We start from the raw sequence: 112,314 nt of genomic DNA on the forward strand, positions 1-112,314 counted from the left end.
CGCCCTGTGCGCCAAGATGAAAGTCGAGTGCTCGGTCGTTACCTCCGACTGGGACGGCATCATCCCGGCCCTGAACGCCAAGAAGTTCGACTTCCTGGTGTCGTCGCTGTCGATCACCGACGAACGCAAGCAGGCTGTGGACTTCACCGATCCGTACTACTCCAACAAGCTGCAGTTCATCGCGCCGAAAAACGTCGACTTCAAGACCGACAAAGCGTCGCTTAAGGGCAAGGTCATCGGCACCCAGCGCGCCACCCTGGCCGGCACCTACCTTGAAGACAACTACCCGGATGTCGATGTCAAACTCTACGACACCCAGGAAAACGCCTACCTTGACCTGGTTTCCGGTCGTATCGACGGCATCCTCGCCGACAAGTACGTGCAGTACGAGTGGCTGAAAAGCAAAGACGGCTCGAACTTCGAGTTCAAGGGCGAGCCGGTGATGGACAGCGACAAGATCGGCATTGCCGTGCGCAAAGGTGACACCAAGCTGCGCGACGACCTGAACAAAGCCCTGGCAGAAATCAAAGCCGACGGTACGTACAAGAAAATCAACGACAAGTACTTCCCGTTCAGCATCGAATGATCCGCCCTGACCGGCGCGCCCTTGCGGCGCGCCAGTCCCTAAAATGACCTGCCCATGAATATCGACCTGCACGGATTCGGTCCGGCCATGATGGCCGGCACCCTGATGACCGTAAAACTGGCGCTTTGCGCCTTGCTGCTGGGGCTGGTCCTGGGCCTGCTCGGCGCCCTGGCCAAGACCTCTCCGCTCAAGCCGCTGCAATGGCTTGGCGGCTTCTACTCGACCCTGGTGCGCGGCGTGCCCGAACTGCTCTGGGTGCTGCTTATCTATTTCGGTACCGTCGGGCTCATGAGCAGCCTCGGCGAAGCCCTGAACATGCCGGGCCTGGAGCTCAGCGCCTTCGCTGCGGGCGTCATCGCCCTCGGCCTGTGCTTTGGCGCCTACGCCACCGAAGTGTTCCGTGGCGCCATCCTGGCGATCCCCAAAGGCCACCGTGAAGCTGGCCTGGCGCTAGGCCTGTCCAAGGCCCGAATCCTCTCGCGGATCATCCTGCCGCAGATGTGGCGCATCGCCCTGCCCGGCCTTGGCAACCTGTTCATGATCCTGATGAAGGACACCGCCCTGGTGTCGGTAATCGGCCTGGAAGAAATCATGCGCCACGCACAAATCGGCGTGACCGTGACCAAAGAGCCGTTCACCTTCTACATGGTTGCGGCCTGCATCTACCTGGGCCTGACCGTCATTGCCATGACCGGTATGCATTTCATGGAAAAACGTGCCGCTCGCGGCTTTGCGAGGGCTGAACAATGAATTGGGAAGTCATCTTCAAATGGCTGCCACGCCTGGCCGAGGGTGCAGTCCTGACCCTGGAACTGGTGGCCATTGCCGTGGTTGCCGGGTTGATCCTGGCCATCCCGTTGGGCATCGCTCGTTCCTCGCGCCATTGGTACGTGCGCGCCGTGCCGTTCAGCTACATCTTCTTCTTCCGCGGCACGCCGCTGCTGGTGCAGTTGTTCCTGGTCTACTACGGCCTGGCGCAGTTCGATGCGGTGCGCTCCAGCTCGCTGTGGCCCTACCTGCGCGACCCGTTCTGGTGCACGGTGCTGACCATGACCCTGCACACCGCCGCCTACATTGCCGAGATCCTGCGCGGCGCACTGCAGTCGATCCCCAAAGGTGAGATCGAGGCGGCGCGGGCGCTGGGCATGTCGCGGGGCAAGGCGCTGTTCTACATCATGCTGCCACGCGCCGCACGCATCGGCCTGCCGGCGTACAGCAACGAAGTGATCCTGATGCTCAAGGCCAGTGCCCTGGCCAGTACCGTGACCCTGCTGGAGCTGACCGGCATGGCCCGTACCATCATCGCCCGCACCTACCTGCCGGTGGAAATCTTCTTCGCTGCAGGCGTGTTCTACCTGGTGATCTCGTTCATGCTGGTGCAAGGCTTCAAGCTGCTGGAGCGCTGGTTGCGCGTGGATGCCTGCCAAGGCCGCTGACATCTCCTAGCCATCTTCGCGGGCACGCCCGCTCCTACAACAGGCCTATGCTGAACCTTCGTAGGAGCGGGTTTCCCCGCGAACAGGCCCTCAACCCCAACACACATCCCCATGCCCAGCCCCCTCCACAGCCACCACCTCAGCACCCGCTTCCAGGCCCTCGACCAGTTCCTGATCGAGCACCAACAGCTGTGGAAACCCCGCCCCTTCACCACCCTGCAACTGCCTTGGGAAACCACCCACCCAGCGCTTGCCGCCCACCTGCGCCAATGTTCCCTGGCAGACGCCGAAGCCGACAGCGCCATTGACCGCTTGCCTGCCCCATTCCCGCAACTGGCCGAACAAGCCCGACAGCTCGCCACGCTCGGCAGCCTTGCGCAAACCAATCTACCGCCTGCCGCCCACCGCCTGGACGTCGCCGTCCCCGGCCGCAAATGGCAGCAGATCGAAGCCTTCGCCAGCCACCTGTCCTTCCGCGAGCAGCCCCGGCACTGGCTGGACTGGTGTTCAGGCAAAGGCCACCTCGGCCGTCGCCTGCTGCAACCCGGTCAACACCTGACCTGCCTGGAGTACGACGCCGACCTGGTCGCTGCTGGTCAGGCCCTGAGTGCACACCACCACTTGCAAGCACAGCACGTACATCAGGACGTGATGGCCAGCGACAGCGCTCGCCACCTGGCTGACGATAAAAGCGTGGTTGCCCTGCATGCCTGTGGCGATCTGCATGTACGCCTGATGCAACTGGCCAGCCAGCAAAGTTGCCGGCAACTGGCCATAGCCCCCTGCTGCTACAACCGCATCGCGGCGCAGCAGTACCAGGCGTTATCCACAGCCGCGCAGGCGTCGAGCCTGCAGCTGTCGCTGGACGACCTGGGCCTGCCCTTGAGCGAAACCGTCACTGCCGGCGCCCGCGTGCGGCGCCAGCGCGACACCTCGATGGCCCGGCGCCTGGGCTTCGACCTGCTGCAACGCCAGCAGCGCCAGACCGATGAATACCTGCCGACGCCTTCCCTGCCGGTGGCCTGGCTGGAGAAGCCCTTCGAGCAATACTGCCGTGACTTGGCTGAACTGAAGCAATTGCCAGTGAGCGGCAACCCGGACTGGGCAATGTTGGAAGCTGCGGGCTGGCAACGCCTGGCCGAGGTTCGGAACCTGGAGCGCGTACGCAACCTGTTCCGTCGGCCACTGGAGCTGTGGCTGGTACTCGATCGCGCCCTGTTCCTCGAAGAACAAGGCTATGACGTGCGCCTGGGCCTGTTTTGCGATTACCCACTGACCCCGCGCAACCTGCTCATTCTTGCGGAACGCGACGGTTAGCCGCAGCACAACCTGTGGATAAGTCTGTGAACAAGCTTGTGATTACCTGTTGGATCCAAGCGCTATTTCAAGCGCTTGGCTTATTCCTGCTTGCAGCTGCAGCCCAGTAAAAACAGGCGTTTGCGCAAAGACAAGCGGCGTAGCGATCCGGCATGCCTTTCGCTCAGGTCGCCGATGCCACTTGTGCATAAACATTTCTTGTGGTTAGCGCAAGCGCTGTTTGCGCGGTCATTTGTGGGAGCAGCCTTGCGTCGCGAAAGGGCTGCAAAGCAGCCCCCGCACTCTCACATTTTCAATGCGCCTTGCCCTTGGCGATCTCGATATCGTTCATCAGCGCCTTGGCCATGTCGCACAGGTAATCGGCTGCACCCAGGAATTTATGGTCGTCCTCCATATCCCCCTCGCGCACCAGGTGCTTGATGTAGCCCATCAGGATCGAGACATGCTCGTAGGCCGCGTCGACGGGGACGCCGGGCTCTACGCGTAGGAGATTGAGGGATGGGTTACCGGCTGCGAGGAAGGTTTCCACGCCTGCGGTTGTGATTGGTTTGGGGCTGTTGGGATCAGAATCGATCGTTTTCACTTTTCAAACTCCCTAGTTCAAAAGGAGTTGCCGTGTTCATTCTTTCTCACGGAACAAAGGCGGCAACCGTGCACGAGGTGAGAAACCGAGTGAACGTAGGAAGCTCGGCCAGACCAAGGTCTGCCCGCGCACAGTCGCCATTACGCAGCCGATACGTTCAAAGTCGGGTTCTCACACCCGGTCGCCAGAGCGACCCGAAAACGGTATCCGTGAGCCACTTCCCCGACAACAGCGTTACTTCGGCGGCGCGCGTAGGATACTTCCGAAGCATCCAAACCCTGAAGCTTTTGACCCCATGGTTCAGAATTCCCTTACACAGATAACCCGGCTTACCCGCCCCCGTGTAGGAGCGGGTTCACCCGCGAAGAGGCCATACCAGACAACACAAGGCTAATGCTCCACCGCCGCAACGGTGTATCATCCGCCCCCCAAATCATTAAAAAGTGACGTCGCGCGCTGCCCGCCAGCCCCGCGACCTTCTGGCGTTGCGCCAGAACCGACAATGGACCACCGGACCTGAGCATCGTGACCCGAGCCAACCCCCTCGCCCTGCTGACCTTCGCCCTGGCCCTGACCGGCTGCGCCGGCGGCACCTCGCCCCACCCCAACAGCAACCTGGGCTGGAACCACCCCGGCATGCAACTGGGCGGCGACAACGGCCTGCCCCTGCGCGCAGAAGCCCCGTGCCGCAAGCGCGGCTGCGACAACGACAAGCTGTTCTTCAACCCGGGTAAAAGCGAGCCTAGCGTCACCACCATGCACCGCGGCTGGTAGGAAAATTCTTCTTTTGGGCCGGTGACTTAGGTCTTTTGCGAACATTCGCAAGGAAGTGGTTTACAGGCGCCAAACGATCGCTATAATGACGCCCCACTGCCGGTATAGCTCAGATGGTAGAGCAACTGACTTGTAATCAGTAGGTCCCGGGTTCGATTCCTGGTGCCGGCACCATTCAAGGTTCCATAGAAAGCTTTCAAAATCTCTGGAACCCCCGAAAAACCCGCCTTCTGGCGGTTTTTTTCGTTTTGGCGTTCCGTCGGATTCCGAGGGTAGCCAGCGCTAATAAGGGTAGTTTTAAGGATAGAGGTCCGTTTCGATATCGGAGACTACCCTTATGGCCCGCACCACTGCCCCGCTTACAGACACCGCCTGTCGCACGGCAAAGCCCAGAGAGCGCGAGTACAAGCTCTTCGACGGCGACGGTCTTTACCTGCTTGTGCAACCCAACGGCCGCAAAGGCTGGCGACTCAGGTACGTGAAACCCGATGGCCGCGAAGGCCTGACTGCTCTTGGCAGCTATCCGGTGGTCGGGCTTGGCGACGCACGCCGCAAGCGCTTCGAGATCAAGCAGCAGCTCGCCAACGGCATAGACCCCATCCAGTACAAGCAACAGACCAAGACTCAGGCCGTGATCAACGGCCGGACCTTCGAAAGCGTTGCGCTCGACTGGTATGCGAGCATGGTGCCGAAGTGGGCGCCCGGCCACGCCAAGACTGTGCTCAGCCGATTGAAGACCCACGTGTTCCCTTTAATCGGTGCCAGAGCAATCGTTGAGCTGGACACCCACGACCTCATGCAGCCACTAGAAGCCGTGACGAAGCGCGGCACCATCGACGTGGCGCTCAGGATCAAGAATTACCTGCAAAGCATCATGCGCGAAGCCAAACGGCTGCGACTGATCACGGCGAACCCTGCTCACGACCTCGATGGCTCGATCAAGACACCACGGGTAACTCACCGGCCCGCACTACCCTTATCGCGGCTGCCAGAGCTACTGGCATGCATTGAGGACTACAGAGGTCGCCCGCTCACGCGCCTCACGGTGATGCTGTCGTTGCATGTATTCGTACGCTCCAGTGAACTGCGCTTCGCTCGCTGGAACGAGTTCGACCTCAATCGCGGCATATGGGAGATCCCCGACACTCGCCCGGCGCTCGACGGCGTACCGTTTTCCACAAGGGGTACGAAAATGGCCGGAGACATTCACGTTGTACCCTTATCGCCGCAAGCAGTGGCCTTGCTTGAGCAGATCCACGCGATCACCGGCAAGTTCGACCTGGTGTTCGCGGGAGATGCCAAGCCATGGAAACCGATGTCCGAGAACACGGTGAATGCCGCACTCAGGACGATGGGCTACGACACCAAGGTGGATATCTGCGGCCACGGATTCCGAGCCATGGCGTGTAGTGCGCTGGTCGAGTCCGGGCTTTGGTCGGAGACGGCTATCGAGCGGCAGATGAGCCACAAGGAACGCAACAACGTGCGGGCCGCTTATACCCATAAGGCCGAGTTCCTCGAAGAGCGCCGGATGATCATGACCTGGTGGAGCCGGTTTCTGGAGGCGAACCGCGAGGACCATGTGACGCCGCATGAGTTTGCCAAGCAAACGGGCGAGAACGTCACGCGGCTTCGCAGTGCCAAGAGGACCGAGTAACCCGCCGCACCACCACCTCAACTCCCTGTGAAGTTACCCACAGCACCGCATGAAGCTCCTCCTCGCGGGTCCTTTCAAACGGGGCTGCAAAGCCGCCCCGTTTGAAAGGACCATACCTAAGAAAAAAACTGCTGGCACAGCTGACGTCTGTGGAAAACCACTGATGTCCACCGGGGGATAGTTTTATCCACAGGCGCTAAATCCCTGATATCGCGCTGCTTGACGAATATTGTCCACAAGCGTAGACCGGGAGTCGCAAGAGCTGTCGATGACAGCACCCCAGGTGACCCGAACCTTGGAGGTCACGCCGCTCCCGCGGTGGTTCACCCGCAAGTACGATTCGCGTCCGGCAGCTCGTACGGTCACTACCCATGTGATGGATGCCAACTCAATATCGTTGCCCCTGCGGCAACCACCCTACCCATCTGCTCAGCAGCAACCTATCCGCTTGGCCATTTCGCGTGCGCCAACCTGCGCCCGTCTCTTTCACTGGAAAGAGACGGGCGCGTCTAACACTGCTGCAGCCCTCATCGCATTTGGCTTTGCGGCAACTTCACTCGTGACAATCGGCGTGACAAACGCCGATGTCACCAGCAACAGCGATGTAGATGATGGTGCCGCAGACCAAGGAATGGACTGCACCTGACTGACAGTCAGGCATGCCCCGGTCATCGTATCGCTGCGTTCACCCGGCTCAGGATCTCGCGGCACTGGTCTCGTCAGCCAATGCAGCCTCTACCCGCCCACCGGTAACGGTGCTCAGGAGGCCAGATCATGAGATGCCCTTGCTCCCGGACGTAAGGAGCCGCCAGTCCCGCGTAAGAGGACATCCCCACAGGTCGCAGGGGCCTTGATCCCTGATAACACTCAACATTCTTGGCGGGATGACGTGGGGCGAGGATCGAAGAGCGGACGATGAGGTGACCGACATGGCATTGGTGGGTAAACGCGATGGCCGTAATTTCGGCTACGGCAGGCAACTGAGCTACGCAGGTCCGCAAGCGCTGAAAGACATGTTCGGCGGCGGCCACTACGGCACGGTCAAGGCACACTGTGATCGGTGGCAGGCATTCGTGAAATGGTGCCGCTCCGAACAGGGGCCCGGTATCAATGATGCGCGGCAGATTAATCGAAAGGTGTTGGCCGACTACGCGGCGTATCTGCGCGACACGGTTAGGCGCGGTGATCTCGCCGTCAGCACCGCACAAAACCGCCTATCCAGCGTTAACAGAACTATGGCAGCGCTTCGCGGTGATCAGTACGTGAAATTGCCTAGTCCGAGCATGGCATTGGGTATGCAGCGTAGCGGGGTTCGTCAATTGGCCCCACAAGGCCAGGACCGCGAACAGGTTGAGAAAATCGTTGATGCGCTTTGCCGCCATGATCAGCAGCGGGCCGCCGCGATCGTTCTGTTGGCGCAAGCCACCGGCATGCGCTTGCGTGAGACCATCTTGGCTGACCTGCCACGACTGAGCCGTGAGGCTAACGAATTTGGCAGGATCAACATTCAGGATGGCACCAAAGGCGGTCGCTCCGGAGCCTCGGCGCCGCGATGGATTACAGTGGACGATCATGTTCGCGAGGCGCTTGAGTTTGCACGGCAGGTATCGCCTATGGGTAGCCGCAATCTGATTGCGCGACACGAAAGCTACCTGACATTTCTGCAAGAAATCATCCACCCTGCGCGGGTCATCCTTCATGCACACAACCTCAAGGGCTTCCATGAGCTACGAGCGGCGTACGCATGTGAGCGCTATGAGCAGATCACCCAATACCCCGCGCCAATCAACGGCGGCCAATGTTGCCAGGTAGATAGGAACCTTGATCTTGATGCCCGGTGGCAAATCAGCTGCGAACTGGGGCACGGGCGGATCGACGTGGTCGCCGCCTACATTGGTGGTCGGGGATGAGTAAACCATTCGATATGGAGCTGTTTTTAGCTGGCGTTCTGACCGGCTCACACGCAACGCGGCAACGCCACCTTCGCCAGGCCAAAATCATTCAAGCTGAAATTGCAGAACGCTGGCAGAGAGAAACACCGTGGGGTTGGCAGAAAAAGCACGTGGACTGGTTTCTCGAACATTGCATTAGCCGGCGGAGTGAGGCGACACGGTACTATTACGTGTTAACAATCCGACTGATCACGCGGCGCTTAGAAACGTCATGGGCATTCAAGCGCTGAATGGGATATGGTCCTAGTGGTCTGGACGAACAGTGATCGACTAAAAACGGCCATTGGATCAATAAAGAATTACAAAACGTTCGTAGAAATAGAAAAAACATCTTTACGCAAAATCTGTCACTGGAGCGTAGCCTTGCTCGAAAATCGGGTAAAATCGCTTATTAGCCATACTTAGCACACACCATAGAAAAATATGGAAGGTTAACCTTAACTATGGATCAGTCCTTCTCGATAAAAAATCTTAATAAGCTACTAAAGGCTGATAGAGAAAAGGGTGGGGATTTAGAAGAGCGGTATATCCCAAGCGCTTTCGCTATAAGAGTAAAACTCTACAAGCTGAACAAGCTAAGATCATTTGCACGCTACCGCTTACGCACGGGGAAAACTACTCTCGCATTCTACGAAAAACGCATGTCACGATTGACTACTGTTATAGAAAAACGCAAGTCTCAGCATGTAGCTTTGATTGAGTCTGAGTTGGAGAGGGTTAGCAAAGCAGTTAGCAGCAAAGACTTCAGAATAAACATCACGCTTCTACCGGCTCCGGTTGGAGGTAAAAATGTTTACGGCGCAGGGAATTGCTTAGATCAAATACTCGCGATGAGGTTTGTTCAACAAGCGCTAAAGACTTTATATGAGCTTCGTATGCCTCCGCGTGACATTCTAGTCAGCCAAATAAAATCACTGGCTTTAGATGGCGTACCCAAGTACATCATTAGATCAGATGTAGAATCATTTTATGAGTCTGTAAGGCATAAGGAGCTGCTCGATGGAATTCACCAAGCTCCTGAGCTATCGGTGCTAATTAAAAGAATTCTAACACGACTCATGAAAGATTATGTCGTTGTATCTGGGGACGTGAACGGACTACCGCGCGGCATAGGTATAAGTGCGTATCTATCCGAGATATATCTCTCAAGCATTGATGCCGAAATCAAACGACAAGAAGATATATTTTATTATGCAAGATACGTTGACGATATGGTTCTCATGTATGCCCCCCAGCGAAAAGAACTCGCAGATCAGTACCTACCTACTCTCAGTAAGATACTTGATGCAAAGGGACTGAAATTTAACGCCAAAACAAAAGTTATTGATTTACTGGTTGAGCAAAAAGGTAAATTTGACTACCTCGGATATACATTTGATGTTTCTAAGAGCAGTCCAGGCGTAAGACTGAGCCAAAGAAAATTTGACAAATATAAATCACGTATCGACAAAGCATTTTCCGACTATGCTTCAAAATTTTTATTTATCCCCAAGAAATCTGAGCAAGAACTAATGCTCAGATGTCTGTTCTTAACCGGAAACATGCGCTTATTCAATAGAAAAAGCAACGCATTCATTGGAGTCTACTTTAGTAACAAGTTCATAACTGAGACCACTCAGCTTTCTGGGCTTGATAACTATTACATCAATAAAATCAAGAGCATTACCAGCCCATCACTATCGAGAAAGCTCTCGAAACTATCTTTCGCGCAAGGTTTCAAAGACAAATTGTTTAGAAATTTTGACCCAAAACAGCTTTCAGAGCTTTCGCGAGGTTGGAAGCATGTCTAGAAAAAAAGCACTATCCATAAATTTCCCAATAGAGCGAGTTGTATTATCAGATGTACTTCCATACGAAGTGCCTATAGTTTTCTCAAATAGATACTTCTACAGATTCTTATGCGAACACAACATAAAAATCAATGGAAATACAATCTCATGGACTACAAAAGATGAAGTGCTAGACAATCTTGTAAGAATGATTCTTGGCATTCAACCAAGTAAAGTTATCAAGCATGTCGCCGAGGACAGCGAATCTAAATCTCTAATTATTCTGGAAAAAACGGATTTCGTCCACACTGTCCCTTTCATTTTTTCGACGACACATAAGCAGGACCAGTTAAGACAATTGTCGCTAATGCACCCCAAAGGTCAAGTGCTCGTAGTAGATTTCTATGATCAATATAAAGACCTGATGATTTATTACACTGGCAAAAGTGAGTTCAGCCTGCGATCACCCAAGAGAGTTGCTGGATGTACGTATATAGATTATCGCTCGCAAATAGAGAGGCAAGATAAATCTGATGCTTTGGTAGAAGTAGACGGCGAAAACTATGAGAATTTAAAATCGTTTTTTGTATATGAACGATTTAGCAATGTTTTTAAGTTTTACGAATCGAGGGAACACCTGCGTAGCGAGCGCGACTTCAAGAACCTTACAAAGTTTGACGTGTCAGGTTGTTTTGATAGCATTTACACGCACTCCCTAGCGTGGGCAATATATGGAAAGGACTTCGCAAAGCAAAACCTTAAAACCATACTAGGCTCATTTGCGGGGAAATTTGACTCGCTGATGCAAAAGTTGAATCATAACGAAACAAACGGAATTTTGATCGGCCCTGAAGTTTCAAGGATTTTCGCGGAAATAATACTCCAAGCTGTTGATACTGAAATCTCTGGAAAACTACTTGAAAAAGGGTATGTACACAATTCAGACTTCAAGATTTATCGATATGTAGATGACTATTTTGTCTTTTACAATAACGAAGAAGTCTGCCATCAGATAAAAATGATATTGCAAGAAAGCCTGAAGCTATACAAGCTATCATTAAACAAGGGCAAAGAAGAAACACTACAGCGCCCTATAATTACGCCTATATCCATCGCAAAGAAGCGTATCTCTGATCTTTTTGATCGTACGTTAGCTTATGAGATTTCTTCAGAAATCAAGGATGGGGAGAAACTTCCAAGGGGAGAAATTTACATTGGAAGATCTTCATTAATCACGGACTTTAAGTCAATTCTGACGACCTCAGGTGTTAATTACGGGGAAATATTAAATTATTCTCTTTCCGTGGTAGAGCGCAAAGTAGGCTCCTTAATTGAAGGTTATAAGAAGATAGAAAATCTTAGCGGAACCGACAAGAGCTTTTCAAAGTCAATAGAAGCCCTCCTAGGCTTTGTCTTTTTTATCTATGCCGTGTCGCCAAAAGTAAACACAACCATTAAACTTTGCCGTATCTGTCAACGTATTTTGTCGTTTTATAAGTCTGACCCAATCGGCTTAAGTTATGAGGCATCAATCTCACAGGTAATTTATGAGAGATGCCGAAGCATAATGGATCACAACTCCGATGGAAAAAGCGCAAAAATCGAGACAATGTATTTGCTGGTGTTAATGCGTCAACTTGGAAAAAATTATCGCATAGATGAAAAAGTTCTTGGACACAGCTTTGGTTTTGACTTTTCAAATGGGCAGTTTCAAACAAAATCCAGCCTTGACTATTTCTCTATAGTCACTCTCTTTTTCTACATAGAAAGAAAGACCCGTTACTTGCTGTTAAGGACTGCTTTGGAAAAGCATATACTAGAGAGATTCAGATTGAAGCAAGATTCGTTGATCGGGGATTCTGAAATGGTTCATATGGCGCTGGACCTTATAGCGTGTCCTTTCGTGAGTAATGAAACTAAAATCAAAGTCTTGGAACACTATTGCTTGCCAAAAAATTATCTGCTAAGAATCCAAAAATATAGCGAGTACTGGTTCACAAAATGGGGCGATTTTGATTTCTCTAAGGAGCTAGACGCTAAGGTCAGTCAGGAAGTATACTGATTCCGATGCTTCACGCACATAGAAGACCGTTTGCGGTCGCACACACCAGCATCACGGCAAGGTTGTTCTATGCACGAAAGCTTTGCCTCGTTGAATCCTCGTGAGTTCTCCGGTCTTGACTCCTTCACTTTCCTCTTAGCTTAAGGCCTACCAGGAAAGTGAAGGATGCTCGATTATCTCGTTTTTTGATGACCTACTCCCAGCCGATAGGAGCCTGTGGACAGTCCAAGGCTTGATTGACTAGCTATCGCCTAGAGTAAAGCTCCAGCAGTACCCCTCTCTACCCGTTCGATACGTGCTTCCGCATACAAAGGAGTGAAGGCGCGAATTCTAAAGGGTATTTTTAGAGATACAAAATCTTGAGTCGAACTATAAAACTCATGAAAATCATATAGTTAAATACTTATTTGACTCCTGGTGCCGCACCATACGCAGTATCAAGAAAGGCTCACCGAAAGGTGGGCCTTTTTTGTTTTCCCCCGCAGCCCCCAATCCCCTGCCTTACAGATGCCCTGAAGCCACCGCGATCGGTGTAGGAGCTGGCTTGCCTGCGATGGGCTGCGCAGCAGCCCCCCCCCAGCAGATGCAATTCTCTGATCACAGCCCAGCTCAAAAACAGACACACCCTCCAATACAAACGCTTTGACTCGCCAACCAATCCGCACTACGATTTATCGCAAATTTTAGATATTTCTGCCGAGGCAAGCCGATGGCGCTTCAATTCCACGAAAGCCCTTTCCACGCCACCCACGACGCAGATACCGCCAGCAAAATGGCCTTGAAAATGGACTTGTCCATTTTCATCACTGACTGCATCAAAAAAATGGGCCTCAAACAGCATGATGCCGCAGCCAAGCTGAACGTAACCCAATCCCGCATATCCGAGCTTGCAAATGGCAAGATCGAGAAATTCACCTTGGACGCCATGATGGACATGCTGGACAAGCTCGGCTTCCGCACAACTCTGATCCTGCCCTCGAACGATGCCGGTTCACCGCCCCAGATCGTGATCACCCAAACGCCTGGCAGCTAAACCCTGTATCCCATTTTTCTCAGTTCTTGCTTCAACTCTTTCATCCGCTGTTCGGCGACCTGCATCGCGTGCCGGTCGGACCTGTTGGTCGTTTTTACGAACGAATGCAACACGACGACCATGTCTGCAAATTTGGCCACATACACGCATCGGAATGCAGGGCTGCCGTTGATGATGAGCTCAATCGCACCCGCCCCTACCGACTCGGTCAACGACTTGATCGGCCGCTCTGGGTCCTGGCCGTACTGGATGCGTCGCAGCCACGGCGAGATGCAGTATTGGGGACGGCATGGATGCCAAGAGGAGCGAATCTAGCGCAGTGGCTTGCAGTTGGCGGAATTAGAAATGTTTCGCGGTATACCCTGAAATATCGTGTTTCTCTCGCCCGCTGAAATCAGTTCGACCTCATTTGGGGCCGGCTACATTCACGTTGTACCCCGCCGCATGCAGTGGCCTTGCTTGGGCAGATCTACGCGATCACTGGCAAATTCGACTTGGTGTTCGCGGGGGTTGCCGCACTCAGGACGATGGCTACGACACCAAGGCGGACATCTGCGGCCACGGGTTCCGAGCCATGGCATGCAGTGCGCTGGTCGAGCCTGGGTTGTGGTCGGAGACGGCTATCGAGCCTGTCAAACCACCCCATGCATGAAGAACTCAACCGGTACGCTGAAAAACTCAGCAAAGCCCTTTATCTGGGCAACCGTCATCTTCCGCTTGTTGTTCAGAATCTCGGATACCGCGCTCTGGGTCGCTATCGCCGACAGGTCCTTCTGCTTCACGCCCCTGTCCGACAGCAGAAAGGCCAACGCTTCGGCCTGGCTCGCGAACGGCACCAATACAGACTCACTCTCATACTCGTAGACGCGGTCCGCTACCATCTCGGCAAAGCGTGCCGCAGCGTGCCCTTCGCTGTCCGCATGGGAGTAGAGCTCGTCGATCAAGGCCATGCGTGCCTCAAGCTCGGCATCGTCCTTGATGGGGTCATGGCAGGCGGCTAGAAGCTGGGCCATGGTTGCCATCTGAGTGTTCAGGCCATCGAGCATGGGTGAAATATTAGCGATGAAGGCATCTCGTCCATTGGCTTCGATTTTATCCCGCTTCATGTTGTCACCTGTCGAATTGAAATATCGCGCTGCCCAGGTTGCTACCTGATATCGCTTCTGCACCATTTGTCGCACTCGGCTTGCGACAGAATGGCCTTGATGTAGAGAGTGCCCGTTCGCGCTTTGAGCCACGCGATCAGGCGGCATTCGTTTTCCTTGATATCGAACACGTAGATATCAAGCGGCCCTTTGCGGCTGGCGGGCCTGAGTTTTGAGTGGGGGATGCGATCAACATTCCAGCCAGACACAGTGACCCACGTCTGCCTCAACTGTTCAAAAGATTCAAACCGCAGCGTCGCCCTGTCGAAGGTCGTCAGCCACAGGCTTAGGGGCGCTTTCCACTGGCCGTGGGCTTCAATCGCCTTGGTTACCGCCGCTTTCGTTATGACCCGCATTGTGTTGTCCCGGCGCACCAACATAGGGTGGAAAATATCTCTGATCCAGATATCTGCCAACCAGATATCTGGATGCGCGATGTACGGTGACCTGGCGATCGCCAATGGATTGATGCCCGTCAAACGAAGGGCTGGTCGAGGGGTTTACGTTCAGATCAGGCAGCCCTGAGGGAGGTTGAACATGGCCAAGAGATTCCCCACAAACCCTCGCCACCCCGAGCGTATCTGCTGGGGTTGCGACCTGTACTGCCCTGCCAAGGCGCTAGCCTGTGGCAATGGCGCAGACCGGACCATGCATCCGGTGGAGCTGTTTGGTGAGGATTGGAATAGCTTCGAGGGCCAGCTGGAGAAGCCGGTTGATCCAGGGCAAGCGGTAGAGCCTAGGTAAGAAGGGCCGCTTGGCGGCCCAGCGCAGGCCTTGAGCCCAGCGCTGGTTCCGTGTGCGGGCGTGCCCGCGACGCTGGCGATGCGGTTGCAGGCACCGGCTGCGCCGGTGTTCGCGGGTGAACCCGCTCCTACAGGTACAGCGCCAGGCCTTGTGGAAGAGCTGATCAGAACGCGGTGCTTACCGTCAACGACAGGTTACGCGGGTCGCCATAAATCGCCCCGGCATAGAACCCGTACTGGGTGTAGTAGTGCTTGTCGAACAGGTTGTTGGCGTTGAGGCTGACGCTGGTCTCATCGGTCAACTGGTACTTGGCCATGGCATTCCAGATGGCGTAACCGGACCAGTTCACGTCAGTGGCACCATTGCTCACACCGTTCGTGGGCTGGCCAGCCGGGCTGGAGATGGCGCGGATGTTGGTCTGCGCAGTCACGCCGGCGCCCAGGGTCAGGCGGTCGAGCGGGCCGCTCAGGCGGTAGGTGGTGGAGGCCTTGAACAGGTGCGACGGGTCGCTGCGGCCGTCGCTGTCGACGCGGCGGAAGTGCAAGTAGGTGTAGCCGGCGTAGACGTTCCAGTAGGGGGTCAGGGCGCCTGCGACTTCCAGGTCGATACCGTCGGTTTCCTGCCCGGAACCGGCCTTGTAGGCGCTGCCGCCGGTCGGGGTGGTCAGGTCGCCGTCCAGCACGGCCTTGTTTTCCTGCTTGGTGCGGAAGTACGCCGCCGAGGCGTTCAGGCGACCATCGAACCACTCACCCTTGATACCTGTCTCGTAGCTTTGCCCACGAATCGGCTCGACCTTGCTGCCGCTGCTGGTTTCAGAGGTTTGCGGGGTAAAGATGTCGGTGTAGCTGGCGTATACCGAGTAGTTGTCGTTGAGGTCGTACACCGCGCCCAGGTAGGGGGTGACGATGCCATTCTCTTCCTGGCTGCTGCGCTCGCCGGCCACGCTGCGGGTGACCGAGGAATAGTTGCTGGTGCGCACGCCAACGATCACCGACAACGGGTCGGTGATGCTCAGGCGGGTGGCGGCGTACATGCCTTGCAGGCGGGTGGTGGTCTTGCTGTGAAGGCCGGTGCGCGAGGCGATGAGGTCGTAGTCGCCATCCACGCCATTGTGCCAGTCGGTCACCGGGAAGCCGTTGTTGGCGCGGAACTGGCAGCCCAATGCAGGCGCGCTGGCCATGCCGTCGCCGACCATGGTGCAGGTGTACTGGGGCGACCAGCCGACGGTGCGGCTGTCGTTGTAGCCGACCATGGCCTGGTGGGTGCGGCCGAACAGCTGGAATGGGCCGGACAGGTCGATTTGCGCGGACTGCTGGGTGGTGTCGCTGGAGCTGTGCAAACCGTTCAGTACGGCGCCGCTGCCGTCCTGGTCCCAATAGCCGCCGTAGCTGCCGCGCCCTGCCGAGTTCACCTTGGCAAGGCCCCGGTGGTTCAGGGCTTCGGTGGTGGCCTGGGCGGCTTTCAGGTCCAGGGTCCAGTCGTTGTCGAAGCGGTGCTCAAGCGAACCGAATGCAGTGCGGGTGGTGTATTCGCCAAAGCTCCAGCTGGGCACCAGGTTGGTGCTGCGCGGCAAGTCGGTCTTGCTGCCGTCGCGGTACCAGATCGGGATGTTCGCGCCCCAGCCGCCGCCCACGACCTTGTTGTATTCATACTGGTAACCGGCGCCCAAGGTAGTGGCGTCGTCCAGGTCGAATTCGAAATTGGCCAAGGCGGCGCGGGAGCGCTCGGACTGGTTATCGCGGAACGAGTTGGCATCCTGCTGGGTCATCACGAAACGCGAACGCAGGCGGCCATCTTCGGACAGAGGCAGGTTCAAGTCAGCCCCCAGACGGCGCTTGTCCCAACTGCCGTAAGTGGCATAGGCACTGCCGCCGAAGGTTTTGGTCGGTGCCTTGCGGATCAGGTTGACGGTGGCCGAGGGGTCGCCGGTGCCGCCCAGCAGGCCGTTGGCGCCGCGCACGATGTCGATGCGTTCGTACAGGTCCATGTTCAGCGCATTGCCGCTGCCACTGAAATCGGAACCGCCCTGGGTCTGCAGGCCATCGACCTTCCAGTTGCTGATCGAGTAACCACGGGCGCGGTAGTCGGTACGCCCACCCACCTCGGACTTGTTGGCTGTTACGCCTGGGGTGGTTCCCAGTGCCTGCTCGATGGTGTGGATGTCGCGGTCATCCATCTGCTGGCGGGTGATGGTGGTAACCGATTGCGGCGTCTGCCGTGGTGTCAGTGCCAGGCCTGTGGAGCTACGGGTGCTCTCGACCGTGTAGCCCAACTGGCCAGCGTCGTCGGCAGGCAGTAATGCGCTGTCTTCGATCTGCGTGGCGTCCAGTACAAGGGGTTTGCCATCGGCAGCCATTGCCCCACCGCTGATGGCGACGGCAATGCAGAAGGCCAGCGGCTTGAGGCGACTGCCACTTTGACTGAAGGGAGTGAACGCTGTCGGGATGCTCTTGGGATTCATTTGGGAAGGCTTCGTATTTGCAGATGATTTTTTGTTAGGATTCTAGGGATCAGCCCTCCGGGCTCCAGACCCGACATGTACGGGGATGTAATTGAACGTAACGAGCGCCACCGGCCCTCACCTAACAGGTGTTTTTCTGCATGAGCACGACCCTGCTGGTTGTCGATGATGACGACGAGATCCGCGAACTCCTTTGTGATTACCTGACCGATGCCGGCTACAACGTGCTGGCCGCAGCCGGCGGTGAACAGATGCGCGACCAGCTGGCCCGGCACAAAGTGGAACTGGTGGTGCTCGACCTGATGCTGCCCGGTGAGGACGGCCTTAGCCTGTGCAGGCAGCTGCAGGCCACCCCCGGGTTGGCGGTGATCATGCTGTCAGCCAAGGGCAGCACGCTGGACCGCATCATCGGCCTGGAAGTGGGCGCCGACGACTATCTGGCCAAGCCCTTCGAACCACGCGAACTGATTGCCCGGATCAAAGCCGTACTACGTCGTCCGCAACGCCTGGGCACCTGTGCCGAAGAGCCCGTGGTGGACGCCCAGCTGTTCGCTGGCTTTCGCCTGGAACACGTCAAGCGTCTGCTCACCCGCCCGGATGGCGAGACCCTGACCCTGCCGCGCTCCGACTACCGCGTGCTGCGCGAACTGCTGGAAGCCAACAACCGTGTGGTCTCGCGTGATCAACTGACCCGCAGCGCGTTCGGCCGCGACCACCTGCCCGACGACCGCTCGGTGGACATGTGCGTCAGCCGCCTGCGCCAGCAACTGCGCCGGGCGCCGGCGGGGGCCGCGCAAATCCTGACCATCCGCAACGAGGGCTACCTGCTGAGTATCGCCACCCTCACGGCCGGGGCCTGACATGCGCTGGTTTCACCGGCTGTGGCCACGCACCTTGTTTGGTCAACTGCTGCTGATCATGGTCAGTGGCACGCTGGTGATCCAGTTGATGTCGAGCAGCATCTGGTTCGATGTGCGTTTCGCCCAGGCGCTAGAGGTGCCCGTTCGACTGGTTGCTGCACGCAGCGCCCCCCTGATTGCCCAGATCGACTGCCACGGCGGTACATTGCAGGCGCCAGCCCACTACCAGCTTCGCTGCGTCGAAAGCCTGCCTGCGCAAGAGCATGACGAGCGCCCTGGGCGCAGGCGGGTCGAGCTGTTGCTGCAGCAGGCCCTGAAGTACGAACTGGGGCATGCCCAGGACGTGCGCCTGATGAACGTGCAACTCACCGACGAACTGGGCCAACCGATCGTCTGGCGCAGCCTGTTCGGCCTGCGCACGGCCCAGGCGCATATCCAGTTCGCGGTGCCGTTGGCCAATGGCCACTGGCTGACCATTGCGGGCCAGGAACTGCAGGGCTGGAGCGGCGAGTCGGCGTGGGTGCTGATCAGCGATTACCTGCTGCGGGTGTATGCGCTGCGTATTGTCGCCGTGTTGCTGGTGTGCCTGATTGCCGTGCGCCTGTGCCTGCGCCCGTTGCGGCGCCTGGCCGATGCCGCACGCGGCCTGGGCAGTAACCTCGAACAGCCTCCCCTGGCGCTGGATGGCCCGGAGGAAGTGCGCCAGGCGGCGCAGGCGTTCAATGCGATGCAGCAGCGGCTGATTGCCATGGTCAACGACAAGGCCTACTTCCTGGCCGCCGTGTCTCACGACCTGCGCACCCCACTGACTCGCATGCGCCTGCGCCTGGAGCGCTTACCCGATGACGAACACCGCCAGCGCCTGCGGCAGAACATCACGCAGATGGACGATATGATCGGTCAGGTTCTGGATTACCTGCGTGCCGGAGAGCAGCAGAATTTGCAGCAGGTGGACCTGGACCGGCTGGTGACGCGCCAGTGTGCGGACCTGGCGACGGACCAGGAACCACTGCCGGTGCACGGCCGGGTGAACAGCCTGCGGGGAGATGCCCTGCTGCTGCAGCGCTGCCTGCAGAACTTGTTGGTCAATGCGTTGCGTTATGCCAAGGATGTTTCTGTCACGCTGGAGCGAACCACCACAGGGGTATTCATCCACATCGACGACCGCGGGCCAGGGATTTCGCCTGCGCTGCTGCCGACCATCACCGACCCGTTCGTGCGCGGTGAGGGGTCGCGTAACCAGGCATCCGGGGGATATGGGCTGGGGCTGAGCATTGCCCAGCGGATCGCCACCAGCCATGGGGGTGAGCTGATGCTGTCGAACCGTGAGAGCGGTGGATTGCGGGTCAGCATACTGCTGCCTGGCTAACGCGATCTTCTGTGGGAGCAGCCCATCGCGACACAAGGCCGCTCCCACAACATAGGGCTGCGCAGGCCTGGGAATTAGCAATCAGGTAACAGTCTTTTACCGGTTACCCAGGTTTTCCGTCCCCTGCGTTTGCCTATCCTATGCCCGGTCATCCTGCCTGCGATGGACCCATGAAACACTCTCTTCCCAGCCGCTACGCCTGCCTCGTACTCTGCCTTGTCTTCACTTTCGCCAGCCTGCCCCTGCTGGCCCAACATGCCTGGCTGTGGCCGGTAACGCTGATCACCGCGCTGCTCAGCCTGGTCGGTCTGAATGACCTGCGCCAAAGCCACCATGCGGTGCGACGCAATTACCCGATCCTGGGCAATATCCGTTACCTGATCGAAACCATCCGCCCGGAAATCCGCCAGTACCTGATCGAAGGTGACGACGACAAGCTGCCGTTCTCCCGCTCGCAACGCTCGCTGGTCTACGCCCGCGCCAAGAACGAAAGCGCCGAGAAAGCATTCGGCACGCTCAACGACGCCTACCAACCTGGTTTCGAGTTCATCAGCCATTCCATGCTGCCGGTGGCCACGCCAGACCCTGCCTCGTTCCGCATTGCCATCGGCGGGCCGCAATGCCGAATGCCCTACTCGGCCTCGATCTTCAACATCTCGGCGATGAGTTTCGGCGCCCTCAGCGCCAACGCCATCGCCGCGCTCAACCGCGGCGCGCGCATGGGCCGGTTTGCCCATGACACTGGCGAAGGCAGCATCAGCCCGTACCACCGTGAGCACGGCGGCGACCTGATCTGGGAAATCGGCAGCGGCTATTTCGGCTGCCGCACCGAGGACGGTCGTTTCGATCCACAGCGTTTCGCCGAACAGGCCCGCTCGGCACAGGTGAAGATGATCGAGATCAAGCTCAGCCAGGGCGCCAAGCCTGGCCACGGCGGCATTTTACCGGGGCACAAGGTCAGCCCCGAAATTGCCGAGACCCGTGGCGTACGTGCAGGCGAGGATTGCATCTCGCCGGCGGCGCACAGCGCCTTCCGCACACCAGTGGAGTTGCTGCAGTTCGTAGCCAGCCTGCGCGAGCTTTCGGGCGGCAAGCCCGTGGGCTTCAAGTTCTGCCTGGGCCACCCATGGGAGTTCATGGGCATTGCCAAGGCCATGCTCGCCACCGGCATCACCCCTGACTTCATCGTTGTCGACGGCAAAGAAGGCGGCACCGGCGCGGCACCTCGCGAGTTCAGCGACAACATGGGCGTGCCGATGCGCGAAGGCCTGATGTTCGTGCACAACACGTTGGTCGGCCTGAACCTGCGCTCCAGCATCCGCATTGGTGCGGCGGGCAAGATCGTCAGCGCCTTCGACATTGCCAGCGTATTGGCCATCGGCGCTGACTGGGTCAACTCGGCACGCGGTTTCATGTTTGCCATTGGCTGCATTCAGTCGCAGAGCTGCCACACCAACAAGTGCCCGACTGGCGTGGCCACCCAAGACCCTCTGCGCCAACGCGCCCTGGTGGTACCAGACAAGGCCGAACGGGTGGCCAGCTTCCACCGCAACACACTGCACGCACTGGCCGAGATGCTGGCTGCCGCAGGCCTGGAGCACCCTTCGGAGCTCAAGCCCAAGCACCTGGCGCGGCGCATCAGCCCCAGCGAAATCGGGTTGTTTTCGAACTTGCACACATTCCTAAAGCCGGGCGAATTACTCAGTGGCTCGATCGAAAGCGAGTTTTATGCGCGGATGTGGCGGATGGCGCGTAGCGACAGTTTTGCGCCGGAGACGGGAGACACTGCAACACGAACTGTGGCATCAAGACTGCGCCACAAAGAGACTGAACCTGCATGACAAACATGACTGGGGCTGCCCTGCAGCCCTTCGCGGGCGTGCCCGCTCCCACAATTTGCTGCGCCATCGAAGGCGGCGCTTTACCTGTGGGAGCGGGCAAGCCCGCGAAGGGCCGCAGCGCGGCCCCAGCTTTCATGCAAAGAACTGCGGATCAGAAGATGCTGATCGGGTACTCGACGAATACGCGGACTTCGTTGCCGTCGTCGTTGTAACCGTTCTGCTGCACGGCGTTGTTGGTACGCAAGAACGAGCTACGCAGTTTGATCGACAGGTCCTTGGCCGGGCCGTCCTGCACCACGTAACGGATCTGGTTGAAGATCTCGCGCTCTTTACCTTCGCCGAAGCCTTGCGGGTTGGCGACGTTGCGGGTGTTGATGTTGTCACCCACCACGTAGGCCAGCTTGTAGGTCAGGCCCGGAATGCCGTAGGCACCGAAGTCCAGGCCGTAGCCCAGCTGCCAGGAGCGCTCGTCTTCGGCGTTGAAGTCGGACCAGTACGAGTTGGCCAGGTAGATGGTGGAACCACCGTCACCCACGCCACCGGCGTTCTGGTAGAAGCCGTAGTTGTAGCCAGTGCTGCCGGTGCTGCGCTGGTGAGCGAGGGTGAACGAGTGCGCACCGTACGCATAGGTGGCTGCAAGGCTCCAGATGGTGTTGGAGTCGCCGTTCAAGCCTGCGGCTTTTACGTACTTGTTGTTGATATCCGACTTGTAGCCGTTGAAATCCAGGGTCAGGGACTGGTCGCTGGCGATCGGGAAGACGTAGTTCAAGCCCAGGTAGTGCTTCTTCATCACGTCTTCGTTGTCGGCGGTGTACAGCGAAGCGGTGAAGTTGTCGGTGAACTTGTAGCTGGCACCGAAGACGTTGATCGACTTCAGACCGCCACCATCACGGCGCTCGGCGCTCTTGCGCGCTTCCTGGGTGAAGCGGCCAGCGTTCAGTTCCAGGCCCTGGATCTCTTTGGAGGTGATCAGGGTGCCGGTGAAGCTTTCTGGCAACAGACGTGCATCGTCGTACTGCAGCACTGGCAGTGCTGGCATCTGGTCACCGTACTTCAGCACGGTGTTGGAAATGCGGAATTTCACTGCAGCACCACCACGGGCCAGGTTGTGCGGCGAGCTGGCGTTGCCTTCGGCATTGGTGGTTTCGTGCGGTTTGAAGAAGTCGACGCCGCCACCACCGTTGTGGCCTTTGCCACCATCCAGGCGCACGGCGTACAGGCCGAATGCGTCGACACCGACGCCAACGGTGCCCTGGGTGAAGCCGGAGGAGAAGTTGGCGATGAACGCCTGGCCCCATTCGATCTGGTCGTCGGTGCCATGCTTCTTGTCACGGTTGATGTAGGCGTTGCGCAGAAGGACGTTGGCGTGGCTGTCCTCGATGAAACCCTTGCTGTCAGCCTGGTCATTGGCCTGAGCCTGGGTCGCGGCGATCATCGCCAGGGCGACCAGGCTGATCCTGGTTTTCAACATGTTGTTTTCCTTATTTCTTAATCAAAAACGCGCTGCAATATGACGCCGGGAACCAACGCCCCTTCGTAGGTTCGACGCTATGCGGATCCAGCCGGGCGGGCCAACCGGTAAGTTCACGGCGGCCCTTGGCAGCAGCCTGGCCAATACCATGGCCAGCAGGCGTTGGCCGAATCCTAGCCGCGCGAGATTACAAATGTCAAAAAGTCGTGAAATGCAGGTTGATATAACCAAGAAATTCGGCGTATCCGGTGCATTTTCATGCAGGTTTGCGCTATCAGCGGGCAATTTATCTTGTGTAGGAAATTGCCTTTTGATCAAACGGACAATTTCCTGTGAGCAGGCAAAGCGTGGCCGCAGAGGCCGTTACAAACAGATACATATGTAAAGACAACCCTTTACAAATACCCAAGCAAGAGCAAATAGCAAGCATTACCATTCGCACCTTATTTTCAACTGCCCGGTCTGAATGTGCCCATGCTTGTACCCTGCCGCCTTTCACCCCTGACGCTCGGCCTGTCGCTGCTTTTCAGCGCCAGCCTGGCCAGTGCCGCCACCACCACGCTGCCGGAGTCGTCGGTTACCGCCGACAGCGAGCGCGAGAAGGACAACCCGCGGGTCAAGGAGGTGAGCACCGCAACCCGCACTTCGACGCCTGTGCGTTATGTGCCGCAGGCCATCGATACGGTGAAAACCGCCAATGTGCTGGACTACGGCAGCAACACACTGGGCAAGGCACTGGAGGGCATCCCAAACGTCAGCAGCAGCGCCGACACCCGTTTTGACAGCGTACGCATCCGCGGCTTCGAGGCCAGCAACGACTTCTACCTGGACGGTATCCGCGACGACAGCCAGTACATCCGCGACTTGCACAACATCGAGCGGGTCGAGGTGTTGAAGGGGCCGGCAGCGGTGCTGTATGGCCGTGGTAGCCAGGGCGGCATCGTCAACAGGGTCAGCAAGGCAGCGGAGCCGGGTCGCCGCTCGACCATCGAAGCACAGGCCGGCAGCGAAGACCTGCGCAGCCTGTATGCCGACCTCAGCGCCGACCCCAGCGACACGGTCAGCCTGCGCCTGAACATGGGCAACCAGGACAACAACAGCTTCCGCGATGGTATCGACGGCAGCCGCCAACTGTTCGCCCCGTCGATCAGCTGGCAGATCACCCCCGACCTGAACTGGCTGGTGCAGTATGAATACAGCCGCTACAACCGCACGCCCGACCGTGGCATTCCTGGGGTCAATGGTCGCCCCGCCGACGTCAGCCGCGGCACCACCTACGGCGACCAGCGCGACTACATCGATGATCGCGCCCAGTCGCTGCGTTCGCGGCTGAACTACCAGTTGAACGAAACCTGGCAACTGCGCCACACCCTGGGCCTGTTCAAACTCGACAGCGAGTTCGACAACACCTATGTCACGGGCTACGACGCCGGCACCAATACCTTGACCCGCCAACGCTGGCAGCAGGACCTGAACACCCGCAACCTGTTCAACAACCTGGAGGCCGAGGGCGACTTCGACACCTTGGGCCTTGAACACAAGCTGCTGCTGGGCCTGGAGTTCGGCAACCAGCGGCGCGACCCGTTGCTGTACAGCGCTGGCAGACAGGACCTGCCAGGCCTGGGCAAACCCAGCCAGCCGCACAATGGTGCGTTGGCGGTATCGAGCAACAACCACACCGTGGTCGACAGCCGCGGGGTTTATCTGCAGGACCAGATTCGCCTGAACGATCAGTGGCAGGTTCTCGCCGGCGTGCGCTTTGACCAGTTCGAAGTGGAAACCACCAACAAGGATGGCTTGCGCGAACCGCAGGACAGCAACAGCACCAGCCCACGCCTGGGCGTGGTCTACACGCCATGGCGCGACCATTCGTTCTACGCCTCGTGGAGCAAAACTTTCTCACCGGTGGGTGGCGGCTTGATCGGCATCACCCCAGGGGCACAGGGCAACACCAATAAAACCGACCCGGAAGAGACCCGGCAGAAAGAAATAGGCGTAAAGAGCGACTGGTTGGACCAGCGCCTGACCACCACCCTGGCTATCTACGAGCTGGAACTTTACAACCGCCGCACCCGCGACCCGAACGACCCGAACATCATCTTGCTCAGCGGCATGCAGCGTTCACGCGGCATCGAGCTGACTGCCACCGGCAACATCGTCGGCAACTGGTATGTACGCGGCGGCATTGGCCTGCAGGATGCGACCATCGTCAAGGACAAGAACGGCCAGGAAGGCAACCGCATCAATGACGTGGCCAAGCGCAATGGCAGCCTGTTCGTGACCTGGAAGCCAGAACTGGGCTGGTACGCCGAAACCGGGCTGACACTGGTGGGCGAGCGTTATGCGGACAACCAGAACACCACGTTGTTGCCGGGGTACGGCCGCTGGGATGCGCTGGCGGGCTACCGTACGCATGACTGGGATGTGCGGGCGGCGTTGAGCAACATTGCCGACAAGACCTATTACAGCTCGGCGACCAGTGCGGCGCAGATCCAGGTGGGCGATCCGCGTAGCCTTGTAGTGACGGGTAGCTACAGCTTCTGATCTTTGTTGACTGTACCTGCCTCTTAGCGGGCAAGCCCGCGGAGAGGCAGGTACAGGTGCAATCGATCAGTGCCACACCGCCATCAGCGCCTGCATCTCTGCTTCACTGATCAACCCTTGGGGGTATCGCCCGGCAAGCAGACGTCGTGGGTCGGTCGTCCTGACCCTGATGCTTCCATGGTGTTTCAACCACTTCGCCACAAGCCTGAGCGATTGGCGATCAACTGCCGATGGGCGCAAAGCCGACTCACTTGCTGCGTTCATGTCCACACGTACTCCCTGGCCCGTGAGCGGCTAATTTACGTTGGTATTGTTACAGATCAGAGGCGCGGCCTGGCCATGCCATCTCGCTATCTGTTTGAAAAACAATACAAAACGTATGCCAGCTCGGCCTCCGGGCGTCGCTCGCGCAAAAAAGAGGCCCGTCATGTGACGGGCCTCTTTATCCATTATGCGCTCAGCGCTTGACCGGCGCTGGCTGCTGTTGGGTCAGGCAGTGAATGTTGCCGCCACCCAAGAGCAGCTCGCGGCCCGGGATCATCACCACCTCATGGTCGGGGAAGATCCTTGCCAGGATCGCTCTGGCTTCAGCATCTGCCGGGTCGTCGAAGCTTGGGGCAATGATGCCACCGTTGACGATCAGGAAGTTCACATACGAACCCGCCAGGCGCACCGACGGGTCACGCTCCTGGCTGCCGGCGACCTGGTCGACACCGGCGCACTCTTCGGCAGTGGCGAACAGCGGGCCCGGGATCGGCATCTTGTGCACGATGAACTCGCGGCCCTTGGCGTCGCGGGTGTTCTTCAACACGTCCATGGCTGCGTGGCAGCGCGCGTAATTGGGGTCGTTGGAATCATCGGTCCAGGCCAGTAACACTTCGCCCGGGCGCACGTAACAGCAGAAGTTGTCGACGTGGCCGTCGGTTTCGTCGTTGTACAAGCCGTCGGGCAGCCACACCACGGTGTCGACTGCCAAGTGGTCGCGCAGCACCGCTTCGATCTGCTCGCGGCTCAGGTGAGGGTTGCGGTTGCGGTTGAGCAGGCATTCCTCAGTGGTGATCACGGTGCCTTCGCCGTCTACGTGGATCGAACCACCTTCCAGCACAAAACCTTCGGTCTGGTAGCGCTGGCAGCGCTCCATTTCCAGCACCTTGGCGGCCAGTTCCTCGTCGCGGTTCCAGGGTGCGTACAGGCCGCCATCGAAGCCGCCCCAGGCGTTGAAGCCCCAATCTACACCGCGCACTTCGCCATGGTCGTTGATGACGAAGGTAGGGCCGGTGTCACGCACCCAGGCATCGTCATTGCTGATTTCAACCACGCGAATGTTCGGCTGGTCGAGTTGGCGCCGAGCGTTCTCGTACTGGCCAGCGGAGGCCGCGACGGTCACAGGTTCGAAACGGGCAATGGCCTTGGCCAGGGTTACGTGGGCAGCCTGCGCCGGCTTGCCGCCCAGGCGCCAGTTGTCCGGGCGCTCCGGCCAGACCATCCATACCTGAGTTTGTGGAGCCCACTCGGCGGGCATGTGGAAACCATCGGCACGGGGCGTGGAGTTGAGGGTTTTCATGGGTGACCTCTGTGATGGCCCTGAGCCGGGTGAGCTGGGGCGTTTTTCAATTTATAACCGATATATATCGATATTTGAAGCCTGAAAATCGAAGAATTCCGCGCCATTCAGCGAATTTAAATCGATAACAATCGACACACGTCAGCGCTGGTCTGGTGAAAGGAGCGGCCTGCTGTCTACCATAGCCACACCTTATGCATCCTGTTACAGCTACGCGCGGAAATTTCCGGCAAGGCCGACTAGGGTCAATACTTGAGCGACGGGCCAGCGAGCCGCTATGAACATCACCCCTACAGCAATCCCTGAAGTACTGATCATCGAGCCAAAGGTGTTCGCTGACAGCCGTGGTTTTTTCTTCGAGGCATTCAACGCCCGTGAGTTCTCACAGCAAACCGGCGTGAACGTGGAGTTCGTCCAGGACAACCACTCGCGTTCCATCAAGGGCGTGCTCCGCGGGCTGCACTACCAGGTGGCAAACACCCAGGGCAAACTGGTGCGCGTGGTACACGGGGAAATCCGCGATATCGCCGTGGACGTGCGCAAAAGCTCGCCAACATTCGGCAAATGGGTCGCGGTGCACCTGTCGGCCGACAACCATCGCCAGCTGTGGATTCCACCTGGCTTCGCCCACGGTTTTGCAGTGATGAGTGAATCGGCCGAGTTCCTCTACAAGACCACCGACTACTACAACCCTGACGCCGACCGCTGCATCCGCTGGGACGACCCGCAACTGGACATCGACTGGGGGCTGCAGCAGCCACCGCTGTTATCGGACAAGGACAAGGTAGGCCTGCCATTGGCAGAGGCAGAACTGCTGCCTTAACTAGCGCATAATTGCGTCAGACTTTTCTGGCGCATTTACGTGATGATTGCAAAACCCACGCCCCCACGCCGTCCCCGCTGGCGCAGCCTGGCCCTGCTGGCGCTGAGCCTGGCCCCATTGTTGTGGCCCCTGCATCACTTGGCCGAGCGCTATTACCAGGAAAAGCTGGCCTCGCAGAACCGCCAGACCCTCGACCTGTATGTCGCCAACTTGCTCGGTACCCTGCACCGCTACGAGACCTTGCCGCAAATTCTCGGCGACCTGCCGGCGCTGCGTGATGTACTGGCCGATCCTTTCCGCCTGGAAGCGGTGACCAACGCCAACCGCCTGCTCAAGGACATCGTGCAACAAACCGGTGCCGAGGTGATGTACCTGATGGACATCAGCGGCAACACCTTGGCCGCCTCGAACTGGGATAAGCACGACACCTTCGTCGGCAGAAACTTCGCCTTCCGCCCCTACTTCAACGAAGCCATGGCCGGCCACCTGGGCCGCTTCTTCGGCCAGGGCACCACCTCGGCCAAACGTGGCTACTTCTTTGCCGCGGCCGTGCGGGATCGCGAGCGGATCGTCGGCGTGCTGGTGGTCAAAGTCGATCTCGACCACACCGAAACCCTGTGGGGCCGTACGCCCGAGCAGCTGTTGCTGACCGATCACAATGGCGTGGTCATCCTGACTTCGCGGCCCGACTGGCGCTTCCGTGCTACCCGCACGCTGACCGACGCCGAGCGCCAGGCCATCATCGCCATCCAGCCCTATCCGACCCAGGCCCCACAGCCGATGGTTCTCAACCCGCAGGCCTGGATCACCCAGACCCGCGACATCAAGGAAACCGGCTGGCAAGTCAGCATCCTCGCCCCGCGCACGCTGGTTGATCGCTCGGTGCAGACGGTCATGGCCATCGGTGCCGGTACGCTGCTTGTACTGATGTTGTTGGCCGGCCTGGTGATGCAACGGCGACGCCATTACATCGACCGCATCGACTTCGAAGCCCGTGGCCGCCAGGAACTGGAAAAGCGCGTGGCCGAACGTACCGCCGACCTTGAAGGCCTGAACACCCGCCTGAAAAATGCCGTGCTGGAGCGCGAAAACGCTCAGCAGGAGGCCGTGCGCGCGCAGGACGAACTGGTGCAGGCCGGCAAGCTGTCGGTTCTCGGCACCATGTCGGCCAGTATCAGCCATGAGTTGAACCAGCCCCTGGCCGCCATCCGCAGCTACGCGGAAAACGCCGAAATCCTGCTCGACCACCAACGTACCGAAGACGCCCGCGGCAACCTCAAGCTGATCGGCGAGCTGACCGGGCGCATGGCCTCGATCATTGCCCACCTGCGCGCCTTCGCCCGTCGTGACCGCCATGCCCCGGAGAGCGTGGCCCTGCAGCCGGCCCTGGACGATGCCCTGGCGCTGCTGGCCAAGCGCCGCCGGGCGATGGCCGTAGAGCTGATCCGCGACCTGCCGGAAGCCACCTTGTGGGTACAGGCCGGCGAGACCCGCCTGCGCCAGGTGCTAGGCAACCTGCTGGCCAATGCCCTCGACGCCCTGACCGAAAAAGCCAACCCGCGTCGCCTGTGGCTAAGTGCCGAGCAGCGTGATGACTGCGTCTACCTGTACATCCGTGACAACGGCCCCGGTTTCAGCCGCCAGGCCCTGGAGCACGCCAAGGAGCCGTTCTTCACAACCAAGACCCGTACCCAGGGCCTGGGCCTGGGCCTGGCCATCTGTGAAAGCCTGATGCGCGCCCTGGGCGGTGAACTGCTACTGGCCAACCACCCGGAAGGTGGCGCAATGCTGACCCTCCAGCTGCGTGTGGCCGCGTCTGGCGCTACTTTGCCCAATTCGGAGGACCCCTCGGCATGACCACCGAGACACTGATCGACAGCCGAGCCCAGGTCATCCTGGTGGACGATGACCCCCACCTGCGCCAAGCCTTGAGCCAGACCCTGGACCTGGCTGGGCTCAAGGTAGTCGCCCTGGCCGAAGCTCAAGGCCTGGCCGAGCGTATCGAGGCCGACTGGCCCGGCGTGGTGGTCAGCGACATCCGCATGCCGGGCATCGATGGCCTGCAGTTGCTGGAACAACTGCACGGCCGTGACAGCGAGCTGCCGGTGCTGCTGATTACCGGCCATGGCGATGTGCCGCTGGCGGTGCAGGCGATGCGCGCCGGGGCTTATGACTTCCTGGAGAAACCCTTTGCCACAGACGCCCTGCTCGACAGCGTACGCCGTGCCCTGGCCTTGCGCCGGCTGGTGCTGGACAACCGTAGCCTGCGTCTGGCACTGAGCGACCGCCAGCAACTGGCAACCCGTCTGGTCGGCCATTCACCGGCCATGCTGCGCCTTCGCGAGCAGATCGGCGCCTTGGCCGGCACCCGCGCCGATGTGTTGATTCTGGGCGAGACCGGCGCTGGCAAAGAGGTGGTGGCTCGCGCCCTGCACGACCTGTCCAGCCGCAGCGAAGGGCCATTCGTGGCGATCAACGCCGGCGCGCTGGCCGAATCGGTGGTCGAAAGCGAACTGTTCGGCCACGAGCCCGGGGCGTTCACCGGCGCGCAGAAGCGCCGTATCGGCAAGTTCGAATTTGCCAACGGCGGCACGCTGTTCCTCGACGAAATCGAGAGCATGAGCCTGGATGTGCAGGTGAAGCTGCTGCGCATGCTGCAGGAGCGGGTGGTCGAACGACTGGGTGGCAACCAGTTGATCCCGCTCGATATCCGCATCATTGCCGCCACCAAGGAAGACCTGCGTCAGTCTGCCGACCAAGGGCGATTCCGCGCGGACCTGTATTACCGCCTGAACGTCGCGCCGCTGCGTATTCCGCCACTGCGCGAACGCGGGGACGACATACTGGTGCTGTTCCAGCATTTCGCCGATGCTGCCAGCCAGCGCCATGGTCTGTCGCCGCATGCGCTGCAGCCAGCGCAACGCGCCCTGCTGCTGCGTCATGACTGGCCAGGTAATGTCCGCGAGCTACAGAACGCCGCCGAGCGTTTCGCCCTTGGCCTGGAACTGGCACTGGATAGCCAGGCCCCCTCGGCAGCAGCACCGGCAGCACCCATGCTGAGCGGCAACCTCAGCGAGCAGGTCGAGCAGTTCGAACGCTCGCTGATCGCTGCTGAACTGGCCCAGCCACATGGCTCCATGCGGAGCCTGGCCGAAGCACTGGGTATCCCCCGCAAAACCCTGCATGACAAGCTGCGCAAGCACGGCTTGAACTTCGACGGCGGCAGCGGCGGGCATGACGATCAAGAGGACAACCGTTAATGAGCACCGATAGCCAGTACCTGCAGTCCGTACTGCACAGCGACATCCCCCTGACCCGCCAGATGGGCCTGGAAGTGATCGATTGGCAGCAGCACACCCTGCGCCTGCAACTGCCGCTGGCGGCCAACGTCAACCACAAAAGCACCATGTTCGGCGGCAGCCTGTACTGCGCAGCAGTGCTGGTGGGTTGGGGCTGGCTGCACCTGCGCCTGCGTGAACGGGGGATCGATGACGGGCATATCGTCATTCAGGAAGGGCAGATCAGCTACCCGTTGCCGGTTACCGGTGCGGCGGTGGCGCGTTGTGCAGCGCCCGACGAAAAGACTTGGGAGCGATTCCTGGCCATGTACCAGCGTCGTGGGCGGGCGCGGTTGACGTTGGAGACCACGGTGAGCAATGACGGCAGTGACGAGCCGGCGGTGAGGTTCAGCGGCCAGTACGTCCTGCACCGCTAGCCCAGCAGCCGCTGAAAGCAACTGCGCTGCACAAAACCCAAAGGCTGGCGTAAAACCTGTGGGAGCGGGCAGGCCCGCGAACACCGGCGAAGCCGGTGCCCCGCACCGCGGTACCTGCTTCGCGGGCTCGCCCGCTCCCACAGGGTAGGGTGAGAGTCCGTCAAATCAGGTTCAGGAAGGACTGGCGCCATGCAGCATTGGCGGGCAATGCCAGGAAGTACGGGTTAAGCAACGACTCGCGCGGCGGATACCGGAATGGCAAGCCATCCAGCCCGATCACCTCGCCGCAGGCCCCTTCCACCACGCCTTGCGCCGCTGCAGTATCCCACTGCGAAGTCGGCGCCAGGCGCGGATAACAATCGGCGCTGCCCTCGGCCAACAGGCAGAACTTCAACGAGCTGCCGATATTGGCCAGCTCCAGCTCTCCCACCGCAGCCCCAAGCCCGGACAACAGGGCTTCCTGTTCCGCGCTGGAGTGCCGACGGCTGGCAACCACGGTAAAACGCTCGCCCTCCGGGGGGGCGTTGCGAACCTGGATCGGTTGGGCTGCCTCGCCGGCATCTGCACGCCAGGCCCCCATGCCGCGCCCACCGAAGTAGCAGCGTCCATTGGTCGGCATCGACACCACACCAAACACCACGTCGCCGTTCTCGACCAGGGCGATGTTGACCGTGAATTCTTCACTGCCAGCAATGAACTCCTTGGTGCCATCCAGCGGGTCGACCAGCCACCAGCGGCTCCAGCTTTGGCGCTCGGCCAGTGGAATATTGCAGTCCTCTTCGGACAGCACCGGAATGTGCGGTGCCAGCGCCACCAGGCCATCGGCAATTACCCGGTGCGCGGCCAGGTCGGCGGCGGTAACCGGCGAATCGTCGGCCTTGCTGGTTACCGCGATATCGGCGCGCCAGAATGGCAGGATTGCCTCGCCCGCCGTCAGCGCCAGCTTGACCACTTCGTGCATCAGTTGCAGGTCGTTCATAGCTCCAGCAGCCCCCGCTGAATCAGCAGGTCACGGGCCAGGTACAGCGCCGCCAGGGCGCGGCCCTCGGTGAACTGCGGATGCATGGCCAAGGCTGACAACTCACGCAGGTTGACCTTGTCGACCCGCATCGGCTCGGGCTCATCGCCTTCCAGACGCTCTTCATACAGGTCGCTGGCCAGCACCACCTGAATCTTCTGGCTCATGTAGCCCGGCGAAAGCGACAGTTCCGTCAGGTGCTCCAGCTGGCGTGCGCCAAAACCGGCTTCTTCCTTGAGCTCCCGGTCGGCTGCCGCCAGCACGTCTTCGCCCGGTTCGATCAGGCCCTTGGGCAACGAAAGCTCGTATTCATCGGTGCCGCCGCAGTATTCCTCCACCAGCACGGCGTGCTCGGCATCGAGCATGGCCACGATCATCACCGCGCCGTAGCCGTTACCCCGGCCCACCAGGCGTTCATAGGTGCGCTCGGCGCCATTGCTGAAGCGCAACTGTACGGCTTCGACGCGGAACAGGCGGCTGCTGGCGACAATCTCGCGGCTGAGTACGGTGGGTTTCTGGCGCATGGGGCGGCTCCTTGGCGTGAACGGGTTACTATACCGTGGCTTGCCGACTGATCGAGAGTTTCCCATGCCTGTTCTTCCCTGGTCTGCCATCGATACCGTCCTGCTGGACATGGATGGCACTCTGCTCGACCTGCATTACGATAACCGCTTCTGGCTGGAGCACCTGCCTCAGCGCTATGCCGAACTGCACGGTGTAAGCCGGGCCATGGCGGAAATGGAGCTGCAACCGCTGTTCGAACGCAATGCCGGCACATTGAACTGGTACTGCCTGGACTTCTGGAGCCGCGAGCTTCGCCTGCCTATTCGCGAGCTGAAACGGGAAATTGCCGACCTGATTGCCCTGCGCCCGGATGCCGATACCTTCCTGGCGGCGATTCGCCAGGCCGGCAAGCGTGTCGTGATGATCACCAATGCCCACCGAGACTCGCTGTCGCTGAAGCTGGAACGGGTGGAGCTGGCACCGTACTTCGAGCGGCTGATCAGCTCGCACGACTATGGTTACCCGAAGGAAAGCCCGCAGTTCTGGGATGCCTTGCAGGCGGATATCGGCTTCGAGCCGGAGCGCAGCCTGTTCATCGACGACACGCTGGCGATTCTGCGCAGTGCACGGCGGTTTGGTGTGGGGCATCTGTTGGCGGTGCGCCAGCCCGATAGCCAGGCACAACCACGAGATACCGAAGAATTTGCAGCGGTCGTGGATTACCGGGCGTTACTGGAAGGCCTGTGAGGCCCCATTCGCGAGCATGCCCGCGAAGAGGCCGGTACAGACTTTAGCGATCAGTCAGGAATACGCAGCACCTGCCCCGGATAGATCTTGTCCGGGTGCTTGAGCATCGGCTTGTTGGCCTCGAAAATCTTGTTGTACTGATTGGCATTGCCATACACGACCATGGCAATGGCTGAAAGTGTGTCGCCCGATTTCACAGTGACGAACCTTGCCGCCTGGACTATCGGCCCGGTCACGGTGATCTGATCCTCGACACTGGCCACGCCACTGATATTGCCCGCCGCCAGAATGATCTTCTCCTTCTCTTCCTGGCTGGCCACTTCACCCTTGAGGATGATCTTGTCTCCTTCTACAGTGGCGCTAATGTTCGGGTTGCCCAAGCCGACAGCTTCCACGTGTTTCTTAAGCTGCTCTTCGGCATTGGCGTTGCCAGGGGTCAGCAGGTCGATCAACTTCTCGCCGGCTTCCTTCACGAAACTGAACAGGCTCATTGCGCTCTCCTTGTTGACGAAACCTCGGACACAGGAGTCTAGGCCAGCTTTACCACTCCCGCCCGGTGCGACCAATCGACGCGGTCTATCAAGGCATAGACCCTAGCGATTAGACGCCGCCGGCCCGCACGCCTAGGCTTGTGCTATCAGAAAGCCGCCGGTATTCAGCGCCCCGATGAACAGCAAGCCTCCGGTCTGCGCGGCCTCATCACCCTTGTCCATGCCCGCCGCCAGCAACACCTACGATTACGTCCAGCTCAGCGACGCCAAACGCGACAGCACCCCGCTGGCCGAGGAAGTGGCCCTGGCCATTGTCTATAACGGCCTCAACCAGGCGGTAATGCTGGTCAGCCCTACCGATCTGGAAGACTTCGCCGTCGGTTTCAGCGTCGGCAGCGGCATTGTCGAAGGCACCGCAGAAATCTACGACCTCAAGCTCTCCGGCGGCGGTTCGGCAATGTACGCCGACCTGGAAATTTCCAGCCGAGCGTTCTGGAACCTGAAAAACCAGCGCCGCCAACTGGCCGGCACCAGTGGTTGCGGCCTGTGTGGTGTCGAAGCCTTGGAGCAGGCGCTGCCGGACCTGGCCGTGTTGCCGGGTGCGCCCCTGCCCCCGGCCCAGTGGCTGGTCGGCCTGCGCGAGCGCATCGACGCCTTCCAGCCACTGGGCCAGCATTGCGGCGCCGTGCATGCAGCACTGTTCATGGACCGCCAAGGCGAACTGCTGCTCGGCCGCGAAGACATCGGCCGGCACAACGCCCTCGACAAACTGATCGGTGCCCTGCTGCGACAGCGCATCGACAGCCAGGGCGGCCTGGCGATTGTCACCAGCCGCTGCAGCCTGGAGCTGATCCAGAAGGTACTGCGTGCCGGCATCCAGACCCTGGTCAGCCTGTCAGCGCCCACCGGCCTTGCCCTGCAATGGGCGCGCAAACACAACCTCAACCTTATCCACTTGCCCAAGCACAGCGCACCGCGGGTCTACAGCCCAGCGGCGGAGTCGTAACAGTCGTGACCTCGTACCAACCTCTTCCGGACAACGCCCCAGCCTCCCCCCCTCGCTACAAGCCCTACCACGGCCCCGCCGGCGGTTGGGGCGCGCTGCGTAGCGTGGCCAAGGCCTGGGTCGGCAGCGATAACGCGCTGAAGAACATTCGCGCCCTGCTCAAGACCAACCAGAACGGCGGTTTCGACTGCCCCGGCTGCGCCTGGGGCGATTCGCCGGAAAGCGGCATGGTCAAGTTCTGCGAGAACGGCGCCAAGGCGGTGAACTGGGAAGCAACCAAGCGCCGTGTCGATGCTGCCTTTTTCGCCCGTTACAGTGTCTCCTCGCTGCTGCAGCAAAGCGACTATTGGCTGGAGTACCAAGGGCGTCTGACCGAACCGATGGTCTACGACGCACCAAGCGACCGTTACCTGCCGATCAGCTGGGATGCCGCCTTCGCCCTGATCGCCCGCGAGCTGAACAAGCTGGCCAACCCTGACCAGGCCGAGTTCTATACCTCGGGACGTGCCAGCAACGAAGCGGCATACCTGTACCAACTGTTCGTGCGCGCCTACGGCACCAACAACTTCCCTGACTGCTCGAACATGTGCCATGAGGCCAGCGGCGTGGCATTGGGGCAAAGCGTCGGGGTCGGCAAGGGCACTGTCACCTTCGACGACTTCGAGCACGCCGACTCCATTTTTGTCTGGGGCCAGAACCCCGGCACCAACCACCCGCGCATGCTCGACCCACTGCGCGATGCGGTAAAACGTGGCGCCCAGGTGGTGTGCATCAACCCGCTCAAGGAGCGTGGTCTGGAGCGCTTCCAGCACCCCCAGAACCCACTGGAAATGCTGACCAACAGTGACCGTCCGACCAACACCGCCTTCTTCCGCCCGGCCCTGGGTGGGGACATGGCGATGTTGCGCGGCATGGCCAAGTTCGTCCTGCAATGGGAACGCGAAGCCCAGGCCAACGGTGAATCGGCCGTGTTCGATCACGCCTTCATCGCCGAACATGGCCATGGCGTCGATGAATACCTGGCCGTGGTGGACGCCACGCCGTGGTCGCACATCCAGGCACAGTCCGGACTGACCTTGGCCGACATCGAACTGGCCGCGCGCATGTACTGCCGGGGCAAGCGGGTGATCATGTGCTGGGCGATGGGCATCACCCAACACCGTCATTCGGTGCCGACCATTCAGGAAATCGTCAACCTGCAGATGCTGCGCGGCAACATCGGCGCGCCCGGTGCCGGTCTGTGCCCGGTGCGTGGCCACAGCAACGTGCAGGGTGACCGCACCATGGGCATCAACGAGCGCCCGCCAGAGGCACTGCTGGATGCCATCGAAAAGCGCTTTGGCTTCCCCGTGCCACGGCGCAATGGCCATAACACCGTCGAAGCCATTCACGCGATGCTCGATGGCCGGGCCAAGGTTTTCATCGGCCTGGGCGGCAACTTCGCCCAAGCCACACCCGACACCGAGCGTACCGCCCAGGCGCTGCGCAACTGCGAGCTGACCGTGCACATCAGCACCAAGCTCAACCGTAGCCACCTGGTCCATGGCAAGCAGGCACTGATCCTGCCGTGCCTGGGCCGCACCGACATCGACCTGCAGGCCGACGGGCCACAGGCAGTCACGGTGGAAGACTCGTTCAGCATGGTCCACGCCTCCAACGGCCAGCTCAAGCCGCTGTCGACGCAAATGCGCTCGGAGCCTGCGGTGATCGCCGGCATCGCCGCCGCCACGCTGGGCAAACAACCGGTGGACTGGCACTGGCTGGTGGCCGACTACGACCGTATCCGCGACCTGATCGGCGATACCATTGCCGGTTTCAGCGGCTTCAACCAGCGCCTGCGTCATCCGGGGGGCTTCCATCTGGGCAACAGCGCGGCCAGCCGCGAATGGGCGACCAGCACCGGCCGCGCCAACTTCAAGGCCAACCTGCTGCCCGACACGCTGCTTGACGAACGCGTACGCGCCAGCGGCCAGTTGCCAGACCTGATCATGCAGTCGATGCGCTCGCACGATCAGTACAACACCACAATCTATGGCCTGGACGACCGCTACCGCGGCGTGCGCGGCCAGCGCGAGGTGCTGTTCGCCAACGAAGCCGACATCATCCGCCTGGGCTTCCAGCCGGGGCAGAAGGTCGACATCGTTTCGTTGTGGGGGGATGGGCATGAGCGCCGGGTGCAAGGCTTTACCCTGCTGGCCTTCGACATCCCTGCCGGGCAGGCGGCAGCGTATTACCCGGAGGTGAACCCGCTGGTGCCGCTGGAGAGCATTGGCGTTGATAGCCATACGCCAACATCGAAGTTCATTGCCATCAAGCTGGAGCGCGCGCGGGACGACGGGCGCATCCTGTAAAAATGAAAAAAGCCCTGCTCCGTTGCGGTTCAGGGCTTTGTCATAAAAGTCTCAGACAGCCTAAAAACGATAAAGTTTCACAGAAAATACAGTAACTTAGAGAATTGTGCACAACTCGTGCTACTCGTCGGATTTCGATTGCCAGCCACGCCTCCTAGCCTCAAATTCGCCTCGTCATCCCTATGAGGCTCTCTTGATGAAGAAGTACTCCTCGATTCTGTTGTTGTCTTTCAGCTTGCTCAGCGGCGTTGCCATGGCAGGCGGCACCACCGAGGCCGGCATTGGCGGCGCACTGGGTGGGGTACTGGGCTCTGTCGTGGGCAACTCCATCGGTGGCAGCACCGGCGGCGCCATTGGTGCCGGTCTGGGCGGTGCGGCAGGTGGCGCTCTGGGCGCAGACAAACGCCAGCGTGGTGAAGCCGCTATCGGCGGCGCGCTGGGCGCCGCAGGTGGTAACGTGGTCGGTCGCTCCGTGGGCGGCACCACGGGTAGCTACATTGGTGCGGCAGCCGGCGGTGGTGCCGGTGGTGCGCTGGGTAACTACCTGGGCAAAGAGGCCGACAAAGACGATTACCGCGATGGCCGCCGCTATCGTCGCGGTTACGACGACGACCGTCGTCACTGGGACCGTGGCCGCCACTACGGCCACCGCAAGCACAAGCGCCACTGGCGCGACTAACGCCTGGGGCCCTGCCCCGGCAACAAAACCCCGCCCCTGCCAGCGGGGTTTTTTATGCCTGTCGCTCCAGCACAAGGCCGGACAGGATCACCTGCAGCGCCTCTGGCAACGCTACAGGCCGGCCACTGGCGCGCTCGATGAACACCTGCACCACCGTACCTGCCGCGCACGCGTCCGGCTCGCCCGGACGGTACAGCGCCAGCCGGTACTCTACCGTGCTGCCCGCCAGACGCGTCACTCCCAACCCCACCTCCAGCAAATCCGGGAAGCCCGGCAGAGCATAGAAATCCGCAGCCGAACTGACCACGAAGGCGGCCAGTTCACCGTGTCGCAGGTCCAGTTCCGCCTGCTCGACGAGAAACGCCTGTATCGCGGTTTCGAAGAAGCCGTGCACCGTTGCACCGGCGATGTGGCCGTTCAGGTCGTTGTCCTGGGGGCGGGTAAGGATCGGGTGAAAGTGAGAGAAGGCAGTGCGCTGAGGGGCTTCGGTCATCTGGCTGGCTCTTGTCTTCGCAATGGATGCTGACAGTGAAACAGAAAAAACAGACTTTCGCTGCCTATGCGGGCCCCTTCGCGGGCAAGCCCGCTCCTACAACGGCCTGCGCCCACCACCGATCAGTGTGTAGGAGCGGGTTTACCCGCGAATACGATGGCGGCTGCGACGGTGAACCACGGGTGGAAATTGGCCAGCAGGTCCGCCCCTTTCGCGGGCCAAACCCACAAAAAAGCCGCCCCTGGGGGTAATGCCAGTCAGTTAAGCTGACTGGCATTTTTCATTTTCGGGTGGGGTACTTCGCTGGACGTTGCTTCACCGTTCGCGGAAACCATCGGTCAGGCCGTCGATGTGGCAAAACATATTGTGCCGCCGAAGCCTGCAGATCCGACAAAAATCCCGGCAAATTCCCGGGGTGGTTCAAGGATGTGCCATGCAGCAAGCCCAGTATTGCCCAGCTACAGGCAGTAAAACTCATCTCGCATGGGTACACACCGGGGCACTGTCGAGACATCTGCACCATCTGATAACGCAACAGGTTGTAGCCCAGCAGTACGCCCCATAGCTCTTGTGCAATCATCTCCGGCGTCTTGCTTCTCAGCGTATATTCACCGCCTAAAAGCCCTTGCTTGATCTCTCGGTATCCCAGTTCGATTTCCCAGCGCTGACTGTAAAGGTCGACGATCTCATCACCTGGGAAACGCAGCGGATCGACCATTGAGGTCAGTACATTCACCACCTTGCCTTTGATCGTCTTGCTTAACAGCCGCGCTCGAATCTCCAGCGGCAGGCCGGGCCATTGCTTACGGGCTTGCGGCGAGGTGCGCAGAACGACCACGGCATCATTGCGCCCAAGCTTGTGCTCGACCTCGTACTGGGTACCCTTCTTCAAAGGAATAAGCCAATGACGCTGCTCGCCTTGTGATTGCCAGTGATGCAGCAAACCCAACGAGTAGAAACCTTTATCGAACAGGGTCAGCGAGTGATCAGGCGTGGTAGCACTCAGCTGTTCGGCCAGCTTCATTTCGCTACTGTGATAGCTCTCGAAAGTACTGCTTATCAGCAGATGGCTAGTCAGTTCCATCTGGCAGACCATTCGGACTTGAGGGTAGCTGCCATCGCCATGCTGGTTGGTCGCGCCGCCGTAGCACGCCCGGTTTTCTGTGGTGTCGGGGGTATTCCAGACCACGCCATCCACGCCCAAAAGCGTTAACCCCAACCATTGCGGGTGTTGAACTTCTGCATGCCATCGTTGCTGGGTGAGCGAGAACACCTCGCGAACAGCTTCGCTACCCAGTCGTTGCCGTCCCTGAACAACAGCGCTGGGCGCCACCAGAGGTCGCTTGCCCGGCAGCATGATGTCCATGTGATTCACGACATCCCAGACCGACATCCGGCGGAACAACGCCATGCCGATGATGCACCAGACCAGGCTTTCCAACGGCAGCCGGCGCTTGCGTATAGTCGAGACGCCTGCCGTTTCGAAGGCCTGTTTCACAATGTCTGGATCAAGCAACGCTCCAAGCCCTTCGAGGGCATGTGGCCGCGATGCCATTTCATGAGTGAGGGACAGGGCTTTTGACAGGCGCATAAAAAATCCGATGCTCGTTTCCAAGCATCGGATTTTGCGGCCTATGGGCTAAAGGTCAATGCGTCAGTCTTAACTGACTGGCATTACCCCTGGGGGCGGCTTCTCGTTGCGGCTGAGCTCGGCTTACAGCTGCGGGCCAGCGGCCTTGATGGCGTCGGAAACTTCGAACTTCTTGAAGTTTTCGATGAACAGCTTGGCCAGACCTTTGGCAGCCTCATCGTAGGCCGCTTTGTCAGCCCAGTTGGTGCGCGGGTTGAGCAGTTCGGTTTCAACGCCCGGAACAGCCTTCGGCACGTCCAGGTTGATGATGTCCAGGTGCTCGGTTTCGGCACCGACCAGTGCGCCGCTCTGGATTGCAGCGATCACGGCACGGGTAGTGGGGATGCTGAAGCGCTTGCCAACGCCGTAACCACCACCGGTCCAGCCGGTGTTGACCAGGTAGACCTTGGAGTTGAAACCGTTGATACGCTTGATCAGCAGCTCGGCGTACTCGCCAGCCGGACGCGGGAAGAACGGTGCGCCGAAGCAGGTGGAGAAGGTCGACTTGATGCCGCCGCCCGAACCCATTTCAGTGGAACCGACCAGCGCAGTGTAGCCGGACAGGAAGTGGTAGGCCGCCTGCTCGTTGTTCAGGATCGAAACCGGAGGCAGAACACCGGTCAGGTCGCAGGTGAGGAAGATCACTGCATTAGGCTCGCCGCCCAGGTTCGCTTCCGAACGCTTGGCAACGTGCTCCAGCGGGTAGGCCGCACGGCTGTTCTGGGTCAGGCTGACATCGGTGTAGTCGGCGTGCTTGTTGGCGTCGAGAACGACGTTTTCCAGTACTGCGCCGTGCTTGATGGCTTTCCAGATGACCGGCTCGTTCTTCTCGGACAGGTCGATGCACTTGGCGTAGCAGCCGCCTTCCATGTTGAAGACAACGCCTTCGCCCCAACCGTGCTCGTCGTCACCGATCAGGTAACGGCTTTCGTCTGCCGAAAGGGTGGTCTTGCCAGTGCCCGACAGGCCGAAGAACAGGGTCACATCGCCTTCTTCGCCGATGTTGGCCGCGCAGTGCATAGGCAGTACGTCGACAGCCGGCAGCAGGAAGTTTTGCACCGAGAACATGGCTTTCTTCATTTCACCGGCGTAGCGCATGCCAGCGATCAGCACTTTCTTCTGGGCGAAGTTGATGATCACGCAACCGTCGGAGTTGGTGCCGTCACGCTCAGGTTCGCACACGAAGTTGGCGACGTTGAGGACCTGCCACTGGTCGCGGCCAGCCGGGTTGAACTGCTCCGGGTTGATGAACAGGCAACGACCGAACAGGTTCTGCCAGGCAGTCTGGGTGGTCATCTTCACCGGCAGGTAGTGCTCGGCTGCAGCCCCTACGTGAACATAGGAAACGAAGTGATCCTGGGCGTTGTTGAACGCCTCGACGCGAGCCCACAGGGCATCGAACTTGTCAGCCGGGAACTTGCGGTTGATCGGGCCCCAGGAAATGGCATCCTGGGTGGAAGGTTCTTCGACGATGAAACGGTCAGCCGGCGAACGGCCGGTACGGTGACCAGTCTCCACGACCAGTGCGCCAGTATCGGCTAGTACGCCTTCACCGCGTTGCAGCGCTTCTTTTACCAGCTCATCGACGCTCAGGTCGGTGTACACGGTGTTGTTGGCTTGCGTCATGAGATACCCCATCCGGCCCGAGGCCGAGTGCTCCAAACGTTTTGTAGTTGTCTTGAAAAAACTACTACAGCGAAAAAAGTGGCCGGATTATGCCAGAAACGCCCAAAAAAAGTAGGCCCCTCCTGTCAGAACTGCGCTTTTGCGCAATTCGACAGGAGATTATCCTGAGCTTTAACGTTTCAGTGACGAGTTTCTGAGGCCACGTCAGTACCGCCACCCGCAAACAGTTGCGCCACATCGCTGGCATCGAAGAAGTAGCGCTCGTTGCAGAACTGGCAATCGATCTCCACCGTCCCGCCACACTCTTCCACCAGCGCCTTGGCGTCGTGTTCGCCCAGACTGACCAACGCATTGCCGGAGCGTTCCCGCGAACAGCTGCAATTGAAGCGCAGTGGCTGAATATCGAACAGGCGCACGGCATCTTCGTGGTACAGGCGGTGCAGCAGGGTTTCGTTGCCCTCTGTCCACTCTTCCGGCTTGAGCGTCTTGGCCAGGGCCACTACGTGCTGCCAGCTGTCTTCGCGCTCTTCATCATCCGGCTGGCGATCACGCGGCAGTTGCTGCAGCAATAGCCCACGGGCCTTGCCGCCTTCGGCATTGAGCCAGAAACGGGTATTGAGCTGCTGCGACTGGACGAAGTAGTTGGTGAAACATTCCGACAGGTTGGCGCCATCGAGGTCGACGGTCCCCTGGTAGCGCTGGCCCTTGACCGGGTCGATGGTCAGGGTCAGGTGGCCGTCGGGCATCAGCTGCGACAGGGTGGCACCCGCCGGAATCTGGTCCGCTTCGTAGCGGGCCATGCCGCGGATCTCGCGGTCGCTGGAACATTCCACCATCAGCAGCGGAATCGGCCCAGCCGAACGCGCCTGCAGAATCAGCAGGCCATCGAACTTCATCGCACCCACCAGCAAGGCGGTCGCGGCCATCAACTCGCCGAGCAGCACCTTGACCGGCTGGGGGTACTCATGACGCGCCAACACTGCGGCGTAGCTGTCATCGAGAGACACCCACTCGCCGCGCACATCGCGCTCGTCGAAGATGAAACGTTGGGTGAAATCGGTATCAGGCAATTCGCTCATAGGTTTTGGCTATCTGAAAATGATGACAAAATGGTTACAAGGGTTGTCGCGAACCTGCGAGAGCCCATGACAGAGCGCTCACACGGCGCTCCGATTTCTGTTTGCAATAGAGGTATTTTATGGACAATCGACCACTGTTCCAAGCAAGGTGGTCCTGGGGGCCACTGGCAGCCTGTACGCTGCTTCCCATCGCTCTACTGTGTTTCTGGTTATGGCCCATTGGCCAGATCCTGTGCCTGACTTTCGACGAGTGGCTGTTCCGCAGCCTGAACGCACCACTGGCAGACAATACTGCCTGGCGTAATATCTGGGCACTTGGCAGCCTGCGCCCGTTCGATATCGTCGTCGGTCTGATCCTGCTGGCTGTGCTCATTCGCGGTGACTGGGTGTTCAAGGCCGCTCAGGTTCGCCAGGCATTTTTCGGCTTTCTGGTCACGCTACTCCTCTTAGTGGTGATTCGCGCGCTGTTTTCCAAGTGGGTGGATGCAGCCGGGTGGCAGCACAAGAGCCCATCGATGATCTTCGACGACGTCGTGCACCTGAGTGACTATTACCCGAATCTGGAGGCTGCCTGGGAACTGAAGGACCGTTCCAGCAAGAGTTTCCCGGGTGATCACGCCTCGGTGCTGTTGGTCTGGGCGCTGTTCATGAGCGTGTTCAGCCGCGGCCTTTTGCAGTACCTGGTTGTCTGGGGGTTGGCGCTGCTGTTCATGCTTCCGCGCCTGGTAGCCGGTGCCCACTGGGGGCAGGACGACTACATCGGCGGCTTGCTGATGGCGGTGCTGGCGTTGGGCTGGAGCTACTACACGCCGCTGGCGGCCAAAGGCAGCGAGGCGTTGATGCGCTGGACAGCGCCGTTGTTCAAGCTGTTGTCCACGCTACCGCTGGTCGGGCGAATGGCGGTGTTCCGTTAGATGCCTGGGGCTGCACGGCAGCCCCATTCAATCGTAACTTCCATGCAGCTGGTGGATCTGCCGCCGCTGCTTCTTGGTCGGCCGGCCATCGGTGGTCACGCCCATGGCCCCGGCCTTACGCATCTCAGCGGCCTGTTCACGGCGACGCACACTTTCTTCGGTTTCCTCGTACAACGCCTGCGCCTCCGGGGCACCACGACGCACCATCGACAGCGCCTTCACCACCACGGTGCGCTCATCGAACCCGGTACGCAGTACGAACTCGTCGCCCACCCGCGGCTCCTTGCCCGGCTTGCAACGCTCACCCCGGCAATGCACCTTGCCACTCTCGATCGCCGCCTTGGCCAGCGCTCGGGTCTTGTAGAAGCGCGCCGCCCATAGCCATTTGTCCAGGCGAACCTTGTCGTCGTCTTCGGCTTTTTGTGCCATCCCGTTACCTCGGATTCTGTCTTTCATCGAACTGTACTACCTTCACATACGGATGCAAAAAGTCCCCGCCGTGCTTAAAGTTCACCACCTCATTCGCAGGGTGCGCTTCGTGAAGACATTTGACCATTTGACTGTGATCGGCCTGCGCGAGTGGGTCGCCCTGCCTGACCTCGGCGTGGCCGGGCTGCGCGCCAAGATCGACACCGGTGCCAGCACATCGAGCCTGCATGCCACCGAGGTGGAACCTTTCGAGCGCGACGGCCAGCCCTGGGTTCGCTTCACTGCGCACCTGGGCTCGGTGGTGCAGTTGCGTCACCGCCGCTGCGAGGCACCGCTGGTGACCATGAAGACCATCAAGAGCTCCAACGGCCACGCCCAGACCCGCTATGTCATCCGCACGTCACTGGCGCTGGGTGATGGTGTATGGGAGGTGGAGTTCACCCTGGCCTGCCGCAAGAGCATGCGCTACCGCCTGTTGCTTGGTTCCAAGGCTCTGATACACGGCCAACTGGTGGTCAACCCCGGCCTGAAATACGTACAAGACAAACCGGCCTTCCCGGCCACCCTTTCCCCTGTCACAGGTGCTGCATGAAGATCGCTGTGCTGTCGCGCAATCCGCGTCTGTATTCCACCCGCCGCCTGGTCGAAGCCGGTACCCAGCGTGGCCACGAAATGGTGGTGATCGATACCCTGCGGGCCTACATGAACATTGCCAGCCACAAGCCGCAGATCCACTACCGTGGCAAGCCGCTGGAAGGCTTCGATGCGGTGATCCCGCGCATAGGTGCTTCGGTTACGTTCTATGGCTGCGCGGTGCTGCGCCAGTTCGAAATGATGGGCGTATACCCGCTCAACGAGTCGGTCGCCATTGCCCGCTCGCGCGACAAGCTGCGCTCGTTGCAGCTGTTGTCGCGGCGCGGCATCGGCCTGCCGATCACCGGTTTCGCCCACTCGCCGGACGACATCCCCGACCTGATCCAGATGGTCAACGGTGCCCCGCTGGTGATCAAGGTGCTGGAAGGCACCCAGGGCATCGGCGTGGTGCTGTGCGAAACCCCCCAGGCGGCCGAGTCGGTGATCGAAGCATTCATGGGCCTCAAGCAGGACATCATGGTTCAGGAGTACATCAAGGAAGCCGGTGGTGCAGATATTCGATGCTTCGTGGTAGGCGATAAAGTAATTGCCTCAATGAAGCGTCAGGCCAAGCCGGGCGAGTTCCGCTCCAACCTGCACCGAGGTGGCGTCGCCAGCCTGATAAAAATCACCCCTGAAGAACGCATTACCGCAATTCGGGCGGCCAAGGTGATGGGGTTGAGCGTGGCGGGCGTGGACATCCTGCGCTCCAACCACGGGCCGTTGGTGATGGAGGTAAACTCGTCACCGGGGCTGGAGGGCATTGAAGTCACCACGGGCAAGAACGTGGCCGGGATGATCATCGAGCATCTGGAGAAGAATGGCGGGCCCAATCAGACCCGGACCAAGGGCAAAGGCTGATTCAGCCTGTACCGGCCTCTTCGCGGCTGAAGCCCCACAGGTACTGCACAACCCCTGTAGCGGCTTCAGTCACGAAGAGGCCAGTGAGCCTCACACAGCATTACGCGGCAGCAGCAGCCCCAGCGGCAACCTGACCCGCGCCTCGATCCCGCCGCCAGACCGGTTACGCAACTCCACATTCCCGCCATGTTGCGCAGCAATCCGCTTGACGATCGCCAGCCCCAGCCCGGTGCCCTTGCCACCCCGCGCCCGGTCACCGCGAATGAACGGGTTGAAGATGGTTTCCAGCTCCGACTCGTCAATACCGGCACCGCGGTCCAGCACGCTGAGCACCACATACGGCGCACTCTCATCCCCCGACACATAGGCAGCCACCTCGACCCCCTTGCCAGCATGGTGCAGGGCGTTGCCGATCAGGTTGCCCAGCATGCGCTTGAGCGAAACCCGGCGCAGCGGGAACGGTGGAATCGGCTCCAGGCACAGGCGCACGCGCTCTTCCGGCTGGTTGTAAGGAGCCACCACCTCGCGCACCAGGTCAGCAAGGTCGACCTCTTCCACTGGCTCGTCACGGCCATCGCGGATGAAGGCCAGGAACTGGTCGAGAATCGCGTCCATGTCCTCGATATCGCGAACCATGTCATCGCTCAGTTCGTTGTCGCTGTTCAGCAACGACAGCGACAGGCGCAGCCGTGTCAGTGGTGTGCGCAAGTCGTGGGAAACCCCGGCCAGCATCAGCTCGCGCTCACGCCCGGCCTGCTCGACATCCTCGGCCATCTGGTTGAACGCCTTGTACACCTCGGTCATCTCGCTGGGGGTATCGCTGATCGGCAGGCGCACACTGCGCCCCTGGCCAAGCTGGCGGGCGGCGAACACCAGGCGTTTGAGCGGCTGGTTCAACTGGCGCACAAAAATCCACGCCGAGGCGGTGGACAACAAACCAATGGCCAGGAACCAGCCCAGCACGTTCCAGATCTTCTGCCCGCGCAAGGGGTGCGGGTACAGCGGCACCTTCAGCCAACCTGGGCCAAGGCTTGGCGCATTGACCCACAACGCCGGAGGCGCATGAATGCGCAACCGCACCTCGGTGTCTTCACCCAACTCGGCCTGCATCTGCCGTTGGTAGATTTCACTGTAAGGCCAATGCTGCTCACCTTCGGGCACACCCGAGCCGGTCACCCGGATAAGGCCTGCCGCCTCGGCGATCTTGTCGCGGTTTTCTTCGTCGGCGGCCCAATAGGCGCGCAAGGTCAGCGCTACACCATGGCTGTACTGACGGTCGACCAGCACGTCCTCGTTCATCAGCAGGTAGACCAGGGTCAGCGCCTTGGAGAACAGAACGACGATCAACACCAGCCACAGGGTGCGGGCGAAGAAACTTTGCGGAAACCAGAGCGGTGTTTTCATCGACGTCCAGGCATCATTTTCCGGCGTTTCCGTCCGGTACGAACACGTAGCCCACGCCCCAGACAGTCTGGATGTAACGCGGCTTGGACGGGTCCGGCTCGATCATGCGACGCAGGCGCGAGATCTGCACGTCGATGGAACGTTCCAGCGCATCCCATTCGCGGCCGCGCGCCAGGTTCATCAGTTTGTCGCGGGTCAACGGCTCGCGGGCGTGCATCACCAAGGCCTTGAGCACAGCGAACTCACCAGTGGTAAGCATGTGCACTTCGTCGCCACGCTTGAGCTCGCGGGTAGCCAGCGACAGTTCATAGTCGCCGAACGTGACCGATTCATCTTCGCTGCCCGGCGCTCCCGGCACGCTCGGCGCCTGGCGGCGCAGCACCGCCTTGACCCGGGCCATCAACTCGTCCGGGTTGAACGGTTTGCCCAGGTAGTCGTCGGCGCCCAGCTCCAGGCCCTTGATGCGGCTGAGCTCGTCGCCCTTGGCGGTCAGCATGATGATCGGGATCTGGTTGTTCTGCTGGCGCAGTCGCTTGCACGCGGACAGGCCGTCCTCACCCGGCAACATCAGGTCGAGCACCACCAGGTTGAACACCTCGCGCTGCAGCAGACGGTCCATCTGCTCGGTGTTGGGCACTGCGCGGGCACGGTAGCCCTTGCTGGTGAAGAAACGTTCCAGCAGGCTGCTCAGCCCCGGATCGTCGTCGACGATGAGAATCTTGTCACCTTCAGTGGTGTTTGGCGTGCCGGTCATGAATAACTCCTCTGATATCGCCGCGCATTATGGCGTAGCCATTGCTGCACGTTGCGTGAGCATTGTTAGCAGATTTTTCCCCCGGCGCCAGTTCCGGCTGGCCGGGCGCCATCACCGCAAGCCGTTTGCGATGGGTATAATGCGCGGCTTTCATCCAGCGCCGCCGGGCAAAAAGCCCACAGGCGACCCCCGTATTCACAAATGTCAGGTGGTTTACATGGACAGCATCAACAGCCGTATCGCCGAGGAACTGGGCGTACGCCCACAGCAGGTCGAGGCGGCCGTGAGCCTGTTGGACGAAGGCTCGACCGTGCCCTTCATCGCCCGCTACCGCAAGGAAGTGACCGGTAGCCTTGACGACACTCAGTTGCGCCACCTGGAAGAGCGCTTGCGTTATCTGCGCGAACTCGACGAGCGCCGCGCCAGCATCCTTTCCAGCATCGAGGAACAGGGCAAGCTGACCCCGGAACTGGCCCGCGAGATCAAGCTGGCCGACACCAAGACCCGCCTGGAAGACCTGTACCTGCCCTACAAGCAGAAACGCCGCACCAAGGGCCAGATCGCCCTGGAAGCCGGCCTTGGGGAACTGGCCGATGGCCTGTTCAACGACCCGGCCCTGGCCCCGGAAAGCGAAGCCGCACGCTTCGTCAACGCCGAAAAGGGCGTGGCCGACGTCAAGGCCGCGCTGGAGGGCGCCAAGTACATCCTGATGGAGCGTTTTGCCGAAGACGCCGCCCTGCTCGACAAACTGCGCAGCTACCTCAAGCAGGAAGCCGTGCTCAGCGCCCGCGTCGTGGCCGGCAAGGAAGAAGAAGGCGCCAAGTTCCGCGACTATTTCGCTCATGACGAGCTGCTGCGTACTGCGCCGTCGCACCGCGCCCTGGCGATCTTCCGCGGGCGCAACGAAGGCGTGTTGAGCGTCTCGCTGAAGGTCGGCGAGGAACTGCCCGGCACCCTGCACCCGTGCGAGCTGATGATCGGCAACCATGTCGGTATCGAAAACCGCAGCCGACCGGCCGACAAGTGGCTGGGTGAAGTGGTGCGCTGGACCTGGAAGGTCAAGCTGTACACCCACCTGGAAACCGACCTGTTCGGCGAACTGCGCGACAATGCCGAAGGCGAGGCGATCAACGTGTTCGCCCACAACCTGCACGACCTGCTGCTGGCCGCCCCGGCCGGCCCGCGCGCTACCCTGGGCTTCGACCCGGGCCTGCGCACCGGCTGCAAAATCGCCGTGGTCGATGCAACCGGCAAGCTGCTTGACCACACCACGGTCTATCCGCACGCGCCGAAGAACGACTGGGACCGCACCATTTCCATCATGGCCGCACTGTGCGCCAAACACTCGGTGGAACTGATCGCCATCGGCAACGGCACCGCCAGCCGCGAAAGCGACAAGCTGGTGGCCGAGCTGGTCAAGAAATATCCAGCCTTGAAAATCACCAAGATCATGGTCTCCGAAGCCGGTGCTTCGGTGTACTCGGCATCGGAACTGGCCGCCCGCGAGTTCCCGGACCTGGACGTGTCGATCCGCGGCGCCGTGTCGATCGCCCGCCGCCTGCAGGATCCGCTGGCCGAACTGGTGAAAATCGATCCGAAATCCATCGGTGTCGGCCAGTATCAGCACGACGTCTCCCAGCTGAAGCTGGCACGTGGCCTGGACGCGGTGGTCGAGGACTGTGTGAACGCCGTGGGCGTGGACGTGAACACCGCTTCGGTGGCGCTGCTGACGCGCATCTCCGGCCTAAATGCCACGCTGGCACAGAACATCGTCGCCCACCGCGATGCCAATGGTCCGTTTGCCACCCGTGCAGCGCTGAAAAAGGTCAGCCGCCTGGGTGAGAAAACCTTCGAGCAGGCCGCCGGCTTCCTGCGTGTGATGAACGGCGACAACCCGCTGGACGCCTCTGCGGTGCACCCTGAGGCCTACCCGCTGGTGCAGCGCATTGCTGCCGATACCGACCGCGACATCCGTTCGCTGATTGGTGACAGCAGCTTCCTCAAGCGCCTGGACCCGAAAAAGTTCACCGACGAAACCTTCGGCCTGCCAACCGTCACCGACATTCTGCAAGAGCTGGACAAGCCCGGCCGCGACCCACGTCCGGAGTTCAAGACCGCCACCTTCCAGGACGGCGTCGAAGACCTCAAGGACCTGGAACCGGGCATGATCCTCGAAGGCGTGGTGACCAACGTTACCAACTTCGGTGCCTTCGTCGACATCGGTGTGCACCAGGACGGCCTGGTGCATATCTCGGCGCTGTCGGAGAAGTTCGTCAAAGACCCACGTGAAGCCGTCAAGGCCGGCGATGTGGTCAAGGTGAAGGTCATGGAAGTCGACATCCCGCGCAAACGCGTCGGCCTGTCCATGCGCATGAGCGACACCCCGGGCGAGAAGGTCGAAGGCAATCGCGGTGGCAACCGTGGCAATGGCGGCAATCGCCAGCAGCAGGCACCGCGTCAGCGCGAAACCGCCACTGCCGCCCCGGCCAACAACGCCATGGCAGCCCTGTTCGCCAACGCAAAGCAGTTGAAGAAGAAGTAATGGACGTACCACGTGAATACGTCGAAAGCGCCTTCAGCCAGCTTCTGGGCTGCCGCCTGCAACACCTGGACACCGGTGTTGCCGAGGTAGCCCTGGCGCTCGAGCCACATTTGCGCAACCGTGGCCAGAAGCTGCACGGCGGGGCGATCTTCAGCCTGGTGGATATCGCCATGGGCCTGGCCTGCTCGGCCAGCCATGGCTTTGACCAGCAAAGCGTCACCATCGAGTGCAAGATCAACTACATGCGTGCCGTCAGCGACGGCGAAGTGCTGTGTACCGCCCGCGTGCTGCACGCCGGGCGGCGCACGCTGGTGGTCGACGCCGACGTAGTCCAGGGCGACAAGCTGGTGGCCAAAGCGCAAGGAACCTTCGCGGTTCTCTAGCTCACCAAGCAATATCTGCGGTATTTTCAGCAGTGCGCTGGCACTGCTGGAACCGCGTAAACCAGGCGACAACGCCAGTTCCTTTCTTCCTACCCTTGTAGACCGTTATCTCTACCCCCATATTGGGGCGACTGACGCGTGAAGGAATACATCTTGAGCGACCTCCTCAACCGCCGCCTGAGCCTGCTCGGCGCCAATCTCCCCCTGCTCAAGCAGTGCCTGCACGGTATTGAGCGCGAATGCCTGCGCGTGACCGACGAAGGTCGCCTGGCCCAGACCCCGCATCCGGAAGCACTGGGATCGGCGCTGACCAACGAGCAGATCACCACCGATTATTCCGAGTCGCTGCTGGAGTTCATCACCCCGGCGCTGGCCGACCCGGCCAAGGTGCTCGAAAGCCTCGAGGAGACCCACCGTTTCGTCTACAGCAAGCTGGGCGACGAATACCTGTGGAGCCCGTCGATGCCATGCACACTGCCGGCCGAGGAGGACATCCCGATCGCCGAATACGGTAGCTCGAACATCGGCAAGCTCAAACACGTCTACCGCAAAGGCCTGGCCCTGCGTTATGGCCGCACCATGCAGTGCATCGCCGGTATTCATTACAACTTCTCGCTGCCCGAAGCGCTTTGGCCATTGCTGCGCGAAGACGAAGGCAGTTCGGAAAATGACCGCGACTACCAGTCGTCGGCCTACATCGCGCTGATTCGTAACTTCCGCCGCTACAGCTGGCTGCTGATGTACCTGTTCGGCGCCTCGCCGGCACTGGACAAAGGCTTCCTGCGTGGCCGCCCGCACCAGCTCGAGGAGCTGGATGCCGAAACCCTGTTCCTGCCCTACGCCACCAGCCTGCGCATGAGCGACCTGGGCTACCAGAGCAATGCCCAGGCCGGCCTCACTCCCTGCTACAACAACCTGGCCAGCTACACCGACAGCCTGCGCAAGGCCGTTGGCACGCCCTACCCGCCGTACGTTGAAGTCGGCACGCATGTGGATGGCGAGTGGGTTCAGCTGAACACCAACATTCTGCAGATCGAAAACGAGTACTACTCGAACATTCGCCCCAAGCGGGTCACCTACTCCGGCGAACGGCCGATCCAGGCCCTGACTTCACGCGGTGTGCAGTATGTGGAAGTGCGTTGCCTGGACATCAACCCGTTCCTGCCGGTCGGCATCGACCTGACCGAGGCACGCTTCCTCGACGCATTCCTGCTGTTCTGCGCGCTGGAAGACAGCCCGCAACTGGACAACGGTGAGTGCGGCCAGTGCACCAGCAACTTCCTGACCGTGGTCAAGGAAGGTCGTCGTCCGGGCCTGGAGTTGCACCGCAATGGTCAGCCAATCAGCCTGAAGGACTGGGCCAGCGAGCTGATCGAGCGTATCCGCCAGTTGGCCAACCTGCTCGACCAGGCGCAAGGCTCTGATGAGCACGCCAAGGCCCTGGATGCCCAGCAGGCCAAGGTCGACGACACCTCACTGACCCCGTCTGCCCAGGTGCTGGCACGCATGACCGAGCATGACGAGAGCTTCGTCCAGTTCTCGCTGCGCCAGAGCCGTGTGCACGCCGAGACTTTCCGCGAGCAACCACTGAGCAACGAAAAACAGCGGGCATTCGAGACGCTGGCCCGCGAGTCGCTCGCCAGGCAGTCCGAGCTGGAACAGGAAGAAGTCGGTGACTTCGACCTGTTCGTCGGCGCCTACCAGGCCAGCATCCTGGCAATCAGCAGTTGATGAACCGCACCACCACCCCGCGCAAACCGCGCGCCAGCAGCCAGGCCAGGATCGAGGCGATCCTGGCGGCGGCGCGTGAGCTGTTGGCCGAGCAAGGGGTGGCGGCACTTTCTATCTACAGCGTGGCCGAGCGGGCGCAGATTCCGCCCTCGTCGGTGTATCACTTCTTCGCCAGCGTGCCGGCCTTGCTGGAGGCGCTGACTGCGGATGTACACCGGGCGTTTCGCGAAGCCCTCAGCGCACCGATCGACAGCAGCGCGTTCAGCACCTGGCACGAGCTGTCACGGCTGATCGAAGAACGCATGCTTGATATCTATAACGAGGATGCGGCAGCGCGGCAGCTGATCCTGGCGCAACATGGCCTGAGTGAGGTGGTGCAGGCCGACCGGCAGCACGACATGGAACTGGGCGACTTGATGCACAAGTTGTTCGAACAGCATTTTCACCTGCCGGTGATGCCACTGGATGTGGATGTGTTTGCCCTGGGCATGGAATTGAGCGACCGGGTGTATGCGCGGTCAGTGCAGTTGCACGAGGCAATCACCCCGCGCATGGCCGAGGAAGGCAAGCGGGTGTTCGAGGCGTATCTGGGGTTGTATCTGCCGCCGTTTCTGGCCAAGCGTTCCATCTGAGAGATTTGGGGCCGCTTGACGGCCCTTCGCGGGCACGCCCGCTCCCACAGAGCCCGCGCACACCCTGGAGCTTGCGAAGTACCTGTGGGAGCGGGCGTGCCCGCGAAGGGCTACAAAGCAGCCCCAATATCAAACCGCCGCATCACAGCTTGGCGATAGACACTTCAGTCGACTTCACAAAGGCAACCACTTCGCTGCCAACCTGTAACTCCAGCTCTTTTACCGAGCGGGTGGTGATGACCGAAGTCACGATACCCGAGGCAGTCTGCACGTCGATTTCCGACAGGACCGGGCCTTCGAGGATTTCTTTCACAGTACCTTTGAACTGGTTGCGAACGTTGATGGCTTTGATAGTCATGGTTTGCTTCCTTCTGGCTTCCGGGATTCAGTGCGCCCAACGCAGTTGCGTGGGCAGAGGGGCTACAGGGTCCGGCTCGGGCGCAGTGCCCGGGGCGGACAGCACACGGTTGAGCACTTCGCTTTCCAGCGCGGCCAGGCGGTGTGAACCACGCGCCCGGGGCCGTGCCAGGTCAACAGTGAGGTCGAGCCCGACCTCGCCGTCCTCGATCAGGATCACCCGGTCAGCCACGGCAACCGCCTCGCTGACATCGTGGGTGACCAGCAGCACCGTGAAGCCGTGCTGACGCCACAGGCGTTCGATCAGTTGCTGCATCTCGATACGGGTCAATGCATCCAGCGCACCCAGTGGCTCGTCCAGCAACAGCAGGCGGGGCTGGTGAATCAAGGCTCGGGCCAAGGCCACGCGCTGCTTCTGGCCACCCGAGAGCGCTGCCGGCCATTCGTTGGCGCGGTCGGCCAGGCCAACCGCCTCCAAGGCCTCCAGCGCACGCGAGCGCCAGTCGCCAGACAGCCCAAGGCCAACGTTGTCGATCACCCTCCTCCACGGCAGCAGCCGCGCGTCCTGGAACATCAGGCGGGTTTCTTCACGGGCCTCTTCCAGCGGCGCGGCACCAGCCAGCAACTGACCAGCGGTGGGCTGGTCCAGCCCGGCCAGCAGCCGCAGCAAGGTGCTCTTGCCGCAGCCGCTGCGGCCGACGATAGCCACGAACTGGCCGGCCGGGATGTGCAGGTCGAGGCCCTTTAACACGTCGCGCTGGCCAAAGGCCTTGCGCAGGCCCTTGGAGGCCAGCGGGATGCCACGCAGCAGGCGTGGCGGCTGTTCCTTGAACACGGTCATGCGCCCTCCTTCCTGGCAACTTGATAGGCCGGGTGCCAGCGCAGCCAGGTACGCTCCAGGCCTCGGGCGGCAAGGTCGGCAAACTTGCCGAGCACGGCGTACAGGACGATGGCCAGCACGACCACGTCGGTCTGAAGAAATTCGCGAGCATTCATGGCCAGGTAGCCGATGCCTGCGTTGGCCGAAATGGTTTCGGCAACAATCAGCGTCAGCCACATGAAGCCCAGGGCAAAACGCACACCCACCAGGATCGAAGGCAGCGCCCCAGGCAGGATCACCTGGCGGAACAGGCCGAAGCCGGACAAGCCATAGCTGCGCGCCATTTCCACCAACGCTGGGTCAACGTTGCGAATGCCGTGGTAGGTGTTCAGATAGATCGGAAACAGCGTGCCCAGCGCGACCAGGAAGATCTTTGCCGACTCGTCGATACCGAACCACAGGATCACCAGCGGGATCAGCGCGAGGTGCGGCACGTTGCGAATCATCTGTACCGAGCTGTCGAGCAGGCGTTCGCCCCAGTTCGACTGGCCAGTGATGAAACCCAGTACCAGGCCGATGCTGCCGCCGATCACAAAGCCCAGGCCTGCACGCCAGCCGCTGATGGCCAGATGGGTCCAGATTTCGCCGCTGCGCACCAGCTCGACGCCAGCGCTTACCACTGCGCTCGGTGCCGGCAGGATACGCGTCGACAGCCAGCCAGCGCTCACGGCCAGCTGCCATATTGCCAACAGCAGCACCGGCAGCGCCCACGGCGCCAGGCGCTGGGTCAGGTTGGAGGAAGTTGCACGACTCATGGCCCGGCCCTCAGCTCTGCGACACGGATTTGGGCAGGATGTCGTTGGCCACCATCTCGCCAAACGGGCTTACGTAGCCACCGGATTTCGGTTGCTCCGGGCGTTGCACATCGAGGTGGGGGAACAGCAGTTCAGCCACCCGATACGACTCTTCCAGGTGTGGATAACCCGAGAAGATGAATGTATCGATCCCCAAGTCGGCATATTCCTTCACCCGCGCCGCCACCGTCGGGCCATCGCCCACCAGCGCGGTGCCAGCCCCGCCACGTACCAGGCCAACGCCCGCCCACAGGTTGGGGCTGACTTCCAGGTTGTCGCGCTTGCCGCCGTGCAGGGCAGCCATACGTTGCTGGCCCACCGAGTCGAAGCGCGCCAGCGAAGCCTGGGCACGAGAGATGGTGTCATCGTCCAGGTGTGAGATCAGGCGGTCGGCGGCTGCCCAAGCCTCTTCGTTGGTTTCCCGCACAATCACGTGCAGGCGAATACCGAAGCGGACTTCGCGCCCCTGAGCAGCTGCTTTTTCGCGCACCTGAGCAATCTTCTCGGCAACGGCTGCCGGTGGCTCGCCCCAGGTCAGGTACAGCTCGACCTGTTCGGCCGCCAAATCCTGAGCGGCCTCGGACGAGCCGCCGAAATACAGCGGTGGGCGTGGTTGCTGAATTGGCGGGTAGAGCAGCTTGGCGCCCTTTACCTGGATGTGCTTACCGTCGTAATCGACGTTTTCGCCTTCCAGCACCTTGCGCCAGATACGGGTGAACTCGACCGAAGCTTCGTAGCGCGCCTGGTGGTTCAGGTGCAGGCCGTCACCCGCCAGCTCGTCCGGGTCACCACCGGTCACCAGATTGAACAGCGCACGGCCATTGGACAAGCGATCGAGGGTGGCCGCCTGGCGTGCTGCCACGGTGGGCGAAATGATGCCCGGACGCAGCGCTACCAGGAACTTCAGGTGCCGGGTCACGGGGATCAGCGACGCGGCCACCAGCCAGGAGTCCTCGCAGGAGCGCCCGGTCGGGATCAGCACCCCACCAAAACCAAGGCGGTCGGCGGCCTGCGCGATCTGCTGCAGGTAACCGTGATCGACCGCTCGTGCGCCTTCGGAAGTGCCCAGGTACTTGCCGTCACCGTGGGTTGGAAGAAACCAGAAAATGTTAAGGCTCATTGGAGTCGTCTCCTCAAGGGTGGCTCTAGCCGGAGCGGCGCCCCGGCACAGGCAGTCAATCAAGGCGCGCTAGCGACCTTGGCCGGGGGTGTCCAGATCACGTCCTTGATGCTCAGCGGCTTGGGAATAAGCTTCAGCGTCTGGAACGTGTCGGCGATCTTCTGCTGCGCGGCCACCACGTCCGGGGTCAGCGGCGCAGCGCCGTAGCCTTGGCGCTTGACCGAGGTGAGGGTGACGTCGGCAGGCAGGCCGAGCAGCGGGGCGACTTGGTCGGTCACTTCCTGCGGGTTGGCCTGGGACCATTCACCCACGGCGCGCACTTCCTCGATCACGGTGTTGATCACCGCAGGGTGCTGTGTCGCATAGTTGCGGGTGGCGAGGTAGAACTGGTGGTTGTCGACCAGGCCCTTGCCGTCACGCAGGGTGCGCGCTTGCAGTTGCTGCTCGGCGGCGGCCTGGTACGGGTCCCAGATCACCCAGGCATCCACGCTGCCGCGCTCGAAGGCGGCGCGGGCGTCGGCCGGTGGCAGGTAGACAGGCTGGATGTCGCTGTACTTGAGGCCGGCGTCTTCCAGGGCGCGGACCAGCAGGTAGTGCACGTTGGAGCCTTTGTTGAGGACGACCTTTTTACCCTTGAGGTCCTTCACCGCCTGGATGGGCGAGCCCTTGGGCACCAGGATCGCTTCGCTGTGCGGCGCTGGCGGTTCGTAGGCGACATAGAGCAGGTCGGCGCCAGCGGCCTGAGCGAACACAGGCGGGGTCTCGCCGGTTACGCCGAAATCGATGGAGCCGACGTTCAGACCTTCAAGCAGCTGCGGGCCGCCGGGGAATTCGGTCCATTGCACCTGTACTCCCTGCTCGGCCAGGCGCTTCTCCAGCGTGCCCTTGGCCTTGAGCAGCACCAAGGTGCCGTATTTCTGGTAACCGATACGCAGGCTCTCGGCCTGGGCTTGAGTAATGGCGCCGAAGGACACAGCCGCCGCAAACAGGGCGACCAGACCACGACGCAAGAAGACTGTGCGCATGGCGCTCTCCTGTGCGAATGGGGTTCGGGTTGCACCTGCTTGCCTCGTTAACGGGCGAGTAAGGTGGTGAAGCGGGTAATGCCGGTCAGATGCTCCAGCGAGCGCTGATCAGACGTTCGTTCAGTACGCCGGGCGCCACGGGGTTCGGCCGACGGGCCAAGGCCGCGTGAAAGGTTTCCAGCGAGTCCTGCAGGCGCTCTTCCAGCGCCTGTACCAACTGCGCGGGCTTTGTGCCTTCTGCGTGAGCCACCTGGCTGTCGTCAGCGAAGATCCCTTGCAGGGTCTCTTGTGCCTTGAGTGCCGACAGCACCGGCTTCAATGCGTAGTCCACCGCCAGCAGGTGGGCGATGCTGCCGCCAGTAGCGATCGGCAACACGACCTTGTGGGCCAGTGCGCGTTCGGGCAGCAGGTCGAGCAATGTCTTCAGCGCACCGGCAAACGATGCTTTGTAGACAGGGGTAGAAACGATCAGGCCATCCGCCTGGGCCACCAACTGCTGGAAGTGTTGCACTTGGGGGCTATCGAAACGGGCATGCAACAGGTCTTCGGCGGGGAAGTCACGCACCTGGAAGGTCACCACTTCGACGCCGCGCTCCTGCAGCCACTGGCGCGAACGCTCGAGCAGCACGCCGGAGCGTGAACGGAGACTTGGGCTACCACCGATTGAGACAACCAGCATTGCTGCGCTTCCTTGTGTTCTGTTGGAGGTAACATTAACAGCCGCCTCATATATCTATAAATCATATTTATTCATTTGTTTATTCCATTATTGTCTTTATCCACGAGGGCCTCTTCGCGGGCGCGCCCGCTCCCACAGGTTTATTACAGGCATAAAAAAGGGCCGTCGAAACGGCCCGAAAATCCCTGCTTGGCTAAGAGCAATGCAACGAGGATTCCATTAACGATTGGGCTGAGGGGTCAGGCGCAGATAGGGTTTGACCGCCCGGTAACCTTTGGGGAAGCGCTGCTTGATCTCCTCCTCATCCTTAAGCGAAGGCACGATCACCACCTCGTCGCCGTCCTGCCAGTTACCTGGTGTGGCGACCTTGTGGTTGTCGGTCAGTTGCAGCGAGTCGATCACCCGCAAAATTTCATTGAAGTTGCGCCCGGTACTGGCCGGATAGGTGATGGTCAGGCGCACCTTCTTGTTCGGGTCGATGATGAACAGCGAGCGCACGGTCAGGGTGTCGCTGGCGTTCGGGTGGATCAGGTCGTACAGGTCGGACACTTTGCGGTCGGCGTCGGCGATGATCGGGAAGTTGACCACGGTATTCTGTGTTTCGTTGATGTCATCGATCCACTTGTGATGCGAGTCGACCGGGTCCACCGACAGGGCGATGGCCTTGACCCCGCGCTTGGCAAATTCGTCCTTGAGCTTGGCGGTCAGGCCCAACTCGGTGGTGCACACCGGGGTGAAGTCTGCCGGGTGGGAGAACAGCACCCCCCAACTGTTGCCCAGCCACTCGTGGAAGCGGATCTTGCCTTCGCTGGAGTCCTGTTCGAAATCGGGGGCGATATCGCCGAGTTTGAGGCTCATGGGCTGCGGCTCCTTGGCTGGGTTCTGTACCGTAGGGGTTCAATGTGCCTGCAATCGATCAAGAATAAAAGGAATAAATAACGATTTATTTATAACCAAAATACATACTGATCAGCAGGCATAAAAAAGCCTCGCATCAGGCGAGGCTTCTTGTTCTGCTACGGCTTACAGGAAGTTGTAAGTGTAGTTGAAGATCAGGCGGGTCTGGTCCTGGTCAGCCAGCGAGCTGGTGCCGGTGCCACGGTAGACGCCGTGACGCAGGCTGGCGCCCAGGCCCTTGAAGGTGCCGTCCTGGATAACGTAGTCGACACGGGCGTCACGCTCCCACTCGCTGAAGTGGCCGTTGCCATCGCGGTTCTTGCCATCTTCACCTTTCAGGTAGGAAACCGACGCTTTCAGGCCCGGCACACCCAGGCGAGCGAAGTCGTAGGCGTACTGACCGAAGGTGGTGTTTTCACCGGCCTTGGCGAACTGGTTGATCATGCTGTCGGTGAACAGGTAGAAGCTGGAGCCGCTGGCGCCTTCGTTACGGCCGTTGCCGTCAACCACGCCGCCCTGGTTCAGCCAGACGAAACCACCGTCATCACTGACTTGCTGATGGCCCAACATCAGCGAATGACCACCCAAGGTGTACGTGAACATTGCGGACCAGGTCTTGTTGTCGACCTCGCCGGTGTTTTTGGCGTAACCCTTGTTGTTATCGAAGTTGTAACCACCACTACCGTTCTTGCCGTCGCTGCTGCTGTCGAAGTAGCGCAGGTCGGTTTTGAACGACTGATCGTCAGCGATTTTAAATACATGGGTCGCGCCCAGGAAATGCTGCTTGTAGAAATCTTCCAGGTTCGAATAGTAGTACTGCAACGTCAGGTCTGGAGTGAGCTTATAGTCCAGGCCACCGTAGCGGAACTTGTTGCTGTCAGCAGACGCGCCGGCAACGGAAAGGCCAGTGCGGTTGCTCGAAGCACGGCCCATGGCGTGAGTCAGCTGGCCAGCATTGATGGTCAGGTTGTCGATTTCCTTCGACTGGATGGTGCCACCCTCGAAGGTTTGAGGCAGCACACGACCGTCGTTGGCGACCAGGATCGGCAGGTTAGGCGCCAGCGCACTACCGTAGTGCACTTCGGTTTTGGAGAAGCGCGCTTTTGCGTTAGCGCCGAAACGAGCCCACTGGTTTACAGAAGAGCCATTGCTGTCGTCTGGCATGAAGCCGCTTTTGTGGTAGCCACGGCCACCATCCAGGTGGATACCCCACAGCGCTTGGGCATCAACACCAAAGCCTACGGTGCCTTGGGTAAAGCCCGAGATGTAGTCGAGCTTGAAGCCCTGGCCCGACTCACGTTGGTCCGGGCGCTCCGCATCAGGTTTTGCGTGATCTTCACGGTTGTTGTTGTCGTAGTACATGGTGCGCGAGCTGAGCGACAGTTTGCTGTCTTCAACGAAACCGGCAGCGCCTGCTTGCTGGGCGAGAACCCCCAGTGCCACGGCCACAGCCAGGCTGGACTTGTACATGTTTTGCTCCTCTACGTTCTAATTTTTGTGTATCTCTGGCGGAGGGGTCTGATGCCCCGCTCACCGGGATGGGCGATTTAGTCCCAAAGCGTGACCATCAAGTCAATCGTTTCTAAACGTTTCGCGACTTTGGTCTAAGACGCCACCTGCACTACAGGATAATGACAATCCTATAAAACCAAAATGACCGTTTTATGAATTTGTAAGATTTTTAAGGAATATATTAGAAATTTTTACTACCGATCACTATAGAATCGCAACGAATAATAGCCTTTAGCTATAAGCAAACGTTTGCTTATAGCCTGCTGAGTTTCGTTCTTGATTAGCGCGGGAGTGGCTGACCTACGGAGGCGATCCCCTGTAGGCCAGCGGCATTGCGATGTGAAATGCGGGATGGGATGACCGCGACGCACGGCAGTCCTGCAGCATTAACCTGCATGTGCAGCCTTGTGCTGTGAATGGGCCGCAGAGCGGCCCCGTCGGTCTAGCGGACCAAATGCAGGTACTGCATGTGCCGCTCGTACTGGTCGAGGATGTCGTTGATGATCTGCTCTTTGCTGTAGCCCACCAGGTCATAGTTCTGGCTGCCTTCGCTCAGGTGCACCTCCGCCCGGTAATAGCGGCGGTTCTTCAACTCCTGCGTACCCAGCCCCCCCAAGGCGAACGATGGTGTGAAATAGCCACGCATCTGCACCTGGTAAATGAACGGCTGCTCCTCGCCATGGCCAATCTTCAGGCTGACGTTGTCATGGCTAGGGTCGTCCTGGGTAATCAGTGCCAGGCCCTTCTGCTCGAACACTTCACGCACATCGGCAATCGCCGGGCGCACCACATCGTCCATGAAGCGGTACACCTCATCACGCGACGGGAAGTGCACCGCCTGGCTCAGGCGATGGCGCCAGCCGCCACGGCCGCGGCGTGACTGGGCGAACGGGGCCAGCGAGTGCATCTGCGCGATCTGCCGTTGCGACTCCAGGTAGAACGCCTTGTGCAGCCCCCACATCATGCACAGCAGAATCAGCGAGAACGGCAGCGAAGTCAGTACCACTGCAGACTTCAGCGAATCGATGCTGCCAGCGAACAACAGCGCACTGGTGATCAGCGCAGTCATCGCCCCCCAGAAGATACGCAGCCAGTTCGGCCCATCCTCATCAGCTCCCCCACCCTTGGCCGACAAGGTCGACAGTACCACGGTGCCCGAGTCCGCCGAGGTGACGAAGAACACGAAGCTGATGAACACCGTGGTGGCGATTACAGCCTTGCTCCAAGGGTAAGTTTCCAGCAGCAGGTACAGGCTCATCGACGGGTTATCCAGCGCCGATTGGCCCAGCGCGGTCATGCCGTGGTTGATCACCTGGTCCAGGGCGCTGTTGCCGAAGATAGACATCCACGCCAGGGTAAAGCCCAGCGGGATCAGCAACACGCCAAAGACGAACTCGCGAATGGTGCGGCCCCGGGAAATGCGGGCGATGAACAGGCCCACGAACGGCGCCCAGGCAATCCACCAGGCCCAATAGAACACGGTCCAGCCGCCCAGCCAGCCACGGTTTTCACCATAGGCATACACGTCGAAGCTCTTGCGCGGCAATGCCCCCAGGTAGTCGCCCAGGTTCTGGATCAGCGTGTTGAACAGGTGCTGGGTAGGCCCGGCAAACAGCACGAACAGCAGCAGCGCACAGGCCAGGAACAGGTTGATATCGCTCATCACCCGCACGCCCTTCTCCACCCCGGCCACGGCGACGGCCACAGCCGCGCCCATCATCAGGGTGATGAGGATCACCTGCACCCACTGGCTGTGGCTGATGCCGAACAGGTAGTCCAGGCCCGCGTTCAGATGCAGCACCCCAAAGCCCATGTCGGCACCCAGGCCGAACACCGTGGCGATGATGCCGAAGCCGTCCACCGCATAGCCGATCGGGCCGTTGATGCGCTTGCCAATCAACGGGTACAGCGCCGAACGCAAAGCCAGTGGCAGGTTGTGCCGGTAGGCGAAATAGGCCAATGCCATGCCGACGAAGGCAAACACCCCCCAGCCATGCAGGCCCCAGTGCAGGAACAGGATCTGCATCGCCTGGCGCCCGGCCTCGACCGTGCCTGCTTCGCCTTGGGGCGGTTGCAGCATGTGGGTGAGCGGTTCGGAGACACAGAAGAAGAACAGCGTGATGCTGATGCCGGCGGCGAACAGCATGCCGGCCCACGACAGGTAGCTGAACTCGGGTTCGTCGTGGTCGGCACCGAGTTTGATCTTGCCGTAGCCAGACAAGGCGGTGACCACCACGAAGACCAGATACAGCGTCATCGCCAGCATGTAGTACCAGCCGACCGTGTTGGCCGCCCAGTTCTGCGCCGCCAGCAACCAGTCACCTGCGGCTTGCGGGTTGGAGATGACTACCAGGCCAAAGATAAGGATGAAACTCGCCGCAAAGTAGAACACCGGGGGGTTCATGCGGATCTTGCCATTGGCAAGGGAAGGGTTCGGTGCACTCATCGGGCGTGCACCTCGTCGAATGACGTGAGGTTCGGAATGAACGGGTTCAGCAAAGGAATCCTCCTGTTGAACACCGGCAGCGGACCAGCGTTTTTTCATTGAACAAGCGTTCAAGTTAAACATGGATCGGATTTCAATGCGAATTGGGGCGCTGATTGGTGTCGTCCTGCTCCGGCCTTTTCGCGGGTTAGCCCTCCCCTACATTGGTATGTTCTTTGTAGGAGCGGTTTGCCCGCGAAGAGGCCAGCACAGGCAATTGCAATGCGGGATCAGTTCTTGTCCTGGCAATCCAGCTGCAGGTTGGCCTGAGTAATGTTGCTTTCTGCCGGCACACTGCGGGTCAGCCACACATTACCGCCAATGGTCGAACCCTTGCCGATGGTGATGCGCCCCAGCACCGTGGCCCCGGCATAGATCACCACATCATCCTCGACGATCGGGTGCCGTGGCAGGCCTTTGTGCAGAGTCCCCGACTCATCGCTGGGGAAACGCTTGGCGCCCAGGGTCACCGCCTGGTAGATGCGCACGCGCTCGCCGATGATCGCGGTTTCACCAATGACCACACCGGTGCCGTGGTCAATGAAGAAGCTCGGGCCGATCTGCGCGCCCGGGTGAATGTCGATGCCGGTGGCCGAATGCGCCAGCTCAGAGCTGATCCGCGCCAGCAGCGGCAGGCCAGCCTGGTACAGGTGGTGCGCCAGCCGGTGGTGGATGATCGCCAGGATGCCCGGGTAGCACAGCAGCACTTCATCGACGCTGCGCGCCGCCGGGTCACCGTGGTAGGCGGCCAGCACATCGGTGTCGAGCAGTACGCGCAGTTCCGGTAGCGCAGCGGCAAAGCCCTGGATCAGGCCCAGCGCACGGGCGTCGACCCCAGCCAGCTCAGCCTTGCTCTGTCGTGCCGCATAGCGAAGTTCAAGACGAGCCTGGGCCAGCAGGGCGGTCAGCGCGGCATCCAGGGTATGGCCGACGTAGAAGTCTTCACTTTCTTCGCGCAGGTCGACTGGCCCCAGGCGCATGGGGAACAGCGCGCCGCACAGTTGCTCCAGAATTTGCCGCATCGCTTCGCGCGACGGCAGTTCGCGCCCGCCCTGCTCGCCAATGCTGCGGCCATTGCGGGTGCGCCATTGCTCACGGGCCCCGCGCAGGCCAGTGACAATGCTCTGCAACTGCCAATGCGCGGATGAAGGTTGTTCGCTCACGGTTTTCTCCTGCCGTATAGGCCATCTGATTTTGTCGCCAGGCCCGCGAAAGGACCGAACCTGCCTACATGCAGTCCACTTTACGGCAAATCCAAGGCTTGGAAAAAACAACGCTTTATTCCATCCTGCGCTAAGTCAGGCATAAGCCGCGATGACGGGGTGGGGATCGTCACCTACCCTCAAAGCAGCCAATCCTATAGTCGCCACCTCACTACCTAGACAACACGCGCGGGGCTCTGAAATGTCGAAATTCGCCAAACCGCTACTCAACGCCAGCCTGGCCCTCCTGCTGGGTGCCGGCCTGCTCAGCCAGGCGTTCGCCGGCGAGCAATTGAAGACCATCCAGGAAAAAGGCGTCATCAACGTCGGCCTAGAGGGCACCTACCCGCCATTCAGCTTCCAGGACGAAAACGGCAAACTGACCGGCTTCGAAGTGGAGCTGTCCGAGCTGCTGGCCAAGGAGCTGGGGGTCAAGGCCAAGATCCAGCCGACCAAGTGGGACGGCATCCTTGCCGCGCTGGAATCCAAGCGCCTGGATGTGGTGGTCAATCAGGTGACCATTTCCGAAGAGCGCAAGAAAAAGTACGACTTCTCCGAGCCCTACACTATCTCCGGCATCCAGGCGCTGATCCTGAAGAAGAAAGCCGAGCAGCTGAACATCAAGGGCGCGCAGGACCTGGCCGGCAAAAAGGTCGGCGTAGGCCTTGGCACCAACTACGAGCAGTGGGTGAAAAAGGACGTACCGCAAGCCGATGTGCGCACCTATGAAGACGACCCAAGCAAGTTCGCCGACCTGCGCAACGGCCGTATCGACGCCATTCTGATCGACCGCCTGGCCGCGCTGGAATACGCGCAAAAAGCCAAGGACACCCAGCTTGCCGGCGATGCCTTCTCGCGCCTGGAAAGCGGCGTGGCCATGCGCAAGGGTGAGCCGGAACTGTTGGCAGCCATCAACAAGGCCATCGACAAGCTCAAAGCTGATGGCACGCTGGCCAAGCTGTCCGAGAAGTACTTCGGTGCCGATGTCACCAAATGATTGCTGAAAGCCTGCAACTCGTTATCGACTCCGCACCCTTCCTGCTGAAGGGCGCGGGTTATACAGTGCTGCTCAGTGTCGGCGGCATGTTCTTCGGCCTGGTGCTGGGCTTTGCCCTGGCACTGATGCGGCTGTCGAAGATTCTGCCGCTGAACTGGCTGGCGCGGGTATACGTGTCGTTCTTCCGCGGCACGCCGCTGCTGGTGCAGCTGTTCGTGATCTATTTCGGCATGCCGCAAATCGGCATCGAGCTGGACCCGATCCCCGCTTCACTGATCGGCCTGTCGCTGAACATGGCGGCCTACATCTGCGAGATCCTGCGCGCAGCGATTTCCTCGATCGACCGCGGCCAGTGGGAAGCAGCCGCCAGCATCGGCATGACCCGCGTGCAAGCCATGCGCCGGGCGATCCTGCCGCAGGCCTTGCGCACCGCGTTGCCACCGCTGGGCAACAGCTTCATCTCGCTGGTAAAGGACACCGCCCTGGCGGCAACCATCCAGGTGCCCGAGCTGTTCCGCCAAGCCCAGCTGATTACCGCGCGCACGTTCGAAGTGTTCACCATGTACGTGGCGGTCGCGGTCATCTATTGGGTGCTGTGCAGCATCCTTGCGCACTTCCAGAACCGCATGGAAGCGCGGGTCAACCAGCATGACCAGGAGCATTGAGCATGATTGAAGTGAAAGGCCTGACCAAGCGGTTCAAGGGCCAGACCGTGCTCAACGGTATCGACCTGACCGTGCAGCCCGGTGAAGTGGTGGCCATCATCGGCCCCAGTGGCTCGGGTAAAACCACCTTCCTGCGCTGCCTGAACCTGCTGGAAACTCCCGATGCCGGGCAGATCCAGATCGGCGCCATCAGTATCGATGCCAACCGCCCTTTGGGCGGGCAGCAGAGTGCGATTCGCCGTTTGCGCCAGCAGGCCGGGTTCGTGTTCCAGAACTTCAACCTGTTCCCCCACCGCACCGCCCTGGAGAACGTGATCGAGGGGCCGGTGGTCGTCAAGAAGACGCCTCGCGAGCAGGCCATCGAGCTTGGCCGGCGCCTGCTGGCCAAAGTCGGCCTGGCGGGCAAGGAAGACGCCTACCCACGGCGCCTGTCCGGCGGCCAGCAGCAACGGGTGGCCATCGCCCGTGCCCTGGCCATGGAACCGGAGGTAATCCTGTTCGACGAGCCGACCTCGGCGCTGGACCCGGAGCTGGTCGGTGAAGTATTGGCGACCATCCGCGGCCTGGCCGAGGAAAAGCGCACCATGATCATCGTCACACACGAGATGAGCTTTGCCCGGGATGTGGCGAACCGGGTGATCTTCTTCGACAAGGGCGTGATCGTGGAGCAGGGCGAGGCCAAGGCCCTGTTTGCGGCGCCAAAGGAAGAGCGTACGCGGCAGTTCCTGCGCAAGTTCCTCGGGACTGCTGCCTCCGAGTAGACCTGTCCCGGCCCTTTCGCGGGTAAACCCGCTCCTACAGTGACTGCACAGATCTTGAGGCATGGGTAGGAGCGGGTTTACCCGCGAAGACGCCGGCACGCCCGTAACAAATCCCCCTTCTATACATATTCCAAAGAGTTAGTTCATAAAATTTTTATAAATCATTAGGGTATATAAACCGGACCACCGGACCAGCACACATCTGTCGCAATCAACTGCAGCGACATCATTATTTTTGTGAGGTCAGGAATGGTCAGGATCACGATCACCCCAGTGCGTAACGCCAGGGCATTGAGTGCAGCCAAGGAGCGGCACTGATGCCCAACCAAGCCAACACCCAATTCCATAGCGATCTCGACAGCTCGCCCCCGCTGCTGCCGGCCAAGGTACTGCGCAACGACGCCGAAGCCCTGCAAGCCGCCCGCGAACTGGCCAAGGTCGCCCGCGAACACGCTGCCCGCCGCGACCAGCAACGCAAACTGCCCTGGGCCGAAATCGAACTGTTTACCCGCAGCGGTCTGGGCAGCATCAGCGTACCCAAGGCCTACGGTGGCGCCGACGTGTCGTTCGAAACCGTCGCCGAAGTGTTCCGCCTGATCAGCGCCGCCGACCCCGCCCTGGGGCAGATCCCGCAGAACCAGTTCGGCATGCTGCAGCTGCTGCGCCTGACGGCCAGCGAGGCGCAGCAAGCGCTGATCTTCCGCAGCGTGCTCGACGGCTGGCGCATCGGCAATGCCGGGCCTGAGCGTGACACCAAGGACACCCTCACCCTCAAGGCCCGAATCACGCGCGCCGGAAACAGCTACCGCATAAGTGGCGAGAAGTTCTACTCCACCGGTGCCTTGTTCGCCCATTGGGTGACGGTAAAAGCCCTCGACGACGAAGGCCGCCAGCGCCTGGCATTCGTGCGCCGAAGGAGCCCGGGGTTGCGCATTGTCGATGACTGGTCCGGGTTCGGCCAGCGCACCACCGCCAGCGGTACCGTGCTGCTGGACCAGGTGCCGGTAGACGCGGAACTGGTGATCGACAACTGGCGCCAGCGCGATATCCCCAACATTCAGGGCGCCGCTTCGCAGCTGATCCAGGCAGCGATCGACGCCGGCATCGCCGAAGCAGCTATCGATGATGCGATCACGTTCGTGCGCGAAAAGTCCCGGCCGTGGATTGACGCCAACGTCGACCGTGCCAGTGACGACCCTTATGTAATTGCCGACATCGGCCGCCTGAAACTCGAGCAGCACGCCGCCGAAGCGCTGCTGCGCAAAGCTGCTCGGGTACTCGACGAGGTCAATGCTGCGCCTATCGACGCAGCCAGCGCGGCACGTGCCTCGATTGCGGTGGCGGAGGCCAAGGTGCTGACCACCGAGATTGCCCTGCAGGCCAGCGAAAAGCTGTTCGAGCTGGCCGGCAGCCGCGCCACCCTTGCCGAGTTCAACCTCGACCGCCACTGGCGCAATGCCCGGGTGCACACCCTGCACGACCCGGTGCGCTGGAAGTACCACGCGGTGGGCGCTTACCACCTTAACGGCACCCTGCCTGCACGGCATTCCTGGATCTGATTTGCTGCCTTTGGGGTTGCTGCGCAGCCCTTCGCGGGCTTGCCCGCTGCCACAGGATTGCCACCGCCTGAACTGGCATCACTTTACCTGTGGGAGCGGGCAAGCCGGCGAAGGGCCGCGAAGCGGCCCCCGGAGAACTCCATGACAATCGCTATCATCACCAGCGACGCCCAAGCCCTGGCCGTCGCCGAAGACATCGCCCAGCAACTGCGCCGCGACAGCGCCTTGCGCGACCGCGAGCGCCGCCTGCCGCTCGCCGAACTCGAGCTGTTCACCCGTTCCGGCCTGTGGGCCATCAGCGTGCCCAAAGCCTTCGGCGGTGCCGGCGTGTCCAACGTCACCCTGGCCAAGGTCATCGCCCGTATCGCGCAGGCCGACGGTTCGCTCGGGCAGATTCCGCAGAATCACTTCTACGGTCTGGAAGTGCTGCGGGTAAACGGCCGCCCCGAACAGCAACGGCGCCTGTACGCCGAGGTACTGGCCGGCCGCCGTTTCGGCAATGCCCTGGCCGAGCTGGGCACCAAGACCGCCCACGAGCGCACCACCCGTCTGAACCGAGACGGCGACGGTTTCCGCATCAACGGGCGCAAGTTCTATTCCACAGGCGCCATCTATGCCCAGCGCATTCCAACCTCAGTCGTGGATGAGCAAGGCCTACAGCAGTTGGCCTTTGTCCCGGCCGACAGCCAGGGGCTGCAGGTGATCGACGACTGGAGCGGCTTCGGCCAGCGCACCACCGGCAGCGGTTCGGTGGTGTTCGATAACGTGTACGTCAGCGCAGCCGACGTGGTGCCGTTCCAGAGCGCCTTCGAGCGCCCCACCCCGGTCGGCCCGCTGGCGCAGATCCTCCATGCCGCCATCGACACCGGCATTGCCCGCGCCGCCTATGAAGACGCCCTGCACTTCGTGCGCACCCGCAGCCGTCCGTGGGTCGACTCCGGCCTGGACAAGGCCAGGGATGACCCGCTGACGCTGAAAAGCTTCGGCCATCTGGCGATCCGCTTGCACGCGGCCGAAGCCCTGCTGGAGCGCGCAGGCGACTACCTCGACCGCGCCCGCGACGACAGCACTGCCGACAACGTGGCCGCCGCCTCCATTGCCGTGGCCGAAGCACGCGCCATCAGCACCGAAATTTCCCTCACCGCCGGTACCACCCTGTTCGAACTGGGCGGCAGCCAGGCAACATTGGCCGAACACAACCTCGACCGCCACTGGCGCAACGCTCGCGTGCACACCCTGCACGACCCGGTGCGCTGGAAGTACCACGCCATCGGCAACTACTACCTCAACGATGCCAACCCGCCACGCCGGGGGACCATCTGATGGCCAAGCAGATTCTGCTCAATGCCTTCAACATGAACTGCGTCGGGCACATCAACCACGGCCTGTGGACCCACCCACGGGACACTTCGACCCAGTACAAGACCCTGGACTACTGGACCAACCTGGCACGCCTGCTGGAGCGCGGTCTGTTCGACGGGCTTTTCATTGCCGACATCGTCGGTACCTACGACATCTACGGCCAGTCACTGGACGTCACCCTCAAGGAGTCGATCCAGCTGCCAGTCAACGACCCGCTGCTGCTGGTCTCCGCCATGGCTGCAGTCACTCGCCACCTGGGTTTCGGCCTTACCGCCAACCTCACCTACGAGGCGCCGTACCTGTTCGCCCGGCGACTTTCCACACTCGACCACCTGAGCAATGGCCGAGTGGGCTGGAACATCGTCACCGGCTACCTCGACAGCGCTGCCCGGGCCATGGGCCTGGCGCAGCAACCGGAGCATGATCGCCGCTACGACCAGGCCGATGAATACCTGCAGGTGTTGTACAAGCTGCTGGAAGGCAGCTGGGCCGATGATGCAGTGGTCGCCGACCGCCAGCATCGCGTCTATGCCACGCCCGACAAGGTGCGCAAGGTTCAGCACCAGGGCGAGTTCTACAAGGTCGAAGGCTACCACCTGTGCGAGCCCTCCCCGCAGCGCACTCCGGTGCTGTTCCAGGCCGGCAGCTCGCCGCGTGGCCTGGCCTTCGCCGGCAACCATGCCGAATGCGTGTTTATCAGTGGCCAAGACAAGGCGGCCACCCGCGCCCAGGTCGACAAGGTTCGCGCGGCCGCCCAGGCCGCCGGCCGCGACCCGCAGGCGATCAAGGTGTTCATGGGCATCACGGTGGTCGTTGCGGCCACCGAGCAGCAGGCCCAGGCCAAACACGCCGAGTACCTGCGTCACGCCAGCGCCGAAGCGGGGGTAGCGCACTTCGCCGCGTCCACGGGCATCGACTTCGCCGCCTATGAGCTGGACGAGCCCATTGCCTTCAACCAGGGCAACGCCATCCAGTCAGCCACGCGCCAGTTGCAAGACAGCGCCTGGACCCGCCGGCGCCTGCTGCAGCAGCACGCCCTGGGCGGCCGCTACGTAACCTTGGTCGGCGCACCTGAACAGGTGGCCAAGCAGTTGATCGCGTGGATCGATGAAACCGGCCTGGACGGTTTCAACCTGACCCGCACCGTCACCCCGGAGAGCTTCGAGGACTTCATCGAGCTGGTCATCCCGCAACTTCAGCAGCGTGGCCGCTACAAGACGGCCTACACCGAAGGCACCCTGCGCGAAAAGCTGTTCCAGGCCGACCACCCGCATTTGCCCGCCGACCATCCTGGCTCGGCTTACCGCTTTACCCCTGCCCCGACTGGAGCCCTGCACCATGCTTGAGAAACTGTTCCGGCCCGTCGCGGCCATGGCCACCACCCTCGGCCTGTGCGCCGGTGTACTTGCTGCCGAGCCGTTGAAGATCGGTACCACCTCGGCCTTTGCCATTCCGCTGGAAGCCGCAGTGGAGGAAGCCCACAAGCGAGGCCTGGAAGTGAAGCTGATCGAGTTCAGCGACTGGATTGCGCCCAATGTCAGCCTAAACAGCGGCGACATCGACGTGAACTACTTCCAGCACATCCCGTTCCTGGAAAACGCCAAGGCTGCTGCAGGCTTCGACCTCGTGCCTTACGCCCCGGGCATCATCAACAACGTTGGCCTGTACTCGAAAAAGTACAAAAGCTTTGCCGAGCTGCCCGAAGGCGCCAGCGTGGCCATCGCCAACGACCCGATCAACAGCGGCCGTGGCCTGCTGCTGCTGGCCAAGGCCGGGTTGATCACCCTGAAGCCAGGCGTGGGCTACAAGGCCACCGAGGATGACATCGTCGCCAACCCTAAAAAGCTGAAGATCCTTCAGGTCGAGGCGGTGCAACTGGTACGTGCCTACGACGACGCCGACCTGGTGCAGGGTTACCCGGCCTACATCCGCCTGGCCAATACCTTCGATGCCACCTCGGCGTTGCTGTTCGACGGGCTGGAAAACAAGGAGTACGTGATCCAGTTCGTCATTCGCCCACAAAGCAAGGACGATCCACGCCTGGCCAGGTTCGTCGACATCTACCAGCATTCGCCAGCGGTGCGCGCTGCGCTGGACAACGCTCACGGCAAGCTCTACCAAGCCGGCTGGGAAGGCTGACATGAGCCAGGCCAGCGCGCTCGGCGCGCCTACACCACAAGCACTGCCGCCAACGGCCACGGAGCAGGCCCTGCGCCCCGAGGTCAATGAAGCCCATGTGCGTTTCATAGGCCTGGGCAAAACCTACCCGGGCCAGGCGCAACCGGCCTTGCAAGGCATCGACCTGAACATCCGCCATGGCGAGATTTTCGGCATCATCGGCCGTAGCGGCGCCGGCAAATCATCGCTGCTGCGCACCATCAACCGCCTGGAGCAACCCAGCCAGGGCCGCGTGCTGATCGACCAGGTGGATATCGCGCCTTTCGATAAGGACCACCTTGTGGCCCTGCGCCGGCGCATCGGCATGATCTTCCAGCATTTCAACCTGATGTCGGCCAAGACTGTGTGGCAGAACGTCGAACTGCCTTTGAAGGTGGCCGGCGTGGCCAAGCCCGAGCGCCGGCGCAAGGTGCGCGAGTTGCTGGAACTGGTCGGCCTGCAGGAAAAACATCACGTGTACCCGGCGCAACTGTCCGGCGGACAGAAACAGCGCGTGGGCATTGCCCGGGCACTGGTGCACACCCCCGAGATCCTGCTGTGCGACGAGGCCACCTCGGCGCTGGACCCGGAAACCACCGCCTCGATCCTGGAGCTGCTGCGCGATATCAACCAGCGCCTGGGCCTGACCATCGTGCTGATCACCCACGAAATGGCGGTGATTCGCGACATCTGCCACCGGGTAGTGGTGCTGGAACGCGGCGCAGTGGTCGAGCAGGGTGAGGTCTGGCGGGTGTTTGGTTCACCCCGTCATGAGGTCACCCGCACCCTGCTCGCCCCTTTGCAGGCCAAGCTACCCGCCGCACTGCAAGCCAGCCTCCAGGCCAGCGCGGCGAGCCGCAACAGCGCCGTAGTGCTGAAACTGACTGTGCTCGGTGAACCAGAGCTGTCTGCCCTGTTCACCGACCTCGGCGGGCGTGTGCGTCTGCTGCAGGGCAGCGTGGAAACCATCGGCGAACAGGCTTTGGGGCAACTCATCCTCTCGGTGCAACATTCGCCGCACGACACCCATCAATTGCAGGAACGTGCCCGCCGTTGGGCCGAAGACGTGGAGGTACTGGGCCATGTGGTTTGATCGCCTGCTGGAAGGCTTGCTCGATACGCTGCTGATGGTTGGGGTTTCGTCACTGATCGCCCTGCTGGCGGGTGTACCCATGGCGGTGCTGCTGGTCACCAGCGACAAGGGCGGGATCTTCGAGGCGCCGCTGCTGAACCGGGTGCTGGGCGCCTTCGTCAACCTGTTCCGCTCGATTCCGTTTCTGATCCTGATGGTTGCGCTGATTCCTTTCACCCGCTTGGTCGTGGGGACCACTTATGGCGTGTGGGCGGCCGTGGTGCCGCTGACCATTGCCGCCACACCGTTCTTTGCGCGGATTGCCGAGGTGAGCCTGCGTGAAGTCGATCATGGTCTGGTGGAAGCCGCACAGGCCATGGGCTGCCGGCGCAGGCACATCGTCTGGCATGTACTGTTGCCCGAGGCGCTGCCGGGGATCGTCGGGGGCTTCACCATTACCTTGGTGACCTTGATCAACTCGTCGGCGATGGCCGGGGCGATTGGTGCCGGCGGGCTGGGGGATATCGCCTATCGGTATGGCTACCAGCGTTTCGATAGCCAGATCATGCTGACCGTGATCGCCATGCTGGTAGCGTTAGTGGCGTTGATCCAGTTGGGCGGGGACCGCCTGGCGAGGGGTTTGAACAAGCGTTGAGGTCTGGGGCTGCTTTGCAGCCCGCTCTCAATCCCAGCGAAGATCCTCAGCCGGCACTGGCCGCCCGAACCAGTACCCTTGACCCAACTGGCACGCCTCCTGCAAAAGGAAGCTGGCCTGTTCCGCCTGCTCGATGCCCTCGGCATGCACCTGCATACCCATGCTACGGGCCAAGGCAATGATCACCCGCACAATTGCGATGTCATCCTCATCCAGTGGCAACCCAGCTACAAACCCTTGGTCGATTTTCAACTTCTGCACCGGCAAACGCTTGAGCCGCAGCAGTGACGAATACCCGGTACCAAAGTCGTCGATGGCCAGGGTCACCCCCAGCTCGCGCAAGCGGTGCAGTTGCTCCAGTGCCACTTCAGCGTCTTCCATTACCGCGCTCTCGGTCACTTCCAGCTCCAGCAAGGCCGGGGCCAGGCCGGTGTCGTGCAGCACTTCGGCTACCTGTTGATACAGTTCGTGCTGGCCAAACAGGCGGCTGGAGATGTTCACCCCCACAAATGCCAGCTGCCGGCCTTCAGCCTGCCACTGCACCATTTGCCGGCAGGCCTGGCGCAGCACCCAGGTATCGATCTCGGCAATCAGGCCGGTGCGTTCGGCAATCGGGATGAACTCACCCGGCGGTACCAGGCCACGCCTGGGGTGCTGCCAGCGCACCAGCGTCTCGACCCCGACCTGTCGGCCTGATGCCAGGTCGTGTACCGGCTGGAAGTACACCCGCAGTTCATCCTGCTCCAGGGCCCGACGCAATTCAGCGGCGGTCTCGACCCGATGCTGTGCATGGGCGGTCAGCTCTTCGGTGTACAGGGCATAGCAGGCCCGCCCGTTGCTTTTGGCCTTGTACAACGCCGAGTCGGCATTGCGCAGTAACTGCTCGGCACCCAAGGCATCGCTGGGGTACAGGCTGATTCCGACGCTGGCGCTGATGAACAGGCGATTGCCCTCGAACTGAAACGGCTCACGCATGCGCTCGATGATGCATTGCGCCAGCTTGCCCGCCTGGCCGACCTGCTGGCAGTTCTCGGCCAGCACACCGAATTCGTCGCCGCCCAGGCGCGCCAGGGTCATACCGTTACCCAACACCTCGCCCAGACGCTCGCCCGCCAGCTTCAACAACTGGTCGCCAATGGTATGGCCCAGGCCGTCGTTTATGCTCTGGAAATGATCCAGGTCCAGCAGCAACAAGGCGCAACCGCGCTTGTTGGCCTGCGCCGCCGCCAATGCCTGCTCTACCCGGTCGGTAAACAGCAGGCGATTGGGCAGGCCGGTCAGCGGGTCGTGGTGGGCCAGGTAGGCAAGTTCCTGTTCCGAATGCTTGATGGCGCTGATGTCACTGAACACCGCCACGTAATGACTGAGCTCACCTTCGTCATCGCGAATGGCGCAAATAGTCTGCCACTGCGGGTAGATTTCACCGCTTTTGCGCCGGTTCCAGATTTCACCGCTCCACTCGCCCTTCTCGGCCAGGGTGGCGAAAACCTGCTGGTAGAAGGCCAGGCCATGGTGGCCGGACTTGAACTTGCTCGGGCGCTGGCCGATGACCTCATCCTGCTGGTAGCCGGTAATGCGCATGAAGGCACGATTGACGTGCACGATCAGGCCCTGGCGGTCGGTCACCAGCACACCTTCGAGGGTACTGTCGAACACTGCGGCAGCCATGCGCAGCCGTTCACGGTCTTCACAACGCAAACGCGCGCCATGGCCGATGAAATTGAGCAGCCGCACGCGCGACACGTAGATCAGCACGGCACTGAGCAGCACCCAGACCACCACGTTGATCTGCCGCCCCACGGTCAGTGCCAAGGGGTCGTCAGTCATGCTGTGCAGCATCACCTCCGCCAGCGCAAGCCAGAGGATCGAGAGCACCACATACAGCGCAGCCATGCGCAAGGCGTCGCGAACGGAAACAGACATGTCGGGTGGGAAAGGCCATCAAAAAGGAGTGGGTATTATAAAGGCTGAAACATGTCGTGACCTCCTATCTAAACGGTTGACTGGTTTTATTTCCCCGCCAAGGGATAATCAGCCCTTCCCCCTGCATTTCGAGGGTATTTGCACCTATGTGGTATAACGGCCTGCTCGACCTGTCGGCTTGGCAACTGGTCGGCATCACTCTGCTGATGACCCACGTGACCATTGTCAGCGTCACGGTCTACCTGCATCGCTACTCCGCGCACCGGGCCCTGGAGCTCAACGGCGCGCTCAAGCACTTCTTCCGCTTCTGGCTGTGGCTGACCACGGCGCAGAACACCCGCGAGTGGACCGCCGTCCACCGCAAGCACCACGCCAAGTGCGAAACCCCCGACGATCCTCACAGCCCGGTGTACAAGGGCCTGGGCACAGTGCTGCGCAAAGGTGCCGAGCTGTACCGTGAAGAGGCGCGCAACCCCGAAACCCTGCGCATTTATGGCAAGAACTGCCCGGATGACTGGATCGAGCGCAACTTGTACTCGCGTTACAAACTGGGCGGTATCGCACTGATGGCGGTGATCGACCTGCTGCTGTTCGGCACCATAGGCATCACCATATGGGCGGTGCAGATGATGTGGATTCCGTTCTGGGCCGCCGGTGTGGTCAACGGCCTGGGCCATGCCCTGGGCTATCGCAACTTCGAATGCCGCGACGCTGCCACCAACCTGGTGCCATGGGGCATCGTCATCGGCGGAGAAGAACTGCACAACAACCACCACACCTACCCCAACTCGGCCAAGCTCTCGGTCAAACGCTGGGAGTTCGACATGGGCTGGGCGTGGATCCGCCTGTTCTGCCTGCTGCGTCTGGCCAAGGTGCAGCGCGTGGCGCCCATCGCCCACCGGGTGGCCGGCAAGGCCAGCCTGGACATGGACACCGCCATGGCCATCCTCAACAACCGCTTCCAGATCATGGCCCAGTACCGCAAGCTGGTGATCGGTCCGCTGGTGAAACAGGAACTGGCCCGCGTCGACGCCTCGGTGCGTCACCGCTTCCGCCGTGCCAAACGGCTGCTCTCGCGCGAAACCAGCCTGCTGGAAGATCGCCACCACGTGCGCATCGAGTCCATGCTCGCGCACAGCCAGGCACTGAAAACCATCTACGAAAAGCGCCTGGCCCTGCAGCAGATCTGGGCGCGCACCAGCGCCAACGGCCACGACATGCTGGCGGCCATGAAAGACTGGGTACACGAGGCCGAAACCAGCGGCATCCAGGCACTGCGTGACTTCGCAGCACAACTCAAGACTTACTCGCTGCGCCCGACCGGCGCCTGACCGCCGTTGATCGGCACGCCTCTCAGCGGGGCGTGCCGTTCGGAACTTAGCCCCCACCGCTCCACTCGAATCTGGAATATCGCCTGCGTGGCGGGCCGGACGCTGGCCGCACGCCTTCACGTTGAGACCTGCTCCGTGCACATGGCCAAGAACATTCCAACGATATTTCCCGGTACCCCTCCTCCCGAAGCCGCCCAGACCTTGCTGGCCTTATTCCACGCCCAAGGCGAGGTTGCCCGCCTGAGCGAGCGCGATCAGCTGTTCAGCTCGTTGCTCGACAGCGTCAATGCAGTGCTCTGGGCCTTCGACTGGGAAACCCGTCAGGTGCTGTACGTGAGCCCAGCCTACGAGCGCATCTTCGGCCGCCCGGTCAGCCTGGTGCTGGCTGACTACAACGAATGGCGTGACAGCATCTACCCCGACGACCTCGAGTTCGCCGAGCGTAGCCTGGCCCAGGTCCTGCTCAAGGGTGCGGTGGAAGACCGCGAGTACCGCATCCTCAATGCCGACGGGCAAATACGCTGGCTGAGCGACAAGTGCTACGTCAACCAGCAGCACGATAGTGACCGGGTAATCATTGTCGGTATCGCCGAAGACATCACCGAGAAGAAGCAGCTTGAAGGCGAACTGCAGCGCCTGGCCACCACCGACGTGCTGACCCAAAGCAGTAACCGCAGGCACTTCTTCGAATGTGCTCAGCAAGCCTTCGACAGTGCTCGCGAGGACGGTACACCGCTGGCTTTCCTGCTGCTGGATATCGACGACTTCAAACGCATCAATGACAGCTATGGCCACCAGGAAGGCGACCAGGTGCTGCAACACATCGCCGACAGCGGCAAGGCCGTACTACGCCGGGGCGACCTGTTCGGGCGCATTGGCGGCGAAGAATTTGCGGCGGTTTTTCCGGGCTGCAACGCCCAGGTCGCGGAGCAGATCGCCGAGCGCTTGCAGCGACAGATTCAGCACTTGAGCTTCAGCCATGGGCAGCAGACGTACGGGGTGACTGTGAGCCAGGGGCTGACCGGGCTGACCGATGAGGATGTGACACTGGACAGCCTGTATGCGCGGGCCGATGCGGCAATGTACAGGGCCAAGCGCCAGGGCAAGAACCAGATAGTCCGCGGCTGATCAGGCGGCACGGAGTAGGGCACCGGCTTTGGCCGGTATTCGCGGGCTCGCCCGCTCCCACAGAAACCGCACATTCCGCGGCCCGGCGCCACACCCGTGGGAGCGGGCAAGCCCGCGAAGGGCCGCAATGCGGCCCCGGAATCTCAGCTGGAAACCTCGGCCTCAGCCGCTGGCGGTTCTTCCTGCGGCTTTACTTCCGGGCTCTCCACCTTGCGCAGCCGGCTCAGCTCCGGCAGGCCAAGCTTGAGCAGGCGCGCCGTCTTGCCGCTGGCCACCTTCTCCAGCCCCTGCCCGGCCGGCAGCCGCGACAACTGCCCAGCCAGGTTCATGGCCAGGATCTCCAGCGAGTAAACTCCACCACCCAACTGGTAGATCGCAGCGATCAACTCGCGCAGTGCCAGCGGCAAACGCCAGCGAGTGCGCAGCGCCGAGCCGAACGCCGCACCAAACTCCTCCAGCGATTGCTGCACATTGCGCTCGTCCAGATCTCCCCCGGCCAACCGCCACTCTTGCAGGCAGCGCAACACCGCCAGGTCGCCCAGGCAATGCAGCAAGCCCGCGCAATAACAACGCCCCTCGTCCAGCTCGAGCATGCGCGCCAAGGTGCGGCCATATTCGGCAGTGTGCAGTGACAGGTCCCAGTAACGGGTCGCGTGCTCCGCCAACAGCGGGTCACTGAGACGTGCGCTGCGCTTGAGAGTCATACCCAGGATCAGGTTCATGCTTTGGGTACTGCCAAGCTTGTTCAGGGCCTGCAGCAACGTCTGCACCGGGGCTTCACGGTGCAGTGCCGCACTATTGGCGGCAGCGATCAGCACCGCCGTGACTTGCGGGTCGTTAGACACCTCCTCTTCGAGCACCCTGAGGTTCAGGCCCTGGGGGTTGAGCGCTCGATTGATCGCTACCTGCACATCGGCCAGCAGCGGCCCGCCATCGGCGCTGGCGCGGCGCTGCTCAAGGTAGGCTGGCAGGCTGGCCCCCGCCTGCAACGCCGGTACCGGGCAGGCAACCTCCTCGCCAACGCCCAGCAGTAACTCTTCCAGGCGCTTACGCAGGTTATCCAGGTTCAACGGTTTGCTCAGGTAAGCAGTGGGGTGCAAGGGCAGCGCTTCGCGCACACTGGCGCTGTCATTGCGGTTACTCATGAGAATGAACGGCACCCCTGGCCCTTTGGCGCGTACCTCGCGCAGCAGGTCGAGGCCATCGACACCGGCCAGCTCGCGGGCGGCGATGATCAGGTCAGGCTTGCTGGACAAGGCACTGAACGCCTGCGAGCCGTCAGCGCAAACCTGCAGGCGGGCGTCACAGCGCACGCTGAGCAGCATCTCGCTGAGCATGTCCCGTACCCAAGGATCGCCTTCGACAATCAGTACGCTTGGTGGGGCGGGGGCTGCAGCGCTCATCGCCAACTACTCCTGAATACCCTGACACACAGTCCGTCGCAGCTTCCAAAGCCAGTCCTCCGACAACCATAGCGCCACATGGCTTTGCTGGGCATAAAAAAACCCGCCTGGGCGGGTTTTTTCTGAAGCACGTCACATCAGGCGATTTCAGCGAAGCACTCTTCGATGATGGCCAGGCCTTTGTCCAGCAGCGCGTCTTCGGCGGTCAGTGGAACCAGGATACGCAGGACGTTGCCGTAGGTGCCGCAAGACAGCAGGATCAGACCCTTTTCGCGAGCCTTGGCGACAACCTGGCCAACAGCAGCAGCATTCGGGGTGTGAGTGCCTTTCTCGAAGACTTCGACGGCAATCATCGAGCCCAGACCACGGACGTCGCCGATGATCGGGTGCTTCTTCTGGATTTCGCGCAGGCCAGCGGTCAGGCGCTCACCCACAGCCTTGCTGCGGTCCAGCAGTTTTTCCTCTTCGAACACTTCGATCACGGCCAGGGCCGCGGCGCAAGCGATCGGCGAGCCGGCGTAGGTGCCGCCCAGGCCGCCTGGAGCGATGGCGTCCATGTACTCGGCCTTGCCGCACACACCGGCCAGCGGGAAGCCGCCAGCAATGGATTTGGCGAAGGTGGTCAGATCAGGCGCAACGCCCATCTGTTCCATGGCGAAGAAGGTGCCGGTACGGCCAGCGCCAGTTTGTACTTCGTCGGCAATCAGCAGGATACCGTGCTGGTCGCACAGGGCGCGCAGGCGTTTCATCAGCTCTTTCGGCGCAGGCAGGAAGCCACCTTCGCCTTGTACTGGCTCGAGGATGATCGCGGCGATGTCGCGCGGCTCGGCATCGTTCTTGAAGATGCGCTCGACCGAGGCAATGGCGTCGTCAACGCTGATACCGTGCAGTTCGCTCGGGAACAGGGCGCGGAAGATGCCGCCTGGCATCAGGCCCATGCCAGCGGAGTACGGCACGACCTTGCCGGTCAGGCCCAGGGTCATCATGGTACGGCCGTGATAACCGCCGGTGAAGGCGATGACGCCAGCGCGGCCAGTGGCAGCACGAGCGATCTTGACGGCGTTTTCAACGGCTTCGGAGCCGGTGGTGACCAGCAGGGTCTTCTTGTCGAAGTCGCCTGGGACCAGCTTGTTGATCTTTTCGCACAGCTCTACGTAGGGTTCGTAAGCCAGCACCTGGAAGCAGGTGTGGCTGACCTTGGTCAGCTGCTCTTGCACGGCTGCAACCACTTTCGGGTGCAGGTGGCCGGTGTTCAGTACTGCGATGCCGCCGGCGAAGTCGATCAGTTCGCGGCCTTCAACGTCGATCACGGTCGAGTTCTTCGCGGTGTCGACGAAGATCGGGTGGATCTGGCCGACGCCACGTGGGACGGCAGCTACACGACGTTGCATCAAGGATTCGTTGGTTTTGCTCATAATGCCCTCATTGCGCCGTCAGGAATGGCGCTTTTATTCGGGGGTGGCTGGGAGTGCTCGCGAACAGTATTCGTTGATCGACTGTCGTGAACGCCCTGGCCACCAGGTACTGCAATGTAAAAAAGGCCAGCGAGACGTCGCTCTCGCGCCCCGCTGGCAGAGGTAAAGCCTTTACCGTGCGATCAGACGCTGATGCACAGGTATTTGATTTCGAGGTAGTCCTCGATACCGTACTTGGAACCTTCGCGGCCCAGGCCCGAAGCCTTGATACCACCGAACGGCGCCACTTCGTTGGAGATCAGGCCGGTGTTGATACCCACCATGCCGTATTCCAGGGCTTCGGCGACACGGAACACACGGCTCATGTCACGGGCATAGAAGTACGAGGCCAGGCCGAACTCGGTGTCGTTGGACATGGCGATGACTTCGGCTTCATCTTTGAAGCGGAACAGCGGTGCCAGTGGGCCGAACGTCTCTTCCTTGGCGACAGCAGCGGTCTTCGGTACGTCAACCAGGATGGTCGGCTCGAAGAAGTTGCCTTCGATCAGCTTGCCACCGGACAGCACCTTGGCACCTTTGCTGACAGCGTCCTCGATGTGCTCCTGGACCTTGGCGACAGCCTTGCCGTCGATCAGCGGGCCAGTGGTGGTGCCGTCTTCCAGGCCGTTACCGATCTTCAGCTTGGCAACTGCAGCGGCCAGCTTCTCGGCGAACGCGTCGTAGACGCCGTCCTGCACGTAGATACGGTTGGCGCAAACGCAAGTCTGGCCGTTGTTACGGTACTTGGAGATGATCGCGCCCTCGACCGCCTTGTCCAGGTCGGCGTCGTCAAACACGATGAACGGGGCGTTGCCACCCAGCTCCAGGGAAACTTTCTTGATGTCCTTGGCGCATTCTTCCATCAGCTGGCGACCGATTTCGGTCGAGCCGGTGAAGGACAGCTTGCGTACCAGGGAGTTGCCAGTCAGCTCGCCGCCCACTTCGCCGGCGCTGCCGGTAACCACACTCAGCACGCCAGCCGGGATGCCGGCACGGTGAGCCAGCTCGACCAGGGCCAGAGCGGAGTAAGGGGTTTGCGAAGCCGGCTTGAGCACCATGGTGCAGCCAGCGGCCAGGGCCGGGCCGGCTTTACGGGTGATCATGGCGGCCGGGAAGTTCCACGGAGTGATGGCCGCGGTAACGCCGATTGGCTGCTTGATGACAATCAGGCGCTTGTCTGGCTGGTGGCCCGGGATGGTGTCACCGTAGATGCGCTTGGCTTCTTCGGCGAACCACTCGATGAACGAGGCGGCGTAGGCGATTTCGCCCTTGGCTTCGGCCAGCGGCTTGCCCTGTTCGGTGGTCATCAGGCGAGCCAGGTCGTCCTGGTTCTCGATCATCAGTTCGAACCAGCGACGCAGCTTGGCCGAGCGCTCTTTCGCAGTCAGGGCGCGCCAGGCCGGCAGGGCCTTGTCGGCGGCTTCGATGGCACGGCGAGTTTCCGCGGTGCCCATCTTCGGCACGGTACCGATGACTTCGCCGGTGGCCGGGTTGGTCACCTTGATGGTCTGGCCGTTGTCCGCATCCAGCCACTCACCATTGATATAGGCTTGCTGGCGGAACAACTGAGCGTCTTTGAGCTGCATGTCGGCTTCCCGAATTGTTGATTGTTGAAAAGCGCCCAAGGCAGGGCATCGAGCGTTTGAAATCTCAAACGAATGCTAAGCGGCTGCTGGGGTGTTGGACAATAGGCTGTTCGAAAAAAAGAACGAATGGTTGAACAGCCCATCTGAAATCGCCCGCAGAATGGCCGCTAAAGGGTAGACGATGCTGCGGCTGGACGCGGGGCGAAGCCAAAGTTCGTTTCACTGCCTGTCACGGCCAATCTTCAACACACCTTGATGGCGGGCTGAAACGATGATGCTGTCGCCATCGGCAGCGTAATCGACGGCATTGACGTGGGTCCAGTTACGGCCGGCTCCACCCTGGCCGACAGTTTGATCGGTATTGTCGTGTATCCGGCCCCGGGGATCTGCACAGCCAACACGGTAAAAACAGCTACAGATCAAGGCGATGGACGTCAACGATACAGATGGGTATCATGCGTGCGCGTTGCACTCGTAGCTCAGCTGGATAGAGTACTGCCCTCCGAAGGCAGGGGTCGTGGGTTCGAATCCCGCCGAGTGCGCCATATCAAGAAAGCCCTGGGCCTGAGCCCGGGGCTTTTTCGTTTGTGCGCCATGTCACCTTTTTGGTACTCCCGTGCCACGGGTCATTGATGTTAGCGTGGGCGTCTTCCCGTTCTCCGAACGGGTAACCCATAACAATGATTGGCGAAGGAATGCGCACAACCATGCACCTGAGAAAACTCACCGCCACCACCCTGTTGCTGGCCAGCATCGGCCTGTTCACCCAGCCTGCCCAGGCCAACCTCACCCAACAGCAGTCCGCAGCTATCGTCAAAGCCTTCGACGGCAGCGACCCAAGCGACTTCAAGCAATTCCTCGGCAAGCTCAAAGGCAGCGACCTGGGCAAGACCGACAACCTCGAGGCAACCGTCGACGCCTACCTGGCCAACAAGCCATTGGCCGCCGGGCAACAAGACGAGATCAACCGCCTGCTCGGCCTGTATACCCGCATCAAGTATGGCAAGGCCGCTACCGAAACCCTGCGTGAACTGGTAGCCATCCCCACCTTCAACGTCGAGGGTACGCCGCAGTACGAAAACCCTGAATTCCTCAAGATCGCCGACAGGATCAAGGCCTTGGCCGACAGCTTCGGCCTGGCCTTCCGTAACATCGACAACCGGGTGTACGAGATCTCGCTGGGCAGCGGGAAGGAAGTGATCGGCATCCATGCCCACGCTGACGTAGTGCCGGTCAACCCGGACAACTGGAAGCTGGCCGATGGTACGCGCCTGGACCCGTTCAAGGTCACCCTGGTGGGTGACCGCATGTACGGCCGCGGCACTGAGGACGACAAGAACGGCATCGTGGTGGCGATGTACGCGCTGAAAGTGGCCAAGGACGAAAACCTGCCGCTCGCCCGGCAGTTCAAGCTGCTGATCGACACCACCGAAGAAACCAGCGGTGATGCCATTCCCTACTACTTCGAGCGCAACCCTACGCCCGATTACAACCTGGCCCTCGACGGCGGCTACCCGGTAGTGATTGCCGAGAAAGGCTACGGCACGGTCATGGCCAGCTTCAACAAGCGCCCGGCCAGCGGCAAGGGTGCCGAGATCGTCAACCTGACCGGTGGCCTGGCGACCAACCAGATCCCGACAACTTCGGTAGCGACCCTGATTTCTGACAACCCGGCACAGCTGGCCAAGCACCTGCAGCAAGCCGGCGCCAGATATGTGAAGCAGCATGGAGGCGACTTCAGCATCGACGCCAAGGCCGACGGCAAGCAAGTCTTGCTCACCGTGACCGGTGTTTCCGCACACTCTTCGGAGCCGGAATCCGGCATCAACCCGGTGGCGCGTATGCTCGACTTCATCAATGGCCTCGGCCAGCAGGTGTCGCTCAAGCACAACCACTTTACCGACGCTGCCCGCTATGCCGCCGACAACTGGGGCCTGGACTACCTGGGCAACAAGCTCGGCGTAGCCTTCAAGGACCCGTTCATGGGCCCGCTGACCACTTCGCTGACCTTTGTCGGGGTGGATGACAAAGGCTTGAAGCTGGCGGTAAACCTGCGCATTCCCAAGGGGAAGCCGATCGCCACGATCAAAGACGAACTGGCCGACAAACTGGGCAAATGGACCCGGCAAAGCAACACCTCGGTGGCGTTCGATTACAGCCTGGACGAACCGATGTACCGTAACCCTGAAGGCGAATGGGTCCAGGCCCTGCTCGCCGTGGCCACCGAGAACCTGGGTATGAAGCATGAGTTCGGTACCTCGGCCGGCGCGACTTCGGTGCACGATCTTCCCAACGGTGTGCAATTTGGCCTGGCGATGCCGGACGTGAAGTACACCGGGCACAACGACAACGAGTTCAAGACCGTGGAACAGTTCATGCTGGACCTGCAGATAGTGAGCGAGATGGTGGCGCGGATCGGGCAGATGCCGAAGCTTTGATGGGCAGTACGGCCTCTTCGCGGCTTTAGCCGCGAAAAGGCCGCTACAAGCGAACAGCCATGACGTTTTTCAATCGCCTCCATGCCGTTTCCTGCATTGCCGTGCAGAGCGCCGTACCGGATGCTTTAGTTACTCCGAGACAGTGCTTTTTTCACCCGCAGAGGCCCGTATGAAGACCGTCGAACAAATCCTCAAGACCAAGTCCCAGCACCAGACCGTCTACACCATCGGCCCGGATGACTCGGTGCTCGACGCCCTGAAAATGCTGGCGGAGAAAAACGTCGGTGCGCTGCCTGTCGTCGAGGGTGGCCAGGTAGTGGGTATCGTCAGCGAACGGGACTATGCGCGCAAACTGGTCCTCAAGGGCCGCTCTTCCGCGGCCACGCCGGTGCGCGAAATCATGAGTGAACCGGTGGTCACCGTGGCCCCCAAGCAAAAGCTCGATTTCTGCATGAACCTGATGACCGACCGCCACCTGCGTCACCTGCCGGTGGTCGAAAACGGCAGATTGCTCGGCCTGCTGTCGATCGGTGACCTGGTCAAGGAAACCATCGCCGAACAGGCCAGCCTGATCAAGCAAATGGAGCAGTACATCCGCGGCGAATGAAGCGCCTCAATGGTAGGCGCGCTCCAGCTCGTCCAGCTGATGGTCGAAGCTACGCAAGCGCGCCGACCAGGTGTACACCAGCACTTCCAGGTCACGGTTGAGCACTGCCGTATTGCCGTGGCCGCTGTGCGTCGGCTCACCGAGGTCCAGCTGGTAGCGTTCACGGGCCATAGCCTGGGCCACGCTGGACAGGTCGCGAGCATTGGCCAGCCAGTGGTGTTGGCGGTCATGGATTTCGCGGTCGAGCACCCGGCACTGGCGCTTAAGCGCATCCAGGCTCTGCTCCAGCGGTGTACCCCTGAGCTCGCCCATGACCTCTTCGAAAGTACGCCCCGAATGCCAGTAGCTGCCCCAGAAATAGCGGTCGAAAACCGTCTCGACGCGGCGTAGTGCAACCTTGGTGTTCCAGATGGTCAGCAACGTTCGCCCCTGCACCACTTCGCGCTTGTTCAGACGCAGCTGCTGCCAGGCGATCCATGTCAGCGCCACCAGTGCAACCGCCACAGTGACCGCGGCAGCGGCATACAGGAAATGCACCGCCTGGGTCATCTGTTGCGTCTGCCTGATGCCATAGAAGTAACTGGCCGTCAGAGTGCCCAGGATCGTCACGGAACACCAGAAACCTGGTGCGTAGGGATCTTTCATCGCGCTATCCCCTTATTGTTTTCCTGAGCATAGCAACGGCCGATCACTCGTCAGGTGCCACTCGGCGCTTTATTTTCGGGGGCGGCGCAATGCTTCGTTGAGTTGATCGAAGGGCACAGCCCAATCGGAATCTTCAATGATGCTGTCCTTGAGAAATGCACGCTGAGAGTCGTTCCAGAACGGCGCATCCACCAGCTTGATCTCGTTCTTCAGCGGGGAATGGCTGGTGATGAACTGATCGATACTCTTGGGATCGTCGGGCAAGCCCAGCTGCTTGAACAGCTCGGCAAAGGGATGGATCGGCGCTTCCATGGTTCCTCCTGAGCGCCAGGCAAGCCGTCCACGACGCTCGCCTGGCATTGGGTTGAAAACATCAGCACAGCTCGCGCACTTCGGCGTGCGGCACCAGTTTCATGTACTGCTCCATGCTCATGTGAATCAGGTGATCGTGGTCACCCGCCTCCAGGTAGACATCGCCTTGGCGGGTGAGACTCGGGTCGAGCAGCATTTTTATCTGGTAAGCATCGCCAAGGGCCGGCACGGCACCGCGCTCGCAGTCATTGAACAGGCTCGGCAGACCGCTTTCACGGGTCAGATGCCAGGCCCCGGACATACGCACCTTGTCCATGTCCAGATGCCGGTTGGCCGGTAGCACGACCATGATGTAGTTGCCGTGACGATCATCGACCATCACCGCCTTGGCGACCCGCTCTGCGGGCACGCCGGCCATACGGGCTGACTCCAGGCTGGTGGCCGAATGTGGGTGGGGAATGATGTCGTAGTCGCAGTTGGCCTTGTCCAGGCTGGCCTGCAGGGTCTTTGCCATACGCATGATGCACCTCCGGTTTCGCCCCCCAATTTTCAATTTTAGGCCGGGTACGAGTGGTCGGGGCTAAACTTGTGTAAATACGCGCAAATGAGGTGACGACAGGTGATCGCCCACTGCTGGCGCTGGCTGTTGCTGCTGTTGTTGCTTGGCATCACGCCAAGTGGCCAGGCCGCGCCCGGCGCGGTGTGGGTGCTGGGCATCGACGACGCCATCGGCCCGGCCAGCGCCGACTACCTGGTACGCAGCCTCGGCCAGGCCCAGGCACAAGGCGCGCAACTGGTGGTTATCCGCATGGATACCCCGGGCGGGCTGGACAGCGCCATGCGCCAGATGATCAAGGCAATTCTCGCCAGCCCTGTACCGGTCGCCAGCTACGTTGCCCCCAGCGGAGCCCGCGCCGCCAGCGCCGGCACCTATATTCTCTACGCCAGCCATATTGCGGCGATGGCGCCCGGGACCAATCTGGGTGCTGCCACACCGGTGCGGATCGGCGGCCCGCCTGGCACGCCCGATGAGGACAAGGCCAAAGGCGGCGACGATGAAGCCCTCGCACGCAAACAGGTCAACGACGCCGCCGCTTACATCCGTGGCCTGGCGCAAATGCGCGGCCGCAACGCCGACTGGGCGGAGAAGGCCGTGCGCGAGGCGGTCAGCCTGTCCGCCAGCGAGGCCTTGCGGCTGAACGTGATCGATCAGGTAGCCGATGACCTGCCTGACCTGCTGCGCAAGCTCGACGGCAAAACGCTCCAGGTGGCCGGCCAGCCACGCCAGTTGCAGACCGCAGGCGCCAGCGTGATCGAGCATCTGCCGGACTGGCGCACACGGGTTCTGGCAGTGATCACCAACCCCAGCGTGGCACTGATCCTGATCATGATCGGCGTTTACGGCCTGTTGTTCGAATTCATGAACCCCGGTTCTGCGGTGGGTGGTGTGGTCGGAGGTATCTGCCTGCTGCTGGCGCTGTATGCGCTGCAGCTATTGCCGGTGAGTTTCGCCGGGGTGGCGCTGATCCTGCTTGGCATTACCTTCATGATCGCCGAAGCCTTCTTGCCCAGTTTCGGCGTGGTCGGCTTCGGCGGCATCGTTGCCTTTGTGGTCGGCGCGTTGATCCTGATCGACACCGACGCTCCCGGTTTCGGCATCCCTCTGGCCTTGATCGGCACCCTGGCGCTGCTCTCGGCATTACTGATCGGTGGCGTGCTGGGCATGGCTCTCAAGGCCCGCCAACGGGCACTGGTCAGTGGCGACGCCGGCCTGGTCGGCAGCCTGGTCACCGTCACCCAGGTGATGGCAAGTGACCCATTCTGTGGCGTCGTGCTGGCTCAGGGCGAGCCATGGCAAGCGCGGTGCGAAACACCGCTGCAAACTGGCCAGAACGTACGGGTGACCGCGCGCCATGGCGTGATGCTGGAAGTGAGCGCCGCCGCCCCTGCGACGCAAGGAGAATGACCATGTTCATGCAATTCGGTTTCGGCGCTGTGCTGATCGTGCTGGCCATGCTGGTACTGTCGGCGTTTCGCATCCTGCGCGAATACGAGCGCGGCGTGGTGTTCCAGCTGGGGCGCTTCTGGCAGGTCAAAGGGCCGGGGCTTATCCTGGTGATCCCGGTGATTCAGCAAATGGTACGGGTCGACCTGCGTACAGTGGTACTGGATGTGCCGCCGCAGGATGTGATCACCCGCGACAACGTTTCGGTCAAGGTCAATGCAGTGCTGTACTTTCGCGTGCTCGACCCGCAGAAAGCGATCATTCAGGTCGAGGATTTTCTGGTGGCGACCAGCCAGTTGGCCCAGACGACCCTGCGAGCGGTGCTGGGCAAGCACGAACTGGATGAGCTGTTGGCCGAACGCGAGCAACTGAATCTGGACATCCGCCAGGTGCTGGATGCACAGACGGATGCCTGGGGCATCAAGGTGGCCAACGTCGAGATCAAGCACGTTGACCTGAACGAGTCGATGGTGCGCGCCATCGCCCGCCAGGCCGAGGCCGAGCGCGAACGTCGGGCCAAGGTGATTCATGCCGAGGGTGAACTGCAGGCGTCGGAAAAACTGATGCAGGCCGCGCAAATGCTGAGCAAGGAGCCGGGGGCGATGCAGTTGCGCTATATGCAGACGCTGGGGACGATTGCCGGTGACAAGAGCTCGACCATCGTCTTCCCGCTGCCGATAGATTTGCTGAAAGGGTTGGTTGGCAAGGAGAAATAGTGATGGGCCAATCGCGGGCTCCGCGATTGGCCTGTATAAGGTCTGTCAGACCGGCGCACGGCGCAAGGTAGCGAGGAAGGTGGCCGCACCAATGAACAACCCGGCAAAAGTGCGGTTCAAACGCTTCTGCTGTTTGGGTGTGCGCAACATGCGCAACACATGCGAAGCCAACCCGGTGTACCCCGCCATCACCAGCAGGTCGACAGTGACCATGGTCACGGTGATCGCCACATATTGCGGCAGCAGCGGCGCATGCGGGTCAAGGAACTGCGGCAGCACCGCCAGCATGAACACCAGCGCCTTGGGGTTGCTGACGTTGACCAGGAAACCACGGAACACCAGGCTCAGCGGCTTGCCGATCGGGCGCACGCCTGATTCATCGCTCATGTCCATCGGCAAGGCACGCCACTGCTTGTAGGCCAGGTACACCAGGTAGGCGACACCAAACCACTTGATGACCTGGAACGCCGTGGCCGAGGCGGCCAGGATGGCACCGACGCCGGCGGCGATGATGGCGATCTGCATGATCAGGCCCAGCTGCAGGCCCAAGGCGTTCCAGTAACCACGCCAGAAGCCGTATTGCAGGCCGCTGGACATCGAGGCAATCGCCCCGGCACCAGGTGAAAGGCTGATCACCCAGCAGGCAGCAAAGAAGCCCAACCATACTTCCATCGACATCACACACCTCGCTCGAACATTTGTTGCAAAACGTTAAGCTAAGGTTTTGGCGAAAAAATAACCAGTGATTTCTGATGGATTTGTGGTGTCTGACCTGACTTCTTCGCGGGCACGCCCGCTCCCACGCCCAGTGCATCTTCAGACGGTGGGATACCTGTGGGAGCGGGCGCGCCCGCGAAGGGGCCAGTACAGGTTCAGTCAGCTTCGGCAGCTGTTTCTTTGTGCAGGGCCTGTACTTCGGCCCCGCGCCAGCGTCGTACCGACTTCTGGAAGAACTGGCTATTGGGCACCTGCACAAGCGCCCCACCCGCTTCGGGCATTTCCAGCAGCGTGGTGAACAGCAGGTTGATGGCGATCACCCGGCCTTTCACGCCGGGCTTGTCGAGGGTGTCGACCAACTCGACCACATCGCCGATGCGAAACGGCCCAACCGTGAAGATCAACACCGCGCACAACAGGTTGGACAGCACGCTCCACATGGCGAAGAAGGCCACCGCCGCTACCGCGACGAAGCCGGAAAGTGCTGTCCACAACACAGTCGCCGAAACACCCAGGCGCTCCAGCACGAACAGCAGCGCGCTGCCCATGATCAGCCAGCGCAGGCCACCGCGAACGGGCACCAGCAACTCCGGCGGCAACGGGTAACGCTGGCCGAGTCGGCCAAGCCCACGGGCGACGATACGCTGCAGGATGAACGCCGCTACCAGGATCAAGAGGATCTGCAAGCCCAGCCAGAAGGTGTCCATCCATTGCCCTGGCAGCAGCGAACGCAGTTCCTCCATCAGGACAAGGCCTCGAGTTCGGCCTGCATGCTTTCAAGGGTTTCCAGCGCTTCCATCCAGGCCTCTTCCAGTTCGCCTTCGCGTTGCTTGAGCCGGGTCTGGCGCGCCAACAGGTCGCGCAACTCGTCCTTGCGCGCCGCGTCGTAAAGGCCACCATCACCCAGCGCGGTCTCGATCTCGGCCAATTGTGCGTGCACCTGGTTAAGCTCGGCTTCCAGCTTGTCGGCAGCCTTCTTGTGCGGTGCCAACTGCTGGCGCAAGGCTGCGGCAGCCTGGCGCTGGGCTTTCTTGTCGGTCTTGTCCGGGTTGGCCGGTGCAGTACTGGCCGGCGCGCTGCGCTGGCGGTACTCGACCAGCCAGCGGCTGTAGTCTTCCAGGTCACCGTCGAAGGTGTCGACCTTGCCGTCGGCCACCAGCAGGAAGTCATCCGTGGTGCTCTTGAGCAAATGACGGTCGTGGGATACCACCACCACGGCACCGGCAAACTCCTGCAAGGCCATGGTCAGTGCCAGACGCATTTCCAGGTCCAGGTGGTTGGTCGGTTCGTCAAGCAGCAGCAGGTTTGGCCGCTCCCAGGCAATCAGCGCAAGTGCCAGGCGAGCCTTTTCGCCACCGGAGAAGTTCACCACCGGCTCGTCGCAACGGGCACCGTGGAAATCGAAGCCGCCGAGAAAGTCGCGCAGCGTCTGCTCACGCTCGGTAGGGGCGATGCGCTGCAGGTGCAGCAGCGGGCTGGCCTTGTCGTCCAGCGAGTCCAGCTGATGCTGGGCAAAGTAGCCTACAGCCAGGTTCTCGCCTCGAACCAGACGGCCCGACAACGGCGCCAGCTCACCTGCAAGGTTCTTGATCAGGGTCGACTTGCCGGCGCCGTTGGGCCCGAGCAGACCAATACGAGCACCCGGGGTGAGCTGCAGCTTGACCTTGTCGAGGATGGCCTTGTCGCCATAACCCAGGCAACCTTCGGAAAGGCTCAGCAACGGGCTGGAAATTTTCTGCGATTCACGGAAGACAAAGTCGAACGGCGAATCGACATGCGCCGCCGACAGCTCTTCCATGCGCTCCAAGGCCTTGATCCGGCTTTGCGCCTGACGGGCCTTGGTGGCCTGAGCCTTGAAGCGGGCAATGTACTTTTCCATGTGCGCGCGCTGCGCCTGCTGCTTTTCGTAGGCCTGCTGCTGCTGCGCCAGGCGCTCGGCACGGGTGCGCTCGAAGGCGGTATAGCCGCCTTTGTACAAGTTGAGCTTGCGCTGCTCGACGTGAAGCACATGGTCGACCACAGCATCGAGGAAGTCACGGTCGTGGGAGATCAGCAACAACGTGCCGGGGTAGCCCTTGAGCCAGTCTTCCAGCCACAGGATAGCGTCGAGATCGAGGTGGTTGGTGGGCTCGTCGAGCAGCAACAGGTCGGACGGGCACATCAGTGCCTGGGCCAGGTTCAGGCGCATCCGCCAGCCACCAGAGAAATCGCCGACACGGCGGTCCATCTGCTCGTTGGTGAAGCCCAGCCCAGCCAGCAACTTGCGCGCACGGGCGTCGGCGGTATAGCCGTCGGCGCTTTCCAGCTCACTGTGCAGGCGCGCCAGGGCGGTGCCGTCGTGGGCCTGCTCGGCCGCGGCCAATTCGGCCTGGACCTTGCGCAGGCGCACATCGCCATCAAGCACATAGTCCACAGCCAGGCGATCGAGGGTGTCGACCTCTTGGCGCATATGGGCGATGCGCCAGTCGCCGGGCAGTTGGCAGTCACCGGCATCGGGCGACAGCTCACCGCGCAGCAAGGCGAACAGGCTGGATTTTCCGGCGCCGTTGGCGCCGATCAGGCCGGCCTTGTGACCGGCGTGCAGGGTCATCTCGGCGCCTTCTAGCAAGCGCTGCGGACCACGCTGTAAAGTGAGGTTGGATAGTCTGATCATGATGGTCGCGGAGTCTACCAGCTTCCTCGGCCCATAGCGCGAGTGGAACCATGCACACCGACCTGTGGAATTACGCCCTGACCCTGTATGCCAGGCCCGGCGTGCAAGCCGCCTGCCTTGAACTGCAGGCACTGGGCGGTGATGTCTGCCTGCTGCTGTGCGCAACTTGGCTGCAAGCACGTGGCGTGGCCGTACTGGGCGAACGCGCGCAAGCACTGCAAGAACTTGCCGAGCCCTGGCAACGTGAAGTGGTCGCCCCACTACGCAGCCTGCGCCAGCAATGGCGAGCGAATGCATCGGATGATGCACAACTGGCGGCGTTGCGTGAACAGGTGAAAGGGTTGGAATTGCGGGCAGAAAAAACTCTGCTGGAGCGCTTGCAGGAGCGCTCGCGACAGTGGCCCGCGGGCTCCCATGAGCCCGCGGATGACTGGCTGGCCCGGCTGGCACCGGACCAGGCTCTACATCATGACGCGCTAGTCCAGTTGCGCGTCGCGGCCGCTGCGCTTCAGGACGCCGAAGGTGCCTGAGCCGGACTGCTCAAAGGTGCAGACGGTGCTGCCGGGGCCGGACTCTCCGAGTTGGTGGCGGCGGCTGGCGTAGCAGCTTTGGCGTCGGCAGGTTTGACGGCCGTGCGTGCAGGTGCCTTGGCGGCAGCTGGTTTTGCGGCTGGCTTGGCCGCAGGTTTGGCTGCGGCGGTCGACTTGGCAGCTGGTTTGGCCGCTGGCTTGGCGGCAGCGGTCGCCCTGGCAGCTGGCTTGGCCACAGGTTTGGCTGCAGCGGTCGACTTGGCAGCCGGTTTGGCCGCAGGCTTGGCGGCAGCGGTCGCCCTGGCAGCTGGCTTGGCCGCAGGTTTGGCTGCTGCGGTCGACTTGGCAGCTGGTTTGGCCGCAGGTTTGGCGGCAGCGGTAGCCCTGGCAGCCGGTTTGGCCGCAGGCTTGGTGGCAGCGGTCGACTTGGCAGCTGGTTTGGCCGCAGGCTTGGCGGCAGCGGTCGCCCTGGCAGCCGGTTTGGCCGCAGGCTTGGCGGCAGCGGTCGACTTGGCAGCTGGTTTGGCCGCAGGCTTGGCGGCAGCGGTCGCCCTGGCAGCCGGTTTGGCTGCACGCTGATCAAGGGCCTTGGCTGCAGCTTCGCGTACCTTGCCTACACCCTGGGCCAGCTTGAGACTGTCCTGTGCATCGCGTTTGAGTTGCTGAATGTAAGAGCGAGTCTGGGTTTGACGTTCCTTGAGAGAATCGAGCAGTTCCTCAAGTTCACCGATGGCTTTTTGCGCCTTGGTTTGCGCCTTGGCTTTACCTGCCTTGGCCGCGTCTTGCAGTTTCAGGCGACCGTTGTGCAGTTTTTCCTGCGCCTTGCCACGCTGCTTTTCCAACTTCGCCAGCAGTTTTTCCGCATCAGCCAGCGCTTGCGAGCAGGCCTCTTCCAAGTGCTCGAGCAAGCTGCCCGAAAGTTGCTGGAGCAGGTGTAACGGCGTACTTACTGGCTTCTTTTTGGCCGACATGGTTTACCTCCTGGCTGACGAGATTGCGGCTCATACTATGCTTCTGCTGCTACCGCCGCTAGGGCATGTTGACCGTAACATTTACGCCGCGTTGCATGCCTGGGCAAAGTTGTTATCTTGCAGCTGCGTGAAAGTGTAGTTGCTGAATTAATCATTGCTGGCATTTGGGAGTCAGGCGTTGCCTCGATATCTTGTTTTAGGTTTATGCCTGATGGCCTCCCTCGCCTTGGCCGACAACGACGACCACGATTTGGCCTACAGCCTGGGTGCCAGCCTGGGTGAACGCCTGCGCCAGGAGATGCCGGGCTTGCAACTGGATGCACTGGTCGAAGGCCTGAAACAGTCCTATCAGGGGCAACCCCTCAAGCTCGACAAGGCACACATGCAGGCGGTGCTCCAGCAGCATGAAACCCAGGAAGGTAACGCCGCTGTGCAACAGCTGCAGGCCGCCGAAACGCGTTTCATGGCTAATGAACGTGGGCGTTATGGGGTGCACGAACTAACGGAAGGTGTGCTGTACAGCGAACTGCAGGCAGGCACGGGTGCTCAGCCGAAAGCAGGCAGCAAAGTGCAGGTGCGCTACGTGGGCAGATTGCCGGATGGCTCGATATTCGACCAGAACCAGACCCCCCAATGGTTCAAACTGGATTCGGTTATCGAAGGCTGGCAGGTCGCCTTGCCGAAAATGCACGCTGGCGCCAAATGGCGCCTGGTGATTCCTTCTGCGCAAGCCTATGGCGCCGAGGGGGCGGGAGACCTGATTGCACCCTACACCCCCTTGGTATTCGAGATCGAACTGCTGGCGGTTGGCGACTGACGCCAACCTTCAGGCTTGCACTGCACCCTCTTCCTTGTGCGCGTTGTGCAGCACTTCGATCAGGCAGTCTTCGAGCTCGAAGCGCTCATGCAACAGCCCGCCCAACTTGGCCAGCTTCTCGGCAAAGCGTTCGGTGTCCTTGCACTCCCCTTTGGCGCAATGGTCATTGAAGGCCAGTGCGATTTGAGTGCTGTCGTTGATCCGTGGGTTGATCTCTTCGGCCAGCTTCAGCGCCTTCTCGTCTCCGAACGCCTTGGCCTCGCTGACCAGTTGCTCGCAGACTTCGAAGTGCCACGCCGAAACGTAGTCGACCAGAAGTGAGCAAAAGTCCCCGTTGGTGTCCTTGTCGGCGAAGGCTGGCTTCACATCGCGCAGGGCGCGAAAAGCTTGCACCAGTTCCTGGCGCTCCTCCAGCCAACGGTCGATCAGCTTGTGAACCCCACCCCAGCGTTCCTGGGCGTTCTGACAACTATCGAGCATGGCGATCTCTTCCCTTCTGGGTAGATGCCGCTGCACCTCGTACTACGACCGCGCAGCACAAAGGTGACATCAGCAGGACGGCATCGAGCAGTTGTTTTTCCGGTATGCGTGCTGGGAGATTATTCCCGCGCGTGCTGCCCTTCAAGGTACGCAGCACACAAAGTTCATACAAGCGTTTAATACCCTGTTACATCACCATTGGTCGCGCTAATGGCGCAACCTTGCGCCAGGTCATGTTCTTGCCAGGGTGCGGAAACGATACGCCAGCAGACAACTCAAGGGCAGAACCGCCAGCAGCAGGAAGGCCAACAGGCTCCATTCCGGCAGTGTCAGATCAAGAAAGCTCCAGGCAAGCGAACGGCAATCCGGGCCACCCAGCAACAGTTGCCGTGCCGCCTCACCCCAGGAGTGCGCGAACACGCGCCCGATCGGCACCGGGCATACTTCATTTCCTCCCTCAGCACCCTGCAACCAGACATGCCGAGCGGCCAGCAATGCGCCGGCCAGCGAGCAGCCCAGCGCCAGCCGAGCGTAACGAAGGATGCCCTGCGTGCCCGGCGCCTGCAGCACGGCTGCGAAGCACAGCAGCGCGTACACGCCAAGCAGCAACCGTTGGCTGAGGCACAATGGGCACGGCTTCAGCCCCACTGTGTTTTCCAGACGGAAAGACGCAACCAGTACCGCCAGTGCGAGCAGGCAGGCAGGAAGAAAAAAGGTGCGCAAACGGGCCGGCAGCATGGGCAGTGAAGGTCCCGGGGAAAAAGTAGGGGCTTGAAACGGTAGAGGAAAGACACGCTTTGTTTCAAGGCACGACAGCAACGACAAGTCGCTGAATCGCGTAGGAAATTTCTAGATATGCGGTAGGAGGCGACGGAAGAAATGGACTTCAGATCTAACTGACAGCAAAAGATAAATTACCGGCCCCCAAAGCCCGCACCTTGGCGCGGGCCTTAGAGTGGGTCAGGCGCGTACGCCTTCTGGCAAAGGCAGCGCCAGCAGGCGTTCGTCCAGCAGGCCAAGGCCCTCCTGGAATAGCTGGTTGCTGCGCTCGGTCTCGCCCAGCCCAGCGAGCAGGCGGGCCAGCTCAGCACAGGCCTCGGGGTTGCGCTCCATACGCAGGCTGCTTTCCAGGTAGTCACGCGCCTTGCCCCACAGGCGGTTCTGCAGGCTCAGACGGCCCAGGGTCAGCAGCAGGCTGGCGTCTTGCGGGTGAGCCTTGAGCCAACCTTCAGCGGTTTGCAGCTGACGCGCCGGGTCATCACCACGCACCAGGCCGTAAAGGCGGGCCAGGTGGCTTTCGTAGTCGCGCTTGAGGGCAGTACGCAGCACTTGTTCGGCCTCGTTCTGGGCACCTACCTGGCGCAACTGCTCGGCGTACGCCAGCACCAGTTGTGGCTCCTGGCGCTGGGCTGCGGTCAGCTGCTGCCAGGCGCGCTCCAAGGATTGACGTGCACTTTGCGCGTCTTCGCCACGGGTGGTAGCCAGGCTCAGGTTCTGGCCCCAGGCACGTTGTTCCAGAGCAGCCAGCTCGGCGGCCGGCAGCACCTTGCCCTTGCGCAGGTCTGGCAGCAGACGAATCAGTGCAGACCAGTCGCCGCGCTCCAGGTACAGGCTTTGCAGCAAGCGCAGCACCTGGCCGTTGTGCGGGTGGCGTTCCTGCATGGCCAGCAGGGTTTCCAGGGCTCCATCGCTTTCGCCTCGGTCCATCTGCAGTTGGGCATGGGTCAGGGCAATGGCCAGCTCCGCTTGTGGCTGGCGCTCCAGGGCACGCTCCAGCAGGTTGTCGCTGTCTTCGGTGCGGCCTTGCTCGTTGGCCGCGCGCGCGGCACCAAGGTAGTACAACAACGGTTGGCGCTCAGCCTCGGCGGCACGGTGCAAGTGCCGTTGGGCACTGGCCCAGCGGCCTTCGGCGAGATCAAGCTGGCCCTGTTCGATCGCCAGGCGGATACGCCGGCTGCGGTTACGCCGTGACCACGGGTTGACCACACCACTGGAAGTCAGCACCAGGCCGACCAGATAGCGCAGCAACCACAGCAACAGGACGACCGCCAAAACACCGGCCAAGGCTGCCCATAGCCCCGACTGGTAGCGGAAGCCACCATAGGAAATCAGTACATAGCCGCTGTGCTTGGCGACCGCGATGCCCAGTGCCGCTGCAACCACGATCGCAAGCACGGCCAACAGGTAGACACGCTTCATGGCTTGCCCCCTTCAGCCTCGGTCGGCAGGTGACGACGCTGAATATAGGCCTGCACTGCCGCCAGGCTTTCACTCAGGTCAGGGGTAACCACCGACACCGGCTGATCAGCCAAGGCATTGAGGCTGTCGAGCATGGCCTTGCTTTGCGGGTTGTCTGCGTTGAAGTTGGCCAGCAGTACGCTGCGGGCGTCGTCCAGCGCCTGCGTGTAAACCTTGGCATCGCCATTGAGCGCCGCCCACTGGGCCTGCTCGATAGTCAGGCTCAGGGCCAGGCGCAGCTGGTTCAACTGCTGCCCGGCCAGCAACGGACGCACGTTTTCATCGGCGTTGAAGTCGATCTGGAAGTACTTGGATATTTCTGCCCACCATTGCGACAGCCTGCTGGCTCCATCACCGTCGGCGGTCAGGGCACCAAGCGCATCGGCGTTGCTGTCGAACTCGGGTGACTGGGCGCTCAGCTGCTGTACCAGCTCACGCTGGGCAGCCAGTTTCAAGAACAGGCCGGTTCGGTCGGGTTGCTCAGTGCTGTTGAGCATGGCCAGGCTGCGTGCCAGTTGCTCGCGGGCGGCGAAGGCACCCGGGTCGCTCTGCTCGCGCAGGATCTCGTCGGCGCCTTCGACCAGGGCTTTGGCACTGGTGATGTCCTGCAACGCTGAAAGGCGCAGGGTAGCCAGGCGCAGCAGGTGCTCGGCTTCGGCCAGGCGCCACTCTTTGCGGCTTTCTCCCAGCACGGTTTCCAGGCGCTGACTGAGACGCTGCTGGTCGCCCTGTAGCTGGGCTACCAGACGCCGGCGGTCTTCCAGCTCGCTGGCGGCTGGCAGACTGGCCAGTTGCGCACTGATCTGCTGCTCACGTTGCTGCAGCGCCTCGGCGCGCTGATTCAGCGCCTCGATGTGCTGGCCCTGGTTGAACTCACTGCCCTGCAGTTGACGCACCTGCCAGACACCCCACCCACCTACCGCCACCCCGGCCGCACCAAGCAGCAAGGCCAGCGCTGCCAGGCCACTGCCGGAGCGTTTGGCAGGTGGGGTGGTAACGGGTTCCGTAGGCGCCTGTGCCGACGGTTGATCGTTATTGGACAAGACAGTCTCGCTCACGTATCCATCCTTTGCATGGGGGCGCACCGCATTCAGCTTAGCGCCTTAAGAGGCAGGTGCAGCGCTACGCTGCACGGCTGCCAGCAAGGCCGTGGCACTGGCGCCACGGCAATCCACAACCTGTTGGGCCCCGGCGGCCTTGGCCTGCTCGGCGACCCGCGGGCTGGGCACGAACAGCGGCAACTGGGCCAACCGCAGCCAATCGGCACCGGCCATCTGCTGCAAATGTTCAAAACCCTGCCCACTGCTGACCACCAGGCCATTGAGGCGTTCCGCTTCAATGCGGCGCATCAGCGTACCCGCCGGGTAGGCCGGCAGGCAGCGACGATACAGTTCCAGATATTCGACACTAGCACCTTGCTCTGCAAGACGCTCTGCCAGCAGTTCGCGACCTCCGACGCCGCGAACGATCAAGACACGCGGTGCTGGCACGGAAACGGCCTGGCGCAGGGCCGGCAGCGCCAGCAAGGCTTCGCTGTCATCGCCACGCGGCGGAGAGCTTACCTCCAGCCCAGCACCCTGCAGCACCCCAGCCGTTGCCTCGCCCACGGTGAACCAGCCTCGCTGTGGAGGCTGGATACTGCTCTCGGCCAGATGTTCAAGCAACAGCCGGGCGGCCGGCTTGCTGACCACAATGATCGCCTGGAAGTCATGCAAGCCTTCCAGCGACCGTCGCTGCGGGGCTTGCACGATAATGGGTTCAATCGCCAGCAGTGGCAGGCAACTGCTGCCCACTCCCGCTGCCGCCAGGCTTTGCGCCAGCGCCGCGCAGTCCTCGGCAGGCCGGGTCAGCAACAGGCGCCATTGGCTCACGGATGGCCGGCCTCGCCGTAGACTTCCTTGAGAATGGCCTCGGCGCCCTGAGCCAGCAGCTCTTCGGCCACCTGTACGCCCAAGGGCTCGGCAGCTGTACGGGGGGCACGGGCATCGGCCACCAGCAAGGTCCCGCCACTAGGCTGGCCGACCAGGCCACGCAGCCACAACTGGTCACCTTCAAGTACCGCGTAACAGGCAATCGGCACTTGGCAGCCACCATTCAGGCGTTTGTTCAGCGCGCGCTCGGCCATTACCCTGTCAGCGGTGTCAACATGGTGCAGCGGCGCCAGCAGTGCATGGATCTCAACGTCGGCACTGCGGCACTCGATGCCCACCGCGCCCTGACCACCTGCCGGCAGGCTGTCATCGACGCTGATGGTGGAGGTGATGCGATCTTCGAAGCCCAGACGGATCAGGCCCGCGGCGGCGAGGATGATGGCGTCGTACTCGCCGGCATCCAGCTTCGCCAGGCGGGTGTTGACGTTGCCGCGCAGAAAACGGATTTGCAGATCCGGGCGGCGCGCCAGTAACTGGGCTTGACGGCGCAGGCTTGAGGTGCCGACGATGCTGCCGGCAGGCAGCGCTTCGAGGCTGTCAAAGGTATTGGAAACGAAGGCATCACGCGGGTCTTCACGCTCGCAGATGCAGTACAGGCCCAAGCCCTCAGGGAAGTCCATGGGCACGTCTTTCATCGAATGCACGGCGATGTCGGCTTCGTTGTCCAACAGCGCGGTTTCCAGTTCCTTGACGAACAGCCCCTTCCCGCCGATTTTTGCCAGCGGCGCGTCGAGCAACTTGTCACCACGGCTGACCATGGGTACCAGGGTCACCTGCAGACCGGCGTGGGCCTGCTCGAGGCGGGCCTTGACGTATTCGGCCTGCCACAGGGCCAAAGCACTTTTACGGGTGGCAATGCGGATTTCGCGAGTGGACATGAAACGCCCCGATCCAGAGAAATACCGCCGATGATAACAGCATCGCCGGTATCGCTTGCAGATACGGATCAACAGGTCATACGCAGCCAGGTGCAGGAGCGGCCCGGATCCGAGGGCCTCAGAGGGTCTGCATCATCTTGCGCACACCAGCCACATGCCGACGGCTGACGGTCAAGGCATCGCCGTCCAGGCCTTTCAGATACAGCTGAAAGTGCCCCAGCGGGGTGCGCTGCAAGCGTTCGATGCGCTCGCGGGCGACCAATGCATTGCGGTGGATGCGCACGAAGCGTTCGCCAAATTCGTCTTCCAGGGCTTTGAGTGGCTCGTCAAGCAGCACCTCCCCGGCTTCGTGACGCAAAGTCACATACTTGTGGTCGGCAATGAAATAGATCACCTGGGGTAACGGGATCAGTTCAATACCTTTACGCGTGCGGGCGCTTATATGGCTGCGTGGGCCACCGCCTTCATTGGCCGGCCGGGTAAGTGCCGCCAGTTGGGCGCGGTTGGGTTTTTCGGCCTTGCGCAAGGCATCGCGCAAGGCCTGGGCCTGGAAGGGCTTGGTGACATGGCTGAGGGTACTGTCCTTGAATGCCTCTGCACCGTATTCATCATCCCCGGAGCAGAACACCACCGCTGGCGGCGTCTCGCGCTCGCACAGGCGAGCGGCCACCTGCAGGCCATCCAGGCCTGGCATGCCGATGTCCAGCAGGACCACATCGGGCTTGAGGCTTTCAATCAGCGCCAAGGCCTCATCGCCGTTGGTGGCGCTGGGCTCCAGCACAGTGTAACCCTCCAGTTCGCCGAGCAGCCGGCTGAGGCGTTCACGGCCTTGAGGTTCGTCATCAACGATCAGGACATTCATAATTGCGCTGGATTCCTGAATGAGTCTCGCACAGGTATAGCGTAGACAGGTGTGGTTCGAGCGACACTGCGGTCACGCTCTAGACCGGTGCGATGGCCAAAGATTCACTCGGCCCGGCAGATTCACTGCCAGTCCTTTGTCCAACTGTAGACGGTCCGTGGAACACTGCCGTTCATTCCTTGAAATCCTTCTCTGCGATCTTCCGGGTATTTCTCTCGACCGGCGCCCTGCGGCAGCCAGCCCAACCCTGCTATCATCGACGCCACTTTTTCGTTCACGCCTGCAATGAGTGAATCCATGAGCACCGACAAGACCAATCAGTCCTGGGGCGGCCGCTTCAGTGAGCCCGTCGACGCCTTCGTCGCCCGTTTCACCGCCTCGGTAGATTTCGACAAGCGCCTGTACCGTCACGACATCATGGGTTCGATCGCCCATGCCACCATGCTGGCGCAGGTCGGCGTGCTCAGTGATGCCGAGCGCGACACCATCATCGATGGTCTGAAAACCATCCAGGGCGAGATTGAAGCCGGCAACTTCGACTGGCGTGTCGACCTCGAAGACGTGCACATGAACATCGAAGCACGCCTGACCGACCGCATCGGCATCACCGGCAAGAAGCTGCACACCGGCCGTAGCCGCAACGACCAGGTGGCCACCGACATCCGCCTTTGGCTGCGCGACGAGATCGACCTGATCCTGGCTGAAATCACTCGCCTGCAGCAGGGCCTGCTGGAGCAGGCAGAGCGTGAAGCCGAAACCATCATGCCTGGTTTCACCCACCTGCAGACGGCGCAGCCAGTCACCTTTGGCCACCACCTGCTAGCCTGGTTCGAAATGCTCAGCCGCGACTATGAGCGCCTGGTCGACTGCCGCAAGCGCACCAACCGCATGCCTCTGGGCAGCGCCGCACTGGCCGGCACCACTTACCCGATCGATCGCGAACTGACCTGCAAGCTGCTGGGCTTTGAAGCCGTGGCCGGCAACTCGCTGGACGGCGTGTCGGACCGTGACTTCGCCATCGAATTCTGCGCTGCGGCCAGCGTGGCGATGATGCACCTTTCGCGCTTCTCCGAAGAGCTGGTGCTGTGGACCAGCGCACAGTTCCAGTTCATCGACCTTCCGGACCGCTTCTGCACCGGCAGCTCGATCATGCCGCAGAAAAAGAACCCGGACGTGCCAGAGCTGGTACGCGGCAAGAGCGGCCGCGTGTTCGGCGCCCTGACCGGCCTGCTGACCCTGATGAAAGGCCAACCGCTGGCCTACAACAAGGACAACCAGGAGGACAAGGAACCGCTGTTCGACGCCGCCGACACCCTGCGCGACTCGCTGCGGGCCTTCGCTGACATGATCCCGGCGATCAAGCCCAAGCACGCCATCATGCGTGAAGCGGCCCTGCGCGGTTTCTCCACCGCTACCGACCTGGCCGACTACCTGGTTCGCCGTGGCCTGCCGTTCCGTGACTGCCACGAAATCGTTGGCCACGCGGTGAAGTATGGTGTGGACACTGGCAAGGACCTGGCCGAGATGAGCCTGGACGAACTGCGCCAGTTCAGCGACCAGATCGAGCAGGACGTGTTTGCCGTGCTGACTCTGGAAGGCTCGGTGAACGCACGTGACCACATTGGTGGTACGGCGCCGGCGCAGGTGCGCGCTGCCGTAGTTCGCGGCAAAGCCCTGTTGGCGTCTCGCTAACTCCCGGGGCGAGGGCTTCGCCCTCGTTCGCGGGTAAACCCGCTCCTACAACGGTTGTGCTGTACCTGTAGGAGCGGGTTTACCCGCGAATGACCCAACAAGACTCTTAGCGTTTACCGCTGCGAATCATCTCCATGAAGGCCGGCATCGACGCTTCCTTGTCCGCCAAGATCCGCGCCATGTGCGGGTTCTCGCCCATCAGCTGCAGCAACGCCTTGGCCTGCGGGAAGTCCGCCAGGAAGTCGATGTTCAGCACCTTCTTGCCCACCGCGTTGGCCAGGTCGACCGAGAAGCAGAACATCAGGTCTGCCAGTGTCATCTGCTCGCCTGCAACATAAGGTGCAAAGCGCCCGTTGCGTTTGAGCGTGGCAAAACCGGCCAGCAGGTCCGCACGCGCTTTCTCTTTGATCAGTGGTTCGACCGACATGCCAAAGAACGACTCGGCGTAGCAGGTACGCGCCGGCAGTTCGATGTACAGCTCGATTTCCTTGAGCAGCTCACGCACCTTGGCCTGCTCGAACGGGTCGGCCGGCAGCAGTGCCTTGCCGCTTTGGGTTTGCTCGATGTAGTCGAGGATCACACTGGTTTCGCTGAGGAAGCCCTGCTCGGTCTGCAGCACCGGAACCTTGCCCCGCGGGCTCACTTCCAACGCCTGTGGCGCCTGGCCGCCATAGAAGGTGACTTCCTCGAAGGGCAGGCCTTTTTCCAGTAGGGCCAACTTGACCATGTTGTAGTAGTTGCTGACCGAGAATCCATGAAGCTTGAGCATGAGGTAACAGCCTCCAGGCCGTAAGGGGTTGGCCTGGCTTTTATAGACTGAACGCCTGCCGCTGACCAGCGTCATGCACCGCGTCAATGCTCGGGCATTGCCGCCATAGGCATGGCACACTGTTGCATCCCATCCTAGGAGTACCGCCATGAGCGAGCCCACCGACATCGGCAATGACGACGACGAAGCCTTCGCCGAGGCCACGCTGACCCAAGCCATCGAAAACCAGATCGAGAGCGGCGAGCCGCCTGCGGCCAAGGCCACTTTCAACAAGCTGACGCTGGTCGGCTATGAGCGTGAAGACATTCTCAACCTGATGGCGCATGTGCTGGCCTTCGAAATTGACAACATGCTGGTAGAGGACCGTGCGTTCAACGGCGAGTGGTATGAGAACGCTCTGCGGGCACTGCCGGAGCTGCCGCCTGAGATGGATCAAGGCGACGACGAATAACCCGGCTACACTCGAAGATCAGGCACCGCTGACGGTGCCGCCATCCTTGTCTGGAAGTCAGGAGCTGCCATGCCTTTTACCCCCGATCTGATCGACGAACTGGAAGTACTCGCGCTGTTCAAACACGACAGCAGCCAGGAAGGCATCAAGATAACCAGCACCGCATCCCCCGCCCTGATCGCGGCTGCACAACGCCTGCATGAGAAGGGGCTGACCGATCAACCGGATGGCGGCTACCTGACCAGTCTGGGTCATGACGCCGTTGAAAGTGTCCAACTGCTGCAGAACATTCTCAAGGCGCCACAGCCGGCCTGAGCATCAGGCTTGCGCAAGATCTGAGACCTAGCGCGGCCCCTGTGGGACCGCGCAGGTTCCAGTCAGTTGGCCGCAGCACTGCGCCTTTCCGCCAGCCACGAGCGGCCGTAAAGGAACACGATGGCCAGCAAGGCCACCGCCTGCGCCGACAGCGAGTAGGCATCGGCATGAATCCCCAGCCAGTCGAACTCAAAGAACGCCACCGGCCGTGTGCCCAGCACACCGGCCTCTTGCAGCGCCTTCACGCCATGCCCGGCGAACACTACCGACAGCGCGCACAGCAGCGCGGCGTTGATGCTGAAGAACAGCGTTAGCGGCAACTTGGCCGAACCCCGCAGAATCACCCAGGCCAGGCCCACCAGCAGCACCAGTGCCGTCGCGCCACCCGCCAGCACCGCCTGATGCCCGGCAGGGCCTGCCTGCAGCCAGAGGGTCTCGTAGAACAGGATCACCTCGAACAATTCGCGGTATACCGAGAAGAATGCCAGCACAGCAAAGCCGAAGCGCCCGCCGCCGCTGACCAGGCTGCTCTTGATGTAGTCCTTCCAGGCGGCTGCGTGGCGGCGGTCATGCATCCACACACCCAGCCATAGCACCATCACTGCAGCGAACAGTGCTGTGCAGCCTTCCAGCAGCTCGCGCTGGGCCCCCCCCACATCGATCACATAGGCCGCCAGCGCCCAGGTGGCGAAGCCGGCAACCAGCGCCAGGCCCCAGCCGATGTTGACGCTGCGTACTGCCGACTGCTGCCCGGTATTGCGCAGGAAGGCCAGGATCGCCGCCAGCACCAGAATCGCCTCAAGGCCTTCGCGCAGCAGGATCAGCAAACCGGAGATATAACTCAGCGACCAGCTCAGACCATCGCTTCCCAGCAACTTGGCCGCCTGCTCGAGCTTGGTTCTGGCTTCGGCCAGACGCTGTTCGACCTGGGCCACGGGTAGACCGTCCTGCAGGGATTGACGGTAGGCCATCAGCGATTTTTCGGTGTTCTTGCGCGCCTGGGTGTCAATGTTGTCCAGCGAGCTTTCCACCAGCTCGAAACCCTCCAGGTAGGCCGCCACCGACAGGTCATAAGCCTGATCGTGGTCGCCTGCGCGGTAGGCCGCCAGGCTCTTGTCCAGTGTGCTGGCCGTGTATTCGAGCAATTGCGCCGGGCCGCGCTTTACTTGCGGCGGTTGGGCACGCTGGGCACGGAATGCCTCGACGGCCGCAGTGCCTTCGTTGGCGGCGACTTCGGCCGGCGTCTGGCGAGCCAGGTCGGCGAGGTTCCAGGTCTTGTCACCTTTGCCCGCTTCCGGCTTGGCGGTGAAGCTGGCGATATACGCGGCCACATCCCAGCGTTGGCGGTCGTCCAGCTGGTCGGCAAACGACGGCATTTCGGTGCCGTCGATACCCAGGGCCAGGGTGTTATAGAGGTCGAACAGGCTTAACTGGTCCAGGCGCGAGACATCGCGCAGGTTGGCGGGTGCAGGCTCCAGGCCCACGCCAGCCGGGCCATCGCCGGCGCCGGTGTCGCCGTGGCAGACCGAGCAGTTTTGTGCGTACAGCGCAGCGCCGCGGGCTGGGTCCGGGGTAATCACCGGGGCCTGGCTGACCTCGTAGGCCACCGCCAGTCGCGCACCCAGCTGCCGGGCCTGCTTGGCGACCGCGGTACCTTCCTGACGCTGGTCGATGGCCTGGCGCAGCGCCTGGACGCCCTGCTCCAAAGCCGCTTGTTCAGTATTTGCGGGCAGGCCTTTGACCAGGTCAGCCAATACCGCGCTGAACTCCTGTTGCTCGCGGTATTCGCCCTCGTCGATCACCTTGCCGTCTTGTACGGTCGGCGGGTAGTCGGCGCCAATGTAATCCAGCAGGTGCTGGGCTTTGGCAGCCTCGGCGGGGGACTCGGCCAGCGCCAAGGTGCTGCACAGCACCAGCACCGGGCCAAGCAGCAAAGCCGGCAGCCAGGCAAGCAGACGGGAACGGGTATTCATGGCCAGTCTCGAAGGTGAATGCGAAAGAGAACATTGTTCACTTCCACTTTGCTTCACTCAAGGGTGCTGGACAGATTTCATGAAAAATCTTGCTACAAATCAGATCAAGTGGGTGGCATAGAGGACCAGACCTCAAGGATCGCGTCAGGGCTTGGCGATCCCCTTCCAACCACCACCCAACGCCAGGAACAAGGCAATTTGCCCCTGCGCCACTTGGCTATTGGCCGCAGCCAACTGCGCACGCATATCGGTATACGTCCGCGTCGCCTGCAAATCCGCCAGGAACGACTCACGCCCCGCCTGGTAATACCGGTGCGTCTGGTCCGCCGCTTCCTTGGCCGACTTCTCCGCCTCGGCCAGCGCATCGCGCCGATCGAGCAAGGCGCTGTACTGTGCCAGCCGGGTCTGGGTCTCGCGAATGGCGTTCAGCACCACGCCATCGAAGTGCGCCAGTGCCGCCTGGGTCGAGGCCTCGGCCATGCGAATGCGGGCACGGGTGCCATTGGTGGGGATGGTCCAGCTGATCTGCGGGCCAAAGCCCCAGCGGTTGGTCGAAGGCTCGCCAAGGTTCTCCAGGATACCGATGGTGCCAACCTGCGCGCCAATGCTGATGTCCGGGTACAACGCGCCGGTAGCCACGCCAATATAGGCGGTGGCGGCAGCCAGTTGGCGTTCGGCCTGTCGCACGTCGGGGCGGCGCTTGAGCAGGGCCGCACCATCGCCCACAGGAACCAGCTGGTTCAGGTGCGGCAACTCGGCACAATCGGCGGTTCCGGCAGGCAGTTGGTCGACCGGTTTGGCCAGCAGCGCAGCCAGGGTGTACATACCCGTCTCGCGCTCGGCCTTGAAACGTGGCAGTTCGGCACGCAGGGATTTGAACTGGGTCTGCGAGCGGGTGACCTGGGTTTCATCGCCACGCCCAGCATCGCGCAGGCGCTGGTTGAGTTTCACGCTTTGCTCCTGCAAATCGAGCGACTCACGGGCAATATGGTATTCCTCGTTAGCCGAGCACACCTGGGTATAAGCCTTGACCACGTCCGCCACAAGGGTGATGCGGGCAGTGTCGGCAGCGGCCTGCATCGCGTCGGCATTTGCCTTGGCAGCCTCGGTACCACGCTTGAAGGTGCCCCACAGGTCGAACTGGTACGAGGCACTGATGATGGCCTCCCCGATGTTGGCTACCGGCACCTTCTCAGGCTGCAGGAAGGCTTCGCCCGACTCCTGCAACCGCTGAGCGCCGAGTTTGACGCCACCGTTGAAGCCGCCTTGCGATTCAGCCACCTCCACCTGGGCGCGAGCTTTGGCGATGTTGGCCGCCGCCACGCGCAGTTCGGTGTTGGCACTCAGCGCCTGACGCACCAGCTCGTTCAGCCGCTGATCCTGATACAGCTGCCACCAGTCCTCGGGGACCGGCGCCGACACGACGCTGTCGGCATCCTGGCGCAGCGGGCCGTTCAGGTCATTGCGTTGCACGGCCGCATCCCCAGGCACCTCATAGTCGGGCCCCACCATCATGCAGGCCCCCAGCGACAGGCACAGGCCAGCCAGGATCAGCTGTTTCATGGGCGCTGGCCCTCGATGATCGACACCGTGGCAGTACGCCCGGCGATCATGCGGAAGTCTTGCGGCACTTCGTCAAAGGCGATGCGTACCGGAATGCGCTGGGCCAGGCGTACCCAGCTGAACGCCGGGTTGACGTTGGGCAGCAAGTTGGCGCCACTGCTGCGGTCGCGGTCTTCGATACCAGCGGCGAAGCTCTGCACATGGCCACGCAGGCGGGTGTTGTCGCCCATCACGCGGATATCCACGGCGTCACCAATATGGATACCCCCCAGCTTGGTTTCCTCGAAGTAGCCGTCGACGTGGTAGGAGGCACTGTCGACCACCGAAAGCACCGGGCGGCCAGCGGTGACGAACTCGTGGTTACGCGGCGCGCGGTCGTTGAGGTAGCCGTCTACCGGGCTGCGCACCACCGAGCGGTCAAGGTTGAGCTGGGCGGTATCGACAGCCACTTGCGCCTCGCTGACGGCCGAACGGGCACGGGACTCGCGGGACTGGCTTTCTTCAAGTTGCTCGGCGGCCACCAGGTTGCCCAGCTTGCGGTTGCGCTGCGCTTCGCGGGAAGCCTGGGCCAGGGTCTCCTGGCGCTCGCCGAGGGTTGCCTTGGCTTGACGCAGCGCCAGGGTGAAGCGGTCCTGGTCGATGGTGAACAGTATGTCGCCGCGTTTGACGGTCTGGTTGTCGCGCACCTCGACCTTCTGGATCAATCCCGACACATCGGGGGCGATCTGGATCACGTCAGCGCGGATATGGCCGTCACGGGTCCAGGGGGCAAACATGTAGTAGACCACCATCTGCCACACGAGCACGGCGGCGAAGGTCACTACCAGCAAGGTCAGGACCACACGGCCCAGGGTCAACATAGGTTTTTTCATGGCAGCATCAGGTTTCGACAAAAGTGGTCCACCCCGCCGAGCAGCACGGCATACAGGGCAACGTTGAACAACGCCCGGTGCCAGACCAGGCGGTAGAAATGCAGACGCACCAGCACCGCGTGCACCCCAAGGAACAGCAGGTAGGTGCCAAACATCATCACCAGCAGCGTGGGCAGGAACACCCCGCTGATATCCAGTTCACCAATCACAAGGGCGCTCCATCGAGCCCGGGGGGCAGTTGTGGTTGTTCGGCAGGTTCGAGCATCACCTCCACCCCCGGCAGTAGCGCCAGGCGCAAGCCGCTCAGGGCGTGCAGCAAGTGGGTGCGGGCATCGCCACGCTCGTACAGCTCGTCCAGGTTCAGCGCCAGGCGCGCGCGCTCCATGTTGCGCAGCAGTGCGACCGGGGCATGCAGGCGTTCGCCGGCACGCAGGCAGGCCGCGTAGTGCGCGCCGACTTCCTCGACCACAGTGTTCAGGCGCTCGCGAGCCTGCTGGCCGGCGCGCGGCATGTACGCCAGCAGGTCGAGCAGGTTCAACCCCACGCGCAGGTCGCGCAGCGCCACACCACTGTCCTGGCCGGTTTGCGACAGACGTGGCAGGTGCTGCATCAGGCGGTCGAGCATCTGTACGCCAACCTGACGGTGTACGGCCAAGGTCGCAGGCTCGGTCATTTCAACGATGTCACGCCAGGCGAAGCGGGTCATGCGCTTGGCCGCCAGCTCCACGCCGAACGGGCGCATCACCAGGGTCCAGATAAAGGCGAACAGAAGGCCCACGGGACCGGCCAGGTTGGAGTTGAGGAAGGTGAAGAAATCGGCGTCGTAGGCACCCTGGATGCTGATGAAGGTCGACGTGTTGACGATGGTCAGCAAGGTGCCCAGGTAGAAGCGCGGCTGCACGGTCAGCGTGCCTATGCAGATGAACGGCACGGCAAAGGCCAGCACCAGCATCGGGAAGTCGTGCAGGTTGGGCAGTACCAAGAACAGGTACAGACTGGAGAAGATGACCGACATCAGCGTCCAGAAGAAAAACCGGTAGATCTGCGGTGCTGGGTCATCCATGGCAGCGAAGAAGCTGCACGCTACTGCCGCGAGGATTACCGCACTGGCGCCGTCGTTCCAGCCCAGGCCGATCCATAGGCCGCAGGCGACCACGATCGCCAGAACCGTGGAGGCTACCGAGTAGAGCATCAGGCCACGGTCGAAAAACGCTGTCAGGCGGCCCAGGCGCCAATGGCGATACACCGCACGCCAAGGCTTGGCATCATCGGCACGCAGGGCGTGCTGCAGGGTGCAGCAGTCCTGCCACAGGTCGGCCCATTCGGTCAGGCGATACAGGGCGTTGGACAACAGCAGCTCGGCGCGCTGGTCGAGGGCGGCTGTAGCGGGCTGCAGGCGGCCGATCTGCTCGTGCAACATGGCCCAGTGCGCTACTGAAGCGCTTTCGGCAGTGCCTTTGAGCCATTCACGAGCGGCTTCAAGCACGGGTTGAAGCTGGGCGAACTGGGCCGGGGCGCGGCTTTCCAAGGCTACCAGTGCATCGTCGAGGGCGTCGATCACCGGCAGCAGATGGATCATCCGCCCGCGCAGTTCGCGAGCGTTCTTCAGGGTATGCGGGCCGGCGCCTTCGTGGCCGAGTTGACCAATCATCAGCTCCAACGAGTTGAAGGTGGTCACCATCGCACCGCGCATCCCGCCGACCTTGTCGGCACTGGCATCTCGGGCCAGGTAGGTGTCGCTGTAGCGAATGGCCTCAGTGAACCAGTTTCCGGTGGCACCGACTACCACCGGCGCCAGTCGGCGTGGCCAGAAGATAGCCCCGACTACCGCCGCGCAGACAATCCCCAAACAGATTTCCTGCGCGCGAGAAGAGGCCACGTCGAACACTGCCAGCGGATTGTCGACCACGGCCAGGGCAATCATCGGCAGGGTATACCCGGCCAGCATCAGCACATAGTTGTTGGCCGTGCGCAGGTTCAGCGAAAGGAACAGCAAGGTGCCGGTCCACAGGGCAATGGCGATGCTCAACAGCAACGGTGACTGCACCAGCGGCGGCACCAGGAAGATTGCCCCGCCAGCGCCGAGCAACGTGCCCACGGCACGGTACAACGCCTTGGAGCTGGTCGGGCCGACGAACGGGCTGGAGACGATGTACACCGTAGCCATGGCCCAGTAGGGACGCGGCAACTGCATGAGCAGGGCAATGTACAGGGCAATCATGGAGGCGCCGAAGGTACGCACACCGTAGAACCAGTCACGGGCCGGAGGAACGGAGCTGAAGAAGCCGTTCATGCCAGCCCGCCTGCGCTGCCCAGGCCGGCAGCCTCGAAGGCACGAAGCACACGCAAGGCAGCGCCCAGGTCGGCCTGGTCGATACCGCCGAGCACATCGCGGCGCAAGCGCACCAGTTCGGCTTCGATGGCTTCGGCCAAGGCACGGCCTTCGGCAGTCAGGCTCAGTGCCTTGGCGCGGCGATCCAGTGGGTCCTCGCTACGGCACACCAGGCCAGCTTTGCACAGTTGGTCAAGCAGGCGTACCAGCGACGGGCTTTCCAGGCCGGCGGCCTGGGCCACAGCTACCTGATGCACGCCGTCGCCCAGGCGCACGATCATCAGCAGCGGCGCAGCGCAGGCCTCGGAAATGCCGTAGCCGGTCAAGGCGGTATGACAGATGCGCCGCCAGTGACGGGCAGCGACTACCAGGCCACTGCTGACTTGCAGCCGCAGGAGATCAAGGGACATGAAGAGAACCAAATATATTCATAGTTTGCTAACTATCAATATACGCCCCGACATCCCCCTGTCGTCAACAGGGGGCGACGAATAGCCTGGGTTGAATGTTGTTCATTTTCAGCCAGCACTGGAGAGAAATACTCAGGGTTGGATCTGGTCTTCCAGCTTCATGGTCAGCGCCAATGTGCTGCCCATCTGCACCGCCCGGTCCCGCCACTCCTGATACCGTAGCGCGTCACGGCTGCTGAAATGCACCGCCAGTTCCTCCGCCGCTTGCACCACCCCCGCCGCTGCCGCCAGCTCAAGCCAGTACAGCGCTGCCTTGAGGTTGGCCTCTACGTGCAGCCCATGCATCAACCGGTAACCCACTTCAAAACGACAACGCGCCTCGCCCTGTTCGGCTCCACGCAAGAACCACTGATAGGCCTGCACCAGGTCAACCTGCCACTTCAGGTCACCGTCGCACACCTCCTCCTCATACAGGTCACCCAATGCGGCGGCAGCATGCAGCATGCCCCGGTCGAAGGCC

General features: G+C 61.3%; 106 protein-coding genes, 2 tRNA genes and 2 pseudogenes (2 of these 110 running past the window's edge). 54 read left to right on the forward strand and 56 right to left on the reverse strand.

Annotated elements, in window-relative coordinates; translation table 11 throughout:
• From J3A98_RS23015 to J3A98_RS23030, 4 genes are all read left to right on the forward strand, one after another.
• Nucleotides 1-586, forward strand: partial view of an ABC transporter substrate-binding protein gene (locus tag J3A98_RS23015; protein ID WP_176683587.1) — the 3' portion only. Its footprint begins 167 nt before the window's first position; the window shows 586 of its 753 coding nt (coding positions 168-753); its start codon lies beyond the left edge, outside the window; it ends in the stop codon at nucleotides 584-586.
• 54 nt (nucleotides 587-640) lie between these two features.
• Complete coding sequence (locus J3A98_RS23020) at nucleotides 641-1,336, forward strand: ABC transporter permease (protein WP_103443351.1); 696 nt, start codon at nucleotides 641-643, stop codon at nucleotides 1,334-1,336.
• Entirely contained in the window at nucleotides 1,333-2,022 is a 690-nt protein-coding gene (locus J3A98_RS23025) for an ABC transporter permease (protein ID WP_014589362.1), read from the forward strand. Before J3A98_RS23020 ends, J3A98_RS23025 begins: the two co-directional genes overlap by 4 nt.
• A 111-nt stretch (nucleotides 2,023-2,133) precedes the next feature.
• The gene (locus tag J3A98_RS23030) at nucleotides 2,134-3,339 is read left to right on the forward strand and encodes a methyltransferase (protein ID WP_209968704.1); all 1,206 of its coding nucleotides are present in this window, start codon (nucleotides 2,134-2,136) and stop codon (nucleotides 3,337-3,339) included.
• Between the two features lie 292 nt (nucleotides 3,340-3,631).
• Here the strand turns inward: J3A98_RS23030 and J3A98_RS23035 are convergent, their stop codons facing one another.
• Nucleotides 3,632-3,922: a DUF3077 domain-containing protein gene (locus J3A98_RS23035; protein WP_003255753.1), complete on the reverse strand. Its 291-nt coding sequence runs from the start codon at nucleotides 3,920-3,922 to the stop codon at nucleotides 3,632-3,634.
• Nucleotides 3,923-4,447: 525 nt separating this feature from the next.
• On the opposite strand from J3A98_RS23035, the gene J3A98_RS23040 reads away from it, so the two are divergent.
• The 8 genes from J3A98_RS23040 to J3A98_RS23075 all read left to right on the forward strand — a co-directional run bounded on the left by J3A98_RS23040 (nucleotide 4,448) and on the right by J3A98_RS23075 (nucleotide 13,169).
• Nucleotides 4,448-4,696 (forward strand): hypothetical protein, encoded by a 249-nt coding sequence (locus tag J3A98_RS23040; RefSeq protein WP_209968707.1) that lies wholly within the window; start codon nucleotides 4,448-4,450, stop codon nucleotides 4,694-4,696.
• Nucleotides 4,697-4,794: 98 nt separating this feature from the next.
• Nucleotides 4,795-4,870, forward strand: a tRNA-Thr gene (locus J3A98_RS23045).
• Between the two features lie 163 nt (nucleotides 4,871-5,033).
• Entirely contained in the window at nucleotides 5,034-6,353 is a 1,320-nt protein-coding gene (locus J3A98_RS23050) for an integrase arm-type DNA-binding domain-containing protein (protein WP_209968710.1), read from the forward strand.
• A gap of 929 nt (nucleotides 6,354-7,282) precedes the next feature.
• Nucleotides 7,283-8,263 carry an integrase domain-containing protein gene (locus J3A98_RS23055; RefSeq protein ID WP_064615271.1) on the forward strand — a complete coding sequence of 327 codons (981 nt, stop codon included), beginning with the start codon at nucleotides 7,283-7,285 and terminating at the stop codon, nucleotides 8,261-8,263.
• Nucleotides 8,260-8,535 (forward strand): hypothetical protein, encoded by a 276-nt coding sequence (locus tag J3A98_RS23060; RefSeq protein WP_082916932.1) that lies wholly within the window; start codon nucleotides 8,260-8,262, stop codon nucleotides 8,533-8,535. The genes J3A98_RS23055 and J3A98_RS23060 overlap by 4 nt, the downstream gene beginning before the upstream one ends.
• Before the next feature lie 213 nt (nucleotides 8,536-8,748).
• Complete coding sequence (gene drt3a / locus J3A98_RS23065) at nucleotides 8,749-10,095, forward strand: antiviral reverse transcriptase Drt3a (protein ID WP_209968715.1); 1,347 nt, start codon at nucleotides 8,749-8,751, stop codon at nucleotides 10,093-10,095.
• Nucleotides 10,088-12,136 carry an antiviral reverse transcriptase Drt3b gene (drt3b, locus tag J3A98_RS23070; protein WP_064615107.1) on the forward strand — a complete coding sequence of 683 codons (2,049 nt, stop codon included), beginning with the start codon at nucleotides 10,088-10,090 and terminating at the stop codon, nucleotides 12,134-12,136. Before drt3a ends, drt3b begins: the two co-directional genes overlap by 8 nt.
• A 709-nt stretch (nucleotides 12,137-12,845) precedes the next feature.
• Nucleotides 12,846-13,169 carry a helix-turn-helix transcriptional regulator gene (locus tag J3A98_RS23075; RefSeq protein ID WP_209968718.1) on the forward strand — a complete coding sequence of 108 codons (324 nt, stop codon included), beginning with the start codon at nucleotides 12,846-12,848 and terminating at the stop codon, nucleotides 13,167-13,169.
• Here J3A98_RS23075 and J3A98_RS23080 read toward each other — a convergent pair.
• A complete protein-coding gene (locus tag J3A98_RS23080) occupies nucleotides 13,166-13,480 on the reverse strand; it encodes a type II toxin-antitoxin system RelE/ParE family toxin (protein ID WP_348635640.1) in 315 nt (104 codons plus the stop codon). The genes J3A98_RS23075 and J3A98_RS23080 overlap by 4 nt on opposite strands.
• A 103-nt stretch (nucleotides 13,481-13,583) precedes the next feature.
• On the opposite strand from J3A98_RS23080, the pseudogene J3A98_RS23085 reads away from it, so the two are divergent.
• A pseudogene (locus tag J3A98_RS23085) lies at nucleotides 13,584-13,797 on the forward strand (integrase); the annotation flags it as partial.
• A gap of 4 nt (nucleotides 13,798-13,801) precedes the next feature.
• On the opposite strand, the gene J3A98_RS23090 reads toward J3A98_RS23085, so the two are convergent.
• Nucleotides 13,802-14,275, reverse strand: a complete 474-nt coding sequence (locus tag J3A98_RS23090; protein ID WP_176683629.1) for a transcriptional regulator — start codon at nucleotides 14,273-14,275, stop codon at nucleotides 13,802-13,804.
• A 41-nt stretch (nucleotides 14,276-14,316) separates the two neighbouring features.
• The gene (locus J3A98_RS23095; RefSeq protein ID WP_245354972.1) at nucleotides 14,317-14,793 is read right to left on the reverse strand and encodes a type II toxin-antitoxin system HigB family toxin; all 477 of its coding nucleotides are present in this window, start codon (nucleotides 14,791-14,793) and stop codon (nucleotides 14,317-14,319) included.
• Nucleotides 14,794-14,851: 58 nt separating this feature from the next.
• On the opposite strand from J3A98_RS23095, the gene J3A98_RS23100 reads away from it, so the two are divergent.
• On the forward strand, nucleotides 14,852-15,058 hold the full coding sequence (locus tag J3A98_RS23100; protein WP_103443313.1) for a DUF3079 domain-containing protein: 207 nt from the start codon (nucleotides 14,852-14,854) through the stop codon (nucleotides 15,056-15,058).
• 163 nt (nucleotides 15,059-15,221) lie between these two features.
• Here the strand turns inward: J3A98_RS23100 and J3A98_RS23105 are convergent, their stop codons facing one another.
• On the reverse strand, nucleotides 15,222-17,519 hold the full coding sequence (locus J3A98_RS23105; RefSeq protein WP_209968722.1) for a TonB-dependent siderophore receptor: 2,298 nt from the start codon (nucleotides 17,517-17,519) through the stop codon (nucleotides 15,222-15,224).
• 140 nt (nucleotides 17,520-17,659) lie between these two features.
• Here J3A98_RS23105 and J3A98_RS23110 point away from each other — a divergent pair, with 140 nt between their 5' ends.
• From J3A98_RS23110 to J3A98_RS23120, 3 genes are all read left to right on the forward strand, one after another.
• Nucleotides 17,660-18,379: a response regulator gene (locus tag J3A98_RS23110; RefSeq protein WP_209968726.1), complete on the forward strand. Its 720-nt coding sequence runs from the start codon at nucleotides 17,660-17,662 to the stop codon at nucleotides 18,377-18,379.
• Between the two features lies 1 nt (nucleotide 18,380).
• Complete coding sequence (locus J3A98_RS23115) at nucleotides 18,381-19,748, forward strand: ATP-binding protein (RefSeq protein ID WP_209968729.1); 1,368 nt, start codon at nucleotides 18,381-18,383, stop codon at nucleotides 19,746-19,748.
• A gap of 170 nt (nucleotides 19,749-19,918) precedes the next feature.
• Entirely contained in the window at nucleotides 19,919-21,589 is a 1,671-nt protein-coding gene (locus tag J3A98_RS23120) for an FMN-binding glutamate synthase family protein (protein ID WP_209968733.1), read from the forward strand.
• A 151-nt stretch (nucleotides 21,590-21,740) separates the two neighbouring features.
• Here the strand turns inward: J3A98_RS23120 and J3A98_RS23125 are convergent, their stop codons facing one another.
• The gene (locus tag J3A98_RS23125; protein WP_176683635.1) at nucleotides 21,741-23,060 is read right to left on the reverse strand and encodes an OprD family porin; all 1,320 of its coding nucleotides are present in this window, start codon (nucleotides 23,058-23,060) and stop codon (nucleotides 21,741-21,743) included.
• A gap of 474 nt (nucleotides 23,061-23,534) precedes the next feature.
• On the opposite strand from J3A98_RS23125, the gene J3A98_RS23130 reads away from it, so the two are divergent.
• Nucleotides 23,535-25,604 carry a TonB-dependent siderophore receptor gene (locus J3A98_RS23130; protein WP_176683636.1) on the forward strand — a complete coding sequence of 690 codons (2,070 nt, stop codon included), beginning with the start codon at nucleotides 23,535-23,537 and terminating at the stop codon, nucleotides 25,602-25,604.
• A gap of 66 nt (nucleotides 25,605-25,670) precedes the next feature.
• On the opposite strand, the gene J3A98_RS27030 is transcribed toward J3A98_RS23130, so the two are convergent.
• Both J3A98_RS27030 and aguA read right to left on the reverse strand, forming a co-directional pair.
• Entirely contained in the window at nucleotides 25,671-25,868 is a 198-nt protein-coding gene (locus tag J3A98_RS27030; RefSeq protein WP_080671093.1) for a hypothetical protein, read from the reverse strand.
• A gap of 193 nt (nucleotides 25,869-26,061) precedes the next feature.
• Nucleotides 26,062-27,168, reverse strand: a complete 1,107-nt coding sequence (gene aguA / locus J3A98_RS23135; RefSeq protein WP_019438876.1) for an agmatine deiminase — start codon at nucleotides 27,166-27,168, stop codon at nucleotides 26,062-26,064.
• A gap of 277 nt (nucleotides 27,169-27,445) precedes the next feature.
• On the opposite strand from aguA, the gene rfbC reads away from it, so the two are divergent.
• The 4 genes from rfbC to J3A98_RS23155 are packed head-to-tail and all read left to right on the forward strand — an operon-like array spanning nucleotide 27,446 to nucleotide 31,706.
• Nucleotides 27,446-27,991 carry a dTDP-4-dehydrorhamnose 3,5-epimerase gene (gene rfbC, locus J3A98_RS23140; RefSeq protein WP_176683637.1) on the forward strand — a complete coding sequence of 182 codons (546 nt, stop codon included), beginning with the start codon at nucleotides 27,446-27,448 and terminating at the stop codon, nucleotides 27,989-27,991.
• 42 nt (nucleotides 27,992-28,033) lie between these two features.
• Nucleotides 28,034-29,848 carry an ATP-binding protein gene (locus J3A98_RS23145; protein WP_209968737.1) on the forward strand — a complete coding sequence of 605 codons (1,815 nt, stop codon included), beginning with the start codon at nucleotides 28,034-28,036 and terminating at the stop codon, nucleotides 29,846-29,848.
• Nucleotides 29,845-31,251: a sigma-54 dependent transcriptional regulator gene (locus J3A98_RS23150; protein ID WP_176683639.1), complete on the forward strand. Its 1,407-nt coding sequence runs from the start codon at nucleotides 29,845-29,847 to the stop codon at nucleotides 31,249-31,251. The genes J3A98_RS23145 and J3A98_RS23150 overlap by 4 nt, the downstream gene beginning before the upstream one ends.
• A complete protein-coding gene (locus J3A98_RS23155) occupies nucleotides 31,251-31,706 on the forward strand; it encodes a YiiD C-terminal domain-containing protein (RefSeq protein WP_176683640.1) in 456 nt (151 codons plus the stop codon). The genes J3A98_RS23150 and J3A98_RS23155 overlap by 1 nt, the downstream gene beginning before the upstream one ends.
• A gap of 160 nt (nucleotides 31,707-31,866) precedes the next feature.
• On the opposite strand, the gene cysQ is transcribed toward J3A98_RS23155, so the two are convergent.
• Nucleotides 31,867-32,685 (reverse strand): 3'(2'),5'-bisphosphate nucleotidase CysQ, encoded by an 819-nt coding sequence (cysQ, locus tag J3A98_RS23160; RefSeq protein WP_209968740.1) that lies wholly within the window; start codon nucleotides 32,683-32,685, stop codon nucleotides 31,867-31,869.
• Nucleotides 32,682-33,248: an ADP compounds hydrolase NudE gene (nudE, locus tag J3A98_RS23165; protein WP_003255794.1), complete on the reverse strand. Its 567-nt coding sequence runs from the start codon at nucleotides 33,246-33,248 to the stop codon at nucleotides 32,682-32,684. Before nudE ends, cysQ begins: the two co-directional genes overlap by 4 nt.
• A 64-nt stretch (nucleotides 33,249-33,312) precedes the next feature.
• Here nudE and yrfG point away from each other — a divergent pair, with 64 nt between their 5' ends.
• Nucleotides 33,313-33,975 carry a GMP/IMP nucleotidase gene (yrfG, locus tag J3A98_RS23170; protein ID WP_176683642.1) on the forward strand — a complete coding sequence of 221 codons (663 nt, stop codon included), beginning with the start codon at nucleotides 33,313-33,315 and terminating at the stop codon, nucleotides 33,973-33,975.
• Between the two features lie 50 nt (nucleotides 33,976-34,025).
• Here yrfG and lysM read toward each other — a convergent pair whose 3' ends face one another.
• Entirely contained in the window at nucleotides 34,026-34,466 is a 441-nt protein-coding gene (lysM, locus tag J3A98_RS23175) for a peptidoglycan-binding protein LysM (RefSeq protein ID WP_209968743.1), read from the reverse strand.
• 175 nt (nucleotides 34,467-34,641) lie between these two features.
• Between lysM and fdhD the strand changes: the two genes are divergently transcribed.
• The 3 genes from fdhD (at nucleotide 34,642) to J3A98_RS23190 (ending at nucleotide 38,502) form a co-directional block, all read left to right on the forward strand.
• The gene (fdhD, locus tag J3A98_RS23180; RefSeq protein ID WP_176683644.1) at nucleotides 34,642-35,472 is read left to right on the forward strand and encodes a formate dehydrogenase accessory sulfurtransferase FdhD; all 831 of its coding nucleotides are present in this window, start codon (nucleotides 34,642-34,644) and stop codon (nucleotides 35,470-35,472) included.
• Nucleotides 35,473-35,477: 5 nt separating this feature from the next.
• Nucleotides 35,478-37,823 carry an FdhF/YdeP family oxidoreductase gene (locus tag J3A98_RS23185; RefSeq protein ID WP_209968746.1) on the forward strand — a complete coding sequence of 782 codons (2,346 nt, stop codon included), beginning with the start codon at nucleotides 35,478-35,480 and terminating at the stop codon, nucleotides 37,821-37,823.
• Nucleotides 37,824-38,019: 196 nt separating this feature from the next.
• A complete protein-coding gene (locus J3A98_RS23190; RefSeq protein ID WP_104960602.1) occupies nucleotides 38,020-38,502 on the forward strand; it encodes a glycine zipper domain-containing protein in 483 nt (160 codons plus the stop codon).
• Nucleotides 38,503-38,554: 52 nt separating this feature from the next.
• Here J3A98_RS23190 and J3A98_RS23195 read toward each other — a convergent pair whose 3' ends face one another.
• From J3A98_RS23195 to hslO, 4 genes are all read right to left on the reverse strand, one after another.
• A complete protein-coding gene (locus tag J3A98_RS23195; RefSeq protein WP_176683646.1) occupies nucleotides 38,555-38,995 on the reverse strand; it encodes a thioesterase family protein in 441 nt (146 codons plus the stop codon).
• A 280-nt stretch (nucleotides 38,996-39,275) separates the two neighbouring features.
• Nucleotides 39,276-40,586: an IS4 family transposase gene (locus J3A98_RS23200; protein WP_209964617.1), complete on the reverse strand. Its 1,311-nt coding sequence runs from the start codon at nucleotides 40,584-40,586 to the stop codon at nucleotides 39,276-39,278.
• 123 nt (nucleotides 40,587-40,709) lie between these two features.
• The gene (locus tag J3A98_RS23205) at nucleotides 40,710-42,251 is read right to left on the reverse strand and encodes a phosphoenolpyruvate carboxykinase (RefSeq protein ID WP_176685249.1); all 1,542 of its coding nucleotides are present in this window, start codon (nucleotides 42,249-42,251) and stop codon (nucleotides 40,710-40,712) included.
• A 179-nt stretch (nucleotides 42,252-42,430) separates the two neighbouring features.
• On the reverse strand, nucleotides 42,431-43,330 hold the full coding sequence (hslO, locus tag J3A98_RS23210) for an Hsp33 family molecular chaperone HslO (RefSeq protein WP_103443305.1): 900 nt from the start codon (nucleotides 43,328-43,330) through the stop codon (nucleotides 42,431-42,433).
• Nucleotides 43,331-43,449: 119 nt separating this feature from the next.
• Between hslO and J3A98_RS23215 the strand changes: the two genes are divergently transcribed.
• Nucleotides 43,450-44,244, forward strand: a complete 795-nt coding sequence (locus tag J3A98_RS23215; protein WP_176685250.1) for a phosphatase PAP2 family protein — start codon at nucleotides 43,450-43,452, stop codon at nucleotides 44,242-44,244.
• Between the two features lie 27 nt (nucleotides 44,245-44,271).
• On the opposite strand, the gene J3A98_RS23220 is transcribed toward J3A98_RS23215, so the two are convergent.
• Complete coding sequence (locus J3A98_RS23220) at nucleotides 44,272-44,673, reverse strand: S4 domain-containing protein (RefSeq protein WP_176685298.1); 402 nt, start codon at nucleotides 44,671-44,673, stop codon at nucleotides 44,272-44,274.
• Nucleotides 44,674-44,782: 109 nt separating this feature from the next.
• Here J3A98_RS23220 and J3A98_RS23225 point away from each other — a divergent pair, with 109 nt between their 5' ends.
• Complete coding sequence (locus J3A98_RS23225) at nucleotides 44,783-45,265, forward strand: ATP-dependent zinc protease (protein WP_028697326.1); 483 nt, start codon at nucleotides 44,783-44,785, stop codon at nucleotides 45,263-45,265.
• Complete coding sequence (gene rimK, locus J3A98_RS23230) at nucleotides 45,262-46,167, forward strand: 30S ribosomal protein S6--L-glutamate ligase (RefSeq protein WP_021782598.1); 906 nt, start codon at nucleotides 45,262-45,264, stop codon at nucleotides 46,165-46,167. The genes J3A98_RS23225 and rimK overlap by 4 nt, the downstream gene beginning before the upstream one ends.
• 90 nt (nucleotides 46,168-46,257) lie before the next feature.
• Here the strand turns inward: rimK and J3A98_RS23235 are convergent, their stop codons facing one another.
• A complete protein-coding gene (locus J3A98_RS23235) occupies nucleotides 46,258-47,571 on the reverse strand; it encodes an ATP-binding protein (protein WP_176685251.1) in 1,314 nt (437 codons plus the stop codon).
• A gap of 13 nt (nucleotides 47,572-47,584) precedes the next feature.
• Complete coding sequence (gene ompR / locus J3A98_RS23240; protein ID WP_176685252.1) at nucleotides 47,585-48,325, reverse strand: two-component system response regulator OmpR; 741 nt, start codon at nucleotides 48,323-48,325, stop codon at nucleotides 47,585-47,587.
• Nucleotides 48,326-48,542: 217 nt separating this feature from the next.
• On the opposite strand from ompR, the gene J3A98_RS23245 reads away from it, so the two are divergent.
• The 4 genes from J3A98_RS23245 (at nucleotide 48,543) to J3A98_RS23260 (ending at nucleotide 53,613) form a co-directional block, all read left to right on the forward strand.
• A complete protein-coding gene (locus tag J3A98_RS23245) occupies nucleotides 48,543-50,867 on the forward strand; it encodes a Tex family protein (RefSeq protein WP_209968750.1) in 2,325 nt (774 codons plus the stop codon).
• The gene (locus J3A98_RS23250; protein ID WP_021782595.1) at nucleotides 50,867-51,250 is read left to right on the forward strand and encodes a PaaI family thioesterase; all 384 of its coding nucleotides are present in this window, start codon (nucleotides 50,867-50,869) and stop codon (nucleotides 51,248-51,250) included. The genes J3A98_RS23245 and J3A98_RS23250 overlap by 1 nt, the downstream gene beginning before the upstream one ends.
• Before the next feature lie 138 nt (nucleotides 51,251-51,388).
• Nucleotides 51,389-52,981 (forward strand): glutamate--cysteine ligase, encoded by a 1,593-nt coding sequence (gene gshA, locus J3A98_RS23255; protein ID WP_209968754.1) that lies wholly within the window; start codon nucleotides 51,389-51,391, stop codon nucleotides 52,979-52,981.
• Nucleotides 52,981-53,613 (forward strand): TetR/AcrR family transcriptional regulator, encoded by a 633-nt coding sequence (locus J3A98_RS23260; protein ID WP_209968757.1) that lies wholly within the window; start codon nucleotides 52,981-52,983, stop codon nucleotides 53,611-53,613. The genes gshA and J3A98_RS23260 overlap by 1 nt, the downstream gene beginning before the upstream one ends.
• A 142-nt stretch (nucleotides 53,614-53,755) precedes the next feature.
• Here the strand turns inward: J3A98_RS23260 and J3A98_RS23265 are convergent, their stop codons facing one another.
• The 10 genes from J3A98_RS23265 to epsC all read right to left on the reverse strand — a co-directional run bounded on the left by J3A98_RS23265 (nucleotide 53,756) and on the right by epsC (nucleotide 64,525).
• Nucleotides 53,756-53,971 (reverse strand): molybdopterin-binding protein, encoded by a 216-nt coding sequence (locus J3A98_RS23265; RefSeq protein WP_209968761.1) that lies wholly within the window; start codon nucleotides 53,969-53,971, stop codon nucleotides 53,756-53,758.
• Nucleotides 53,972-53,998: 27 nt separating this feature from the next.
• Nucleotides 53,999-54,811, reverse strand: coding sequence for an aliphatic sulfonates ABC transporter ATP-binding protein (ssuB, locus tag J3A98_RS23270; protein ID WP_176685256.1), 813 nt, complete (start codon nucleotides 54,809-54,811; stop codon nucleotides 53,999-54,001).
• On the reverse strand, nucleotides 54,808-55,605 hold the full coding sequence (gene ssuC / locus J3A98_RS23275; RefSeq protein ID WP_209968763.1) for an aliphatic sulfonate ABC transporter permease SsuC: 798 nt from the start codon (nucleotides 55,603-55,605) through the stop codon (nucleotides 54,808-54,810). Before ssuC ends, ssuB begins: the two co-directional genes overlap by 4 nt.
• Before the next feature lie 10 nt (nucleotides 55,606-55,615).
• Nucleotides 55,616-56,764: an FMNH2-dependent alkanesulfonate monooxygenase gene (gene ssuD / locus J3A98_RS23280; protein ID WP_209968766.1), complete on the reverse strand. Its 1,149-nt coding sequence runs from the start codon at nucleotides 56,762-56,764 to the stop codon at nucleotides 55,616-55,618.
• A 59-nt stretch (nucleotides 56,765-56,823) separates the two neighbouring features.
• Entirely contained in the window at nucleotides 56,824-57,789 is a 966-nt protein-coding gene (locus J3A98_RS23285) for a sulfonate ABC transporter substrate-binding protein (RefSeq protein ID WP_176685259.1), read from the reverse strand.
• An 85-nt stretch (nucleotides 57,790-57,874) separates the two neighbouring features.
• The gene (gene ssuE, locus J3A98_RS23290; RefSeq protein WP_176685260.1) at nucleotides 57,875-58,468 is read right to left on the reverse strand and encodes an NADPH-dependent FMN reductase; all 594 of its coding nucleotides are present in this window, start codon (nucleotides 58,466-58,468) and stop codon (nucleotides 57,875-57,877) included.
• A 219-nt stretch (nucleotides 58,469-58,687) separates the two neighbouring features.
• A complete protein-coding gene (locus J3A98_RS23295) occupies nucleotides 58,688-59,326 on the reverse strand; it encodes a peroxiredoxin (RefSeq protein WP_003255836.1) in 639 nt (212 codons plus the stop codon).
• A 165-nt stretch (nucleotides 59,327-59,491) separates the two neighbouring features.
• Entirely contained in the window at nucleotides 59,492-60,835 is a 1,344-nt protein-coding gene (locus J3A98_RS23300) for an OprD family porin (protein ID WP_209968769.1), read from the reverse strand.
• Between the two features lie 484 nt (nucleotides 60,836-61,319).
• Nucleotides 61,320-63,281 (reverse strand): choline transporter BetT, encoded by a 1,962-nt coding sequence (betT, locus tag J3A98_RS23305; RefSeq protein ID WP_176685299.1) that lies wholly within the window; start codon nucleotides 63,279-63,281, stop codon nucleotides 61,320-61,322.
• A gap of 311 nt (nucleotides 63,282-63,592) precedes the next feature.
• A complete protein-coding gene (epsC, locus tag J3A98_RS23310) occupies nucleotides 63,593-64,525 on the reverse strand; it encodes a serine O-acetyltransferase EpsC (RefSeq protein ID WP_176685262.1) in 933 nt (310 codons plus the stop codon).
• 241 nt (nucleotides 64,526-64,766) lie between these two features.
• On the opposite strand from epsC, the gene tcyJ reads away from it, so the two are divergent.
• The 9 genes from tcyJ to J3A98_RS23355 all read left to right on the forward strand — a co-directional run bounded on the left by tcyJ (nucleotide 64,767) and on the right by J3A98_RS23355 (nucleotide 73,792).
• Nucleotides 64,767-65,561, forward strand: coding sequence for a cystine ABC transporter substrate-binding protein (gene tcyJ, locus J3A98_RS23315; protein WP_209968772.1), 795 nt, complete (start codon nucleotides 64,767-64,769; stop codon nucleotides 65,559-65,561).
• Nucleotides 65,558-66,226, forward strand: coding sequence for a cystine ABC transporter permease (gene tcyL, locus J3A98_RS23320; protein ID WP_176685264.1), 669 nt, complete (start codon nucleotides 65,558-65,560; stop codon nucleotides 66,224-66,226). The genes tcyJ and tcyL overlap by 4 nt, the downstream gene beginning before the upstream one ends.
• 2 nt (nucleotides 66,227-66,228) lie before the next feature.
• Nucleotides 66,229-66,987 carry an L-cystine ABC transporter ATP-binding protein TcyN gene (tcyN, locus tag J3A98_RS23325; RefSeq protein ID WP_021782583.1) on the forward strand — a complete coding sequence of 253 codons (759 nt, stop codon included), beginning with the start codon at nucleotides 66,229-66,231 and terminating at the stop codon, nucleotides 66,985-66,987.
• Nucleotides 66,988-67,304: 317 nt separating this feature from the next.
• Nucleotides 67,305-68,546 (forward strand): SfnB family sulfur acquisition oxidoreductase, encoded by a 1,242-nt coding sequence (locus tag J3A98_RS23330; protein WP_209968775.1) that lies wholly within the window; start codon nucleotides 67,305-67,307, stop codon nucleotides 68,544-68,546.
• Between the two features lie 141 nt (nucleotides 68,547-68,687).
• On the forward strand, nucleotides 68,688-69,869 hold the full coding sequence (locus tag J3A98_RS23335) for an SfnB family sulfur acquisition oxidoreductase (protein WP_209968780.1): 1,182 nt from the start codon (nucleotides 68,688-68,690) through the stop codon (nucleotides 69,867-69,869).
• Nucleotides 69,869-71,254 carry an LLM class flavin-dependent oxidoreductase gene (locus tag J3A98_RS23340; RefSeq protein ID WP_209968783.1) on the forward strand — a complete coding sequence of 462 codons (1,386 nt, stop codon included), beginning with the start codon at nucleotides 69,869-69,871 and terminating at the stop codon, nucleotides 71,252-71,254. Before J3A98_RS23335 ends, J3A98_RS23340 begins: the two co-directional genes overlap by 1 nt.
• Nucleotides 71,247-72,047 carry a MetQ/NlpA family ABC transporter substrate-binding protein gene (locus tag J3A98_RS23345; RefSeq protein WP_209968788.1) on the forward strand — a complete coding sequence of 267 codons (801 nt, stop codon included), beginning with the start codon at nucleotides 71,247-71,249 and terminating at the stop codon, nucleotides 72,045-72,047. Before J3A98_RS23340 ends, J3A98_RS23345 begins: the two co-directional genes overlap by 8 nt.
• 1 nt (nucleotide 72,048) lies before the next feature.
• On the forward strand, nucleotides 72,049-73,158 hold the full coding sequence (locus tag J3A98_RS23350; protein ID WP_209968791.1) for an ATP-binding cassette domain-containing protein: 1,110 nt from the start codon (nucleotides 72,049-72,051) through the stop codon (nucleotides 73,156-73,158).
• On the forward strand, nucleotides 73,148-73,792 hold the full coding sequence (locus J3A98_RS23355) for a methionine ABC transporter permease (protein ID WP_209968794.1): 645 nt from the start codon (nucleotides 73,148-73,150) through the stop codon (nucleotides 73,790-73,792). The genes J3A98_RS23350 and J3A98_RS23355 overlap by 11 nt, the downstream gene beginning before the upstream one ends.
• Nucleotides 73,793-73,819: 27 nt before the next feature.
• Here the strand turns inward: J3A98_RS23355 and dibA are convergent, their stop codons facing one another.
• Nucleotides 73,820-75,715: a phosphodiesterase DibA gene (dibA, locus tag J3A98_RS23360; RefSeq protein WP_209968797.1), complete on the reverse strand. Its 1,896-nt coding sequence runs from the start codon at nucleotides 75,713-75,715 to the stop codon at nucleotides 73,820-73,822.
• Between the two features lie 146 nt (nucleotides 75,716-75,861).
• On the opposite strand from dibA, the gene desA reads away from it, so the two are divergent.
• Entirely contained in the window at nucleotides 75,862-77,046 is a 1,185-nt protein-coding gene (desA, locus tag J3A98_RS23365; protein WP_010951599.1) for a delta-9 fatty acid desaturase DesA, read from the forward strand.
• A gap of 141 nt (nucleotides 77,047-77,187) precedes the next feature.
• Nucleotides 77,188-78,174: a sensor domain-containing diguanylate cyclase gene (locus J3A98_RS23370; protein ID WP_209968800.1), complete on the forward strand. Its 987-nt coding sequence runs from the start codon at nucleotides 77,188-77,190 to the stop codon at nucleotides 78,172-78,174.
• 143 nt (nucleotides 78,175-78,317) lie between these two features.
• Here J3A98_RS23370 and J3A98_RS23375 read toward each other — a convergent pair whose 3' ends face one another.
• From J3A98_RS23375 to J3A98_RS27035, 4 genes and pseudogenes are all read right to left on the reverse strand, one after another.
• Nucleotides 78,318-79,577, reverse strand: a complete 1,260-nt coding sequence (locus J3A98_RS23375) for a response regulator (protein WP_176685273.1) — start codon at nucleotides 79,575-79,577, stop codon at nucleotides 78,318-78,320.
• 137 nt (nucleotides 79,578-79,714) lie between these two features.
• Nucleotides 79,715-80,992 (reverse strand): 4-aminobutyrate--2-oxoglutarate transaminase, encoded by a 1,278-nt coding sequence (gene gabT / locus J3A98_RS23380; RefSeq protein WP_110744842.1) that lies wholly within the window; start codon nucleotides 80,990-80,992, stop codon nucleotides 79,715-79,717.
• Between the two features lie 182 nt (nucleotides 80,993-81,174).
• Entirely contained in the window at nucleotides 81,175-82,617 is a 1,443-nt protein-coding gene (gene gabD, locus J3A98_RS23385; protein ID WP_176685274.1) for an NADP-dependent succinate-semialdehyde dehydrogenase, read from the reverse strand.
• 222 nt (nucleotides 82,618-82,839) lie between these two features.
• Nucleotides 82,840-83,055 (reverse strand): annotated as a pseudogene (locus J3A98_RS27035) (aryl-sulfate sulfotransferase); the annotation flags it as partial.
• 30 nt (nucleotides 83,056-83,085) lie between these two features.
• On the opposite strand from J3A98_RS27035, the gene J3A98_RS23395 reads away from it, so the two are divergent.
• The 3 genes from J3A98_RS23395 (at nucleotide 83,086) to J3A98_RS23405 (ending at nucleotide 85,662) form a co-directional block, all read left to right on the forward strand.
• Nucleotides 83,086-83,162, forward strand: a tRNA-Arg gene (locus tag J3A98_RS23395).
• A gap of 162 nt (nucleotides 83,163-83,324) precedes the next feature.
• Nucleotides 83,325-85,055: a dipeptidase gene (locus J3A98_RS23400; RefSeq protein WP_209968806.1), complete on the forward strand. Its 1,731-nt coding sequence runs from the start codon at nucleotides 83,325-83,327 to the stop codon at nucleotides 85,053-85,055.
• Between the two features lie 169 nt (nucleotides 85,056-85,224).
• Nucleotides 85,225-85,662: a CBS domain-containing protein gene (locus tag J3A98_RS23405; protein WP_176685276.1), complete on the forward strand. Its 438-nt coding sequence runs from the start codon at nucleotides 85,225-85,227 to the stop codon at nucleotides 85,660-85,662.
• A 6-nt stretch (nucleotides 85,663-85,668) separates the two neighbouring features.
• Here the strand turns inward: J3A98_RS23405 and J3A98_RS23410 are convergent, their stop codons facing one another.
• The 3 genes from J3A98_RS23410 to J3A98_RS23420 all read right to left on the reverse strand — a co-directional run bounded on the left by J3A98_RS23410 (nucleotide 85,669) and on the right by J3A98_RS23420 (nucleotide 87,139).
• Nucleotides 85,669-86,307 (reverse strand): NADH:ubiquinone oxidoreductase subunit N, encoded by a 639-nt coding sequence (locus J3A98_RS23410; protein WP_176685277.1) that lies wholly within the window; start codon nucleotides 86,305-86,307, stop codon nucleotides 85,669-85,671.
• A 69-nt stretch (nucleotides 86,308-86,376) separates the two neighbouring features.
• Nucleotides 86,377-86,619: a DUF2789 domain-containing protein gene (locus J3A98_RS23415; RefSeq protein WP_103470272.1), complete on the reverse strand. Its 243-nt coding sequence runs from the start codon at nucleotides 86,617-86,619 to the stop codon at nucleotides 86,377-86,379.
• A 61-nt stretch (nucleotides 86,620-86,680) separates the two neighbouring features.
• Nucleotides 86,681-87,139 (reverse strand): YbaK/EbsC family protein, encoded by a 459-nt coding sequence (locus tag J3A98_RS23420; protein WP_209968810.1) that lies wholly within the window; start codon nucleotides 87,137-87,139, stop codon nucleotides 86,681-86,683.
• Nucleotides 87,140-87,238: 99 nt separating this feature from the next.
• On the opposite strand from J3A98_RS23420, the gene J3A98_RS23425 reads away from it, so the two are divergent.
• Together J3A98_RS23425 and J3A98_RS23430 are read left to right on the forward strand one after the other, a co-directional pair.
• Nucleotides 87,239-88,585: a nodulation protein NfeD gene (locus tag J3A98_RS23425; protein ID WP_209968813.1), complete on the forward strand. Its 1,347-nt coding sequence runs from the start codon at nucleotides 87,239-87,241 to the stop codon at nucleotides 88,583-88,585.
• 2 nt (nucleotides 88,586-88,587) lie between these two features.
• Nucleotides 88,588-89,340 (forward strand): slipin family protein, encoded by a 753-nt coding sequence (locus J3A98_RS23430; RefSeq protein WP_176685279.1) that lies wholly within the window; start codon nucleotides 88,588-88,590, stop codon nucleotides 89,338-89,340.
• Nucleotides 89,341-89,385: 45 nt separating this feature from the next.
• Here the strand turns inward: J3A98_RS23430 and J3A98_RS23435 are convergent, their stop codons facing one another.
• The 3 genes from J3A98_RS23435 to J3A98_RS23445 form a co-directional block, all read right to left on the reverse strand.
• Nucleotides 89,386-90,018, reverse strand: coding sequence for a LysE family transporter (locus J3A98_RS23435; RefSeq protein WP_209968816.1), 633 nt, complete (start codon nucleotides 90,016-90,018; stop codon nucleotides 89,386-89,388).
• A 194-nt stretch (nucleotides 90,019-90,212) separates the two neighbouring features.
• The gene (locus tag J3A98_RS23440) at nucleotides 90,213-90,800 is read right to left on the reverse strand and encodes a mechanosensitive ion channel family protein (protein ID WP_103443290.1); all 588 of its coding nucleotides are present in this window, start codon (nucleotides 90,798-90,800) and stop codon (nucleotides 90,213-90,215) included.
• Nucleotides 90,800-92,710 carry an ATP-binding cassette domain-containing protein gene (locus J3A98_RS23445; protein ID WP_176685280.1) on the reverse strand — a complete coding sequence of 637 codons (1,911 nt, stop codon included), beginning with the start codon at nucleotides 92,708-92,710 and terminating at the stop codon, nucleotides 90,800-90,802. Before J3A98_RS23445 ends, J3A98_RS23440 begins: the two co-directional genes overlap by 1 nt.
• Nucleotides 92,711-92,760: 50 nt before the next feature.
• Here J3A98_RS23445 and J3A98_RS23450 point away from each other — a divergent pair, with 50 nt between their 5' ends.
• Nucleotides 92,761-93,240, forward strand: a complete 480-nt coding sequence (locus J3A98_RS23450) for a TIGR02444 family protein (RefSeq protein WP_209968820.1) — start codon at nucleotides 92,761-92,763, stop codon at nucleotides 93,238-93,240.
• Here the strand turns inward: J3A98_RS23450 and J3A98_RS23455 are convergent.
• A complete protein-coding gene (locus J3A98_RS23455; protein WP_209968823.1) occupies nucleotides 93,219-94,211 on the reverse strand; it encodes an AlgP family protein in 993 nt (330 codons plus the stop codon). The genes J3A98_RS23450 and J3A98_RS23455 overlap by 22 nt on opposite strands.
• A 178-nt stretch (nucleotides 94,212-94,389) precedes the next feature.
• On the opposite strand from J3A98_RS23455, the gene J3A98_RS23460 reads away from it, so the two are divergent.
• A complete protein-coding gene (locus J3A98_RS23460; protein ID WP_209968827.1) occupies nucleotides 94,390-95,028 on the forward strand; it encodes an FKBP-type peptidyl-prolyl cis-trans isomerase in 639 nt (212 codons plus the stop codon).
• A gap of 9 nt (nucleotides 95,029-95,037) precedes the next feature.
• Here the strand turns inward: J3A98_RS23460 and J3A98_RS23465 are convergent, their stop codons facing one another.
• The 8 genes from J3A98_RS23465 to J3A98_RS23495 all read right to left on the reverse strand — a co-directional run bounded on the left by J3A98_RS23465 (nucleotide 95,038) and on the right by J3A98_RS23495 (nucleotide 101,716).
• Nucleotides 95,038-95,508 (reverse strand): Rsd/AlgQ family anti-sigma factor, encoded by a 471-nt coding sequence (locus J3A98_RS23465; protein WP_021782559.1) that lies wholly within the window; start codon nucleotides 95,506-95,508, stop codon nucleotides 95,038-95,040.
• A 231-nt stretch (nucleotides 95,509-95,739) separates the two neighbouring features.
• Complete coding sequence (locus J3A98_RS23470; protein WP_176685300.1) at nucleotides 95,740-96,246, reverse strand: disulfide bond formation protein B; 507 nt, start codon at nucleotides 96,244-96,246, stop codon at nucleotides 95,740-95,742.
• 222 nt (nucleotides 96,247-96,468) lie between these two features.
• On the reverse strand, nucleotides 96,469-97,707 hold the full coding sequence (locus tag J3A98_RS23475; protein ID WP_176685285.1) for a heme biosynthesis protein HemY: 1,239 nt from the start codon (nucleotides 97,705-97,707) through the stop codon (nucleotides 96,469-96,471).
• Nucleotides 97,704-98,804, reverse strand: a complete 1,101-nt coding sequence (locus J3A98_RS27040; RefSeq protein ID WP_210023734.1) for a uroporphyrinogen-III C-methyltransferase — start codon at nucleotides 98,802-98,804, stop codon at nucleotides 97,704-97,706. The genes J3A98_RS23475 and J3A98_RS27040 overlap by 4 nt, the downstream gene beginning before the upstream one ends.
• 45 nt (nucleotides 98,805-98,849) lie before the next feature.
• A complete protein-coding gene (locus J3A98_RS27045; protein ID WP_210023730.1) occupies nucleotides 98,850-99,617 on the reverse strand; it encodes a uroporphyrinogen-III synthase in 768 nt (255 codons plus the stop codon).
• Entirely contained in the window at nucleotides 99,614-100,555 is a 942-nt protein-coding gene (gene hemC / locus J3A98_RS23485; RefSeq protein ID WP_176685286.1) for a hydroxymethylbilane synthase, read from the reverse strand. Before hemC ends, J3A98_RS27045 begins: the two co-directional genes overlap by 4 nt.
• 118 nt (nucleotides 100,556-100,673) lie before the next feature.
• Nucleotides 100,674-101,417: a LytTR family DNA-binding domain-containing protein gene (locus J3A98_RS23490; RefSeq protein WP_176685287.1), complete on the reverse strand. Its 744-nt coding sequence runs from the start codon at nucleotides 101,415-101,417 to the stop codon at nucleotides 100,674-100,676.
• Nucleotides 101,418-101,539: 122 nt separating this feature from the next.
• Nucleotides 101,540-101,716, reverse strand: coding sequence for a hypothetical protein (locus tag J3A98_RS23495; RefSeq protein WP_176685288.1), 177 nt, complete (start codon nucleotides 101,714-101,716; stop codon nucleotides 101,540-101,542).
• On the opposite strand from J3A98_RS23495, the gene argH reads away from it, so the two are divergent.
• Nucleotides 101,715-103,109: an argininosuccinate lyase gene (gene argH, locus J3A98_RS23500; RefSeq protein ID WP_014861057.1), complete on the forward strand. Its 1,395-nt coding sequence runs from the start codon at nucleotides 101,715-101,717 to the stop codon at nucleotides 103,107-103,109. The genes J3A98_RS23495 and argH overlap by 2 nt on opposite strands.
• A gap of 106 nt (nucleotides 103,110-103,215) precedes the next feature.
• On the opposite strand, the gene J3A98_RS23505 is transcribed toward argH, so the two are convergent.
• The gene (locus tag J3A98_RS23505) at nucleotides 103,216-103,878 is read right to left on the reverse strand and encodes a glutathione S-transferase (RefSeq protein ID WP_176685289.1); all 663 of its coding nucleotides are present in this window, start codon (nucleotides 103,876-103,878) and stop codon (nucleotides 103,216-103,218) included.
• Nucleotides 103,879-104,026: 148 nt separating this feature from the next.
• Here J3A98_RS23505 and J3A98_RS23510 point away from each other — a divergent pair, with 148 nt between their 5' ends.
• Both J3A98_RS23510 and J3A98_RS23515 read left to right on the forward strand, forming a co-directional pair.
• Entirely contained in the window at nucleotides 104,027-104,329 is a 303-nt protein-coding gene (locus tag J3A98_RS23510; RefSeq protein WP_021782550.1) for a hypothetical protein, read from the forward strand.
• Between the two features lie 69 nt (nucleotides 104,330-104,398).
• Nucleotides 104,399-104,644, forward strand: coding sequence for a TIGR02647 family protein (locus J3A98_RS23515; protein ID WP_021782549.1), 246 nt, complete (start codon nucleotides 104,399-104,401; stop codon nucleotides 104,642-104,644).
• Nucleotides 104,645-104,706: 62 nt separating this feature from the next.
• On the opposite strand, the gene J3A98_RS23520 is transcribed toward J3A98_RS23515, so the two are convergent.
• From J3A98_RS23520 to J3A98_RS23550, 7 genes are all read right to left on the reverse strand, one after another.
• On the reverse strand, nucleotides 104,707-106,617 hold the full coding sequence (locus J3A98_RS23520; RefSeq protein WP_209968830.1) for a cytochrome c/FTR1 family iron permease: 1,911 nt from the start codon (nucleotides 106,615-106,617) through the stop codon (nucleotides 104,707-104,709).
• Between the two features lie 144 nt (nucleotides 106,618-106,761).
• Nucleotides 106,762-108,180 (reverse strand): efflux transporter outer membrane subunit, encoded by a 1,419-nt coding sequence (locus J3A98_RS23525; RefSeq protein WP_209968832.1) that lies wholly within the window; start codon nucleotides 108,178-108,180, stop codon nucleotides 106,762-106,764.
• Nucleotides 108,177-109,052: an HlyD family secretion protein gene (locus tag J3A98_RS23530; RefSeq protein ID WP_209968835.1), complete on the reverse strand. Its 876-nt coding sequence runs from the start codon at nucleotides 109,050-109,052 to the stop codon at nucleotides 108,177-108,179. Before J3A98_RS23530 ends, J3A98_RS23525 begins: the two co-directional genes overlap by 4 nt.
• Nucleotides 109,049-109,261: a DUF1656 domain-containing protein gene (locus J3A98_RS23535; protein ID WP_209968837.1), complete on the reverse strand. Its 213-nt coding sequence runs from the start codon at nucleotides 109,259-109,261 to the stop codon at nucleotides 109,049-109,051. The genes J3A98_RS23530 and J3A98_RS23535 overlap by 4 nt, the downstream gene beginning before the upstream one ends.
• Complete coding sequence (locus J3A98_RS23540; protein ID WP_209968840.1) at nucleotides 109,258-111,345, reverse strand: FUSC family protein; 2,088 nt, start codon at nucleotides 111,343-111,345, stop codon at nucleotides 109,258-109,260. The genes J3A98_RS23535 and J3A98_RS23540 overlap by 4 nt, the downstream gene beginning before the upstream one ends.
• Complete coding sequence (locus J3A98_RS23545) at nucleotides 111,342-111,794, reverse strand: MarR family transcriptional regulator (protein ID WP_209968843.1); 453 nt, start codon at nucleotides 111,792-111,794, stop codon at nucleotides 111,342-111,344. The genes J3A98_RS23540 and J3A98_RS23545 overlap by 4 nt, the downstream gene beginning before the upstream one ends.
• Before the next feature lie 132 nt (nucleotides 111,795-111,926).
• Nucleotides 111,927-112,314 carry the end of a tetratricopeptide repeat protein gene (locus J3A98_RS23550; protein WP_209968845.1) on the reverse strand. It continues 407 nt past the right edge of the window, so the window shows 388 of its 795 coding nt (coding positions 408-795); its start codon lies beyond the right edge, outside the window; it ends in the stop codon at nucleotides 111,927-111,929.

The sequence above is a fragment of the Pseudomonas sp. BP6 genome, assembly GCF_017875935.1.
In the GTDB taxonomy this organism is placed as follows: domain Bacteria; phylum Pseudomonadota; class Gammaproteobacteria; order Pseudomonadales; family Pseudomonadaceae; genus Aquipseudomonas; species Aquipseudomonas putida_Y.

Bases quoted from the DNA above. Each gene is read 5' to 3' on its own strand.
- J3A98_RS23020 (WP_103443351.1), top strand. From the start codon at position 641: ATGAATATCGACCTGCACGGATTCGGTCCGGCCATGATGGCCGGCACC.
- J3A98_RS23025 (WP_014589362.1), top strand. From the start codon at position 1,333: ATGAATTGGGAAGTCATCTTCAAATGGCTGCCACGCCTGGCCGAGGGT.
- J3A98_RS23030 (WP_209968704.1), top strand. From the start codon at position 2,134: ATGCCCAGCCCCCTCCACAGCCACCACCTCAGCACCCGCTTCCAGGCC.
- J3A98_RS23050 (WP_209968710.1), top strand. From the start codon at position 5,034: ATGGCCCGCACCACTGCCCCGCTTACAGACACCGCCTGTCGCACGGCA.
- J3A98_RS23055 (WP_064615271.1), top strand. From the start codon at position 7,283: ATGGCATTGGTGGGTAAACGCGATGGCCGTAATTTCGGCTACGGCAGG.
- J3A98_RS23060 (WP_082916932.1), top strand. From the start codon at position 8,260: ATGAGTAAACCATTCGATATGGAGCTGTTTTTAGCTGGCGTTCTGACC.
- drt3a (WP_209968715.1), top strand. From the start codon at position 8,749: ATGGATCAGTCCTTCTCGATAAAAAATCTTAATAAGCTACTAAAGGCT.
- drt3b (WP_064615107.1), top strand. From the start codon at position 10,088: ATGTCTAGAAAAAAAGCACTATCCATAAATTTCCCAATAGAGCGAGTT.
- J3A98_RS23075 (WP_209968718.1), top strand. From the start codon at position 12,846: ATGGCGCTTCAATTCCACGAAAGCCCTTTCCACGCCACCCACGACGCA.
- J3A98_RS23090 (WP_176683629.1), bottom strand. From the start codon at position 14,275: ATGAAGCGGGATAAAATCGAAGCCAATGGACGAGATGCCTTCATCGCT.
- J3A98_RS23100 (WP_103443313.1), top strand. From the start codon at position 14,852: ATGGCCAAGAGATTCCCCACAAACCCTCGCCACCCCGAGCGTATCTGC.
- J3A98_RS23105 (WP_209968722.1), bottom strand. From the start codon at position 17,519: ATGAATCCCAAGAGCATCCCGACAGCGTTCACTCCCTTCAGTCAAAGT.
- J3A98_RS23110 (WP_209968726.1), top strand. From the start codon at position 17,660: ATGAGCACGACCCTGCTGGTTGTCGATGATGACGACGAGATCCGCGAA.
- J3A98_RS23115 (WP_209968729.1), top strand. From the start codon at position 18,381: ATGCGCTGGTTTCACCGGCTGTGGCCACGCACCTTGTTTGGTCAACTG.
- J3A98_RS23120 (WP_209968733.1), top strand. From the start codon at position 19,919: ATGAAACACTCTCTTCCCAGCCGCTACGCCTGCCTCGTACTCTGCCTT.
- J3A98_RS23125 (WP_176683635.1), bottom strand. From the start codon at position 23,060: ATGTTGAAAACCAGGATCAGCCTGGTCGCCCTGGCGATGATCGCCGCG.
- J3A98_RS23130 (WP_176683636.1), top strand. From the start codon at position 23,535: ATGCTTGTACCCTGCCGCCTTTCACCCCTGACGCTCGGCCTGTCGCTG.
- J3A98_RS27030 (WP_080671093.1), bottom strand. From the start codon at position 25,868: ATGAACGCAGCAAGTGAGTCGGCTTTGCGCCCATCGGCAGTTGATCGC.
- aguA (WP_019438876.1), bottom strand. From the start codon at position 27,168: ATGAAAACCCTCAACTCCACGCCCCGTGCCGATGGTTTCCACATGCCC.
- rfbC (WP_176683637.1), top strand. From the start codon at position 27,446: ATGAACATCACCCCTACAGCAATCCCTGAAGTACTGATCATCGAGCCA.
- J3A98_RS23145 (WP_209968737.1), top strand. From the start codon at position 28,034: ATGATTGCAAAACCCACGCCCCCACGCCGTCCCCGCTGGCGCAGCCTG.
- J3A98_RS23150 (WP_176683639.1), top strand. From the start codon at position 29,845: ATGACCACCGAGACACTGATCGACAGCCGAGCCCAGGTCATCCTGGTG.
- J3A98_RS23155 (WP_176683640.1), top strand. From the start codon at position 31,251: ATGAGCACCGATAGCCAGTACCTGCAGTCCGTACTGCACAGCGACATC.
- cysQ (WP_209968740.1), bottom strand. From the start codon at position 32,685: ATGAACGACCTGCAACTGATGCACGAAGTGGTCAAGCTGGCGCTGACG.
- nudE (WP_003255794.1), bottom strand. From the start codon at position 33,248: ATGCGCCAGAAACCCACCGTACTCAGCCGCGAGATTGTCGCCAGCAGC.
- yrfG (WP_176683642.1), top strand. From the start codon at position 33,313: ATGCCTGTTCTTCCCTGGTCTGCCATCGATACCGTCCTGCTGGACATG.
- lysM (WP_209968743.1), bottom strand. From the start codon at position 34,466: ATGAGCCTGTTCAGTTTCGTGAAGGAAGCCGGCGAGAAGTTGATCGAC.
- fdhD (WP_176683644.1), top strand. From the start codon at position 34,642: ATGAACAGCAAGCCTCCGGTCTGCGCGGCCTCATCACCCTTGTCCATG.
- J3A98_RS23190 (WP_104960602.1), top strand. From the start codon at position 38,020: ATGAAGAAGTACTCCTCGATTCTGTTGTTGTCTTTCAGCTTGCTCAGC.
- J3A98_RS23195 (WP_176683646.1), bottom strand. From the start codon at position 38,995: ATGACCGAAGCCCCTCAGCGCACTGCCTTCTCTCACTTTCACCCGATC.
- J3A98_RS23200 (WP_209964617.1), bottom strand. From the start codon at position 40,586: ATGCGCCTGTCAAAAGCCCTGTCCCTCACTCATGAAATGGCATCGCGG.
- J3A98_RS23205 (WP_176685249.1), bottom strand. From the start codon at position 42,251: ATGACGCAAGCCAACAACACCGTGTACACCGACCTGAGCGTCGATGAG.
- hslO (WP_103443305.1), bottom strand. From the start codon at position 43,330: ATGAGCGAATTGCCTGATACCGATTTCACCCAACGTTTCATCTTCGAC.
- J3A98_RS23215 (WP_176685250.1), top strand. From the start codon at position 43,450: ATGGACAATCGACCACTGTTCCAAGCAAGGTGGTCCTGGGGGCCACTG.
- J3A98_RS23220 (WP_176685298.1), bottom strand. From the start codon at position 44,673: ATGGCACAAAAAGCCGAAGACGACGACAAGGTTCGCCTGGACAAATGG.
- rimK (WP_021782598.1), top strand. From the start codon at position 45,262: ATGAAGATCGCTGTGCTGTCGCGCAATCCGCGTCTGTATTCCACCCGC.
- J3A98_RS23235 (WP_176685251.1), bottom strand. From the start codon at position 47,571: ATGAAAACACCGCTCTGGTTTCCGCAAAGTTTCTTCGCCCGCACCCTG.
- ompR (WP_176685252.1), bottom strand. From the start codon at position 48,325: ATGACCGGCACGCCAAACACCACTGAAGGTGACAAGATTCTCATCGTC.
- J3A98_RS23245 (WP_209968750.1), top strand. From the start codon at position 48,543: ATGGACAGCATCAACAGCCGTATCGCCGAGGAACTGGGCGTACGCCCA.
- J3A98_RS23250 (WP_021782595.1), top strand. From the start codon at position 50,867: ATGGACGTACCACGTGAATACGTCGAAAGCGCCTTCAGCCAGCTTCTG.
- J3A98_RS23260 (WP_209968757.1), top strand. From the start codon at position 52,981: ATGAACCGCACCACCACCCCGCGCAAACCGCGCGCCAGCAGCCAGGCC.
- J3A98_RS23265 (WP_209968761.1), bottom strand. From the start codon at position 53,971: ATGACTATCAAAGCCATCAACGTTCGCAACCAGTTCAAAGGTACTGTG.
- ssuB (WP_176685256.1), bottom strand. From the start codon at position 54,811: ATGACCGTGTTCAAGGAACAGCCGCCACGCCTGCTGCGTGGCATCCCG.
- ssuC (WP_209968763.1), bottom strand. From the start codon at position 55,605: ATGAGTCGTGCAACTTCCTCCAACCTGACCCAGCGCCTGGCGCCGTGG.
- ssuD (WP_209968766.1), bottom strand. From the start codon at position 56,764: ATGAGCCTTAACATTTTCTGGTTTCTTCCAACCCACGGTGACGGCAAG.
- J3A98_RS23285 (WP_176685259.1), bottom strand. From the start codon at position 57,789: ATGCGCACAGTCTTCTTGCGTCGTGGTCTGGTCGCCCTGTTTGCGGCG.
- ssuE (WP_176685260.1), bottom strand. From the start codon at position 58,468: ATGCTGGTTGTCTCAATCGGTGGTAGCCCAAGTCTCCGTTCACGCTCC.
- J3A98_RS23295 (WP_003255836.1), bottom strand. From the start codon at position 59,326: ATGAGCCTCAAACTCGGCGATATCGCCCCCGATTTCGAACAGGACTCC.
- J3A98_RS23300 (WP_209968769.1), bottom strand. From the start codon at position 60,835: ATGTACAAGTCCAGCCTGGCTGTGGCCGTGGCACTGGGGGTTCTCGCC.
- betT (WP_176685299.1), bottom strand. From the start codon at position 63,281: ATGAACCCCCCGGTGTTCTACTTTGCGGCGAGTTTCATCCTTATCTTT.
- tcyJ (WP_209968772.1), top strand. From the start codon at position 64,767: ATGTCGAAATTCGCCAAACCGCTACTCAACGCCAGCCTGGCCCTCCTG.
- tcyL (WP_176685264.1), top strand. From the start codon at position 65,558: ATGATTGCTGAAAGCCTGCAACTCGTTATCGACTCCGCACCCTTCCTG.
- tcyN (WP_021782583.1), top strand. From the start codon at position 66,229: ATGATTGAAGTGAAAGGCCTGACCAAGCGGTTCAAGGGCCAGACCGTG.
- J3A98_RS23330 (WP_209968775.1), top strand. From the start codon at position 67,305: ATGCCCAACCAAGCCAACACCCAATTCCATAGCGATCTCGACAGCTCG.
- J3A98_RS23335 (WP_209968780.1), top strand. From the start codon at position 68,688: ATGACAATCGCTATCATCACCAGCGACGCCCAAGCCCTGGCCGTCGCC.
- J3A98_RS23340 (WP_209968783.1), top strand. From the start codon at position 69,869: ATGGCCAAGCAGATTCTGCTCAATGCCTTCAACATGAACTGCGTCGGG.
- J3A98_RS23345 (WP_209968788.1), top strand. From the start codon at position 71,247: ATGCTTGAGAAACTGTTCCGGCCCGTCGCGGCCATGGCCACCACCCTC.
- J3A98_RS23350 (WP_209968791.1), top strand. From the start codon at position 72,049: ATGAGCCAGGCCAGCGCGCTCGGCGCGCCTACACCACAAGCACTGCCG.
- J3A98_RS23355 (WP_209968794.1), top strand. From the start codon at position 73,148: ATGTGGTTTGATCGCCTGCTGGAAGGCTTGCTCGATACGCTGCTGATG.
- dibA (WP_209968797.1), bottom strand. From the start codon at position 75,715: ATGTCTGTTTCCGTTCGCGACGCCTTGCGCATGGCTGCGCTGTATGTG.
- desA (WP_010951599.1), top strand. From the start codon at position 75,862: ATGTGGTATAACGGCCTGCTCGACCTGTCGGCTTGGCAACTGGTCGGC.
- J3A98_RS23370 (WP_209968800.1), top strand. From the start codon at position 77,188: ATGGCCAAGAACATTCCAACGATATTTCCCGGTACCCCTCCTCCCGAA.
- J3A98_RS23375 (WP_176685273.1), bottom strand. From the start codon at position 79,577: ATGAGCGCTGCAGCCCCCGCCCCACCAAGCGTACTGATTGTCGAAGGC.
- gabT (WP_110744842.1), bottom strand. From the start codon at position 80,992: ATGAGCAAAACCAACGAATCCTTGATGCAACGTCGTGTAGCTGCCGTC.
- gabD (WP_176685274.1), bottom strand. From the start codon at position 82,617: ATGCAGCTCAAAGACGCTCAGTTGTTCCGCCAGCAAGCCTATATCAAT.
- J3A98_RS23400 (WP_209968806.1), top strand. From the start codon at position 83,325: ATGCACCTGAGAAAACTCACCGCCACCACCCTGTTGCTGGCCAGCATC.
- J3A98_RS23405 (WP_176685276.1), top strand. From the start codon at position 85,225: ATGAAGACCGTCGAACAAATCCTCAAGACCAAGTCCCAGCACCAGACC.
- J3A98_RS23410 (WP_176685277.1), bottom strand. From the start codon at position 86,307: ATGAAAGATCCCTACGCACCAGGTTTCTGGTGTTCCGTGACGATCCTG.
- J3A98_RS23415 (WP_103470272.1), bottom strand. From the start codon at position 86,619: ATGGAAGCGCCGATCCATCCCTTTGCCGAGCTGTTCAAGCAGCTGGGC.
- J3A98_RS23420 (WP_209968810.1), bottom strand. From the start codon at position 87,139: ATGCGTATGGCAAAGACCCTGCAGGCCAGCCTGGACAAGGCCAACTGC.
- J3A98_RS23430 (WP_176685279.1), top strand. From the start codon at position 88,588: ATGTTCATGCAATTCGGTTTCGGCGCTGTGCTGATCGTGCTGGCCATG.
- J3A98_RS23435 (WP_209968816.1), bottom strand. From the start codon at position 90,018: ATGTCGATGGAAGTATGGTTGGGCTTCTTTGCTGCCTGCTGGGTGATC.
- J3A98_RS23440 (WP_103443290.1), bottom strand. From the start codon at position 90,800: ATGGAGGAACTGCGTTCGCTGCTGCCAGGGCAATGGATGGACACCTTC.
- J3A98_RS23445 (WP_176685280.1), bottom strand. From the start codon at position 92,710: ATGATCAGACTATCCAACCTCACTTTACAGCGTGGTCCGCAGCGCTTG.
- J3A98_RS23450 (WP_209968820.1), top strand. From the start codon at position 92,761: ATGCACACCGACCTGTGGAATTACGCCCTGACCCTGTATGCCAGGCCC.
- J3A98_RS23455 (WP_209968823.1), bottom strand. From the start codon at position 94,211: ATGTCGGCCAAAAAGAAGCCAGTAAGTACGCCGTTACACCTGCTCCAG.
- J3A98_RS23465 (WP_021782559.1), bottom strand. From the start codon at position 95,508: ATGCTCGATAGTTGTCAGAACGCCCAGGAACGCTGGGGTGGGGTTCAC.
- J3A98_RS23470 (WP_176685300.1), bottom strand. From the start codon at position 96,246: ATGCTGCCGGCCCGTTTGCGCACCTTTTTTCTTCCTGCCTGCCTGCTC.
- J3A98_RS23475 (WP_176685285.1), bottom strand. From the start codon at position 97,707: ATGAAGCGTGTCTACCTGTTGGCCGTGCTTGCGATCGTGGTTGCAGCG.
- hemC (WP_176685286.1), bottom strand. From the start codon at position 100,555: ATGTCCACTCGCGAAATCCGCATTGCCACCCGTAAAAGTGCTTTGGCC.
- J3A98_RS23490 (WP_176685287.1), bottom strand. From the start codon at position 101,417: ATGAATGTCCTGATCGTTGATGACGAACCTCAAGGCCGTGAACGCCTC.
- argH (WP_014861057.1), top strand. From the start codon at position 101,715: ATGAGCACCGACAAGACCAATCAGTCCTGGGGCGGCCGCTTCAGTGAG.
- J3A98_RS23495 (WP_176685288.1), bottom strand. From the start codon at position 101,716: ATGGATTCACTCATTGCAGGCGTGAACGAAAAAGTGGCGTCGATGATA.
- J3A98_RS23505 (WP_176685289.1), bottom strand. From the start codon at position 103,878: ATGCTCAAGCTTCATGGATTCTCGGTCAGCAACTACTACAACATGGTC.
- J3A98_RS23510 (WP_021782550.1), top strand. From the start codon at position 104,027: ATGAGCGAGCCCACCGACATCGGCAATGACGACGACGAAGCCTTCGCC.
- J3A98_RS23515 (WP_021782549.1), top strand. From the start codon at position 104,399: ATGCCTTTTACCCCCGATCTGATCGACGAACTGGAAGTACTCGCGCTG.
- J3A98_RS23520 (WP_209968830.1), bottom strand. From the start codon at position 106,617: ATGAATACCCGTTCCCGTCTGCTTGCCTGGCTGCCGGCTTTGCTGCTT.
- J3A98_RS23525 (WP_209968832.1), bottom strand. From the start codon at position 108,180: ATGAAACAGCTGATCCTGGCTGGCCTGTGCCTGTCGCTGGGGGCCTGC.
- J3A98_RS23530 (WP_209968835.1), bottom strand. From the start codon at position 109,052: ATGAAAAAACCTATGTTGACCCTGGGCCGTGTGGTCCTGACCTTGCTG.
- J3A98_RS23540 (WP_209968840.1), bottom strand. From the start codon at position 111,345: ATGAACGGCTTCTTCAGCTCCGTTCCTCCGGCCCGTGACTGGTTCTAC.
- J3A98_RS23545 (WP_209968843.1), bottom strand. From the start codon at position 111,794: ATGTCCCTTGATCTCCTGCGGCTGCAAGTCAGCAGTGGCCTGGTAGTC.